The sequence below is a fragment of the Brevundimonas albigilva genome (assembly GCF_023503965.1).
In the GTDB taxonomy this organism is placed as follows: domain Bacteria; phylum Pseudomonadota; class Alphaproteobacteria; order Caulobacterales; family Caulobacteraceae; genus Brevundimonas; species Brevundimonas albigilva.
Genome location: NZ_CP097298.1, coordinates 1,332,662 through 1,443,589, shown reverse-complemented (window position 1 = coordinate 1,443,589; position 110,928 = coordinate 1,332,662). Strand labels below are relative to the sequence as shown.

The 110,928-nt window shown below is 70.6% G+C and carries 112 protein-coding genes, 2 tRNA genes, 12 pseudogenes and 1 riboswitch (2 of these 127 only partly in view); of the genes and pseudogenes, 60 read left to right on the top strand and 66 right to left on the bottom strand.

Going from position 1 to position 110,928, the window contains the following annotated elements; all coding sequences use genetic code 11:
- Positions 1-1,023, top strand: partial view of a GTPase ObgE gene (gene obgE / locus MU852_RS07540; RefSeq protein ID WP_249751670.1) — the 3' portion only. 24 nt of this gene lie to the left of the window's left edge; the window shows 1,023 of its 1,047 coding nt (coding positions 25-1,047); the start codon falls outside the window, past its left edge; the stop codon is at positions 1,021-1,023.
- Positions 1,024-1,098: 75 nt separating this feature from the next.
- Positions 1,099-1,977 carry a hypothetical protein gene (locus tag MU852_RS07535; RefSeq protein ID WP_249751669.1) on the top strand — a complete coding sequence of 293 codons (879 nt, stop codon included), beginning with the start codon at positions 1,099-1,101 and terminating at the stop codon, positions 1,975-1,977.
- 172 nt (positions 1,978-2,149) lie between these two features.
- Here MU852_RS07535 and rimM read toward each other — a convergent pair.
- The 9 genes and pseudogenes from rimM to MU852_RS07490 all read right to left on the bottom strand — a co-directional run bounded on the left by rimM (position 2,150) and on the right by MU852_RS07490 (position 10,142).
- Positions 2,150-2,676 (bottom strand): annotated as a pseudogene (rimM, locus tag MU852_RS07530) (ribosome maturation factor RimM).
- A gap of 224 nt (positions 2,677-2,900) precedes the next feature.
- Positions 2,901-3,443, bottom strand: a complete 543-nt coding sequence (gene rpsP / locus MU852_RS07525; protein ID WP_249751668.1) for a 30S ribosomal protein S16 — start codon at positions 3,441-3,443, stop codon at positions 2,901-2,903.
- Between the two features lie 23 nt (positions 3,444-3,466).
- Positions 3,467-4,993, bottom strand: a complete 1,527-nt coding sequence (gene ffh, locus MU852_RS07520; RefSeq protein WP_249751667.1) for a signal recognition particle protein — start codon at positions 4,991-4,993, stop codon at positions 3,467-3,469.
- A gap of 837 nt (positions 4,994-5,830) precedes the next feature.
- Positions 5,831-7,117, bottom strand: a complete 1,287-nt coding sequence (locus tag MU852_RS07515) for a S41 family peptidase (protein WP_249751666.1) — start codon at positions 7,115-7,117, stop codon at positions 5,831-5,833.
- Between the two features lie 234 nt (positions 7,118-7,351).
- On the bottom strand, positions 7,352-8,056 hold the full coding sequence (gene lptB, locus MU852_RS07510) for an LPS export ABC transporter ATP-binding protein (protein WP_249751665.1): 705 nt from the start codon (positions 8,054-8,056) through the stop codon (positions 7,352-7,354).
- 92 nt (positions 8,057-8,148) lie between these two features.
- Positions 8,149-8,670 carry an LptA/OstA family protein gene (locus tag MU852_RS07505; RefSeq protein ID WP_249751664.1) on the bottom strand — a complete coding sequence of 174 codons (522 nt, stop codon included), beginning with the start codon at positions 8,668-8,670 and terminating at the stop codon, positions 8,149-8,151.
- Complete coding sequence (lptC, locus tag MU852_RS07500) at positions 8,667-9,326, bottom strand: LPS export ABC transporter periplasmic protein LptC (RefSeq protein WP_249751663.1); 660 nt, start codon at positions 9,324-9,326, stop codon at positions 8,667-8,669. Before lptC ends, MU852_RS07505 begins: the two co-directional genes overlap by 4 nt.
- Positions 9,327-9,334: 8 nt before the next feature.
- Complete coding sequence (locus MU852_RS07495) at positions 9,335-9,949, bottom strand: ribonuclease D (RefSeq protein WP_249751662.1); 615 nt, start codon at positions 9,947-9,949, stop codon at positions 9,335-9,337.
- 106 nt (positions 9,950-10,055) lie between these two features.
- Positions 10,056-10,142, bottom strand: a tRNA-Leu gene (locus MU852_RS07490).
- A 189-nt stretch (positions 10,143-10,331) separates the two neighbouring features.
- Between MU852_RS07490 and MU852_RS07485 the strand changes: the two are divergent.
- Both MU852_RS07485 and MU852_RS07480 read left to right on the top strand, forming a co-directional pair.
- A pseudogene (locus MU852_RS07485) lies at positions 10,332-11,203 on the top strand (WecB/TagA/CpsF family glycosyltransferase).
- A 61-nt stretch (positions 11,204-11,264) separates the two neighbouring features.
- Entirely contained in the window at positions 11,265-12,593 is a 1,329-nt protein-coding gene (locus tag MU852_RS07480) for an FAD/NAD(P)-binding protein (RefSeq protein ID WP_249751660.1), read from the top strand.
- Here the strand turns inward: MU852_RS07480 and MU852_RS07475 are convergent.
- On the bottom strand, positions 12,590-14,248 hold the full coding sequence (locus MU852_RS07475) for a M28 family metallopeptidase (RefSeq protein WP_249751659.1): 1,659 nt from the start codon (positions 14,246-14,248) through the stop codon (positions 12,590-12,592). The genes MU852_RS07480 and MU852_RS07475 overlap by 4 nt on opposite strands.
- Before the next feature lie 30 nt (positions 14,249-14,278).
- Positions 14,279-15,520 (bottom strand): BaiN/RdsA family NAD(P)/FAD-dependent oxidoreductase, encoded by a 1,242-nt coding sequence (locus MU852_RS07470; protein ID WP_249751658.1) that lies wholly within the window; start codon positions 15,518-15,520, stop codon positions 14,279-14,281.
- Positions 15,521-15,584: 64 nt separating this feature from the next.
- Here MU852_RS07470 and greA point away from each other — a divergent pair, with 64 nt between their 5' ends.
- Positions 15,585-16,067, top strand: a complete 483-nt coding sequence (greA, locus tag MU852_RS07465) for a transcription elongation factor GreA (protein WP_249751886.1) — start codon at positions 15,585-15,587, stop codon at positions 16,065-16,067.
- Between the two features lie 6 nt (positions 16,068-16,073).
- On the opposite strand, the gene MU852_RS07460 is transcribed toward greA, so the two are convergent.
- Together MU852_RS07460 and MU852_RS07455 are read right to left on the bottom strand one after the other, a co-directional pair.
- Entirely contained in the window at positions 16,074-16,511 is a 438-nt protein-coding gene (locus MU852_RS07460) for an OmpA family protein (RefSeq protein WP_249751657.1), read from the bottom strand.
- Positions 16,512-16,606: 95 nt separating this feature from the next.
- Positions 16,607-16,957, bottom strand: a complete 351-nt coding sequence (locus tag MU852_RS07455) for a YMGG-like glycine zipper-containing protein (RefSeq protein WP_249751656.1) — start codon at positions 16,955-16,957, stop codon at positions 16,607-16,609.
- Positions 16,958-17,113: 156 nt separating this feature from the next.
- On the opposite strand from MU852_RS07455, the gene MU852_RS07450 reads away from it, so the two are divergent.
- Genes MU852_RS07450 through MU852_RS07440 form a run of 3 tightly spaced genes read left to right on the top strand, consistent with a single transcriptional unit; the run spans position 17,114 to position 18,902 of the window.
- A complete protein-coding gene (locus tag MU852_RS07450) occupies positions 17,114-17,425 on the top strand; it encodes a hypothetical protein (RefSeq protein WP_249751655.1) in 312 nt (103 codons plus the stop codon).
- Complete coding sequence (locus tag MU852_RS07445; protein ID WP_249751654.1) at positions 17,422-18,051, top strand: diacylglycerol/lipid kinase family protein; 630 nt, start codon at positions 17,422-17,424, stop codon at positions 18,049-18,051. Before MU852_RS07450 ends, MU852_RS07445 begins: the two co-directional genes overlap by 4 nt.
- Complete coding sequence (locus tag MU852_RS07440) at positions 18,051-18,902, top strand: metallophosphoesterase family protein (RefSeq protein WP_249751653.1); 852 nt, start codon at positions 18,051-18,053, stop codon at positions 18,900-18,902. The genes MU852_RS07445 and MU852_RS07440 overlap by 1 nt, the downstream gene beginning before the upstream one ends.
- An 88-nt stretch (positions 18,903-18,990) precedes the next feature.
- On the opposite strand, the gene MU852_RS07435 is transcribed toward MU852_RS07440, so the two are convergent.
- The 3 genes from MU852_RS07435 to MU852_RS07425 all read right to left on the bottom strand — a co-directional run bounded on the left by MU852_RS07435 (position 18,991) and on the right by MU852_RS07425 (position 20,029).
- Positions 18,991-19,167 (bottom strand): DUF1328 domain-containing protein, encoded by a 177-nt coding sequence (locus MU852_RS07435; protein WP_249751652.1) that lies wholly within the window; start codon positions 19,165-19,167, stop codon positions 18,991-18,993.
- 111 nt (positions 19,168-19,278) lie between these two features.
- Positions 19,279-19,659: a hypothetical protein gene (locus MU852_RS07430; RefSeq protein WP_249751651.1), complete on the bottom strand. Its 381-nt coding sequence runs from the start codon at positions 19,657-19,659 to the stop codon at positions 19,279-19,281.
- A 25-nt stretch (positions 19,660-19,684) separates the two neighbouring features.
- Positions 19,685-20,029, bottom strand: coding sequence for an ElaB/YgaM/YqjD family protein (locus MU852_RS07425; RefSeq protein ID WP_249751650.1), 345 nt, complete (start codon positions 20,027-20,029; stop codon positions 19,685-19,687).
- A gap of 134 nt (positions 20,030-20,163) precedes the next feature.
- On the opposite strand from MU852_RS07425, the gene MU852_RS07420 reads away from it, so the two are divergent.
- The 3 genes from MU852_RS07420 to MU852_RS07410 all read left to right on the top strand — a co-directional run bounded on the left by MU852_RS07420 (position 20,164) and on the right by MU852_RS07410 (position 22,467).
- On the top strand, positions 20,164-20,817 hold the full coding sequence (locus tag MU852_RS07420; RefSeq protein ID WP_249751649.1) for a fumarylacetoacetate hydrolase family protein: 654 nt from the start codon (positions 20,164-20,166) through the stop codon (positions 20,815-20,817).
- Complete coding sequence (gene maiA, locus MU852_RS07415; RefSeq protein ID WP_249751648.1) at positions 20,817-21,452, top strand: maleylacetoacetate isomerase; 636 nt, start codon at positions 20,817-20,819, stop codon at positions 21,450-21,452. The genes MU852_RS07420 and maiA overlap by 1 nt, the downstream gene beginning before the upstream one ends.
- Positions 21,453-21,546: 94 nt before the next feature.
- Positions 21,547-22,467: an aldo/keto reductase gene (locus tag MU852_RS07410; RefSeq protein WP_249751647.1), complete on the top strand. Its 921-nt coding sequence runs from the start codon at positions 21,547-21,549 to the stop codon at positions 22,465-22,467.
- On the opposite strand, the gene MU852_RS17335 is transcribed toward MU852_RS07410, so the two are convergent.
- Both MU852_RS17335 and MU852_RS07405 read right to left on the bottom strand, forming a co-directional pair.
- Positions 22,451-23,023, bottom strand: a complete 573-nt coding sequence (locus tag MU852_RS17335) for a TonB-dependent receptor domain-containing protein (protein ID WP_283843818.1) — start codon at positions 23,021-23,023, stop codon at positions 22,451-22,453. The genes MU852_RS07410 and MU852_RS17335 overlap by 17 nt on opposite strands.
- Positions 22,984-24,255, bottom strand: a complete 1,272-nt coding sequence (locus tag MU852_RS07405) for a TonB-dependent receptor plug domain-containing protein (RefSeq protein ID WP_283843817.1) — start codon at positions 24,253-24,255, stop codon at positions 22,984-22,986. Before MU852_RS07405 ends, MU852_RS17335 begins: the two co-directional genes overlap by 40 nt.
- Before the next feature lie 172 nt (positions 24,256-24,427).
- A riboswitch (cobalamin riboswitch) is annotated at positions 24,428-24,565 on the bottom strand.
- Between the two features lie 98 nt (positions 24,566-24,663).
- Here MU852_RS07405 and mutS point away from each other — a divergent pair.
- Positions 24,664-27,356 (top strand): annotated as a pseudogene (gene mutS / locus MU852_RS07400) (DNA mismatch repair protein MutS).
- A gap of 66 nt (positions 27,357-27,422) precedes the next feature.
- A complete protein-coding gene (locus MU852_RS07395; protein WP_249751646.1) occupies positions 27,423-29,225 on the top strand; it encodes a methyl-accepting chemotaxis protein in 1,803 nt (600 codons plus the stop codon).
- Positions 29,226-29,246: 21 nt separating this feature from the next.
- Here MU852_RS07395 and fzlA read toward each other — a convergent pair.
- Together fzlA and MU852_RS07385 are read right to left on the bottom strand one after the other, a co-directional pair.
- Positions 29,247-29,932: pseudogene (fzlA, locus tag MU852_RS07390) on the bottom strand (FtsZ-binding protein FzlA).
- Between the two features lie 44 nt (positions 29,933-29,976).
- A complete protein-coding gene (locus MU852_RS07385; RefSeq protein ID WP_430641215.1) occupies positions 29,977-31,008 on the bottom strand; it encodes a cation diffusion facilitator family transporter in 1,032 nt (343 codons plus the stop codon).
- Positions 31,009-31,106: 98 nt separating this feature from the next.
- Between MU852_RS07385 and MU852_RS07380 the strand changes: the two genes are divergently transcribed.
- The 12 genes and pseudogenes from MU852_RS07380 (at position 31,107) to MU852_RS07325 (ending at position 41,541) form a co-directional block, all read left to right on the top strand.
- Positions 31,107-32,267: a citrate/2-methylcitrate synthase gene (locus tag MU852_RS07380; protein ID WP_249751644.1), complete on the top strand. Its 1,161-nt coding sequence runs from the start codon at positions 31,107-31,109 to the stop codon at positions 32,265-32,267.
- A 23-nt stretch (positions 32,268-32,290) separates the two neighbouring features.
- Complete coding sequence (locus tag MU852_RS07375) at positions 32,291-33,091, top strand: undecaprenyl-diphosphate phosphatase (RefSeq protein WP_249751643.1); 801 nt, start codon at positions 32,291-32,293, stop codon at positions 33,089-33,091.
- A gap of 1 nt (position 33,092) precedes the next feature.
- On the top strand, positions 33,093-34,004 hold the full coding sequence (locus MU852_RS07370) for a class I SAM-dependent methyltransferase (RefSeq protein WP_249751642.1): 912 nt from the start codon (positions 33,093-33,095) through the stop codon (positions 34,002-34,004).
- A 32-nt stretch (positions 34,005-34,036) separates the two neighbouring features.
- Complete coding sequence (locus MU852_RS07365) at positions 34,037-34,786, top strand: 16S rRNA pseudouridine(516) synthase (RefSeq protein ID WP_249751641.1); 750 nt, start codon at positions 34,037-34,039, stop codon at positions 34,784-34,786.
- 31 nt (positions 34,787-34,817) lie between these two features.
- Positions 34,818-35,711, top strand: coding sequence for an NAD(P)/FAD-dependent oxidoreductase (locus tag MU852_RS07360; protein ID WP_249751640.1), 894 nt, complete (start codon positions 34,818-34,820; stop codon positions 35,709-35,711).
- On the top strand, positions 35,627-36,031 hold the full coding sequence (locus MU852_RS07355) for an NAD(P)/FAD-dependent oxidoreductase (protein WP_249751639.1): 405 nt from the start codon (positions 35,627-35,629) through the stop codon (positions 36,029-36,031). The genes MU852_RS07360 and MU852_RS07355 overlap by 85 nt, the downstream gene beginning before the upstream one ends.
- Positions 36,032-36,148: 117 nt before the next feature.
- A pseudogene (locus MU852_RS07350) lies at positions 36,149-36,785 on the top strand (phosphoribosylanthranilate isomerase).
- Between the two features lie 47 nt (positions 36,786-36,832).
- Positions 36,833-38,047, top strand: a complete 1,215-nt coding sequence (gene trpB, locus MU852_RS07345) for a tryptophan synthase subunit beta (RefSeq protein WP_249751885.1) — start codon at positions 36,833-36,835, stop codon at positions 38,045-38,047.
- Positions 38,044-38,517, top strand: a complete 474-nt coding sequence (locus MU852_RS07340; protein WP_249751638.1) for a hypothetical protein — start codon at positions 38,044-38,046, stop codon at positions 38,515-38,517. Before trpB ends, MU852_RS07340 begins: the two co-directional genes overlap by 4 nt.
- Positions 38,514-39,356: a tryptophan synthase subunit alpha gene (gene trpA, locus MU852_RS07335; RefSeq protein ID WP_249751637.1), complete on the top strand. Its 843-nt coding sequence runs from the start codon at positions 38,514-38,516 to the stop codon at positions 39,354-39,356. The genes MU852_RS07340 and trpA overlap by 4 nt, the downstream gene beginning before the upstream one ends.
- A gap of 10 nt (positions 39,357-39,366) precedes the next feature.
- Positions 39,367-40,261 (top strand): annotated as a pseudogene (locus MU852_RS07330) (acetyl-CoA carboxylase carboxyltransferase subunit beta).
- Positions 40,262-40,266: 5 nt separating this feature from the next.
- Positions 40,267-41,541 (top strand): bifunctional folylpolyglutamate synthase/dihydrofolate synthase, encoded by a 1,275-nt coding sequence (locus MU852_RS07325; protein WP_249751636.1) that lies wholly within the window; start codon positions 40,267-40,269, stop codon positions 41,539-41,541.
- 13 nt (positions 41,542-41,554) lie between these two features.
- Here the strand turns inward: MU852_RS07325 and MU852_RS07320 are convergent, their stop codons facing one another.
- Positions 41,555-41,740: a hypothetical protein gene (locus MU852_RS07320; RefSeq protein ID WP_249751635.1), complete on the bottom strand. Its 186-nt coding sequence runs from the start codon at positions 41,738-41,740 to the stop codon at positions 41,555-41,557.
- Positions 41,741-41,807: 67 nt separating this feature from the next.
- Here MU852_RS07320 and MU852_RS07315 point away from each other — a divergent pair, with 67 nt between their 5' ends.
- Entirely contained in the window at positions 41,808-42,239 is a 432-nt protein-coding gene (locus tag MU852_RS07315) for a hypothetical protein (RefSeq protein ID WP_249751634.1), read from the top strand.
- A gap of 63 nt (positions 42,240-42,302) precedes the next feature.
- On the opposite strand, the gene trxA is transcribed toward MU852_RS07315, so the two are convergent.
- From trxA to MU852_RS07260, 11 genes and pseudogenes are all read right to left on the bottom strand, one after another.
- Positions 42,303-42,638, bottom strand: coding sequence for a thioredoxin (trxA, locus tag MU852_RS07310; protein WP_249751633.1), 336 nt, complete (start codon positions 42,636-42,638; stop codon positions 42,303-42,305).
- Positions 42,639-42,757: 119 nt separating this feature from the next.
- Positions 42,758-43,174 carry a PD-(D/E)XK nuclease family protein gene (locus tag MU852_RS07305; RefSeq protein WP_249751632.1) on the bottom strand — a complete coding sequence of 139 codons (417 nt, stop codon included), beginning with the start codon at positions 43,172-43,174 and terminating at the stop codon, positions 42,758-42,760.
- Positions 43,175-43,244: 70 nt separating this feature from the next.
- Positions 43,245-45,137, bottom strand: a complete 1,893-nt coding sequence (locus MU852_RS17330; protein ID WP_283843857.1) for a 3'-5' exonuclease — start codon at positions 45,135-45,137, stop codon at positions 43,245-43,247.
- A complete protein-coding gene (locus MU852_RS07290; RefSeq protein WP_249751631.1) occupies positions 45,134-45,526 on the bottom strand; it encodes a hypothetical protein in 393 nt (130 codons plus the stop codon). The genes MU852_RS17330 and MU852_RS07290 overlap by 4 nt, the downstream gene beginning before the upstream one ends.
- Positions 45,514-46,275 carry a UvrD-helicase domain-containing protein gene (locus tag MU852_RS07285; protein ID WP_249751630.1) on the bottom strand — a complete coding sequence of 254 codons (762 nt, stop codon included), beginning with the start codon at positions 46,273-46,275 and terminating at the stop codon, positions 45,514-45,516. The genes MU852_RS07290 and MU852_RS07285 overlap by 13 nt, the downstream gene beginning before the upstream one ends.
- Complete coding sequence (gene addB / locus MU852_RS17810) at positions 46,272-48,173, bottom strand: double-strand break repair protein AddB (RefSeq protein WP_347342377.1); 1,902 nt, start codon at positions 48,171-48,173, stop codon at positions 46,272-46,274. The genes MU852_RS07285 and addB overlap by 4 nt, the downstream gene beginning before the upstream one ends.
- Positions 48,125-49,147, bottom strand: coding sequence for a PD-(D/E)XK nuclease family protein (locus tag MU852_RS17805; protein ID WP_347342356.1), 1,023 nt, complete (start codon positions 49,145-49,147; stop codon positions 48,125-48,127). The genes addB and MU852_RS17805 overlap by 49 nt, the downstream gene beginning before the upstream one ends.
- 210 nt (positions 49,148-49,357) lie before the next feature.
- Positions 49,358-50,077 (bottom strand): N-acetylmuramate alpha-1-phosphate uridylyltransferase MurU, encoded by a 720-nt coding sequence (gene murU / locus MU852_RS07275; RefSeq protein WP_249751629.1) that lies wholly within the window; start codon positions 50,075-50,077, stop codon positions 49,358-49,360.
- Positions 50,074-51,167, bottom strand: a pseudogene (gene amgK / locus MU852_RS07270) (N-acetylmuramate/N-acetylglucosamine kinase AmgK). The gene murU and the pseudogene amgK overlap by 4 nt, the downstream one beginning before the upstream one ends.
- A gap of 9 nt (positions 51,168-51,176) precedes the next feature.
- The gene (gene tsaE / locus MU852_RS07265; RefSeq protein WP_249751628.1) at positions 51,177-51,617 is read right to left on the bottom strand and encodes a tRNA (adenosine(37)-N6)-threonylcarbamoyltransferase complex ATPase subunit type 1 TsaE; all 441 of its coding nucleotides are present in this window, start codon (positions 51,615-51,617) and stop codon (positions 51,177-51,179) included.
- Positions 51,614-52,479, bottom strand: a pseudogene (locus MU852_RS07260) (GNAT family N-acetyltransferase). Before MU852_RS07260 ends, tsaE begins: the two are co-directional and overlap by 4 nt.
- 173 nt (positions 52,480-52,652) lie before the next feature.
- Between MU852_RS07260 and MU852_RS07255 the strand changes: the two are divergent.
- Positions 52,653-54,764: a S9 family peptidase gene (locus MU852_RS07255; protein WP_249751627.1), complete on the top strand. Its 2,112-nt coding sequence runs from the start codon at positions 52,653-52,655 to the stop codon at positions 54,762-54,764.
- Positions 54,765-54,832: 68 nt separating this feature from the next.
- Here the strand turns inward: MU852_RS07255 and MU852_RS07250 are convergent, their stop codons facing one another.
- Positions 54,833-55,021 carry a hypothetical protein gene (locus MU852_RS07250; RefSeq protein ID WP_249751626.1) on the bottom strand — a complete coding sequence of 63 codons (189 nt, stop codon included), beginning with the start codon at positions 55,019-55,021 and terminating at the stop codon, positions 54,833-54,835.
- 141 nt (positions 55,022-55,162) lie between these two features.
- Between MU852_RS07250 and MU852_RS07245 the strand changes: the two genes are divergently transcribed.
- The 5 genes from MU852_RS07245 to MU852_RS07225 all read left to right on the top strand — a co-directional run bounded on the left by MU852_RS07245 (position 55,163) and on the right by MU852_RS07225 (position 58,274).
- On the top strand, positions 55,163-55,315 hold the full coding sequence (locus tag MU852_RS07245) for a hypothetical protein (RefSeq protein WP_249751625.1): 153 nt from the start codon (positions 55,163-55,165) through the stop codon (positions 55,313-55,315).
- Between the two features lie 17 nt (positions 55,316-55,332).
- On the top strand, positions 55,333-56,787 hold the full coding sequence (locus MU852_RS07240) for an AsmA family protein (RefSeq protein ID WP_249751624.1): 1,455 nt from the start codon (positions 55,333-55,335) through the stop codon (positions 56,785-56,787).
- Entirely contained in the window at positions 56,748-57,215 is a 468-nt protein-coding gene (locus MU852_RS07235) for an AsmA-like C-terminal region-containing protein (RefSeq protein ID WP_249751623.1), read from the top strand. The genes MU852_RS07240 and MU852_RS07235 overlap by 40 nt, the downstream gene beginning before the upstream one ends.
- A gap of 17 nt (positions 57,216-57,232) precedes the next feature.
- Positions 57,233-57,379: a hypothetical protein gene (locus tag MU852_RS07230; RefSeq protein ID WP_249751622.1), complete on the top strand. Its 147-nt coding sequence runs from the start codon at positions 57,233-57,235 to the stop codon at positions 57,377-57,379.
- Positions 57,380-57,584: 205 nt separating this feature from the next.
- Positions 57,585-58,274, top strand: a complete 690-nt coding sequence (locus tag MU852_RS07225; protein ID WP_249751621.1) for an alpha/beta hydrolase — start codon at positions 57,585-57,587, stop codon at positions 58,272-58,274.
- 15 nt (positions 58,275-58,289) lie between these two features.
- Here the strand turns inward: MU852_RS07225 and hslV are convergent, their stop codons facing one another.
- The gene (hslV, locus tag MU852_RS07220; RefSeq protein ID WP_249751620.1) at positions 58,290-58,856 is read right to left on the bottom strand and encodes an ATP-dependent protease subunit HslV; all 567 of its coding nucleotides are present in this window, start codon (positions 58,854-58,856) and stop codon (positions 58,290-58,292) included.
- Between the two features lie 142 nt (positions 58,857-58,998).
- On the opposite strand from hslV, the gene MU852_RS07215 reads away from it, so the two are divergent.
- From MU852_RS07215 to MU852_RS07205, 3 genes are all read left to right on the top strand, one after another.
- Entirely contained in the window at positions 58,999-59,397 is a 399-nt protein-coding gene (locus MU852_RS07215) for a BLUF domain-containing protein (RefSeq protein ID WP_249751619.1), read from the top strand.
- A 70-nt stretch (positions 59,398-59,467) separates the two neighbouring features.
- The gene (locus tag MU852_RS07210) at positions 59,468-59,878 is read left to right on the top strand and encodes a BLUF domain-containing protein (protein ID WP_249751618.1); all 411 of its coding nucleotides are present in this window, start codon (positions 59,468-59,470) and stop codon (positions 59,876-59,878) included.
- Positions 59,879-59,917: 39 nt separating this feature from the next.
- Entirely contained in the window at positions 59,918-60,730 is an 813-nt protein-coding gene (locus MU852_RS07205; protein WP_249751617.1) for a HesA/MoeB/ThiF family protein, read from the top strand.
- Positions 60,731-60,781: 51 nt separating this feature from the next.
- Here the strand turns inward: MU852_RS07205 and MU852_RS07200 are convergent, their stop codons facing one another.
- Together MU852_RS07200 and MU852_RS07195 are read right to left on the bottom strand one after the other, a co-directional pair.
- The gene (locus tag MU852_RS07200) at positions 60,782-61,030 is read right to left on the bottom strand and encodes a hypothetical protein (RefSeq protein ID WP_249751616.1); all 249 of its coding nucleotides are present in this window, start codon (positions 61,028-61,030) and stop codon (positions 60,782-60,784) included.
- Between the two features lie 117 nt (positions 61,031-61,147).
- Positions 61,148-62,134: a 2-hydroxyacid dehydrogenase gene (locus MU852_RS07195; RefSeq protein ID WP_249751615.1), complete on the bottom strand. Its 987-nt coding sequence runs from the start codon at positions 62,132-62,134 to the stop codon at positions 61,148-61,150.
- 68 nt (positions 62,135-62,202) lie between these two features.
- Between MU852_RS07195 and MU852_RS07190 the strand changes: the two genes are divergently transcribed.
- The 3 genes and pseudogenes from MU852_RS07190 (at position 62,203) to fabB (ending at position 64,667) form a co-directional block, all read left to right on the top strand.
- Positions 62,203-62,775, top strand: a complete 573-nt coding sequence (locus MU852_RS07190; protein ID WP_249751614.1) for an SH3 domain-containing protein — start codon at positions 62,203-62,205, stop codon at positions 62,773-62,775.
- Between the two features lie 71 nt (positions 62,776-62,846).
- A complete protein-coding gene (gene fabA / locus MU852_RS07185; RefSeq protein ID WP_249751613.1) occupies positions 62,847-63,380 on the top strand; it encodes a 3-hydroxyacyl-[acyl-carrier-protein] dehydratase FabA in 534 nt (177 codons plus the stop codon).
- 68 nt (positions 63,381-63,448) lie between these two features.
- A pseudogene (gene fabB / locus MU852_RS07180) lies at positions 63,449-64,667 on the top strand (beta-ketoacyl-ACP synthase I).
- Between the two features lie 171 nt (positions 64,668-64,838).
- Here fabB and truA read toward each other — a convergent pair.
- Complete coding sequence (gene truA / locus MU852_RS07175) at positions 64,839-65,582, bottom strand: tRNA pseudouridine(38-40) synthase TruA (protein ID WP_249751612.1); 744 nt, start codon at positions 65,580-65,582, stop codon at positions 64,839-64,841.
- A gap of 12 nt (positions 65,583-65,594) precedes the next feature.
- On the opposite strand from truA, the gene MU852_RS07170 reads away from it, so the two are divergent.
- Positions 65,595-65,837 carry a hypothetical protein gene (locus tag MU852_RS07170; RefSeq protein WP_249751611.1) on the top strand — a complete coding sequence of 81 codons (243 nt, stop codon included), beginning with the start codon at positions 65,595-65,597 and terminating at the stop codon, positions 65,835-65,837.
- Here the strand turns inward: MU852_RS07170 and fmt are convergent.
- The 9 genes from fmt to MU852_RS07125 form a co-directional block, all read right to left on the bottom strand.
- Positions 65,829-66,752: a methionyl-tRNA formyltransferase gene (fmt, locus tag MU852_RS07165; RefSeq protein WP_249751610.1), complete on the bottom strand. Its 924-nt coding sequence runs from the start codon at positions 66,750-66,752 to the stop codon at positions 65,829-65,831. The genes MU852_RS07170 and fmt overlap by 9 nt on opposite strands.
- Before the next feature lie 27 nt (positions 66,753-66,779).
- Complete coding sequence (locus tag MU852_RS07160; protein WP_249751609.1) at positions 66,780-67,022, bottom strand: hypothetical protein; 243 nt, start codon at positions 67,020-67,022, stop codon at positions 66,780-66,782.
- Positions 67,022-67,600 (bottom strand): peptide deformylase, encoded by a 579-nt coding sequence (gene def, locus MU852_RS07155; RefSeq protein ID WP_249751608.1) that lies wholly within the window; start codon positions 67,598-67,600, stop codon positions 67,022-67,024. Before def ends, MU852_RS07160 begins: the two co-directional genes overlap by 1 nt.
- Positions 67,601-68,014: 414 nt before the next feature.
- The gene (locus MU852_RS07150) at positions 68,015-68,413 is read right to left on the bottom strand and encodes an acyl-CoA thioesterase (RefSeq protein WP_249751607.1); all 399 of its coding nucleotides are present in this window, start codon (positions 68,411-68,413) and stop codon (positions 68,015-68,017) included.
- A gap of 33 nt (positions 68,414-68,446) precedes the next feature.
- On the bottom strand, positions 68,447-69,028 hold the full coding sequence (locus MU852_RS07145; RefSeq protein ID WP_249751606.1) for a hypothetical protein: 582 nt from the start codon (positions 69,026-69,028) through the stop codon (positions 68,447-68,449).
- Positions 69,029-69,033: 5 nt separating this feature from the next.
- Entirely contained in the window at positions 69,034-70,185 is a 1,152-nt protein-coding gene (locus MU852_RS07140; protein WP_249751605.1) for a polysaccharide biosynthesis/export family protein, read from the bottom strand.
- 32 nt (positions 70,186-70,217) lie between these two features.
- A complete protein-coding gene (locus MU852_RS07135; RefSeq protein WP_347342376.1) occupies positions 70,218-70,850 on the bottom strand; it encodes a glycosyltransferase in 633 nt (210 codons plus the stop codon).
- 240 nt (positions 70,851-71,090) lie between these two features.
- Positions 71,091-71,501 carry a hypothetical protein gene (locus MU852_RS07130; RefSeq protein WP_249751603.1) on the bottom strand — a complete coding sequence of 137 codons (411 nt, stop codon included), beginning with the start codon at positions 71,499-71,501 and terminating at the stop codon, positions 71,091-71,093.
- A gap of 2 nt (positions 71,502-71,503) precedes the next feature.
- Positions 71,504-72,496, bottom strand: a complete 993-nt coding sequence (locus MU852_RS07125) for a KpsF/GutQ family sugar-phosphate isomerase (RefSeq protein WP_249751602.1) — start codon at positions 72,494-72,496, stop codon at positions 71,504-71,506.
- A 173-nt stretch (positions 72,497-72,669) separates the two neighbouring features.
- Here MU852_RS07125 and otsB point away from each other — a divergent pair, with 173 nt between their 5' ends.
- Genes otsB through MU852_RS07110 form a run of 3 tightly spaced genes read left to right on the top strand, consistent with a single transcriptional unit; the run spans position 72,670 to position 76,669 of the window.
- The gene (gene otsB, locus MU852_RS07120) at positions 72,670-73,428 is read left to right on the top strand and encodes a trehalose-phosphatase (RefSeq protein WP_249751601.1); all 759 of its coding nucleotides are present in this window, start codon (positions 72,670-72,672) and stop codon (positions 73,426-73,428) included.
- A 1-nt stretch (position 73,429) separates the two neighbouring features.
- Positions 73,430-75,214, top strand: coding sequence for a glycoside hydrolase family 15 protein (locus MU852_RS07115; protein ID WP_249751600.1), 1,785 nt, complete (start codon positions 73,430-73,432; stop codon positions 75,212-75,214).
- Between the two features lie 42 nt (positions 75,215-75,256).
- A complete protein-coding gene (locus MU852_RS07110; protein WP_249751599.1) occupies positions 75,257-76,669 on the top strand; it encodes an alpha,alpha-trehalose-phosphate synthase (UDP-forming) in 1,413 nt (470 codons plus the stop codon).
- On the opposite strand, the gene MU852_RS07105 is transcribed toward MU852_RS07110, so the two are convergent.
- The 8 genes and pseudogenes from MU852_RS07105 to MU852_RS07070 form a co-directional block, all read right to left on the bottom strand.
- Positions 76,603-77,646, bottom strand: a complete 1,044-nt coding sequence (locus tag MU852_RS07105) for an esterase-like activity of phytase family protein (RefSeq protein WP_249751598.1) — start codon at positions 77,644-77,646, stop codon at positions 76,603-76,605. The two genes, MU852_RS07110 and MU852_RS07105, sit on opposite strands and share 67 nt — an antisense overlap.
- Positions 77,643-78,608 (bottom strand): cobaltochelatase CobT-related protein, encoded by a 966-nt coding sequence (locus MU852_RS07100; protein ID WP_249751597.1) that lies wholly within the window; start codon positions 78,606-78,608, stop codon positions 77,643-77,645. Before MU852_RS07100 ends, MU852_RS07105 begins: the two co-directional genes overlap by 4 nt.
- Positions 78,609-78,783: 175 nt before the next feature.
- Positions 78,784-79,517, bottom strand: a pseudogene (locus tag MU852_RS07095) (cobaltochelatase subunit CobT); the annotation flags it as partial.
- Between the two features lie 40 nt (positions 79,518-79,557).
- Complete coding sequence (locus MU852_RS07090; RefSeq protein WP_249751596.1) at positions 79,558-80,799, bottom strand: DUF418 domain-containing protein; 1,242 nt, start codon at positions 80,797-80,799, stop codon at positions 79,558-79,560.
- Positions 80,800-80,823: 24 nt separating this feature from the next.
- Complete coding sequence (locus tag MU852_RS07085) at positions 80,824-81,201, bottom strand: hypothetical protein (protein WP_249751595.1); 378 nt, start codon at positions 81,199-81,201, stop codon at positions 80,824-80,826.
- Positions 81,201-81,380, bottom strand: a complete 180-nt coding sequence (locus MU852_RS07080) for a hypothetical protein (protein WP_249751594.1) — start codon at positions 81,378-81,380, stop codon at positions 81,201-81,203. The genes MU852_RS07085 and MU852_RS07080 overlap by 1 nt, the downstream gene beginning before the upstream one ends.
- Positions 81,377-82,258, bottom strand: a complete 882-nt coding sequence (locus MU852_RS07075) for a 3-hydroxybutyryl-CoA dehydrogenase (RefSeq protein WP_249751593.1) — start codon at positions 82,256-82,258, stop codon at positions 81,377-81,379. The genes MU852_RS07080 and MU852_RS07075 overlap by 4 nt, the downstream gene beginning before the upstream one ends.
- Positions 82,259-82,362: 104 nt before the next feature.
- Complete coding sequence (locus MU852_RS07070) at positions 82,363-82,668, bottom strand: YggT family protein (RefSeq protein ID WP_249751592.1); 306 nt, start codon at positions 82,666-82,668, stop codon at positions 82,363-82,365.
- A 162-nt stretch (positions 82,669-82,830) separates the two neighbouring features.
- Here MU852_RS07070 and MU852_RS07065 point away from each other — a divergent pair.
- Positions 82,831-82,906, top strand: a tRNA-Ala gene (locus tag MU852_RS07065).
- Positions 82,907-83,003: 97 nt separating this feature from the next.
- Here the strand turns inward: MU852_RS07065 and MU852_RS07060 are convergent.
- On the bottom strand, positions 83,004-84,005 hold the full coding sequence (locus tag MU852_RS07060) for a DUF2806 domain-containing protein (RefSeq protein WP_249751591.1): 1,002 nt from the start codon (positions 84,003-84,005) through the stop codon (positions 83,004-83,006).
- A gap of 148 nt (positions 84,006-84,153) precedes the next feature.
- On the bottom strand, positions 84,154-84,531 hold the full coding sequence (locus tag MU852_RS07055; protein ID WP_249751590.1) for a hypothetical protein: 378 nt from the start codon (positions 84,529-84,531) through the stop codon (positions 84,154-84,156).
- Positions 84,532-84,735: 204 nt separating this feature from the next.
- Here MU852_RS07055 and MU852_RS07050 point away from each other — a divergent pair, with 204 nt between their 5' ends.
- The gene (locus tag MU852_RS07050; RefSeq protein WP_249751589.1) at positions 84,736-85,461 is read left to right on the top strand and encodes an SDR family oxidoreductase; all 726 of its coding nucleotides are present in this window, start codon (positions 84,736-84,738) and stop codon (positions 85,459-85,461) included.
- 411 nt (positions 85,462-85,872) lie between these two features.
- On the opposite strand, the gene MU852_RS07045 is transcribed toward MU852_RS07050, so the two are convergent.
- Genes MU852_RS07045 through fsa form a run of 3 tightly spaced genes read right to left on the bottom strand, consistent with a single transcriptional unit; the run spans position 85,873 to position 88,184 of the window.
- Entirely contained in the window at positions 85,873-86,787 is a 915-nt protein-coding gene (locus MU852_RS07045; RefSeq protein ID WP_249751588.1) for a tyrosine recombinase XerC, read from the bottom strand.
- A 4-nt stretch (positions 86,788-86,791) separates the two neighbouring features.
- Positions 86,792-87,493 carry a DUF484 family protein gene (locus MU852_RS07040; RefSeq protein WP_249751883.1) on the bottom strand — a complete coding sequence of 234 codons (702 nt, stop codon included), beginning with the start codon at positions 87,491-87,493 and terminating at the stop codon, positions 86,792-86,794.
- Between the two features lie 37 nt (positions 87,494-87,530).
- The gene (gene fsa / locus MU852_RS07035) at positions 87,531-88,184 is read right to left on the bottom strand and encodes a fructose-6-phosphate aldolase (RefSeq protein WP_249751587.1); all 654 of its coding nucleotides are present in this window, start codon (positions 88,182-88,184) and stop codon (positions 87,531-87,533) included.
- A gap of 30 nt (positions 88,185-88,214) precedes the next feature.
- On the opposite strand from fsa, the gene MU852_RS07030 reads away from it, so the two are divergent.
- Positions 88,215-88,628 carry a primosomal protein N' family DNA-binding protein gene (locus tag MU852_RS07030; protein WP_249751586.1) on the top strand — a complete coding sequence of 138 codons (414 nt, stop codon included), beginning with the start codon at positions 88,215-88,217 and terminating at the stop codon, positions 88,626-88,628.
- The gene (locus tag MU852_RS07025; protein ID WP_249751585.1) at positions 88,544-90,376 is read left to right on the top strand and encodes a primosomal protein N'; all 1,833 of its coding nucleotides are present in this window, start codon (positions 88,544-88,546) and stop codon (positions 90,374-90,376) included. The genes MU852_RS07030 and MU852_RS07025 overlap by 85 nt, the downstream gene beginning before the upstream one ends.
- Here the strand turns inward: MU852_RS07025 and MU852_RS07020 are convergent.
- Positions 90,373-90,780, bottom strand: a complete 408-nt coding sequence (locus tag MU852_RS07020; RefSeq protein WP_249751584.1) for a Tat pathway signal protein — start codon at positions 90,778-90,780, stop codon at positions 90,373-90,375. The genes MU852_RS07025 and MU852_RS07020 overlap by 4 nt on opposite strands.
- A gap of 35 nt (positions 90,781-90,815) precedes the next feature.
- Positions 90,816-92,302 (bottom strand): annotated as a pseudogene (locus MU852_RS07015) (methyl-accepting chemotaxis protein).
- Positions 92,303-92,472: 170 nt separating this feature from the next.
- Between MU852_RS07015 and ahcY the strand changes: the two are divergent.
- The 3 genes from ahcY (at position 92,473) to MU852_RS07000 (ending at position 95,692) form a co-directional block, all read left to right on the top strand.
- Positions 92,473-93,864 carry an adenosylhomocysteinase gene (gene ahcY, locus MU852_RS07010; protein WP_249751583.1) on the top strand — a complete coding sequence of 464 codons (1,392 nt, stop codon included), beginning with the start codon at positions 92,473-92,475 and terminating at the stop codon, positions 93,862-93,864.
- Between the two features lie 24 nt (positions 93,865-93,888).
- On the top strand, positions 93,889-95,112 hold the full coding sequence (locus MU852_RS07005; protein ID WP_283843814.1) for a BaiN/RdsA family NAD(P)/FAD-dependent oxidoreductase: 1,224 nt from the start codon (positions 93,889-93,891) through the stop codon (positions 95,110-95,112).
- A 241-nt stretch (positions 95,113-95,353) separates the two neighbouring features.
- Positions 95,354-95,692 carry a TFIIB-type zinc ribbon-containing protein gene (locus MU852_RS07000; protein ID WP_249751582.1) on the top strand — a complete coding sequence of 113 codons (339 nt, stop codon included), beginning with the start codon at positions 95,354-95,356 and terminating at the stop codon, positions 95,690-95,692.
- 7 nt (positions 95,693-95,699) lie between these two features.
- Here MU852_RS07000 and MU852_RS06995 read toward each other — a convergent pair whose 3' ends face one another.
- The gene (locus MU852_RS06995; protein WP_249751581.1) at positions 95,700-97,418 is read right to left on the bottom strand and encodes a hypothetical protein; all 1,719 of its coding nucleotides are present in this window, start codon (positions 97,416-97,418) and stop codon (positions 95,700-95,702) included.
- A gap of 201 nt (positions 97,419-97,619) precedes the next feature.
- Between MU852_RS06995 and chvI the strand changes: the two genes are divergently transcribed.
- The 6 genes and pseudogenes from chvI (at position 97,620) to MU852_RS06965 (ending at position 101,144) form a co-directional block, all read left to right on the top strand.
- Complete coding sequence (chvI, locus tag MU852_RS06990; RefSeq protein WP_249751580.1) at positions 97,620-98,324, top strand: two-component response regulator ChvI; 705 nt, start codon at positions 97,620-97,622, stop codon at positions 98,322-98,324.
- Positions 98,325-98,393: 69 nt separating this feature from the next.
- Positions 98,394-99,923 (top strand): two-component sensor histidine kinase ChvG, encoded by a 1,530-nt coding sequence (gene chvG, locus MU852_RS06985; RefSeq protein ID WP_249751881.1) that lies wholly within the window; start codon positions 98,394-98,396, stop codon positions 99,921-99,923.
- Positions 99,920-100,066, top strand: a pseudogene (locus tag MU852_RS06980) (HPr kinase/phosphorylase); the annotation flags it as partial. The gene chvG and the pseudogene MU852_RS06980, both read left to right, overlap by 4 nt.
- Positions 100,067-100,161: 95 nt before the next feature.
- Positions 100,162-100,347 carry a hypothetical protein gene (locus MU852_RS06975; protein ID WP_249752013.1) on the top strand — a complete coding sequence of 62 codons (186 nt, stop codon included), beginning with the start codon at positions 100,162-100,164 and terminating at the stop codon, positions 100,345-100,347.
- Positions 100,348-100,470: 123 nt separating this feature from the next.
- Positions 100,471-100,875 (top strand): PTS sugar transporter subunit IIA, encoded by a 405-nt coding sequence (locus tag MU852_RS06970; protein WP_249751579.1) that lies wholly within the window; start codon positions 100,471-100,473, stop codon positions 100,873-100,875.
- Positions 100,872-101,144, top strand: coding sequence for an HPr family phosphocarrier protein (locus MU852_RS06965; RefSeq protein ID WP_249751578.1), 273 nt, complete (start codon positions 100,872-100,874; stop codon positions 101,142-101,144). The genes MU852_RS06970 and MU852_RS06965 overlap by 4 nt, the downstream gene beginning before the upstream one ends.
- A 28-nt stretch (positions 101,145-101,172) precedes the next feature.
- On the opposite strand, the gene MU852_RS06960 is transcribed toward MU852_RS06965, so the two are convergent.
- Both MU852_RS06960 and MU852_RS06955 read right to left on the bottom strand, forming a co-directional pair.
- On the bottom strand, positions 101,173-101,661 hold the full coding sequence (locus MU852_RS06960; protein ID WP_249751577.1) for a hypothetical protein: 489 nt from the start codon (positions 101,659-101,661) through the stop codon (positions 101,173-101,175).
- Between the two features lie 50 nt (positions 101,662-101,711).
- Positions 101,712-104,186 carry a glycosyltransferase family 2 protein gene (locus MU852_RS06955; RefSeq protein WP_249751576.1) on the bottom strand — a complete coding sequence of 825 codons (2,475 nt, stop codon included), beginning with the start codon at positions 104,184-104,186 and terminating at the stop codon, positions 101,712-101,714.
- A gap of 239 nt (positions 104,187-104,425) precedes the next feature.
- Here MU852_RS06955 and MU852_RS06950 point away from each other — a divergent pair, with 239 nt between their 5' ends.
- From MU852_RS06950 to MU852_RS06930, 5 genes are all read left to right on the top strand, one after another.
- Positions 104,426-104,836 (top strand): tetratricopeptide repeat protein, encoded by a 411-nt coding sequence (locus MU852_RS06950; RefSeq protein ID WP_249751575.1) that lies wholly within the window; start codon positions 104,426-104,428, stop codon positions 104,834-104,836.
- A 5-nt stretch (positions 104,837-104,841) separates the two neighbouring features.
- The gene (locus tag MU852_RS06945) at positions 104,842-106,212 is read left to right on the top strand and encodes a glycosyltransferase (protein ID WP_249751574.1); all 1,371 of its coding nucleotides are present in this window, start codon (positions 104,842-104,844) and stop codon (positions 106,210-106,212) included.
- Positions 106,209-107,336, top strand: a complete 1,128-nt coding sequence (locus MU852_RS06940) for a glycosyltransferase family 4 protein (protein ID WP_249751573.1) — start codon at positions 106,209-106,211, stop codon at positions 107,334-107,336. The genes MU852_RS06945 and MU852_RS06940 overlap by 4 nt, the downstream gene beginning before the upstream one ends.
- On the top strand, positions 107,336-107,986 hold the full coding sequence (locus tag MU852_RS06935) for a hypothetical protein (RefSeq protein ID WP_249751572.1): 651 nt from the start codon (positions 107,336-107,338) through the stop codon (positions 107,984-107,986). Before MU852_RS06940 ends, MU852_RS06935 begins: the two co-directional genes overlap by 1 nt.
- Positions 107,987-108,089: 103 nt before the next feature.
- On the top strand, positions 108,090-109,097 hold the full coding sequence (locus tag MU852_RS06930) for a class I SAM-dependent methyltransferase (RefSeq protein WP_249751571.1): 1,008 nt from the start codon (positions 108,090-108,092) through the stop codon (positions 109,095-109,097).
- Between the two features lie 10 nt (positions 109,098-109,107).
- Here MU852_RS06930 and MU852_RS06925 read toward each other — a convergent pair whose 3' ends face one another.
- Positions 109,108-109,350, bottom strand: coding sequence for a hypothetical protein (locus tag MU852_RS06925; protein ID WP_249751880.1), 243 nt, complete (start codon positions 109,348-109,350; stop codon positions 109,108-109,110).
- A 14-nt stretch (positions 109,351-109,364) separates the two neighbouring features.
- A protein-coding gene (locus MU852_RS06920; protein WP_249751570.1) for a sugar phosphate nucleotidyltransferase crosses the window boundary here: on the bottom strand, positions 109,365-110,928 show its 3' portion. It continues 338 nt past the right edge of the window; 1,564 of the gene's 1,902 nt are visible here — the last part of the coding sequence; the start codon falls outside the window, past its right edge; the stop codon is at positions 109,365-109,367.

Here is a 110,928-nt window from a genome sequence, read left to right as displayed (position 1 = left end):
ATCTACATCCGCTCGGGCAACGGCGGCGCGGGCTCCGTGTCGTTCCGGCGCGAGAAGTTCATCCCCAACGGCGGGCCCGACGGCGGCGACGGCGGCAAGGGCGGCGACGTCTGGATCGAGGCGGTCGAGGGGCTGAACACCCTGATCGACTACCGCTACCAGCAGCATTTCAAGGCCCAGACCGGCGCCCACGGCCAAGGCCGCCAGATGCACGGCGGCAAGGGCCAGGACGTGGTGCTGAAGGTCCCCGTCGGCACCCAGGTGCTGGACGAGGACAAGGAGACGGTGCTGCTGGACATGGACACGCCCGGCAAGGCCGAACTGCTGCTCAAGGGCGGCAACGGCGGCTGGGGCAACGTCCACTTCAAGGGACCGGTCAACCAGGCCCCGACCCACGCCAATCCGGGCCAGGAGGGCCAGGAGCGCTGGATCTGGCTGCGGCTGAAGCTGATCGCCGACATCGGCCTGGCGGGCCTGCCGAACGCCGGCAAGTCCACCTTCCTATCGGCCGCCAGCGCGGCGCGGCCCAAGGTGGCGGACTATCCGTTCACGACCCTGACGCCGAACCTGGGGATGGTCGACCTGTCGCCTTCGGAACGGTTCGTCATCGCCGACATTCCCGGACTGATCGAGGGCGCCAGCGAGGGCGCGGGCCTGGGCACGCGCTTCCTGGGCCATGTAGAGCGCTCGGCCAGCCTGATCCACCTGATCGACGGGACGCAGGACGACGTGGTCGAGGCGTACCGGATCATCCGGGGCGAGCTGGAGGCCTATGGCGAGGGCCTGGCCGACAAGGCCGAAATCCTGGCGCTGAACAAGATCGACGCCCTGACCCCCGAGATGCGCGAGGAGAAGGCCGCCGAGCTGGAGGCCGTCGCCGGCCGCCGCCCGATGCTGGTCTCCGGCGTCTCCGGCGAGGGCGTGCCCGAACTTCTGCGCGCCGCCTGGGCCGAGGTCAAAAAGACGCGCAGAGCCCTGGCCGACGACAGCGAGGTCGCCCAGACCACCGGCTGGCGCCCCTGATTCATGCCGGCCGACAACGGAATCGTCCCTTCGTGCGTTAGGATCGCGTACAGCGAAGCTGGGGGAGGCGTTTCGATGCGGCGTGTTCTGATCTGGTCGATCCTGACGGCGGTCACCGCCCTGATCCTGATGGGCGTCGGCTACTGGGCCTATTGGAACTTCTTCGCCCGGTTCCAGCCGGTGACGGTGACGCAGAATCAGGCCGAGATTCAGCAACTGCTGGACCAGTCGTCCTGGGTCTCGGACGGCGCGGGCGGGCAGGCGGTCTATGTCGTCGGCTGGCGCGACAGCGCGGCGATGGATCGCTATCTGCGCGAAGAGGCGCCCCGCCTGCGCGCCGGCGGCGCCGAGCCGCGGTTCATCTTCTTCGCCCGGCCCGACCGAGAGGGCGCGCCCCAGTCCACCGCCGCCGAACGGTCCACGGTGGCCGAGCTGTGGCTGACGCGCGACTGGCGGCTGTTCCAGCGCTGGACCGCGACGCCGCCGCGAAGCTGGACCGCGCAAGGGGTGACGCCGGCCGACGGGAACCTGGCGCGCGAGGCGGTGGTCGAGGGCGCCCGCCGCTTCGACGCGCGCCTGACCGAGTTGCTGGAGCCGTCGGGGGTCGAGGACGCCCGCCCGCTGGTGCTGTGGCGCGACCGCCAGGGCTTCCTCAAGGCCTGCGCCTGCGCCGATGCGCGCGGCTGGCCCTTCATCCGCGACGACCTCGGCGCGCCGGACCGGATCGGCGAGGCGTCCGAAGCCCCGGCCGCCGGGTCCGTGCCGTCGATGTCCTATCCCGACGTCTCCGGCGCGCCGGCGACCGTTCCGCCGGGCCAGGTCGCGCCGCCGCAGCCGGGTGCGAATCCCCAGACCCCGCAGGCCCAGCGCAATCCGCCGGCGCCCTCACGTCCCGCCCAGCCGCCACGTTCGGCGCCCCAGGCGCAGAAACAGGACGACACGACCTTCTTCTGAGGGAGCAACGCCGGTCCCTCATCCCCCATCGTCCTTCCGGGGCTGAGCGAAGCGAAGAACCCCTAACCCAGGACCGCAGCCCAGGCGCCAAGCCGCGTTCGGCGCTGGAGCCATCCTCCTGGGTTCCGGGTTCGTCCTGCGGACGCCCCGGAATGACGCATAGTGAGCGCATTCAGTCCGGCTCGCGCTCTCCGACCTCGACCGGGCGAAGGACGCGCAGCCAGCCCTCGGCCAGGCGGATGTCGGGCACGGCGTCGCGGGTGAAGGGCAGATACCAGGTCGGCCCCCGGCGGCGGGCGCGATCTCCAGCATGTCGTCGGCGCCGAAGTTCTGCACCGCCTTGACCACGCCGATCGCCGCATCGTCGCCGTCGCGCGCCTGAAGCCCGATCAGATCGGCCAGGTAGAATTCGTCCTCCTCCGGTTCGGGGAAGCGGTCGCGGGGCACGTGCAGTTTCAGGCCGCGCAGGGCGTCGGCCTGTTCCTTGGTGGCGATCTCCTTGGCCCGGCCGACGACCCCGTTCTTGTCCGGTCGCGCCGAGGTCAGGGTCAGGCCCACCGAGCCGTCGGCGCGCAGCAGCGGCCCATAGGCGGTCAACGCCAGCGGATCGGCGGTGAAGGCGGTCACCCGCACCTCGCCCCTGACGCCGAAGCCGCCGCCGACCTGGCCGACGAGGATGAGTCTGCTATCTGTGGTCATGCCGTCCTCCTCGATCTTCCCCCGGCGCGGGGGAAGTGTCGCGTCGTGGCGCGCAGCGACACGCGTGACGATGGGGGAAGTTTCTACTTGAGAGAAGACTCCCCTCTCCGACCCTGGATCGGCTGCGCCGATCGACGGGCCGCCTCTCCCGCAAGCGGGAGAGGATCAAACGAAAAACGGCGGCTCCGGAAGGAGCCGCCGTTCTCATGTCAGAACCGAAGGACTCAGCCTTCGGCCTTTTCCTCGGTCGCTTCTTCGGCGGCCGGGGTTTCTTCAGCAGCGGCTTCGGCGGCGGGCGCCTCTTCGGCCGGGGCCTCTTCAGAGGCCGGAGCGTTCTTGGCGGCTTCGGCCTCTTCCTTGGCCTTGGCGGCGGCTTCGGCGGCCTCGGCCTTGGCGGCGGCTTCGGCTTCCAGGCGGTCGGCCTCGCGCTGGGCGCGCTCGGCGGCGCGTTCCTGGGCCTTCTTGCCCGGTTGGGCCTTGTTCGGGTTGTTGCCCTGCGACCACTTCACCTTGGCGCCCAGGGTCTCGTCCTGCGACAGGAAGCGGGCGACGCGGTCGGTCGGCTGGGCGCCCTTGCCCAGCCATTCGGCGATGCGCTCGACCTTCAGGGCGACGCGCGGGGTCTCGCCGTCCTTGGGCAGCATCGGGTTGTAGCTGCCGACCTTCTCGATGAACTTGCCGTCGCGCGGCGAGTGCGAGTCGGCGATGACGATGTGGTAGTAGGGGCGCTTCTTGGCGCCGCCGCGGGCCAGACGAATCTTCAGCATTGTCAGTCTCTTTCTAGATCAGATCAGTTTTTCTTGGGGAAGCCCGGAAGGCCTGGAAGCCCTCCCGGCAGGTTCGGAAGTTGACCGCCACCCAGTCCGGCGAGCCGGTCCTGAATGGCCTTCAGTTCGTCGGCGCTGGGTTCCGGCGTCTTGCCGCCGCCCAGGGCCTTCAGGCGCGCCATGTCCGGCCCGCCGCCGCCGCCGAGGCCGCCCAGCATGGCGGCCATCTGCTGCATCTTCTTGGGTCCGCCGCGCGCCATCGACTTGACCACGTCGGCCATCTGGCGGTGCTGCTTCAGGACCCGGTTGACGTCCTGGACCTCGACGCCCGCGCCGGCGGCGATGCGCTTCTTGCGCGATGCGTTCAGCAGGTCCGGCTTCTTGCGCTCGGCCTTGGTCATCGAGGAGATGATGGCTTCCTGGCGCAGGATCATGCGGTCGTCGATGCCGCTCTCGGCCATCTGGCCCTTCATCTTGGCCACGCCGGGCAGCATGCCCATGATGCCCTGAAGCCCGCCCATCCGCTTCATCTGCTGCAGCTGGCCGGCCAGGTCGTCCAGGTCGAACTGGCCCTTGGCCAGCTTCCTGGCCATCTTCTCGGCCTTGGCCTGGTCCAGGTCCTGGGCGGCCTTTTCGACCAGGGCGACGATGTCCCCCTGACCCAGGATGCGGCCGGCGACGCGGCGGGCGTCGAACACGTCCAGCGCATCGACCTTTTCGCCGGCGCCCAGATATTTGATCGGCAGGCCGGTGACGGCGCGCATCGACAGCATGGCGCCGCCGCGCCCGTCGCCGTCGGCGCGGGTCAGGACCAGACCGGTCAGCGGCAGGCGCGCGTGGAAGGCCGACGCCGTGCGCACCGCGTCCTGGCCGGTCAGGCTGTCGGCGACCAGCAGGGTCTCGACCGGCCTGGCGATCTCGGCGACCTCGGCCACCTCGTTCATCAGCCCCTCGTCCAGGGTGATGCGGCCGGCGGTGTCCAGGATCAGGACGTCGAAGCCCTGGAGCTTGGCCGATTGCAGCGCCCGGCGGGTGATCTGGACCGCGCTCTCGCCCTGAACGATGGGCAGGGTAGCGACCTCGATCTGCTTGCCCAGGGTCGCCAGCTGTTCCATCGCGGCCGGACGGCGCGTGTCCAGCGAGGCCATCATGACCTTCTTGCGATCGAACTTCGTCAGGCGCAGCGCCAGCTTGGCCGAGGTCGTGGTCTTGCCCGAGCCCTGCAGGCCGGCCATCAGCACCACAGCGGGCGGATTGGCGTTGGTGTTCAGCGGGACCGGCTCTTCGCCGCCCAGCATCTCGATCAGGCCGTCATAGACGATCTTGACCACCTGGTCGGCCGGCTTGACCGAGCGGATGACCTCTTCGCCGGTGGCGCGCTCGGTGGCGAAGGCGATGAATTCCTTGACGACCGGCAGGGCGACGTCGGCCTCGAGCAGGGCCACGCGCACCTCGCGCATCGCCTCGGCGACATCCTTTTCGGACAGGGCGCCGCGCCCGGTGATCCGGTCGAAGACGCCTGTCAGCCGCTCGTTCAGAGCCTCGAACATTCACTACCTCGTTGCGACGGGTGAAACGGCTCCATACGACAACGGCCCCTGTGGACGATCACGTCGACAGGGGGTTCTCGCCTGACTCGTCCGGCGGGCCGGGGTCGTTCAGGTGGAGACGCGAGGTTCACTTGCGTCGGAAGCGGCGGCTTATGACGGAAAACAAGGGAAATGTCGAATCCCCTTTCGCATCGTCCGCAAGGCGCCCAATCAAGCTCCAGCGAAGTGGCGGCTTGTCTTAAACGAGCCCTTTCTGATCGAGCGTGCGGAGGGCAGGGTGTCGGGAAACTGCACCGAGGAAACGTATGATTTCCCTTCTGGCCGCCATCCTCCTCCAGACCTCGCCTTCCCTCCCGCCGTTGCCCCAAGGATGGAGCGAGAGGGAACTCTTCGCTCTGAAAGGCGGCCGGGGCGGGTTCGGCTTTGCCGACAGGCTGGAGGCCCGGTTCTGGCGACGCTCGCCCTATCCCGCCGCTAGGGGCGCTCCCGCCGCCTATTGGGTGGCGCATGTCGTTCGCCGACATGACGGGCTCCCGGGACAGACGGATCAGTCCTTCGATGCATGGCTCGACGAATCCGACTGTCCTCAACTGCGAAGAGCAGTGGAAAGGATCGCCGCGTTTCGGCCGCCGCCTCCCTATGCCTCCGATTCCCAGGAACAGGGCCTTGTCATTGGGGCTCATGGCACGAACTACACCCTCGACCTGGGGAGGGCGGGACGCGATCCATCAGGCTCAGGTCACGACCTTCGACCCGAATGGCGGCCTTCTGGGCGATCTGACCTCGGCCATCCAAGACGACCTGCTGGCCTGCCTGTAGCGCCGACTGGTCTTCGCTCTACGGCTCCTCGTCCGTCTCCGGTTCGTCCGCCGGGGCCTGGTCCGGCCTGGGCTCCGAGCCGGGCTCCGTGACCACGATCCCTTCCGGCGGCGCGCCGAGCTTCGACAGGTCGCCGCCGGCGCGCAGCAGGTCCAGGGCGCGCTCCAGCTGATAGTCCTTGTCCTTGGGATAGTCCTCGCCCGGCGCCTCGCGCGGGGTGTGGGCGCCCTTGCGTTCGGCGCCGATGGAGGCGTCCAGCGCGGTGGCGTAGGCCGCCTCGGAATAGATGAAGCTGGAGCGCGAGACGATGCGCGCCTCGGCCGCCGACCGGGCCACCTCGTAATCCGGCTCGATGCCGATCTTCTGGATCGAGGCGCCGGACGGGGTGTAGTAGCGCGCCGTGGTGATCGACAGGGCGCCGTCCTGCCCCTGGCGCAGCGGGATCACCGTCTGCACCGACCCCTTGCCGAAGCTGGTCAGGCCCACGACGGTCGCCCGTTCGTGGTCCTTCAGGGCGCCGGCGACGATCTCGGACGCCGAGGCCGAGCCGTAGTTGATCAGCACCACCAGCGGCAGGCCGCCGGTCAGGTCGCCGGGCTTGGCGGAATAGCGTTCGATCTGCTCGGGCTTCCTGCCCCGCTGGCTGACGATCTCGCCGCGTTCCAGGAAGGCGTCCGACACGTCGATCGCCGCCGTCAGCAGACCGCCGCCGTTGTTGCGCAGGTCCAGGACATAGCCCTTCACACCCGGCTTCTCGGCCTTGATCTTGTTGATGGCCTCGGTCAGTTCCCGGCCCGTGTTCTCGTTGAAGGTCGAGACGCGCAGATAGCCGAAGTCGCCCTCGACCCGGCCGGTGACCGACTGGACCTTGATGACCTCGCGGGTCAGCACGACCTCCAGCGGGTCCTCGCCGTCGCGCAGGAAGGTGACCTTGACGCTGGTGCCGACCTCGCCGCGCAGCTTTTCCGACACCTGGCTGACTGTCAGGCCCGCCGCGTTCTGGCCGTCGATGGCGCTGATCACGTCGCCCGCCTGTACGCCGGCGCGGGCCGCCGGGCTCTCGTCCATCGGCGAGATCACCTTCACCAGGCCGCCTTCCGAGGTGATGGTCAGGCCGACGCCGGAATACTGGCCGGTGGTCCGCTCCTGCAGATCGCCATAGCTGTCGGGCGGCAGATAGTTCGAATGCGGATCCAGCGCGGTCATCATGCCGCTGAGCGCCGCCTCGATCAGCTTCTTGTTGTCGACCGGAACGACGTAAAGCCGCTCGACGATGCCCACTACGTCGCCGAACAGCTCCAGCATGCGGAAGGTTTCGTTGCGCGGGGTCTGGCTGGCGACGGCGGCGGCGGAGCCGCCGAGGGCGAGGGCGGCGCAGCCGCGAGGAGCAGTTTACGCATTCGGTCTCTTTCGGTGGGCCCGATCATGGAAGGCGCCCGGCTTCGATCACAGGCCCCGCAGACACGACCAAATCGTGGCGACGCGGCGTCGTCCCGATAAAATCAGCGTCAGGCCGGCAGGGGAAGGGCGCACGCGCGATCAGCCGTACATTTCGCCCAGATAGACGCGCCGGACCTCGGGGTCGTGGATGGCCTGGTCGGCCGTGCCTTCGAACAGGACGGATCCGGCCGAGATGATCGACACCCGGTCGGTGATCTCCAGGGTCTCGCGCACATTGTGGTCGGTGATCAGCACGCCGATGCCCTGGCCGGCCAGGTAGCGGATGACCGAGCGGATGTCGGCGATGGCCAGGGGGTCGATGCCGGCGAAGGGTTCGTCCAGCAGCATGAAGGACGGCGGCCGGCCCGCCAGGGCGCGCGCGATCTCGACCCGGCGCCGTTCCCCGCCCGACAGGCCCGTGGCCGGGGCGTGGCGCAGGTGTTCGATGTGCAGTTCGCCCAAGAGGCGCGAGGTCTCGGCCTCGATGCTGGCCTTGGGATAGTTCAGCTCGACCACCGCGCGGATGTTCTGCTCGACTGTCATGCCGCGGAAGATCGAGGCCTCCTGCGCCAGATAGCCCAAGCCCATGCGGGCGCGCTGGTACATGGGCTGGGCGGTGATGTCCTCGCCGTCCAGCCAGATCGAGCCGGCGTCGGGCGGGATCAGGCCCGTGATCATGTAGAAGCAGGTCGTCTTGCCCGCGCCGTTGGGACCCAGCAGGCCCGCGACCTCGCCGCGCTGGACCGTCAGGGAGACGTCGCGCACCACCTGCCGCTGGCCGAAGGCGCGGGCGATGTTGCGCACCCGCAGGCCCTTGTCTGCGGGCGCGGCCTCGACCTCGCGGCGGCCGGTTCGTCACGGTTCAGGGCGGAGAGTTCCTTGCGCGCCAAATCTGCTCAGTCCGGCCGAAAGGCCTCAGTTGCCGTTGGGGTAGAAGACGCCTGGATGCGGTTGCCGGCCGACCCGCGCGGGGCGGCCATGGTCGCGGCGTCGGTGTTGACGTTGTAGGTCAGCCGGCCGCCCGTCAGGACGTTCCGACCCTGGGTCAGGACCACATTGCCGGTCACCACCACCTCGCCGCCGTCGATGGAATAGACGGCGCGGTCGCCGCGCATCGACTGGGTCGGGGTCACGAAATAGACGGTTCCGGTCGCCTCCACCCGATCCGGGTCGCCCGAGGCGTCGCGGTACAGGGTGATGGCGTCGGCGCGCAGGCGGTTGTCGCCCTGGGTCACCTCGGCCCGGCCGCGCAGGGAGATGGTCTCGGCGGTCTGCTCGCCCGAATCGGCGCCGAAGGCGATCGGCTGGTTCGAGGTCCGGCCGGCCGCGCTTCCGCTCTGGGCGTCGCCCACGCTCGGCAGGACCAGGACGGTCAGGGCGGTCGCCGCCGCCAGCATCTTCATCTTCATCGCCGTCATCCGCCTGATCCGGAGGGATTTATCGTCCCCCTTATCTTGTTATCGCCCTGGCCGTTGAAAACCACCCGCTGGCCCTGGTCGTAGATCGCATAGGACGAAGCGTTGATGGTTCCAATAGGGCCGGCTCCCTGAACGCCCTTTGAACCGGTGATGATGCCGGTGCGGGTGTCGACCACCGCTTCCGGCGTGGTCAGGACGAAGCCCGAGCCGCCGTCGGAGATGCGCACGTTCGGGCCGATCGTCACGGTGCGGGCCGCCTCGTCGTAGGTTCCGCCGTCCGCCGTCATCTCGGTGACCTTGCGCCCGCCCAGGTTCAGCTTCAGCGCCGGGCCGATCAGGCGGAAATGGCCGGTGGCTCCGTCCCGCACCGCCCCTTGCGCGCCGATGACGAAAGAGCGTCCCTGCGCGTCCTGGCCGTGGAACATCGGATTGTCCAGCCGGACCTCCTGGCCCTGGGTGGCGCGCCGCTCCACCCCCGACATGACGGTGCGGAACACCGTCCAGGTCAGGGCGCCGCCCGCCAGAACCAGCATGATGATCGGCAGCACCCGGCGATACAGCCGCACCCGGCGCGAGTGGGCGCGCCAGCGCCGGCCCTCCTGGGCGACGCGGGCCTCGTCGGCGCGGGTGGCGGGGGTGTCTCGCGGGTCCGTCACGGGGCGGCCTAGCTGTGGGCGAAGATGTCGACCTCGTCCCAGCCGGCAAGGTCGAGCGCCGAACGCGTCGGCAGGAAGTCGAAACACTGGGCCGCCAGCTGGGTGCGCCCTTCGCGCGCCAGCATCTGGTCCAGTCGGGCCCTGGCCGCGTGCAGATAAAGGACGTCCGAGGCGGCGTAGTCCAGCTGGGCCTGGGTCAGCTCGGCCGTGCCCCAGTCGGACGACTGCTGGGCCTTGGACAGGTCGACGCCGACGGTCTCGCGCACCACGTCCTTCAGCCCGTGACGGTCGGTGTAGGTGCGCGCCAGCTTGGAGGCGATCTTGGTGCAATAGACCGGCCGGGTCTCGACGCCCAGATGCAGCTGGAACATGCCGATGTCGAACCGGCCGAAGTGAAAGATCTTGAGCACCTTCGGGTCGGCCAGCAGCCGCTTCAGGTTCGGGCAGTCGTAGGCGGGGCGGTTCAGGCGCACGACATGGGCGTTCCCGTCGCCGGCCGACAACTGGACCACGCACAGCGGGTCGCGGCCGAAGCGCAGGCCCATGGTCTCGGAATCGACGGCGACCTCGGGCCCCAGGTCAAGGTCGTCGGGCAGGTCGCCCTGATGCAGATAGACGGTCATGGGCAGGTTCTTACACGCCGGCCTCAAGCAGCGCCACGCCGCGCGCGATGCGATAGGCCAAAACCAAGAACGGCGCCGCATCGGGGATGCGGCGCCGTTCGAAAGATGGTGCCCAGAAGAGGACTCGAACCTCCACGGCCGTTAAGCCACTGGCACCTGAAGCCAGCGCGTCTACCAATTCCGCCATCTGGGCCCCGTCGGTCCCGCCTCGCGGCGTTTCCATCGGGAAGGCGCGGACCTCTAAGGCAGAGCATCGGCGGGGTCAACAGACGTTTTGGCGCTTTTTTCGCTTTCCGTGACAAGGGGCCGATCCGGCGTGGCTAAGGCGTGTTAGGCCTGTTCGCTAACGTCGCCTTGAAGGCAGGGGGCGCAAGGTGGGGCCATGGCGGATTCCCTGATCCAGACCCCGGCGGACGACCGCCGCGCCCACGCCCGCCCGGCCTTTCGTCAGGCCCGGCGCGACGACGAGCGCGTGCGCCTGCTGGGCCAGTCGGTCGACCTAGTGCGGCCCGAGGAGGTCCTGCTGCACCTGGCCCGCCACGTGCGCGAGGGCCGGCGCACCGTGATCGCCAACCACAATCTGCACAGCCTGCACCTGGTGCGCAAAACGGCCGAGATGCGCGCCTTCTACGCCGCGGCCGACCTGGTACAGGTGGACTCGCGGCCCCTGCTGTGGTTCGCGCGGATCCTGGGCCTCAGCGCGCGGCCGTTTCACCGCTGCACCTACCTGGACTGGCGCGACGCTTCTGGAGCCTGGCCGACCGCGAGGGCTGGCGGGTCATGGCCGTGGGCGGGGCGCCGGGCGTGGGCGAGACGGCGGCCCGGCGCCTGGGCGCGCGCCATCCCCAGGCCAACATCCGCACCCATCACGGCTATTTCGACGCGACGCCGGGTTCGGCGGAGACTACGGCGGTCCTGGCCGAGGTGGCCGCCTTCCGCCCGCACGTGCTGTTCGTCGGCATGGGGATGCCCCGCCAGGAGGCGTGGATCGTCCATAACCTGGAGCGGCTGCCCGACTGCGCCATCCTGTCGGTCGGGGCGGCCTTCGACTACGAGGCGGGGGTCCAGGCCGCCGCGCCGCGCTGGACCGGGCGCGTGGGGCTGGAGTGGGCCTATCGCCTGATGCGCGATCCCCGGCGCCTGTTCGTGCGCTATTGCGTCGAACCGTGGAGCCTGGTCCCGGCCGCCCTACAGGATCTGCGCGCGGCCCGCGGGCGGCGAGGCGCCAGCGCCGCTCACAGCGGCCGTCACTAAAAACCTACTTGTGCGATAGAGTTTTACGGCGAATGATCGCGTCTCCCTCACGGAGACGCCGGTGACACAAGCGCACATCGCCATCGTCGGGGCCGGCTTCAGCGGCCTGCTGAGCGCCATCCACCTGCTGCGCCTGGCCCCCCGCGCCCGGGTCAGCCTGATCGAGCGCCGACCGGTCTTCGGCGTCGGCGCGGCCTATGACACCGGCAATCCCACGCATCTGCTGAACGTGCGGCTGGACAATATGAGCGCCTTTCCCGATCGGCCCCGCCACCTGGCCGACTGGCTGGCGGACCAGCCCCGCTGGGAGGCGCAGGACGGTTTCATCACGCGCGGAACCTATGGCCGCTATCTGCGCGCCCTGCTGGAGGACGCGGTGCGGGAGGCCCCGGACCGCCTGGCCCTGGTTCCCGGCGAGGCGAGGGCGATCCGGCGCGCCGGCGACCGCTGGCGGCTGGAGATCGAGGGCGCGTCGCCGCTGGACGCCGACGCCGTGATCCTGGCCCTGGGCAATCTGGAGCCGGCCGCCCTGAGCGGCGTCGATCCGGCGCTGAGGGCCTCGGGCGCCTATGTCGAGAACCCGTGGAGCCTGGACCCGGCCAGGGTCGAGGCGGCGCGCGACGTCCTGCTGATCGGGGCCGGCCTGACGATGGTGGACTGCGCCCTGGCGCTGCGGCGGCCGTCGCGTCGGTTCACGGCCCTGTCGCGCCACGGCCTGCTGCCCCGCGCCCACGCCTCGGCCGCGCCGGCGCCGTTCACAGGGGATTTCGAAGGCGACCCGGCGACGATCCTGGCCCAGGTCCGGGCCGCGACCCGCGATCACGACTGGCGCGCGGTGTTCGACCGGCTGAGACATCAGGCCCGGCCGCTGTGGCGCGGCTGGACCCCGGCCCAGCGCGGCCGCTTCCTGCGCCACCTGCGCCCCCTGTGGGACGTGCACCGCCATCGGCTGTCGCCCGGCGCTGCGCGTCAGGTCGACGGCATGATCGCCTCGGGCGAACTGGCCGTTCAGGCCGGCAAGCTGGCCTCTGCGGCGCTGCAGGCGGACGGGGTGCACGCGGCCTGGCGGCCGCGCGGGCGGCGGCGGGCCATTCGCGGCCGTTTCGACCTGGTGATCAACTGCACGGGCCCCCTGGGCGAGATCGGCCGCAGCGCCGAGCCACTGGTCGCGGACCTTCTGGCCCAGGGGCTGGCCGCCCCCGATCCGCTGGGCCTGGGCGCGCGGGTGGACGACATCGGCGGCCTGATCGGCCGGCGAGGACCGACGCCGGGCCTCTACGCCATCGGCCCGCTGACGCGCGGCGCCTATTGGGAGATCACGGCCGTGCCGGACCTGCGCGGCCAGGCGCAGGACCTGGCCGCGGCGGTCGTGCGCGACCTGGCGGTCTAGCGGCGTTCGGCGGCCGAGGCGGCGCGGGCGCCGGCGAACTCGGCGTCGGCGTTCCATTCGGGCCAGGCGTCGGAATCGGCCAGGTCGCGGCCCACGGCGTAGATCAGGGCCACGTCGGCCGCGGCGGCGTCCATGCGCCAGGTCTCGCCCCATTCGTCGGACGGCTGGTGATAGCGGTTCTCGACATAGTCCCGGCTGGCGGCGCTGGCCCCGGTGAAGCCGGCGGCGGGGAACAGGGCCGGCACGCCCTGGATCGCCAGGGGGAAGTGATCCGAGCGATAGAAGGCGCCGGCCTGGGGCGCCGGATCGGCGATCAGGGTGCGCCCCGTGGCGCTCGCATGGCGTTCCAGCACCGCGTCCAGTTGGTTCTTGCCCTTGCCGATCACCACCACGTTCGGGTCGACCTCGGTCCCCGGCAACAGGCTGTCGACGTTGATGTTGGCGACCGTCTTCTCCAGCGGCCAGACCGGATTGGCGGCGTAGTAGGTCGAGCCCAGCAGGCCCGCTTCCTCGCCCGACCAGGCGGCGAAGACGATCGACCGCTTGGGCCGCGGGCCGGCGGCGAAGGCGTGGGCCAGCTCCAGCAGGGCCGCCACCCCCGTCGCATTGTCCACGGCGGCGTTGTAGATCTTGTCGCCGGACGCATCCGGCGTGCCGACGCCGTAGCCGTCCCAGTGGGCGCCGTACATCACCGTCTCGTCCGGATGCTGGGCGCCCGGGATGCGGGCCAGGACGTTGCGCGTCTGGACCCGGTCGGCGATCTGGCCGAAATCGACGCTCATCGTCGCGCCGGGCAGTTCGACCGGGCGGAAGTCGGCGCGGCGGGCCGCGTTCTTCAGGGCGGCGAAGTCCAGGCCGGCAGCCCTGAACAATTCGGCCTTGGCGCGCTGAATCCAGCCCTGGAAGGGCGCCCGCTCGGCGTCGGGGTTCGCCCGCACGATGTCGAACTTGGGCGCCGCCGAGGAGTTCTGCAGCACCGACCAGGGATAGCCCGCCCCGGCCGTCTCGTGCACCACCAGGACGCCGGCGGCCCCGCGCCGGCCCGCCTCCTGGAACTTGTAGGTCCAGCGGCCATAGAAGGTCATGGCCTGGCCGTCGAACTTGCCCGCCACCGGATCGCCGTCAGGCGCCTGGAAGTCCGGGTCGTTGACCAGGACGACGATCACCTTGCCGCGCACGTCCACGTCCTTGAAGTCGTTCCACTGGCGTTCGGGCGCCGTCGCGCCATAGCCGACGAAGACGATCGGCGCGTCGGCGACGGTGATGTGGTCGGTCGGCCGGTCGCTGGAGACCAGCACGTCCGGGCCGCGTTCGAAGTTCAGGGTGCGGCCTCCGGCCGAGGCGGTAATCGTCGCCGGCCCGTCCTGGCGGGTGCGCGACAGCTGGGCCGTCTGGAAGAAGGAACCGTCTGGCCCGCCGCCCTCGGCCCCCGCCGCGCGGAACTGGTCGGCCAGCCATTCGACGGTCTTCTCCTCGCCCGCCGAGACCGGGCCGCGCCCCTCGAACTCGTCCGACGCCAGGATCCGCACCGCCTGGTTCATCCGCTCGGCGTCGATGGCGGCGACGCCCGGGTCCCGGGCGGGGCTCTGGGCGAGCGCCGCATTGCAGGACAGCGACAGGGCGAGGATGGACGCGGCGGACAGAAGACGGCGCATGAATAGGGTCTCCGGCAGGCGGGCGGGATCCTAACCCTGAACCGTCGCGGCCGCCGTGTCGACCGCGCCCGCCAGCCAGTCGCGCACGCCCGCGGCGGCGGCCACGCCCGAGGCGAAGCTGGCCTGCAGCAGATAGCCGCCGGTCGGCGCCTCCCAGTCCAGCATCTCGCCGGCGACGAAGACGCCGGGCCGGGCCCTCAGCATCAGGCGGTCGTCGACCGCCTCCCACGCCACGCCGCCCGCCGAGGATATGGCCCGCTCCAGCCCCTGCACGCCGGTCGCCGTCAGGGCCAGCCCCTTGATGCGGGCGGCCAGGGCGTCAGGCGTCTCGGGAAGGGGGCCGGCTTCGCGCAGCAGGGCCGCCGCCGCCGGATCCAGCCCCGCCGCCTTTCGAAGGCGGTTGGACAGGCTGGCCTTGGCCGGCTGGGCCGCGAGCCGCGCGGTCAGCGTTTCGGCCGTCACGTCGGGTTTCAGGTCCAGGGTCAGGACGGTGCGGCCCTTGCGCGCCGTCGCATCGCGGATCGCCGCCGATAGGGCGTAGATCGCCCCGCCTTCCAGCCCGTAGCCGGCGATCACCGCCTCGCCCCGCACCGTCGTCCGCTCGTGGCGCACGGCGATGCCCTTCAGCGGCGCGCCGGCGAACCGGTCGCGCAGCACCGGCGACCAGGCGATGTCGGCGCCGACATTGGCCGGACGGAAGGGCGACAGGGTCACCCCCGCCGCTTCCAGCCACGGCGTCCAGGCCGCATCCGAGCCCAGGCGGGGCCAGCTGGCGCCGCCCAGCGCCAGGATGGTCGCGTCGGGCCGCACGCGACGTTCGCCCTCGGGCGTGTCGAACGCCGGGGCGCCGTCCCGCCAGCCCGTCCAGGTCGAGCGGGTGTGGATCGTCACCCCCAGTTCGGACAGGCGCGCCAGCCAGGCCCGCAGCAGGGGCGAAGCCTTCAGCGCGCGCGGAAAGATGCGGCCGCTGGTGCCCACGAAGGTGGGCTGGCCCAGGCCCTCGGCCCAGGCCACGAGGTCGGCGGGAGAGAAGGCGTCCAGCCAGGGCGCGACCCGGGCGCGGCCCTCGCGGTACCGGCCCAGGAAGGCCTCCGCCGGCTCGGAATGGGTCAGGTTCAGCCCGCCCCGGCCGGCCATCAGGAATTTGCGGGCGACCGACGGCATGCGCTCGTGCACGGCGACCGTCAGGCCGCCGGCGGCCAGGCGTTCGGCCGCCATCAGCCCGGCCGGGCCGGCGCCGATGACGACGATCTGGGGGGCGTCCGCTCGCATCGCCTCGCTTTGCCCGTTCACGGCCCCGCTGGCCATAGGGTCGTCAGGCGCTATGTTCCGTACCATGAGCGTCGCCTTCACCCGCGAGGAAGATCTGGAAGCAACCGCGGCCGACCTGGCCGACCGGCCGATCTCGCCCCATCCCAACCTGGTGACGGAACAGGGCCTGGCCCTGATCGAACAGGAACTGGCCGCCGCGCGCGCCGCCTACACGGCCGCCCAGGTCCAGGGCTCGATCGAGAGCGACCGCACGGCGATGGCGCGGGCGACGCGCGACCTGCGCTACTGGTCGGCGCGGCGGGCCTCGGCCCAACTGGTGGCGCCCGGCGCGGACGACGGCGTGGTGCGTTTCGGCGGGACGGTGACGATCGAGCGGGAGGACGGGCGCGTCCAGACCTGGCGCATCGTCGGCGAGGATCAGGCCGATCCCGCCCAGGGCTGCGTCAGCTATGTCTCGCCCCTGGCCCAGGCCCTGCTGGGCAAGCGCGTGGACGACGAGGCGACCGTGGCGGGCGGCGTCGTCGCCATCGTCGCCGTCTCGACCTGAACCGGATCAGCGCGGGCGCGCCTCGATCAGCACTTCCGTGCGCCTGCGCATCGGGGCGTTGGCGCCCTGCGGGGTCGTCGCGCCGCTGGCGCCCGCGGCCTGGACCTCGAAGGTCGGGACCGGCAGGCCGTCCGCCTCCAGCGCCGCGGTGACGCTTTGCGCGCGCCGTTCGGACAGGTTCAGATTGGCCGTGGCCCCGCCCTGCGCATCGGCCAGGCCCAGCACCCGCACCCGCTCGATAGCGCAGCCCGCGACCTGTTGCGCGCCCAGCCGGATCGCCTCGCGCGCCACCGGGGTCAGGCTCGTCTGGTCGTTGGCGAAATAGATGTCGAACCGCACCGGCGCGCAGTCCGTCCGCTCAACCAGATCATCCCGGCTGGGCCGGCTCGCGCACCCCGCCGCGGCCAGCGCCACGCCGATCAGTCCCGCCGCAATCACTCTCATCGATCCGCCTCCTCGGTCATGAAAAGGGCGGCCCGTCGTCCGACGAGCCGCCCCATCCTTGGTCTTTTCGCACCCGTCAGGCGCGCTGACCGGGATCAGTAACGGCGCTGGCCGTTATCCCAGTAGCATTCGTCCTGACGATTGTCGTAGCAGTAGTAGTACCGGCCCTGGTTGTCGCGGTAGCGCTGCTGGTTGTTGCGGTCCTGGGCCGAGCCGCGGATCGCGCCCGCCGCGCCGCCGAGCGCGCCGCCGATCAGCGCGCCGGTCGCGGCGTTGCCGCCGCCGACGTTGTTGCCGACGATGGCGCCGGCCACGGCGCCCAGGCCCGCGCCGATGGCGCCCTGGCGAACCGTCTGGTTGGAACCGTTGTTGTAGCCGTAGGGATCGCTGGCGCAGGCCGAGGCCAGCAGACCGGCCCCCGCGATCGCGATAATCGCCATTTTCATGATGTCTCTCCTGGAACTCTGTTGCTTTCGCCCTGACGACGAAAACGTGGTCCGGGCTTGACGGTTCCCAGCCATCACGACGTCGGGGCCGATATATGGCGAAGCTTTCTTTGGCGGCGTGCGGAACGGGCGCGGATGCGAGGCGTTGCGGCGCTCATGAGCGATACGATTGCGCCCGAAGGAACGACGGCCGCCGGGCCGAAGGCGAGCCTGACGCCGCACACGCCGCTTCGGCGCGCGGTGATGCTGGTCAATCCTCTGTCGGGCAGCGTGGGGCCCAGGGCGGCCGGCGAGGCCGAGGCCATCCTGGCCGACTATGATCTGGAGGCGCGCGTCGTCGTGCTTGAAGGCGACTTCGACGCGGCGATCGCCGAGGCCTTCGCCGAGGAACCGGACGTCATCTTCGTGCTGGCGGGGACGGGACCGCCCGGTCCGTGGCCTCGCGCGCTAAGCCTGACGGACCGATGATCGCGCCGCTGCCGGGCGGCACCATGAACATGCTGCCCAAGGCCCTGTACGGGACGGCGGACTGGAAGGACGCCCTGCGACGCGCGCTGGAGGAGGGCGAGCCGCAGTACGTCTCGGGCGGAGAGGTCGGCGGAGAATATTTCTACTGCGCCGCCATCCTGGGCGCCCCCGCCCTCTGGGCGCCGGCGCGCGAGGCCATCCGCACGGGCAAGCTGCGTCAGGCCGTCGGCCATGCGCGCCTGGCCCTGAAGCGGGCGTTCAGCGGTCGGCTGCGCTTCAGCCTGGACGGCGGGCGCAAGCGCCGGGCCGAGGCTCTGGTCCTGATCAGCCCGATGATCTCGCGCGCCCTGGAGGAGCCGGTCGGCCTGGAGGCGGCGGCGATGGATCCGCTGGACGCCATGCAGGCGTTTCGACTGGCGGCCACGGCCCTGTTCACCGACTGGCGCCAGGACCCCTCGGTCTCGACCCAGCCGGCGCGGCGCATCGACGCCTGGGCGCGCTCTCGCATCCCCGCCGTCATCGACGGCGAAACCATCCGCCTGAAGTCCGAAGCCACGGTCCGCTTCGCGCCCAAGGCCTTTCGCGCCCTGACGCCCAAGCCGCCGGCCGCCGAGGACAGCGTCTGATGGGGCGCATTCTCCAGTTTTCCGACATTCATTTCGGGTGCGAGCACAAGCGCGCCGTGGCCGCCGCCCTGGACTACGCCCACGCCACGCCCAACGATCTGGTGCTGATCACCGGCGACATCACCCAGAAAGGGTATCCGGCCGAGTTCGCCGCCGCGCGCGACTGGATGCGCGCCATGCCCGAGCCGCGCTTCGTCATCGTGGGCAATCACGACGTGCCCTATTGGGACGCGGTGGCGCGGGTGTTTCACCCGTGGCGGGCCTTCGAGACCGCGACCGGCTTTCCGGCGCACGACGGCCAGTTCTGCGACGACACGGTGATGGTGCGCGGCGTCGTCACCGCTCGCGGCTTTCAGGCTCGACCCAACTGGTCCAAGGGCGTGATCGACCTGGACCAGACGCGGCGCGCGGCCGAGGCCCTGCGTCAGGCCCCGATCGGGGCGCTGAGGGTCCTGGCCTGCCACCACCCGCTGATCGAGATGGTCGGCACGCCGATGACCGGCGACGTCAAGCGTGGCGACGAGGCGGCGCTGATCTTCGCCGAGGCGGGCGTCGACCTGATCATGACCGGGCATGTGCATGTGCCCTTCGCCATGCCGATCCCCCTGGCCGACAAATGCTCCTATGCGGTCGGGTGCGGAACGCTGTCGCACCGCGAACGCGGCTCGCCGCCGGGGTTCAACCAGATCGACTGGGACGCCAAGACCATCACTGTCACCGCCCTGGCCTGGGACGGAGAGCGATTCTGCTCTCACCAGGTCTGGCGGCTGCCGCGTCGTCAGGACACCCGCCGGGCCGCCACCGCGCCTGATCCGCAACATCCGGGCGAACGCGAGAAGGCGGCGGTCTGAGCCCCGGTCTCGCCAAGGCATGAGACGAGGCATGAGAAAAGGGCCGGAGCTGACGCTCCGGCCCTTTGTCGTCGTCAGGCGACGCGGTCTATATCCGCGTGCCGCGCCCGCGCAGTCCGCCCGCCACCAGCGCGATGACGAACAGGATGATGGCGACCACGGCGATGAACTTGGCGATCTCGAACGAGAAGTTCGCGATGCCGCCGAAGCCGAGAACGGCCGCGACCAAGGCCACGACCAGGAAAATAATGGCCCAACGAATCATGGCCCGGTCCTCCTGAAGTTGTTGTTTCCAAAAGGTCGGGATCTTGTCCCTTCCCTCGATGGAACAACGCTCCCGCTTACGGGCCGTTCCCGGTCGCGAGACGGCTAAATTCTATCGCCGCCGCCGACGATAACCGCGCTCGTCCAGTTTTCGCTCGGTCACCATGCTGGCCACGATCGCGGCCAGGGCCGGATTGCGCAGCAGCAGGAACAGGGCGCCCAGGCCGCCCACGGCGCCGATCACCGGGCGGTCGCGCACGATGTGAATGACCTTGCCCAGCAGACCCTCGGGTTCGTCGTCCTCGTCCTCGTCGTCACGGCTGTCGCCGCGCAGGAAGACCAGGGCGGTCACCAGGGCGACCAGGGCGAACAGGCCGAAGGTCGCCGCCGCGGCGCCCAGGGGCGTCATGGCCAGGCTGAGCGCATAGAAGATGGCCAGGCCCAGAAAGACCACGGCGAGAAAGGCGCTGGCGGCGGCCACGGCGGTCGCCACCACGCGCTTGATGAGCCCCGGAACATCAGCGGCGGCGGCCGGCCAGCAACATGCCCAGCACCATGCCGACGCCGAGCGCGATGGCCGTCGACTGGAGCGGACGCTCCTGCACCCGCTCGACGACGTAGCGCTGGGCCTCGTCCAGACGTTCGGCGGCGTCGTCGTAATACTCGCGTCCGCGCACGCGGGCCTGTTCGTAATAGCCGCGGGCCTGCTCGCGCACCTCGTCGCTCTTGGCGCGCAGGCGGGTTTCGGCCTCGGAGGCCTTTTCGCGCAGGCGCTGCGTTTCCTCGCGCGCGCCCGCCTTCAGATCCTCCTTGAGGGTCTTCAGGTCGTTCTTGATGTCTTCTCGAGCCTTGGTCGTGGCCATGATGCGCGCTCCATTCGCAAGCTTTGCATTAGAATAGGGAACCCCGATAGCCAACGCTACCGCGTGGTCAAGGTTCCCGCGCCGCAGCATGGCGACGGGCTCGCCAGTCGCGACGCGGCGATCTAGAAGACGGCATGACCCAATGGCTGTTTCCGCCCCGCCCGATCCCGTCCCTGCCGATCGTCGGCGACGACCGCCGCCTGCCGGTGCGGCGCATCCTGTGCGTCGGCCAGAACTATGCGGCCCATGCGCGCGAGATGGGGTCCGACCCGGACAAGCAGACGCCGTTCTTCTTTTCCAAGCCGGGCGACGCCCTGGTGACGGACGGGGCCAACCCGGCCTATCCCTCGGCGACCGACAACCTTCATTACGAAGCGGAACTGGTCGCCGCCATCGGCGAGGGCGGACGGATCGTCGGCTGGGCGGTCGGCTGCGACCTTACCCGGCGCGATCTCCAGGCCGAGGCCAAGAAGGCGGGCCGCCCGTGGGACGCGGCCAAGGGCTTCGACCAGTCCGCGCCCTGCGGCGCCGTGACCCTGGGAGCGCTGCCCGATCCGGCGGGGCGCATCGAACTGAGCGTCAACGGGCAGGTGCGCCAGTCCAGCCGTCTGGACGACATGATCCTGAACCCCGACCGCATCGTCGAGGAGGCCGGCAAGCTGTGGGCGCTCCAGGCCGGCGACCTGATCTTCACCGGCACGCCGTCCGGCGTCGGGCCGGTCGTGCGCGGCGATACGGTCGTGGCGACCATTGACGGGCTGGAGACGCTGAAGTTCGAGATCGTCTGATGATCCTGCACGGCTATTGGCGCTCCGGCGCCAGCTACCGGGTCCGCATCGCCCTGAATCTGAAGGGCGTGGCCTATCGGCAGGCGGCGCACGATCTGCGGCAGGGCCGACAGAAGGCGCCGGATTATATGGCGCTGAACCCCCAGGGCATGGTCCCGGCGCTGGAGGTCGACGGGCGGGTGCTGATCCAGAGCCCCGCCATTCTGGAATGGCTGGAGGAAACCTGGCCCGAGCCGCCCCTGCTGCCGCGCGGCGCCGGCGATCGCGCGACGGTGCGGGCCATGAGCGCCCTGATCGGCTGCGACATCCATCCGCTGAACAATCTGCGTGTGCTGACCTCGCTGCGGCGCGACCTGGGGGCCGATCAGGCGACGGTCGACGCCTGGGCCGCGCGCTGGATCGCGCCGGGCTTTGACGCCCTGGAGGCGCTGGTGGCGCGCGACGGGGCGGGCTTCAGCTTCGGCGACGGGCCGACCCTGGCGGACTGCTACCTGATTCCGCAGCTCTATTCCGCCCGGCGCTTCAACATCGAGACCGCCGCCTGGCCCGCGCTGGAAGCGGTGGAGGCGCGCGCCCTGGCCCACCCGGCCTTCGCCGCCGCGCACCCGGACCGACAGCCGGACGCCGACGCCTGATCGTCCACCGATTTCGCCGACCGGCGGTGGATAAGTAAGGATTGGGCAAGGTCTCGCTCAGCGTCCCTTAAACATTGCGAGTCATTGTCCCGGGGTGACGCCATCCCCCGCCACCCCTTCGGCGCCCTCGCCCGTCCATCGCCTGGCCCTGGCCGTGGTGACCGAGCCCGAGCGCGCGCCCGGCGCCTTCATGGCCGCCCCCTCCGGCGCGCGCGAGGAGGCGATGCGCTTCCTGTTGCAGACCGGGGCCGACGCGGGCGTCAAACTGGTCGCGACCAAGCCGGAAGGCGACGCCGAGCGGCTGCTGGGCCAGGCCTGGCCCTTTCCCTCGCCCTTCCAGGTGACGGTGCGGACCGTGCCGCTGGCCGACGGCCTTGACCGGGTCGAGGCGCGCGCCCGCCGGTCGCTGGAACGCATGGGCCTGCCGCGCGGCGAGGCCCTGCTGGTGTCGAACGCCGCCGAACTGGCCGGGGCCGAGGGCCGCGCCCTGTGGGACCGGATGCAGGCGCTGAAGCAGCGCGGCCTGTTCCGCCGCATCGGCTTTTGCGCGACGATCGAGGACGGGCCGGCGCTGCTGGCGCGACGGCTGGAGCCCGACGTGGTCCAGATCGGATGCAGCCTGCTGGACCAGCGCGCGGCGCAGGACGGGGTGCTGGACGAACTGGCCGGCATGGGCGTCGACGTCCATCTGTCGTCGGTGTTCGCGAACGGCCTGCTGTTCGCCGGGGGCGAAGATCTGCCGCCAGAGATGGCCGGCCACGCCCAGGGCCTGTCGCGCACGCGTCGGCGCCTGGCCGAGATGCGCTGCGATCCCATGCAGGCGGCCCTGGGCTACGCCCTGTCGCTGAAGGGCGTGGCGATGGTGGTCGCCAGCGTGGCCTCGGCCGCCGAACTGCGCGCCATCCTGGCGGCGGCCCACGCGCCGTGCCCGAACCTGGACTGGGCGCGGCTGGCGCTGGATGCGCCGGCGGCCTTCACCGCCGACGCCCGGCTGCGGATCAGTAGCGCAGCCTGATCCCCAGATAGCCGGTTCGGCCCGGCTCTCCGTAACCCAGCACCTGCTGATAGCGCTCGTCCGCCAGGTTCTCGACCCGCGCCGTCAGCACGACGTTGTCGGTCAGGGCGTAGGCCGCGTTCAGGTTCGCCGTGACGAAGCCGTCGCGCACGCCGCCCGAGTCGTCCATATCGCCCTCGGCGCGCACGGTCAGGGCGCCGGACAGCCGGTCCCCGCTCCAGCCCAGCGTCGCCGAACCGGCGTGTTCCGGCACGCGCAGCAGGCGGGCGTCGGTCGTCCCGTCGCGGGCGTCGGTCCAGGCGTAGGCCAGGGTCAGGTCGAAGCCGCCGCCCAGGGCCGCGCGGCCCTCGGCCTCGACGCCGTCCGTCTCGGTCTTGGCGATGTTGATGTAGCGGCCGTCGCGCCAGGCGATCTCGTCGTCGACGTTCAGCCGATAGGCGGTGACGCGGCCGTCCAGGCGGCCGTCGGCCGAGGCCCAGCCCAGCGCGACCTCGACGCTGTCGGCCGTCTCGGCGGTCAGTTCGGGCCAGGGCAGGGGGCGTAGCAGTAGTCGCACACCGCCTGGCTGACGGTCGGGGCCTTGAAGCCGGTGCCGTAGGCCGCCGACAGGGTGAAGCCGCCGGCCAGGTCGTAGGCCGCCGAGAGGCGCCCGGTGGTCTCGGCGCCGAAGTCGTCGGTGTCGTCGTAGCGCAGGCCGCCGGTCAGGTTCAGCGGGCCGGCGTCGTACTGGGCCACGCCGAAGACCGAGGTGGTCGCCAGGTCGCGCGCCTCGCCCGACGACAGGGCGCCTGAGGCTTCCTCGCGCTCGGCGCCGAAGGCGTAGGCCACGCCCGAGGTTTCGCCGTCCGCCTGCCAGCGATAGACCTGGCGGTCGCCGCTGAAGGTCGAGCCGAAGCCGCCGCTGTAGGAGGTGCGGTCGATGTCGGACGCCGAGACGCTGAACTGGTGCGACAGGCCCAGGGCCCGGGCGCTCAGCCGGGCGACGCCGGACCATTGCTCGCTGTCCTGCACGTCGTCGGTGTCGCCCAGGGCGTAGGTGGGGGCCGGATAGCCGTCGATGTCGACATGGGCCTTGGCCCAGCGGATCGAGCCGTCGACCGACACCGTGTCGGAGAAGGCGTAGCGCGCCTTGCCGCCGGCGGTGGTGCTGCGCAGGCCGTCGCGCTCGCTGTTCCCGTCGGCTTCGTCGGCCGCGCTGACGCCGTCCGTCTCGAACTGCGAGACATAGGCGCTGACGGCGTAGGCGTCGTTGGCGGTCCCGACCGACAGGCGGCCGCGCGCGGTGGCCAGGCTGCCGGCCTCCAGTTCGGCGCGCAGTCCGTCCACCTCGCGGGTGGTGAAGGCGATCACGCCGCCGATGGCGTCGGATCCCCACAGCGACGACTGCGGGCCGCTGAGCACCTCGATCCGGTCGATGTCGGCCAGCTCGAAGGCGCCGAAGTCATAGGCGCCGTTGATGTCGGCCGGGTCGTTGACGGGCGCGCCGTCGACCAGAACCAGGGTCTTGCCCGGATTGGCGCCGCGCATCCGCACCTGGGCGACGCCGCCGAAGGCGCCGGTGCGCGTGACCGACAGGCCCGGCACGTCGGCCAGGATGTCGGCGGCGAAGACCGCGCCGCGCTGTTCGATGGTCTCGGCGTCGATGACGCGTGCGCCGGGCGTGTCGGCGGCGACGGCGGGCAGGCGGGTGGCGGTGACGATCACCTCCTCCAGCTGGTCTGCCGGTTGCGCCCAGGCGGGCGCGGCGGCGAAGGCGGCGGCCGCGACGGCGGCCGTGGAAAGAAGCATGGAACGCGTCATGGCGGTTCCCCCGTATCGGCGCCGCGATTGCGTGCGGGGCGCCTGTGTGCGAGCCGATCCGCCCGGCCGGAGGGTCGGGCGGCGCAAGATCGGGTCGCTGCGACGGAAGTCCCCGCGCCCCTGTCTGGTCCCGGACAGCGGACGAGCGACGTCGGCGGCCAGGTCTCCTGGCTTGCGGGTCTCCACGTCGCGTCCTCGCCTTCCCAGTTTCCCAGTGGCGCCGGGGCGGACCCCGGACGGACGACACGCTCGCCGCCTACAGTTGCGGGCACAGCCGCGGTGTTCGACCGCGTTCCCTAAACCGCCTGACGCGGCCTATCGCAGGGCCAAGATGCCTGTGCAAGAGCGGCGGATCGGGCTTGAGACGACCGTTGCGATCCGTCACCCTGACGCCACATGAACGCGCCCGCCTTCCCGCCCTCCGGTCCCCCGTCCGACATCGCCGCCTCGCTGGAGGGCGCGACGCCATTCATGGCGCAGTATCTGACGGCCAAGGCGAGCCAACCGGACGCCATCCTGTTCTTTCGCATGGGCGACTTCTACGAGCTGTTCTTCACGGACGCCGAGGTCGCGGCGGCGGCCCTGGGCATCACCCTGACCAAGCGGGGCAAGCACCAGGGCGAGGACATTCCGATGGCCGGGGTGCCGGTCCATGCGATGGACGGCTATCTGGCCCGGCTGATCCGCCTGGGGCACAAGGTCGCCATCTGCGAGCAGCTGGAAGACCCCGCCGAGGCCAAGAAGCGCGGATCCAAGGCCGTGGTCCAGCGCGGCGTGGTGCGGGTGGTGACGCCGGGCACCCTGACCGAGGATTCGCTGCTGGACGCGCGCGGCGCCAACCGTCTGGCGGCGGCGGCCGTGAGGCGCGGTCGGGCGGCCGTGGCGGTGGTGGAGCTGTCGTCCGGGGCGGTGGACTGCGTCGCCTGCGCGCCCGACGACCTGGCCGCGGCCCTGGCCGCCTTCCGCCCGTCCGAGGTGCTGGTCACCGACCGGATGTTCTCGGACGAGGCGACGCGCGACGCGCTGAACGGTTCCGGCGGCGTGGTCCAGGCCCTGGCGGCCGCCATCGCCGAGCCGCAGGCGGCGCGCACGCGGGTCGAGCGGCTTTACGGCGTCGCGGCCCTGGACGGTTTCGGCGCCTTCGAGGAGGCCGAGGTTTCCGCCCTGGGCCTGATCGCCGCCTATCTGGAGACGACCCAGGCGGGCAAGGTTCCGGCCCTGTCGCCGCCGCGCCGGTCCGGCGAAAGCGGCTTCCTGGCCATCGACCCGGCCACCCGCGCCAGCCTTGAGATCGACCGCACCCAGAGGGGCGAGCGCGAGGGATCGCTGCTGGCCTGCATCGACCGCACCGTCACCTCGGGCGGGGCGCGGGCGCTGGCCGAGCGGATCGCCCGGCCGCTGCGCGATCCGCTGGCGATCAACGAACAGCTGGACGCGGTCGAGTGGCTGCTGGAACGACGCACCCTGCGCCGCGATCTGCGGGAAGGGCTGAAGGCGTCGTCGGACATCGCCCGCGCGGTCGGGCGGCTGGCGTTGGGGCGCGGGGGGCCGCGCGATCTGGCCGCCGTGCGCGCCGGCCTGACCATCGCCGAGGGCGTCGCCGGCCTGTTCATCGGACAGGTGGACCCCCTGACCGGACAGCCGCGCCGCATCGCCCTGGCGTTGGACCGGCTGACGCTGAGCCCGGACATATCGCGCCTGATGATCGACCTGGCCGAGGGGCTGGTCGAGGAGCCGCCTCACCTGGCGCGCGACGGCGGCTTCGTGCGGCCGGACTATCGGCCGGAGCTGGATGCGGCGCGGACCCTGCGCGACGACAGCCGCAAGGTGATCGCCGAGCTGGAGGCGCGCGCCGCCGCCGAGGCGGGCGTGGCCTTCAAGGTCAAGCACAACGCCGTGCTGGGCTATTTCCTGGAAACCAGCGCCAAGGCGGCGGAAGGCCTGCTGCGGGCCGGGCCGGACAGTCCCTTCATCCACCGTCAGACCCTGGCCAGCCAGGTGCGGTTCACCACCGTCGAACTGTCGGAACTGGACGCCCGGATCAGCCAGGCGGGCCACCGCGCCCTGGCCATCGAGGGCGAGACGTTCGAGGGCTGGCGGCGCGAGGCCGCGCGCCTGGCCCAGCCGCTGCAGGCCGTCGCCGAGGCCCTGGCCGAACTGGACGCCCACGCCGCCCTGGCCGAATGGGCCCAGGAGGTCGGCGCGACCCGGCCGGTCGTGGACGACACCCTGGTCTTCGCCGTCGAGGCCGGGCGCCATCCGGTGGTCGAGGCGGCGGTCAAGGCGGCGGGCGATCCCTATACCCCCAACAACGCCCGGCTGGATGGGTCCGGCGCCGATTGCGCCCGGCTGGCCATCGTCACCGGGCCGAACATGGCCGGCAAGTCGACCTTCCTGCGCCAGAACGCGCTTCTGGTGATCCTGGCCCAGGCCGGCGCCTTCGTGCCGGCCCGGTCGATGCGGCTGGGTGTCGTGGACCGGCTGTTCAGCCGCGTCGGCGCCGGCGACGATCTGGCGCGCGGCCGCTCCACCTTCATGATGGAGATGGTCGAGACCGCCGCCATCCTGACCCAGGCGACGGACCGCAGCTTCGTCGTGCTGGACGAGATCGGGCGCGGCACGGCGACCTATGACGGCCTGGCCATCGCCTGGGCCACCGCCGAGGCCCTGCACGAAGCCAACCGCGCCCGCACCCTGTTCGCCACCCACTATCACGAGCTGGCCCAGCTGGAGACGCGGCTGGACCACGTCTGCAACCTGTCGATGGTCGCGCGGGAGTGGAACGGCGAACTGGTCTTCCTGCACGAGGCGGCGCCGGGGGCGGCCGACCGGTCCTATGGCGTGCAGGTGGCCAAGCTGGCCGGGGTCCCCGCCCCGGTGGTGGCGCGCGCCCGCTCGGTGCTGGAGCGGCTGGAGGGTGAAAAGCCGCCGCCGCCCGCCTGGACGATCTGCCCCTGTTCGCCGTCGCCGAACCCGAGCCGCCGCGCGGACCGTCGGCGGCCGAGGCGGCGCTGCGGGATCTGGATCCGGACGCCCTGACCCCGCGTGAGGCGCTGGAGACCCTGTATCGGCTGAAAACCCTGATCTAGCGGGTTTCGGCGCTTCTTAACCGTTCGCGGGCACGATGGGCGACGAATCGCCGACCGGGCCAGCGCATGATGTTTCGATCTCTTTCCCTGGCCAACAAGACGGCGCTGATGGTCGTCGCGTCGGTCGGGACCGTGGCCCTGGCGCTGATGATCGTCGCCGGCTGGATGATGGCCAGGGACGCGCGGCTGATGGCCGCCGAGCGGCAGGACGCCAACATGCGCGTGGCCTGGGACGTGCTGGGCGACTACGGCTCGGAGTTCTCGGCCCGCGACGGGCGGCTCTATGTCGGCTTCACGCCGCTGAACGGCCTGGTCGAGCCGGTGGACCGGATCAAGACCCTGGTGGGCGGCACCGCCACCGTCTTCCAGGGCGACACCCGCATCACCACCAACGTCAAGAAGGACGACGGCTCGCGCGCCGTGGGCACCAAGCTCAAGCCCGGGCCCGTGTACGACGCCGTCTTGCGCGACGGCCGCGCCTATCGCGGCCGGGCGGACATCCTGGGCAAGCCCTATTTCGTCGCCTACGACCCGATCAAGGACGCCTCGGGCGCCGTCGTCGGCGTGCTTTACGTCGGCATCCCCGAGGCCGACTTCATGGCCACGGTGAACCAGACGATGATGGCGCTGTTCGGCGTCGGGGCCGTGGTGTCGCTGGTCGTGCTGGGCGCGTGCCTCTATCTCTCGCGGCGGATGTTTGCGCCGTTGGGCGAGTTGCGGCGACGGATGGAGGCGCTGCAGCAGGGACGGCTCGAGATCAGCGTGCCCTGGGCCGGACGCAGCGACGACATCGGGCAGATCGCCCGCGCCGTGGCCTCGTTCCGCGACGCCGCCGTCAAGCGCGTGGAGATGGAGGCCGAGGCCGAGGCCCTGCGCGAGACGGCCAAGGCCAACCGCATCGCCGCCGAACAGGAGCGTCACCGGATCGCCGAAGAGGACGCCGTCGTGGTGGCGGCGCTGGGCGAAGGCCTGGCCTGTCTGGCGCGCGGCGACCTGACCCATCGCATCCGCGTCGACTTCGTCGCGCGCAGCCGCCAGCTGAAGGACGACTACAACGCCGCGATGGACGCCCTGGGCCAGACGATGGGCGACATCGTGGACCTGGTCCAGGCCATGCGCGCGGGCACCGCCGAGGTCACGACCGCCACCGACGACCTGTCGCGCCGCACCGAACGCCAGGCCGCCAGCCTGGAACAGACCGCCGCCGCCCTGGACCAGATCACCGTCACGGTGAAGAAGACCGCCGAGGGCGCCCAGTCGGCCGCCGCCATCACCGCCGAGGCCCGCTCCGGCGCCGAGGCGCGAGAGCAGATCATCGCCGAGACCACGGCCGCCATGAGCGAGATCGAGACCACCTCGGGCCGCATCGGCGAGATCATCGGCGTGATCGACGAGATCGCCTTCCAGACCAATCTGCTGGCCTTGAACGCCGGGGTAGAGGCGGCCCGCGCGGGCGAGGCCGGCCGCGGCTTCGCCGTGGTGGCGTCCGAGGTGCGGGCCCTGGCCCAGCGCTCGGCCGAGGCGGCCAGGGAGATCAAGACCCTGATCGGCGCCTCCAGCGCCAGCGTGGGCGAAGGCGCGCGCCTGGTGGCGCGCACGGGCGGCGCGCTGACCGCCCTGATCGGCCAGGTGGCCCAGATCAACGGCCTTGCGGCCGAGATCGCCGCCTCCGCCCGCGAACAGGCCGTGGGCCTGGCCGAGATCAATACGGCGGTGAACCACATGGATCAGACGACCCAGCAGAACGCGGCCATGGTCGAACAGACCACCGCCGCCAACCAGGCCCTCAGCCAGGAGGCGGACCGCCTGGCCGACCTGGTCGCCCGCTTCCGCGTGGAGACGGACAGGCCGAACGCCTGGGCTGCCTGAAGGGGGCGGCCTAAGCGGGGGTCAGAAGTCGAGGTCGGCGTAGGTCGCAGCGGGGGCGACGCCGATGAAGCGGTCGGCCAGGAGGGGACGGAAGCAGGGGCGCGACTTGATCTTGCTGTACCAGGTCCTCAGCGCGGGCCAGCCGCCCCAGGACACCTCGCCGAAATAGTCCAGCACGGACAGGTGGGCCGCCGCGATCAGATCGGCCTGGCTGAGCCGGCGTCCGGCCAGCCAGTCGCGCGCCCCGGCCATGTCGTCCAGCAGGGCCAGGTGGCCTTTCAGGGCGTCGCGCCCGGCGCGCAGGGCGCGGGCCTCCGGCGGGCCCAGCTTGAGCAGGGGCTTTTCCATCCGCTCGTGCAGCAGGACGGCGTCGACCTCGTCGGTGAAGCGGCTCTCGAACCAGGTCGTCAGGCGGCGCGCCTCGGCCCGTTCGGCGACGTCGGCGGACAGCAGCAGGGGGATTTCTGCTGGTCCTCGATCCAGCCCAGGATCGCCGGCAGTTCGCACAGCGTCAGGTCGCGCCCCCGGTCCGCGGTCTGGATCACCGGCGGCATGCCCGACGGATTCAGCGCGCCCAGGGGACAGTCCGGCTCCCAGGGCCGGACGGGGGTGTCGGTCCAGTCGATGCGCGCCTCTCCCAGCGCCAGGCGCGCGGCGCGCGAAGCGGGATGGAAGGCGAAATGATAGAGAACGCAGGGCTGGGCCATCGTCGCTAGATGCGCCGACACCCGTTAAACGCGCGTTTACCGCGTCAGGACCACGGCCCCTTCGGCGCGGCGGGCGCCTGGACCGCTTCGACGGGGACGTCGGGCTCGGGCGGCGCCACGTCCCGGTGTTCGGCCGGCGCCTCGGCATGGACGCCGCCGTGGGCCTGGCCCACGCCGCGCGGATCGGCGTGGATCAGGATGCCGGCTGTCGGATAATGGCTGAGCACCCGCGTCTCGGCCTCGACCACGATGGCGTGGGCGGCCTCCAGCGTCAGGGCGGGATCCAGGTCGACGTGCATCTGGATCATCATCACCTGACCCGCCATGCGGGTGCGCAGCTGGTGCACCCCCGAGATGCGCGGGTCCTCCAGCACGGCGCGCGTGATGGCGGCCAGGTCCTCCGCGGGCGTGGCCCGGTCCAGCAGGTGGTCGGCCGCCGCGCGCAGCATTCCGACCGCCCCCCAGAACAGCCAGACCGCGACCACCAGGCCGGCCGCGGCGTCCAGCCCCGGCGCGCCCAGGAAGGCGCCCGAGACCACCCCCACCAGCACCACCGCATTGGCGGCCAGATCGGCGGCGTAGTGCGCCCGGTCGCCCGCGACGGCCAGGGAGCCGGTCTTCCTGAGCGCGCGCGTCTGCATCGCCACCAGGCCCGCGGTGATCAGGATCGAGACGACGACCACGCCGGTCGCCCAGGCGCCGGCGGTGACGGGACGGGGGTCCATCACCCGCTGCAACGCCTCCCAGCCGATGAAGACGGCCGAGGCGAACACCAGCCCGGCCTGGACCAGGGCGGCCAAGGCCTCGCCCTTGCCGTGGCCGTAGCGATGTTCGGAATCCGGCGGGGCGGCGGCCCATCGCACGGCGAAGAATGTCGCCAGGGACGCCGCCAGGTCCAGGGCGGAATCGGCCAGGCTGGCCAGGATGGAGACCGAACCGGAGGCGCCCAGGGCGAAGGCCTTGAGCGCGATCAGCACCACCGCGACGGCGACGGACAGCCGGGTGATCCGCCGCGTGGCGAGATGGGCGTCGTCGAGGGGGCGGGCGTCGTCATGGTCTCGACCTTGTCGCGCAATCGCCGTCGAAAGCCAACCGACGCCGCGCGCGCGTTAGGGTTAAAGACATAAAACGCCGCTATGTCGTTTCCCGTCATTCGATCACGGGGGCGAACGCCATGGACGAGGATCGGCGCTGGATCGACCGCCACGAGGCCCTGACACGGTTGGGCGTCAAGGCGCAGACGCTGTACGCCTACGTCAGCCGGGGCCGCATCGCCGCCCGGCCGGACCCCGCGCATCCCAGGCGAAGCCTCTACGCGGCCGCCGACGTGGCGCGGTTGTGCGGCGCGGACACGCAAGACGCCGCGACGGCCCGACCGGCGCAGGGCGCCGCGGCGCGGGGCGAGGCGGACCTGACCTCCTCGGTCTCGCTGTTCGCGGGCGGGCGCCTGTTCTATCGCGGCCTGGACGCCATCCAGCTGGCCGAACAGGCGACGGTGGAGGATGTGGCGCGCCGGCTGTGGGACGCGCGGCCGGACGACTGTTTCGCCGGGCTCAAGCCGCGCATCGATCCGATCGTCGGCGGGGCCACGCGCCGGCGCATCCTGGCGGTGCTGGGGCGGCGCCTGACCGAGGATCGGTCCATGCGCGCCCACGATGTCCCCAGCCTCAAGCGCGAGGCCGGCGCGCTGCTGAACGAAGTGGTCGACAGCGTCTCCGGCCCGGGGCCGCGCCTCTATTTCCACCAGCGCCTGGCGCGGGGCCTGAAGGCGCCCGAGCGCGACAGCCATCTGCTCCGCCGCGCCCTGATCCTGGGCGCCGAGGCGGGGCTGAGCGACGCCGTGCTGGCGACCCGGACCGCGGCGGCCGGCGGCGCCCCGTTGGCCGGGGCCGTCCTGGCGGGCCTGACGACGCTGGAAGGCTCGGTCCTGGGCGCGCTCGACGATGTCGTGGCCTATGTCGGGGAAGCGCGGCGCGATCCCGAAGAGGCGGCGCGGCGGTGGATCGCGCTCAGGGGCTCGCCTCCCGGCTTCGGCGGCTGGAACGTCACGCCCGACGATCCGCGCGCCGCGGCGCTGCTGAAGGCGGCGGACCTGGGCGACGAGCTGGCGGCGATAAGGACCGAGGGCGAGAGGGCCAGCGGCCGCAAGGCGGACTTCGGCCTGGCGCTGGCGCTGATCTCGCGTCGCCTGGAGCTGGGACCGACGGGCGCGGGCGATCTTCTGATGCTGGGTCGGCTGATCGGCCTGATCGCCCATGCGCTGGACCAGGTCATCGACGGCTCGCCTATCCGGGCGCGCATGCGCTATGTGGGGCCCGAACCGGGCGCGAACTGATCCCGGTCTTCAGCGGGATCTTCATGTCGGACTGGCTTGCGGCGATCATTCTGGGTCTGGTCGAGGGACTGACCGAGTTCATTCCGGTGTCCTCCACCGGCCACATGCTTCTGCTGGGCCATTTCATGGGCTTCGAGAGCGCCGGCAAGACCTTCGAGATCGTCATCCAGCTGGGCGCCCTGCTGGCCATCGTCAGCGTCTATTTCCGCCGGCTGTGGACGCTTGCGACGCGCTGGCCGTTCGACCCCGAGGCCCGCCGCTTCCTGATCGGCCTTTTGGTCGCCTTCGCCCCGGCGGTGGTGATCGGCTTTCTGGCCTATGACTTCATCAAGACGGTGCTGTTCGAGACGCCCCAGGTCATCTGCGTCGCCCTGATCGTCGGCGGGGTGATCCTTTTGGCGCTGGACCGGATGGACAAGCGGCCCCGGTGGCTGGACGCCAGCGCCTATCCGATGCGGGTCTATTTCCTGATCGGCCTGTTCCAGTGCCTGGCGATGATTCCCGGCGTGTCGCGCTCGGGCGCGACCATCGCCGGCGGACTGCTGCTGAAGACCGACAAGCGGTCGGCGGCCGAGTTCAGCTTCTTCCTGGCCCTGCCGACCATGGGCGCGGCGGTGGCCTACGACCTGTTCAAGAACCGGGCGGTGCTGGATTTCAGCGACATCGGCCTGATCGTCGTAGGCTTCCTGGTGGCGTTCGTCTCGGCCCTGGCGGTGGTGCGCTTCCTGCTGGACTTCGTGTCGCGACGCGGCTTCGCCCCGTTCGCCTGGTGGCGGATCGTGGTCGGCGTGGCGGGCCTGGCGCTGCTGCAGGCCGGATTCTGAGATGACCGTGCTGCTGTACGGCCGGCCGCCGGCGGTGTTCGACCCGCCCGGCGACGCGACCCAGACCTCGCCGCTGATCCCGGAGTCGGCCGCCCTGGAGGCGCAGGCGCCCGGATCGGCGGACGCCGTGATGATCTACGCGCCGCCGGGCGTGCTGGAACGACGCTACGTCCTGGCGCTGGCGCTGCGAGCGCTCAAGGCCGGCGGGCGACTGGACGTCATGGCCCCCAAGGACAAGGGCGGTTCGCGGCTGGGCAAGGAGCTGAAGGCCTTCGGGGTCGAGGTCGCCGAGACGGCCAAGGCGCACCACCGGCGCTGCGTCGTCATCCGCCCCCGGACGGCCGATGGACTGGACGCGGCGATCCAGGCGGCGATCCAGGCGGGCGGCCCGCAGATCGTGCCGGGGCTGGAGGCCTGGTCGCAGCCGGGCGTGTTCGCCTGGGACCGGATCGACCCGGGCACCGCCCTGCTGGCCGACCACCTGCCGCCGATGAAGGGGGAAGGCGTCGACCTGGGCTGCGGCTACGGCGCCCTGGCGACGGTGGTGCTGCGCTCGCCCGAGGTCACGAAGCTGAAGCTGGTGGATCTGGACCGCCGCGCCATCCAGGCCGCCCGCCGCAACATCGAGGACGCCCGCGCCAAGGTGTGGTGGTCCGACGCGCGCACGCTGGAGGCGCGGGGCGACAAGGATTTCGTGGTCAGCAATCCGCCCTTCCACGACGGGGGCGCCGAAGACCGTCGGCTGGGCCAGGCCTTTGTCAGGAAGGCGGCGGAGCTGCTGAAGAAGGGCGGAACGGCCTGGATCGTCGCCAACCGGCACCTGCCCTATGAGGCCGAACTTGACGCGGCGTTCACGCGGGTTCGGCTGGTCGCGGACGCCGGCGGCTACAAGCTGTTCGAGGCGGTGAAGTGACCGCGCCCAAGCAGCCCGCAGGGCGATAGCGCATGAGAAAAATTCCGACCTCTCGCGTCGATCGCCTGCTCGGCTCGATGGGCTATGGCTCGCGCGCGGAGATGGCGCGCATGGCCAAGGCCGGCGGCGTCGTGCTGGACGGCGCGGACCTGACGGACGTGTCGAAACGCATCGCGGTCACCCCCGACCTGCCGTCGCGGATGGACATCGACGGCGAGCCGCTGGACCCCGTTCCGGGCCTGGTGCTGATGCTGAACAAGCCGCTGGGCATGACGTGCTCGCACAAGGAAGAGGGCGCGCTGGTCTATGACATCCTGCCCGACCGGTGGCGCAGGCGCGATCCGGCCATCTCGACCATCGGACGGCTGGACAAGCAGACCACGGGGCTCTTGCTGCTGACCGACGACGGCGACCTGCTGCACCGGGTGATCTCGCCCCGCCGTCATGTGGCCAAGGTCTATCGCGCCGCGCTGGCGCGACCGCTGGTCGGGACGGAAGCCGCCCTGTTCGCCTCGGGCGAGCTGGTTCTGGAAGGCGAGGACAAGCCCCTGGCCCCCGCCGCGCTGGAGGTGGTGTCGCCGACCGAGGCGCTGCTGACCGTGACCGAGGGCCGTTATCACCAGGTGCGGCGCATGTTCGCGGCCGTCGGCAACCATGTCGAGGCGCTGCACCGCGAGCGTATGGGCGGGCTGACCCTGCCGCCCGACCTGGCGCCCGGCCAGTGGCGGCTGCTGACGCCGGAAGAAATCGGTTCGATCTTCACGGAACCGACCGCTCCCTGATGATCTATGGCTCCGCTGGAGGGGAGCGATCATGGCCGGGGCCACCACCAAGAGGGATCTGCGAACGGGGCGCTCGCTCTGGGCGGACAGCCCGGGGCTGGGCGTCAGGACGCGCCCGCTGACCCAGGCGATCGCGGTCGATGTCGCCATCGTCGGCGCGGGGATCAGCGGCGCCTTCATGGCCCACGAACTGGCCCGCGATCATTCGGTGGCCGTGCTGGATCGGCGGCCGCCGCTGATGGGCTCCACCATCGCCTCCACCGCCCTGCTGCAGTGGGAGATCGACCTGCCGCTGAACGCCCTTGCCGAACGGATCGGCACGGCGAAGGCGCGCCGGGCCTATCTCCGGTCGCGGGCGGCGGTCGAGGCGCTGGAGCGGATCGTGTCGGATGAAGGAATCCGCTGCGGACTCAAGCCCAAGCGGACGCTTTATCTGGCGGGCGACGACTACGGTCGACGAGCGCTGGAGGCCGAGGCCGAAGCCCGGGCGGCGATCGGGCTGGAAAGCCGCTTCGTCCCGCCGGCGGAGTTGCGCGACCGCTTCGACATGGCGCGCACCGGCGCCATCCTTTCGGAAGGATCCGCCAGCGGCGATCCGGCCCGGCTGGCGGCTGGGCTGTTGCGGCGCGCAGGCGAAAACGGCGCGAGGATCCATTCCCCGGTCGAGGTGCTGGAAGCGGTCGGCGATCCCGAAGGCGTCACCCTGCTGACCGACGCGGGCCACGCCGTGCGGGCCAGGACGGTCGTCTTCTGCTGCGGCTACGAATTCCCCAAGGGCGTGCCGACGCCTGGCGCCAAGGTGATCTCGACCTGGGCGATGGCGTCCAGGCCCCGGATGCGATGCCCGGCCTGGCTGCGCGACACCCTGGTCTGGGAGGCGTCCGATCCGTACCTCTATTTTCGCATGGGCGCGACGGGCGGCTGATCGTCGGCGGCGAGGACGAGCCCTCGGCGACCGCGCACCAGGACAAGGCGAAGCTGAAACGCAAGTGCGAGACGATCACGCGCAAGCTGCGCCGGCTGTTGCCCGACGTGGACTTCGAAGTCGATTACGCCTGGGCGGGCGCCTTCGGCGAAAGCCAGACCGGCCTGCCGCAGATCGGGCCGGTGAAGGGCATGGAGCATGTCCACGCCGTCATGGGGTTCGGCGGCAACGGCATCACCTATTCGGTGATCGCCTCCGAAGTGGTCGGACGGGCGGTGCGGGGCGAGACCGATCCGGACGCGGACCTGTATCGGCCCTGATGGATTTCGCACGCCCGACGGCTATCTTGACGGCCATGTCCAGCATGTCGTGGCTTACGCTTTCGGCGATGAGACTGCGACGGCGGCCAGGCTGACGGGTGTCGAGGTGATTTCGGTATGACGGCGATCAAGATCTGCGGCCTGACGACGCCGGAAACGCTGGACGCCGCCCTGGATGCGGGGGCGGATTTCGTCGGGGCGGTGGTGTTTCCGCAAAGCCCGCGCCACATCGTGCCGGACAGGGCCGCCAGGCTGTTCGAGCGGGCGCGCGGGCGGGCGAAGATCGTGGCGGTGACGGTCGACGCCGAGGACGCCCTGCTTGACGAGATCGCGCGGACGCTGAAGCCGGATTTCATCCAGCTGCACGGGGCCGAAACGCCCGTCCGCGCCGAGCGGGCGCGCGCCGTGACGGGCGCGGGGATGATCAAGGCCTTGCCGATCCGGCGTGGAGACGACTTCGCCGCCGCCGACGAATGGGATTATCACGCCGATCACCTGATGTTCGACGCCAAGCCGCCCGAGGGGGCCGTGCTGCCGGGCGGCGTCGGACACCGCTTCGACTGGACCCTGCTGGGCGACCGGGTGTTTCGCCATCCGTGGTTCCTGGCGGGGGCTGAATCCTGACAATGTCGGCGAGGCGCTCAGGATCACCGGCGCGCCGATGGTGGATGTGTCCTCTGGCGTGGAAAGCGCGCCGGGTGTTAAGGACGCCGGCCGGATCGCGGCCTTCATCCAAAACGCGCGCCGGACGTAATTACGCCGCCTCCCCGGGATTTCGTCCCCTGCGTGAAAGCTGAAGCCGTGAACGCCATCCTGCCCAACACCTACGCCTGGCCCGATGCGGAGGGGCGGTTCGGCCCCTACGGCGGCCGGTTCGTCGCCGAAACCCTGATGCCGCTGATCCATGAACTGGACGCGGCCTACGCCGCGGCCAAGGCGGACCCGGCGTTCCAGGCCGAGCTGGACGGCTTTCTGACCCACTATGTCGGCCGCGAGAGCCCGCTGTATTTCGCCGAGCGCCTGACCCAGCATTTCGGCGGCGCGAACATCTGGCTGAAGCGCGAGGACCTGAACCACACGGGCGCGCACAAGATCAACAACTGCATGGGCCAGATCCTGCTGGCCCGACGCATGGGCAAGACCCGGATCATCGCCGAGACCGGCGCCGGCCAGCACGGCGTGGCGTCCGCCACGGTGGCCGCCCGCTTCGGCCTGCCCTGCACCGTCTATATGGGCGCGGTGGACGTGGAGCGTCAGCAGCCCAACGTCTTCCGCATGCGTCTGCTGGGCGCGGAGGTCTTCCCCGTCACGGCCGGCGCCGCGACCCTGAAGGACGCGATGAACGAGGCCATGCGCGACTGGGTGACCAATGTCGCCGACACCTATTACATCATCGGCACGGCGGCCGGCCCCGCGCCCTATCCGGCCATGGTGCGCGACTTTCAGTCGGTGATCGGCAAGGAGATCAAGACCCAGTCGCAGGCCCAGATGGGCAAGTTGCCCGAGGCGGTCGTCGCCTGCATCGGCGGCGGATCGAACGCCATCGGCGCCTTCCATCCCTTCATCGGCGACGAGGGCGTGCGCCTGGTCGGGGTCGAGGCGGCGGGCTACGGCCTGGACACGCCCGACCACGCGGCCAGCCTGAAGGGCGGCCGGCCCGGCGTGCTGCACGGCAACCGCACCTATCTGCTTCAGGACGACGACGGCAACATCGTCGAAGGGCATTCGATCTCGGCGGGCCTGGACTATCCGGGCATCGGCCCCGAGCACGCCTGGCTGCACGACATCGGCAGGGCCGAGTACCGTTCGGCGACCGACGCCGAGGCGCTGGAGGCGTTCCAGCTGTGCTCCAAGCTGGAGGGGATCATCCCGGCGCTGGAGCCGGCCCACGCCCTGGCGCGCACGGGCGAGGTCGCGCGCGAAGTCGGCAAGGGCGGCGACGTCGTGCTTCTGATGTCCGGCCGGGGCGACAAGGACATCTTCCAGGTCGCCCGTCATCTGGGAGTCGAACTGTGATCCAGACCCTGGCGGCGCTGGCCGCTCTGACCCTTTCCGCCGCCTCGCCGACCCCGGCGGCGGCGTTGGCCCAATCGACGCAGAGCCCGCCAGCGGAAGCCCAGCCGACGGCCGCCGACCTCGTCCTGCCGGGGGCGACGGCCGCCCCGGACTGCGGGCCGCGACCGGAACTTTCCAACATCGCCTTCTGCGTCACGGCGCCCCTGTCGGCGATCGGGGGCTTGGGCGACGCCTATTTCGCCAGGTTCCAGGCGCTGGGCTGGCTTCCGGCGGACGGCGACGACAATCGGGTGATCTTCATCCGGCGGCGAGAGGCCGGCGGCTGCGACGGCCTGCAGATGCTGGCCTTCTACGACCAGGACAAGCCGACGACCGGGACCGAGCCCGGCTATCTGGCCTTCGCCGCCGTGCCCGGCGACGTCTGCGCGTCCGCGCCTTCCGCCACGCCTCCAGCCTCCGAGCCGCAATGACCACCGCCCGCATCGACGCCCGCTTCAACGCCCTGAAGGCCGAAGGCCGCGCCGGCTTCGTCGCCTATGTGATGGGCGGCGACCCCGACGGCGACCAGGCGCTGGACATCCTGAAGGGCCTGCCCGCAGCCGGGGCCGACATCATCGAACTGGGCTTTCCCTTCAGCGATCCGATGGCCGAGGGGCCGCCGATCCAGAAGGCGGCGCTGCGCGGTCTGAAGGCCGGCTTCGGCCTGGGCGCGACGCTGGAACTGGCGCGCGCCTTCCGCCAGGGCGACGCCGACACCCCCGTCATCCTGATGGGTTATCTGAACCCGATAGAGAACCTGGGCTATGACGCCTTCGCCCAGCGGGCGGCCGCCTGCGGCGTCGACGGCGTGATCGTGGTGGACTGCCCGCCCGAAGAGGCCGCGCCGCTGGTCGAGGCGCTGGACAAGGCGTCCCTGTCGCTGATCCGCCTGGCCACGCCGACGTCTGACGACGCGCGCCTGAAGGTCGTCGCTCAGGGCACGTCGGGCTTCGTCTATTATGTCTCGGTCGCGGGCGTCACCGGCGTCAAGGAAGCCGAGGCGGCCGCCGTCGCTCCGGCGGTGGAGCGGGTCAGGCGCGCCTCGGGCCTGCCCGTCGCGGTCGGCTTCGGCGTCAAGACGCCAGAACGCGCCGCCGAGATCGCCCGCGTCGCCGACGCCGTGGTCGTGGGTTCGGCCCTGGTGGACGAGGTCGCCGCGGCCCTGGAGGCGAACGAAGCGGTCGCGCCGCGCGTTCTGGCCAAGGTCAAGGCGCTGGGCGACGCGGTTCGGTCCGCGGCCTCTAGTGCGTCCGTCGCGGAAACCGTCTAAAGGGCCAGCCATGGTCGACAAGAACAAGCCGCAACAGGAAAAGCGCGGAGGCTGGCTGAGCCGCTTCGCGCCAGGCGTCCGCAAGATCGTCTCGCGCCGGGAGACCCCGGACAATCTGTGGGTCAAGGATCCGGACACGGGCGAGATGCTGTATCGCTCGGACCTGGAGGCCTCGCTGTGGGTGACGCCGTCGGGCCGGCATATGCGGATCGACGCGCCCACGCGGCTGCGCTTCACCTTCGACGACGGCCGCTATGAGGCGATCGACACGCCGGACGTGCCCGAGGACCCGCTGAAATTCTCGGACGGCAAGCCGTACAAGGACCGTCTGAACGCCGCGCGCAAGGCGGCGGGCCGCAAGGACACGATGGCCATCGGCGTCGGCGCCGTGGGCGGCCAGGACGCGGTCGTGATCGTGCAGGACTTCACCTTCATGGGCGGCTCGCTGGGCATGGCGGCGGGCGAGGCCTTCATCAAGGCCGCGCGCGAGGCCATGTCGCGCAAGGCGCCGCTGGTGTGCTTCACCGCCGCCGGCGGCGCGCGCATGCAAGAGGGCGCCCTGTCGCTGATGCAGATGGCGCGCACCACCCTGGCCATCGAGGAACTGAAGACCGCCCGCCTGCCCTACGCCGTGGTTCTGACCGACCCGACGACCGGCGGGGTCACGGCCTCCTACGCCATGCTGGGCGACGTGCACCTGGCCGAGCCGGGCGCCCTGATCGGCTTCGCCGGCCCGCGCGTGATCGAGGCCACCATCCGCGAGAAGCTGCCGCCGGGCTTCCAGCGCGCGGAATATCTGCAGGAGAAGGGCATGGTCGACCAGGTCGTGGCCCGAGCCGACCCTGCCGCGCGCCCTGGGTCAGATCCTGTCCATGCTGATGGGCGGAACCCGCCAGGCGGCCTGACGGCCGTGGACCCGATTTCGGAACGGCTGCGCGCCCGCCACCCGCAACGGATCGACCTGTCGCTGGACCGGATGCGGGCGCTGTGCGCGGCGCTGGGCGATCCGCAGCATCGGTTGCCGCCGGTGGTCCATGTCGCGGGCACCAACGGCAAGGGATCGACCGTCGCCTTCCTGCGCGCGATCGCCGAGGCGGCGGGCCTGCGCGTTCACGCCTACACCTCGCCGCACCTCGTGCGCTTCAACGAACGGATTCGCCTGGCCGGAAGGCTGATCGAGGACGAGGCGCTGAACGCCGTGCTGGATCGGATCGAGGCGGTTTCCGGCCAGGCGACCGTGTTCGAGAGCACCACCGCCGCCGCCTTCGTCGCCATGAGCGAGACCCCCGCCGACCTGGCCATCGTCGAGGTGGGCCTGGGCGGGGTGCTGGACGCCACCAACGTCATCGAACGCCCGCTGCTGAGCGTGATCGCGCCGGTCGACTACGACCATGCCGAATTCCTTGGCACGGACCTGGCGGTCATCGCCTCGGAAAAGGCGGGGGTGCTGAAGGCCGGGGCGCCGGCGGTTATAGGCCGCCAGCGCGAGGAGGCCATGGCCGCCATCGAACGGCGCGCGACCGACGTTCGGGCGCGGCTGACGGTGCTGGGCGTCGACTTCGACGCCTGGGCCGAGCGCGGCGGCCTGGCCTTCCAGACGGCGGACCTGTTCATGGACCTGCCGGCGCCGGCCCTGGCGGGAACGCACCAGATCGACAACGCCGCCCTGGCGATCGCGGCGGCGCTGGAACTGGACCTGCCCGAGGCCGCCATCGCGGAGGGCCTGCGCACGGCGCGCTGGCCGGCGCGGCTGCAGCGGATCACGGCGGGGCCCTATGGCGAGGCGGCGCGGGCGGCGGACGCCGAGCTGTGGCTGGACGGCGGGCACAATCCCCACGCCGGGCGGGCGTTGGCCGCCTTCCTGACCGCGCGGCAGGCGCGTGCGCCGCGCCCGCTGGCCCTGATCTGCGGCATGCTGGCGAACAAGGACCAGGGCGGCTTCTTCGAGGCGCTGAAGGAGACGGGCGCGACCGTCTTCACGGTCGGATTCGAAGGCGCCGCGGCCGAACCGAGCGCCCTGGCGGCGGTGGCGCGCGGCCACGGCCTGGGCGCGACGGCGGCCGGTTCGGTCGATGAGGCGCTGAAGCTGGCGCTGCGTCTGGGGGCAGGTCGCGTGGCCATCTGCGGCTCGCTGTATCTGGCCGGCGAGGTGCTGGGCTCCAGTCGCGAGACCTGGCCGGATTGACGGTCCGCCGTCCCTATTTGCTCATCCACGGGCGCGACTTGCCCGCATCGATCTTGGCGTTCTGCTCGCGCTGGAACCGGCCGCCGCGCGGCGGCTTGGGCCGGGCGTCGATCTTGGCGGTCTTCAGCCGCAGCGCCTTTTGCGCCGGGGTTTCGCCCGGCACGTCGTCGGCGGGGGGCGTGGGGGCGTCGTCGGTCATGGCTTCGTGTCTATCACGTTCCAGTTAGACTGTATCCAACCGAGGTCCCGCGTGGTGGGATGGCCTCATGTCATCCATCGCGCTGTTCGCCCTTCTGTTCGCAGGCCAGGAGATCGTCGTATCGGCCGTAGAGCCGCGCGCGGCCGATCCCTGGATCCAGTCCGTAAGCGCACGCTGCGGGAGTGAAACCCTGCGCATCGAGGGCTATGGCGCAGGCCGTCCCTTGGACAGGGGCGTCAGCCTCTCGACCGACGGCGCGGATGTGGAAGGCGTCCACGTCGCCGACATGGCGGCCGATCTGGGGCACGTTTCAGCCGCCTATCGCCTTGAGATCACCTGCGGGCGCGACGACGCCTTCATGGTCCGCATAAATCGGGGCGAGGCGGGCATGGCCGACGCTGTTCGATATGAGGTCGCGTCGGCGACGATCCAAGGAAAGGCGCTGACGTCCTATTCAGGCATGCAGCCCGCGAACGCGTCCACGTTCTGGTTCAGGTGACGGACAAAAACGCCCGCCGGTCGAGACACCGGCGGGCGTTCGATCTTCGGCGGAAGCGAAGGATCAGGCGACGGCCTTGACGCCCGCCTCGGCCAGCCATTCGACGATCTTGCCCTTGGGCATGGCGCCGACCTTCATCGAGGTCATCTGGCCGTCCTTGAACAGCATCAGGGTCGGAATGCCCTTCACGCCCAGCTTGGAGGGGGTCATGGGGCTGTCGTCGATATTGACCTTGGCCACCGTGACCTGGCCGCCCAGTTCGTCGGCGATCTGCTCCAGCGCCGGGCCGATCTGCTTGCAGGGGCCGCACCACTCGGCCCAAAAATCCACCAGGACCGGCGTGGACGCCTTGAGGACGTCGGCGTCGAAGCTTTCGTCGGTGACTTTTACCGTCGCCATAGGGGGGCTCCTTGGGGCGCTGGCGCTGCGGCCCGCGGGGGCTCGCGGCGTGAGCGCGAATGAGAGTGGCCGGATTCGTCCGGGTTCGATGGCAGATGTGGGAGCGAATCGCGGGCAAATCAACCGCTCGCCAGCGCCGCCTTCAGCATCGGCTCGGGGATCGGCATCAGCCTTGGCCCGTCGGTCCAGACCAGGGCCGCCTCGACCGGGCGGTCCGGGTAGAGCCGCCTGAGCACCGCGGCATAGACCGCCGCCTGGAGCACATAGGCCGGATCGACCGCCTCGATCACGTCGGGGGCGGGGCGGTTGGTCTTGTAGTCGACGACCAGAACGCGCTCGGGCGTGACCACCAGCCGGTCGATGCGGCCGTTGATCGCGACGCCGGCGGGCAGTTCGGGCGCCGATCCGGTCAGGGCGACCTCGGCGCGCGAGCCGGGGCCGAAGACGGGGGCGAAGCGGTCGTCGTCCAGCACCGAGAAGGCGGCGGCGATCATCTCGGCGCGCTGGGCCTCGTTCAGGTCGACCTCGCGCGCCAACAGGCGACGCGCCGCGTCGTCGGGCGATCGGCCGGGGGGATGTCGGGCAGGCGTTCCAGCAGGCGGTGGATCAGGTCGCCGCGACGGAACCGACCCAGGGCCGAGCCGAGCCCCGCTCCGCCGCCCGCCTGGGCCAGGGGGAGGGCGCCGGGATGCGAATCGACCCTTCCATCCGCGACGGCGAGGCGAAACGGGCCGCGGCGTCGGCGGGCGGCGGCCGCATCGCCCAGTCGGGGACGACCGCGCGCGCGGCGGCGGCCGAGGGCGTCGGCGCCCCGGAGGCGGGATCGGGCCCGAACCGCAGGCGGCCTTCGGGAAGATCGCGCACCTTTCCTTCGGCCTTCAGCCGCTCGAAGGTTCCGGCGATCACGTCCCACCAGCTGCCGGCCTCGAACCCCTCCTTGGGCGAACGGGTCTTGCGGCCCATGACGATCAGCCGGTCGCGCGCGCGGGTCAGGGCGACATAGAGCAGGCGCAGGGATTCCGCGTCGGCGCGGTCCACGCGGGCCTGGCGCACCTGGGCCGAAAGGGCGCAGTCGGCCTTGGCGCTGGAGGGGCACATCAGCCAGGCTTCCGTCCCGTCGGGCAGGGCGGCGGGCATCAGGGTGGGCCCCTGCGGTTTCGCCTTCGCCGTCGTGTCGGGCAGGATCACGATCGGCGCCTCCAGCCCCTTGGAGCCGTGGACGGTCATCACGCGCACCTCGTCGCGCGCGCCCTCCATCTCGCGCTTCACCTCGACATCGGCCTGTTCCAGCAGGCTCAGGCAGGTCTCCAGGTCGCGGCCGCCCCGCTCCTCGGCCGCCAGGACCTGGGCCAGGGTCTCGTCGATCGCCTCCTCGGCCTCTCGTCCCAGCCGGTCCAGGATGCGCGCGCGGCCCGAGCGGCCGTCGGCGCCGATCCGGTTCAGCGCCAGGGAGAAGAAGGCGAACGGGGCGCGGTCGCGCGCGGCGATCAGCGCCTCCAGCAGGGCGCGCGCCTCGGCCCAGGCCGGCTGTTCGTGCGCGCGGTCCCTCAGGGTCCGCCACAGGCCGCGACCCTGGCGCGCCACCTTGTCCGCCAACGGATAGAGGGCGTGGTCCGGCCCGAAATCGGGCACGTCGCAGAACGGGCTGCGCAGGATTTCCGCCAGCGACAGGTCGTCGTCGGGATAGAGGGCGAACCGCGCCAGGGAGACCAGGTCGTCGAAGACGATGTGGCTGGACAGCTTCAGCCGGTCGGCCCCCGCGACGGGGACGCCCTCGATCTTCAGTGCGCGGATGATCTCCTCGAAGGTGGCGTCGCGACGGCGCACCAGCACCAGGAAATCGCCGTAGCGGACGGGGCGCATCGCTCCGCGGCGTTCGGGGTCGTGGATGGCCGCGCCTTCCCGCACCTGGCGTCCGATCTCGCGCGCCAGGGCCTGGGCCAGCTGTTTTCTCGCGCTGCGGCTGTCCTCCTTGTCGACGGGGGCGTTCCAGGCCTCGCGGTCGGGCGTGGCGGGATCCTCGAACAGGGGCCACAGGTCCACCGAGCCCGACTGGCCGGCGCGGGCGGGCCGGTGCACGGCGATGTCGCCGGCGTCCCCCGCCAGGGCGCGGGTCCGTTCGGGGTTGTCGAAGGCCGCATCGACGAAAGCCAGGATCTCGGGCGTGGAGCGGAACGAGGTGTCCAGCGGCACCTCGCGGAACTGGGCCCCCGCCGCGCGCGCCAGGGCGTCATAGGCCCGCGCCTCCTGCCTCAGCCGTTCCGGCCGGGCGCCCTGGAAGGAATAGATCGACTGCTTCTCGTCGCCGACGCCGAAGACGGTGCGGGGGATGGCGGCGTCGCGACGAGCCGCGCCGTCTCCGGCGAAGAAGGGCTCGGTCAGGGCGCGCACGATGGCCCACTGATCCGGCGCCGTGTCCTGGGCCTCGTCGATCAGCACGTGCTCGATTCCGCCGTCCAGCTTGTAGAGCACCCAGGCGGCGCTGGCGCGCCGGGTCAGCAGCTCGACCGTGCGGCCGACCAGGTCGGTGAAGTCCAGCGCCCCCTGGCCCGCTTGGCCGCCTCATAGAGGGCGGCGTGGACGCCCGCCAGGGTCAGGACCTTGCGCGTCTCGTCGGCGACACGCGCCGCGCGGGCCCGGTCCAGCGTCGACAGGTACTTCAGCGAGATGTCGGCCAGATAGGTCGAGGCGCCGGGCGGGGCCTTGGACGTGCCGAACCTGTCGCGCGCCACGCCCTTGGAATCGATGAAGATCGACGTCATGGCCTGAAGCGTCGTCTCGGGCGGGACGGCGGCGCGCATCTGGGCCGCCAGCTTCTGGTCGTTGGCGCCGCCCGCGGCGAAGCCGTCGGCGGCGGCCCGCCAATCGTCGGGATTCAGCCAGGCCATGAAGTCGGCCTCGATGGCCTGGGGCGTCTCGTCGGGCGCGACCCCGCACAGGACGTGCGGCCCCGGCGCGGTCCCGGCCTCGATGCGGGCCAGATAGTCCAGCAGCGCCTCGCGCCGGGCTTCGATGGCGTCGAGCAGGGCGTGAAAGTCGCCCCACGCCAGTTCCACCGCGTTGGGGCGTAGGCGTCCCCGACCGGGCCGTCGCCGTCCTTCAGCGCGTAACGGGCCAGATCCTCTCGCGCGGCGTGGGACAGGGTCAGCGCCGCTTGGTCCTCCAGCACCTCGAAACCCGGCGCGACCCCGGCCTCCAGCGGAAAGCGGCGCAACAGCTTTTCGCAGAAGGCGTGGATGGTCTGGATCTTCAGCCCGCCGGGCGTCTCCAGCGCGCGGGCGAACAGGACGCGGGCCTCGGACAGTTCGGCGTCGCCCAGATCGCCGGGGTCGCGCCCGTCCAGCCGGGCCAGGTCCTCAGCCAATGCGCGGTCGTCGGCGACGGCCCATTCGCCCAGCCGCTGGAACAGCCGGGCCTGCATCTCGGCGGCGGCGGCCTTGGTGTAGGTGACGCACAGGATCTCGCCCGGCTTCACCCGTTTCAGCAGCAGGCGCGCCACCCGGCTGACCAGGGTGGTGGTCTTGCCCGACCCGGCGTTGGCGGTGACGAAGATCGACAGGGCCGGATCGGCGGCGGTCGCCTGATTGGCGCGGGCCAGGTCCACGGGGTTCGGGTCGAGCGGGGACGGGTCGGTCATTCGGTCGCCTCGTCCTCTCCGCCCACGACGTGCCATTCCCACACGCGCGCTAGGTGGTCGTAGTTGCCGCCGAAGGAGCCCATGAACTGGGGCGCCACCCACGAGGCGTAGGGCGTGGCCTCGTCGTCGAAGGCCTCGACGCCCTGCTTAAGCCGTTCCAGCTCGCGCGTCGCCAGGTCGGCGGCCGACAGGGCGTTGCTGCGCCCCTGCCGGGAGACGTCGGTGACGACGCCCGGCTCGCGACGGCCGGTGACCCGCACATACAGCAGTTCGCTGGCCTGGGTCGGCGGGGCGGAAAAGCCGCCTTCGGCCAGGATGGCGGCGGTCAGGGTCAGCTGCGGGGCGAAACCCTGCACCACCTGCTTCTGGCTGGGCGTCGATCCGGTCTTGAAGTCGATCACGGCCGCGCCGGTCGCGTCCAGCTCGATCCGGTCGGCGCGCGCGGTCAGGGTGAAGGGGCCGCCCGGCGCATCGAAGGCCAGGGCGCCCGACTGTTCGATCAGCAGGGTCGCGCCCCGTTCGCGCCGCTCGCGCTCGAACCGCTCCAGCCAACGGGCGCAGTTGCGGGCCAAGGGACGCTCTCGGGCCAGGGCGGCGTCCTCGAACCCGGCGTCGGTCAGGGCTTCGTGCAGGAAGCCCTCGATCTGGTCGGCGCAGTCGTCCGGCAGGGCCTCGGGCCAGGTGTGGACGATGCGTTCGATGGCGGCGTGGATGGCGTTTCCGCGCGCCATCGCCTCGGCCGAAGCGCCGGGCCGGTCCAGGACCTTCAGCCCCAGGATGCGCTGGGCGTATATGGCGTAGGGGTCGCGCACCCAGCGCTCCACGCCGGTGACGGGCAGTTCGCGCGGCCGCCGGTCCGCGGGCGGCGTCGGCGCGGGACGGCGGGCGTAGTCGGGCGCGGGCCGCGCCGGGGCGTCCAGCGCGCGGGTCCATTCGGCGACGTGAGCAGGGGCGGGGACGACCACGGGCGTTGTCTCGGCGTCGGCCCCGCGCGCCAGCATGTCCAGTCGCCACAGCCAGCGCGAGCGCACGGCCGGCTGGCCCCCGCGCCGCTCGGTGTGGATCAGGACGGCTTCGTCCGCGCAGGCGGCCTGGACGAAGTCCTGGGCGCTCTGGCCGATGCGGCGTTCCGGCGGCGGCAGGCCCAGCGCCTTTCGCATCGGCCGCGACAGGAAGGGATCGACCGGCGCGCCCTGGGGCCAGACGCCCTCTTCCAGACCGGCCAGGATCATTCGGTCGGCCCGCACCAGCCGCGCCTCGATGGCGCCCAGGATCCGCAGCGACGGATGGGTCGCCCCGCCGGTGCGGACCACGGAATCGGCCAGCAGCCCCTGGACCAGGTCGACCAGGTCCTGGGGCCGCACCGCGCCCAGGGAAGCCCCGCCGGTGATGAGATTCGACAACAGGGCGGCGGCGGCCTCCCCGTCCAGCCCGGCCCAGGCGTCCTGGCCCGCCAGCGCCTCGACGAGGGCCGTCAGGGCGCGCGCGGCGGCGTCCAGCGGGGCCTCGGGCCCGAAGACGGCGCGGGCGGCCGACGCCAGGCTTTCCAGCCGGGCCGACAGGGCGCGGGCCTCGGCGTGGCGCCTGACCCGCCCTTCGGAGGGCGGGGCGCCGTCGCGGTTCGGCCCCAAGGCCTTGTCCAGCCTGAGGTTCAGCCGCGCGAAACTGGACGGGCGCGGGCCGCGCAGGCCCATGTCCTCCAGGGCGGCGGTCGCGCGGGCCGGGTCGACCTCGCCCAGGTCCAGGCTGACCAGCGGGTGTTTCAGCAGGCCCAGCAGCACCTGCGGATCGGTGCGCGTCGCCATCCACCGCGCGCAGAGATCGACCAGCACGCCGGCCGGCATCCGGTTCAGCGGCTGGCCCGCCGAGGCGTCGGCGACGACGCCCCACCGTTCCAGCCGCGCGGCGACGCGCCGGCCCAGCCCTGATCCGGCGTGACCAGGGCGCAGGTCTTTCCGGGCGTTTCCAGCACCTCGCGCATCATCAGGGCGATGGCGGCCGCGGTCTCCTCGTCGTGACGCATCGTCAGGACCGACAGACCGTCCAGCCCGTCGGCGATGGGATCGCTGGACCGGCCGGCCTCGGCCGCGCGGACGCGGATGTCGCGGATGGCGTCGCGCCAGTCGCCGGTGGCGTCGGCGGGACGCAGGGCCTCGTTCAGCAGACGCTGGCGGGCCAGGCCCTTCTGTTCGACCGAGGCCGAGACGGCGGGGCGGAACCAGGGGCGGACCGCCGCGCGGGGAACGTCGTGCCGTTCCAGCAGACGCTTCAGCGCGCGCTGGGGGTGCTGTTCGTTGTCGGCGTCGATCTGGCGCCAGACCTGCTCGTCCAGATCAAGGTCGAGGCCCGGCAGGACCACGCATCCCAGGGGCGCGCGCGCCACCGCGCCCAGGACGTCGGCGGCGGCGGGCATGGTGCCGGTCGAACCGGCGGCGATGACCGGCTGGGCCGGCGGATGGGCGTCCCACAGTTCGGCGAGACGGCGCAGCAGGGTCGCGCGTCGCCAGGCCGGGTCGACCAGGCCCAGTTCCTTCAGACGCTCCGGCCAGGCCCTGACCCCCAGTCCCAGGAATTCGGCCGACCGCTCCCAGTGTTCGGCCATCTCGCCCTCGACCAGGCGCGCGACGCGCTCCGGCTCGACCACCTCCTCCAGCTGGCACGAGTCCAGGAAGCCGCCCAGGGCGTCTGCCAGGTCCAGCGCCCGCATCGGCGTCAGGTCGGAATCGAACCGCTCCACGATCATGCGCGCCATTTCGAACCGGCGCGTCAGCGGGGCGATGGCGGGCGGCAGGTCCAGGCCCAGGGCGCCGGGCGTGAAGGGCGGCTCGTCCTCCTCCAGATCGCCCAGCGGCCGCACCTGGGGCAGCAGCACCGGACGATCCCGGGACAGTCTGGACAGGGCGCCGGCGAAAGCCCGCGCCGCCCCGACGATTGGGCAGCAGGATGAGGGCGTCCGACAAGGTTTCCGGCGCCTGTTCGCCCAGCCAGTCCAGCACGCCGGCGGCCAGATCCTCCAGGAACGGCCGGTGCGCCGGCACGGCGAACCAGCGGGGGCCGGACCCGACGAAGGGGTCGAATCCGCTCACGCGGCCTCGCCCAGCCTGGCCTCGGCTTCGTCCCGCGCGCCGGGGTCGCCAACGTGCATCCAGTCGCCGTCAAGCACGCAGCCGAACAGGCGTCCCTCGGCCGCCGACCGGCGCCACAGGGGGCTCAGCGAAAAGGGGCCGTCCGGGCCGTCGTCGGCGTATCCGGGCCGGGTGATGTGGACGCCCATATAGGCGAAGGGGGCGGACGGGGCGTCGCCGCGAAAGGTCAGGCGACCGTCTTCGGCCAGGAAGAAATCGCCGTCGCCCTCGAAGCCGATCGAGCCCTCGCGGCGGGCCAGCAGCAGGGCGGCGTCCATCGTATCCGGGTTCCACAGGCGGACCAGGTCGGCCAGGGCGTCCCCCCGGTCGATCCAGATGCTGTCGATATTGGCCACGAACACCGGATCGTCGCCCAGCAGGGCATGGGCCTTCTTCAGCCCGCCGCCGGTCTCCAGCAGTTCGGCGCGCTCGTCGGAGATGACGACCTCGGGGCCGCGGTCCCGCGAATTCAGATGGCCTTCCAGCCGGTCGGCGAACCAGTGGACGTTGACCACGGCCTTTTCCACCCCGGCGTCGGCCAGCCGGTCCAGCACATGGTCGATCAGGGCGCGGCCGCCCACCTCGACCAGGGCCTTGGGCCGGTCGTCGGTCAGGGGGCGCATCCGGGTGCCCAGGCCGGCGGCCAGCACCATCGCGGTCGTGGGCGCGCGGCTCATGCCCGGACCTCCGCCGGCACGTGCCGGTCGAACCAGCGCGCGACGGGCGCCAGGGCCGGCTGTTCCAGATTGGCGTTCAGATGTCGCCACATGCGCGGCAGGAAGCGGGCGTAGCGCGGCTTGCCGTCCCGCGCGATCAGCCGGGCGAAGATCCCGATGATCCGCGCCTGGTTCAGCGCCGCCAGACCGGCGTAGTCGGCCATGAAGGCGGCCCGGTCGACGCCGGGACGCAGGGCGAAATAGCGGTCCAGCGCCTGGGCTTCCAGGGCGGGCGACACGTCGCGGCGCGCGTCCTGCAACAGGGAGTGCAGGTCCCAGGACGGATGGGCCCGCACCGCGTCTTGGAAGTCGATCATCCCGACCCGCGCGGCGCCCTGGCGCTCGGGCAGCCAGATCAGGTTCTCGGCGTGATAGTCGCGGTGCGCCATGACCGAGGCCCCGCGCGCGCCCGAGGCGACGATCGGCGCCCAGGCCTCGCGCCAGTCGGCGACAGCGTCGTCGTCGAAGCTCACCCGGTCGTCCAGCTTCGGCAGCCAGTCGACGAACAGGTCCGCGCCGCCCTGCAGCGCCGTCTCGTCATAGGTCAGCATCGGCCAGTCGCCGCCGGGGCCGTTCAGGACGGCGGCGGCGGATCACCGGCGTCATGCAGCGTCGCCAGCGCCTCTATGGCGGCCAGGTAAAGCGGCGTCTCGTCGGCGCCGTCGGCGATCACGCGGGCGAACAGGTCGTCGCCGAAGTCCTCCAGCACCGCCAGGCCGTTCGCGGCGTCGAGGGCGGGCAGGTCGGGCGCCGACAGCCCCAGCGCCTTCAGGTGGGCCGCGACGGCGGCGAAGGCCTCGATCCGGCCGGCCGACAGCCGGGCGACCGCATTCCAGCCGGCGGCGCGGCGCTGGTCCGGCGACCAGGACGGATCGCACGGCGGGCTTTCGGCGGCCGGCGCCTGGTCCATCAGCATCAGGGTGGGGCCGGTCGCGGGCGTCAGCCGTTCGTAGCGCCGGGTCGAGGCGTCGCCGGGCAGGGCAAGGCGCACGGCGTCGTCCAGGCCGGCGGCCTTCAGGAAATCGAGACGGAGGGCTTCGCGGTCAGACATGCAGTTCCTTCACCCGCGTTTCCCAGCGCCCTGCGCCGAAACGGTCGCAAGGCGGCCTTCGCCCTGTTCGGAGATGGCGATGACCAGCCGATCCGGCCCCAGGAAACGACCGGGATCCTCGCCAAGCCGTTCGGGCCATTCGATGACGGCGCAGCCGTCGTCCAGCGCCTCGTCCAGGCCGATCTCGAACGCCTCTTCCGGCCGGGTCAGGCGATACAGGTCGAAATGCGCCACGGCCGGCTCGCTGTCGTAGAACTGGACCAGGGTGAAAGTGGGCGACGGCACGTCTTCGTCCGGCGTGGTCAGGGCGCGGATCAGGCCGCGCGCCAGGGTGGACTTGCCCATGCCCAGCGGCCCGTACAGCAGCACGCTGTCGCCCGTCCGCAACAGGGGCGCGACGGCCTGGCCCAGGCGCGTGGTGGCCGCGGCGTCGGGCAGCACGATCCTCATGCGAACACCGCGTCGGGGTCGGCGGCCAGCGTGCGCTCGGTGAACCGCTTCAGCGCCTCGGTCGCCCGGGCCGCGTCGATGTCCAGCCGCTGGGCGGGTATGGGGCGGCCGACCTGGACGGTGAAGGACTTGCCCGCCTTGTTCAGCAGTTCGTGGAACAGGGTGACGTCGCGCAGTTCCTGCGAGACCTTGTCGAACAGGTGGAACAGGCGGCTGTAGGGGCCGGCGACATGCATGGGCACGACCGGCGCATCGTATTTCCGCGCCAGGGAGGCGGCGGTCGGGGCCCACTCCGGGTCGGTCAGCCGGCCCGCCCTGTCCACCCGCGCCAGCCTCCCGGCCGGGAACATGACCACGCACCGCTCGGCCTCGAAGGCGTCCCTGGCCGCGTTCAGGGTGGCGCGCGTCTTTTCGCGCGTGCGCTTGGCGTTGACCCATTCCACGGGAATGATCGCCTCGCCCAGGCGCGGCGAGACGCGCAGGGCGTCGGCGTTGGCGAAGAATATCGCATCCTGGCGCCGCGTCCTGACGGCGTCATGGACGGCCACCCCGTCGGCGATGCCGGTCGGATGGTTGCACACCACCACGCGCGGCCGGCCGCGGGCAGTCGGTCCATGTCCTTCGCCGTCACCTTCAGCGACAACAGGTCGGAGACGTGCTCCAGGGTGTCATGACCGGACAGCGGCCGGATCGCGTCGGCCATCCGCACCGCCTCGCCATAGCCCAGAACGCCGTAGAGGACTGGTCGCACGACCGGCCAGAAGGGCGAGGCCGTCAGGCGCGGCGCGCGCTCGGCGATCAGCACGTCGACGATGTGCGGCTGGGCCCCGGGCGGGGCCGTTGTCGGCGAAGCAGCTTCCATTCTCATCGCTTGTCGCCGGTTCGCCGCGGCCGGGCAAGCTGTCAGATGCGCGCCGCTTCCAAGACGTGGGGCGGCCGCTTGTCGGGGCGGGCGGCCCTCCGCCGCATCGGCAACTTCCGCCCGGCGAACGGTGGTGCTACGCCTCGCGCAGCACGCTTTGCGAGGAATGCCCCATGCGCCACCGTTTCCTGTTGTCCGCCGCCTGCGCGGCCGCCGCCCTGATGGCCGCCGCGCCGGCCCTGGCCCAGGTGCCGCCCGCGCCGGTTCCGGCCGCCCCCGCGACGCCCGACGCCTTCACCTATCGCGACATGATCTCGGCCAACCGTCTGGGCGATCCGCAGGTCTCGCCGGACGGCCGCTATGTGGTCTATTCCGTCACCACCACCGACGTGGCGGCGAACCGGCGGGCGGGCAGCCTATGGATGCTGGATCTGAACGCGCCGGATCAGGCGCCGCGCCGGCTGGCCATCTCGGACCAGGGCGCCAACACCGCCCGCTGGGGCGGGGACGGAAATCTGTACTTCCTGTCCGGAAAGTCGGGGACCAGCCAGGTCTGGCGCGTCGCCTCGCCCACGGCGGCGCCCATTCAGGTCACCAGCCTGCCGCTGGACGTGAACGCCTATCGCCTGAGCCCTTCGGCGGACAAGATGGCGGTGTCGCTGGCCGTCTATCCCGACGCGGCGGACCTGAACGCCTCGGTCGAGACGGGCAAGGCGCTGGCCGAGCGCAAGACCACCGGCCAGGTCTATGACCGCATGTTCGTGCGCCATTGGGACACCTGGAACGACCACACCCAGAACCACCTGTTCGTCCAGTCGATCGGCCGCGACGGCAAGGCGACGGGGCAGCCGGTGTGGGTGACCAAGGGCTTCGACGGCGACACGCCGTCCAAGCCGTTCGGCGACGAGAGCGACTTCACCTTCACCCCGGCGGGCGACGCCATCGTCTTCTCGGCCCGTCTGGCCGGCCAGACCGAGCCGTGGAGCACCAATTTCGACCTGTGGAAGACCAATGGCCTGACCGGCGACGGGACCTTCGCCAACCTGACCCCGGACAATCCGGCCTGGGACGCCGGGCCGGTGTTCTCGCCGGACGGCCGCACCCTGGCCTATCGCGCCATGGCCCGCCCGGGTTTCGAGGCCGACCGCTACCAGATCGTGCTGAAGGACGTCGAGACCGGCCAGACGCGCGAGATCGCCTCGAACTGGGACCGTTCGGCCGACACCCTGCAATGGTCGCGCGACGGCCAGACCCTCTACACCACCGCCGGCGACGTCGGCTCGACCCGGCTGTTCGCGGTGGACACCCGCAACGGGGTGGTGACGCCGATCACGGGGAGCGGTCATGTCTCGGCCTTCCAGCAGACGCCGTCGGGCTTCGTCTTCGCCCAGGACAGCCTGCGCGAGCCGGGCGACCTGTACTTCAAGACCTATCTGGGCCGCGAGACGCCCCGGCGCCTGACCACCGCCAATCCCGACTTCGCCGCCAAGGCGTTCGGCGACTACGAGCAGTTCAGCTTCCCCGGCTGGAACAACGAGACGGTCCACGGCTATGTCATCAAGCCGGTCGGCTATCAGGAAGGGCGCAAGTATCCGGTCGCCTTCCTGATCCACGGCGGACCGCAGGGCTCGTTCGGCGACAGCTGGTCCTATCGCTGGAACCCCGAGACCTACGCCGGCGCCGGCTATGCGGTGGTGATGATCGATTTCCACGGCTCGACCGGCTACGGCCAGGCCTTCACAGACGCGATCAGCCAGCACTGGGGCGACCGCCCGCTGGAGGACCTGCAGAAGGGCTGGGCGGCGGCGCAGCAGAAGTACGACTTCCTGGACGGCGACAACGCCTGCGCCCTGGGCGCCTCGTACGGCGGCTACATGATCAACTGGATCGCCGGGAAGTGGAACGACGCCTTCAAGTGCCTGGTCAACCACGACGGGGTCTTCGACACCTTCGGCATGGGCTACGCGACCGAGGAACTGTGGTTCACCGAATGGGAATACGGCGGCACGCCGTGGGATCACCCCGAGGGCTATCAGAAGTTCAACCCGGCCAATCACGTCGAGAACTGGAAGACGCCGATGCTGGTGGTGCAGGGCGACCTGGATTTCCGCATCCCGACCGCCCAGGGCCTGTCGACCTTCACGGCGCTTCAGCGGCGGGGCGTCGACAGCCGGCTGATCGTCTTCCCCAACGAGAACCACTGGGTGCTGAAGCCGGCCAACAGCCTGCAATGGCACGACGAGGTGTTCGGCTGGCTGAACAAGCATCTCGGCCAGGCCGAGTAGCGCCTGCCGCGATCAGAGAACCGAAGGGCGCGGTCGACGGCCGCGCCCTTTGTCGTTCACCGGATCGTTCAGAGACCGGCGCGGGTGCTGGCCGTGGCGACCAGGCGGCCGTACTCGCGCTCGGTCATGCAGCGCGGCGCCGACCAGGCCTCGCCGTTGCGGCGCGCCTCGACGGCCTCGCGCGCGGTGACGAACACCGGCTGGACGCCATGTTCGCGCTGATAGGCGCGCCGCGTGGCGACGTCGGTGCCGCACATCATCACCGACTGGCGGGCGATGGGCGTCGATCGGTCGATCTTCTGGCTCTGGACCGGATTCTGGGTCGATTCTGGGCGGCCGCCGGGGCGGCGCTGGCGGCCAGGACCGCGAGGGTCAGGGCGGAAGCAGCGATACGGGTCATGTCAAACATCCTCCATGGCCTGATTTTCGATCAGGACTCTGACGAATTATGCGCCGAATTCTCGCTGTGTAAAGGATTTGCGACATTCCCGCGTCAAATCGACGACAAAGCGCGGGGCGGCGCCAATCGGCGGCTGGCGCGTTGTCTGTGACCTGAGGAGGTGGACGCGTGGCCAGATCACTGAAATGGAACGACATGTGGTCAGGCGTGCGGGACAAGGCGCTGGTTCCGGCCGGCGCCCGCGCCCGCGACTGGCGCGACTGGATCCGGCAGAACGATCCCGTTTACGCCGCGGCCCGCCGGCCCGGCGCGGCCGAGAAATGGGCGGCGTCCGTCACTCTGCTGCTGATCGCCGCCGTCGTCGTCTTCCTGATGCTGTTCGACTGGAACTGGCTGCGCGGGCCGATCGGCCGATGGGCCTCGGCCAAGTATGACCGCGAGATCGCCCTGCGCGGCGACCTGGACGTCAGACTGTTCAGCTGGACGCCGTCGGTCGTCGTCAACGATCTGAAGTTCGGCGGGCCGGACTGGGCGCGCGAGGCGGACACCGCCAACGTCCAGCGGATCGAGGCTTCCGTGCGGCTGCGCAAGCTGTTCGCGGGCCAGATCGAAATGCCGCTGCTCAGCGTCACCCGCCCGGACGTCGTGCTGATCGCCGCCGAAGACGGCCGCAAGAGCTGGGCGCTGGAGCCGGACAAGCCCGACACCGGCGAGGGCATGAAGCTGCCCGTGATCCAGCAGCTGATCATCACGGACGGCCGCATCCGTTTCGACGAGCAGCGTCGCGGCCTGACGCTGGACGCCACGGTGACCGCGCGCGAGACCGCCAACGACGGCGACGCCGGCTTCGTGCTGGACGGCACGGGCGCGTTGAACGACTCGCCCCTGACGCTGCGGATCGAAGGCGGACCCTTCATCAACATCCGCCGCAATCGACCCTACAATTTCGAGGCGGTGCTGAGCGGCGCCGGTTCGCGGCTGACGGCGGACGGGGCGATCACCCGGCCGTTCGACCTGGGTCGGTTCAACGCCACACTGACGCTGGAAGGCCAGAACCTGGCCGACCTGTATCTGCTGACCGGCGTCACTCTGCCCAACACCCCGCGCTACAGGCTGGCCGGCGCGCTGAGCCGCGACGAGCGGATATGGACCTTCAAGGACTTCGACGGCCGGGTCGGCGCCTCGGACCTGTCGGGCGACGTGCGCGTGGATGCGGCCGAGCGGCTGCGGGTCGACGCCGACCTGACCTCGCGACGGCTGGACCTGGACGACCTGCTGGCCGTCTTGGGCGGCCGGCCTCAGACCAATGCGGCCGCGACCGACACCGAGACCACCGTCGCCGCGCCCGGCCGGCTGCTGCCCGACGCCACCCTGCAGGTCGATCGACTGCGGACCATGGACGGGACGCTGAAATATCGCGCCGCCGCGGTGAAGGCGAACGACTTCGACGTCCGCGCGGTCAATCTGGGCGCCGATCTGAAGGACGGCGTGCTGGCCCTGAACCCCGTCAGCTTCGCCTTCAATCGCGGCGAACTGAACGCACGGCCCGGATCAACGCGACGCGCGACACGCCCTACAGCAATGTGGACTTCCGCCTGTCGGGCTATCCGCTGGAATCCCTGATCCCGGCCGGCGACGGCCCGGCGCCCCTGACCGGCCGGGCCCTGGGCCGGGCCAGGCTGGAAGGACCCGGAGCCTCGATCCACGACTTCGCGGCGGGCTCCAAGGGGTCGATCAGCGTGGTGGTGCCGCAGGGCGAAATGCGCGCCGCCTTCGCCGAACTGCTGGGCATCAACGCCAGCGCGGGGCTTCTGAAGCTGCTCAGCGGCGACCAGTCCAAGGCCGACATCCGCTGCGCCGTGGCCGATTTCACGGTCTCGGGCGGCACGGCGACGGCGCGCACCTTCGTAGTCGACACCGACGTGGTCCTGGCCCAGGGCAAGGGCTCCATCGACCTGGGCGCCGAGACCTTGAACCTGCGCATCGACGGCGAGAGCAAGAAGCCGCGCCTGCTGCGGGTCTGGGCGCCCATCACCGTCGGGGTCCCCTGACGGCGCCGCGTATCGGCGTGGACGTGGGCGAGGTGGTCGGGCAGGGCGGCCTGGCGGGGCTGCTGGGCGCGGTGGTGGCTCCGGTGACGGCCCTGTTCGCCTTCGTGGATCCGGGCCTGGCGGAGGACGCCGATTGCGGCCGCCTGATCGCCTCCGCGCGCTGAGCCCGGCAGGCGCAGGCCGATCGCCTCTTGCTACGTATAGGCCCCATGACCCGTAGAGGATTGATCGCGCCGGCCCTGGCGTCCCTGGCCGCCGCCTGTTCGCCGCTGGCCCTGCTCGACCGGTTCGGCCCGCGGGACCCGGGCGCCCGCCGGGCGGGGCGGGACCTGGCCTACGGCGACCACCCTCGCCAGCGGATGGACGTCTATGCGCCCCCGGAGAGGGTCCGTTTCCGACGCTGGTCTTCTTCTACGGCGGGGGTGGAATTCGGGATCGCGCGATCTCTACGGCTGGGCGGCGCAGGCCCTGGCCGCGCGCGGCTTCGTCGTCTTCCTGCCCGATTACCGTCTGGTCCCCGAGGTGGTCTTCCCGGTCTTTGTCGAGGATGCGGCGAAGGCGACGGCGCGCGCGGCCGACCTGGCCCCGACCTATGGCGGCGACGCGGCGCGGCTGGCCGTGCTGGGCCATTCCGCCGGCGCCTATCTGGCCCTGATGATCGCGCTGGACGCCCGCTACATGAAGGCGGCCGGCAGGCCCGACCTGATCCGGGCCGCCGCGGGCCTGGCCGGCCCCTACGACTTCCTGCCCTTCGACGTGGCGTCCACCAGGGACGCGTTCGGCGCCGCGCCGGATCCCGTCCAGACCCAGCCCGTGACCTTCGCCCGGGCCGACGCCCCGCCCCTCTGGCTGGGCCACGGCGCCGACGACACGGTCGTGCACGACGAGGACACCCTGATCCTGAACGACCGGATCAAGGCCGCCGGCGGGCGATCGACCGCCCGGATCTATCCCGGCCTGAACCACGCCGACCTGATCGCGACCTTTTCGCCCCTGTTCCGCAAGAAGGCGCCCGTGCTCGATGACCTGGTCGCCTTCCTCCATCGCGCCCTGGGTTGAGCCCCTTGGCGACGGTCAGGCGCCCAGCGTCTCCACCGTCAGGTTGCCGTTCGTATAGACGCAGATTTCGGCGGCGATCTTCATGGCCTTGCGCGCCACCTGCTCGGCGTCCAGGTCGGTCTCCTCGATCAGGGCGCGGGCGGCCGACAGGGCGAAGTTGCCGCCCGAGCCGACGGCGGCGACGCCGTGTTCCGGCTCCAGCACGTCGCCGACGCCGGTGACGGTGAAGATGGAAGAGGCGTCCGCGACCAGCAGCATCGCCTCCAGCCGGCGAAGATAGCGGTCGGTGCGCCAGTCCTTGGCCAGGTCGACACAGGCGCGCGCCAGTTGGTCGGGATACTGCTCCAGCTTGGCCTCAAGCCGCTCGATCAGGGTGAAGGCGTCGGCCGTGGCGCCGGCGAACCCCGCCAGGACCTTGCCCCCCGCGAGCGTCCGGACCTTGCGGGCGGCGCCCTTGACGATGGTCGGGCCCATCGAAACCTGGCCGTCGCCGGCGATCACGGTGCGCCCGTTCTTGCGAACGGCCAGGATGGTGGTGCCGTGCCAGTCGGGAAAGGCGGAGGGGGCGGAAGGACGGGTCATGCGACGCAGATGGCGGCGCGCGTCGCGATCATCAAGGCCATGCGCAAAGCGCCGCGGTTTTCGGTCGCGGCCTAATTTCGACCAATATGCTTCGTATAACGGTCATATTCGACCATTCATCCCGCCAGTTGAAAGCATTAAATTGCTGTACCGCCTCGTTTTTGTGAGCAAAGCTGTCGGGGATGCGGGACAGAGCCCGCAGTCGTTGGCGCACATCCTGGGCGCGTCCGAGCGCAACAATCGCCGTGACGAAGTCAGCGGCGCGATGATGTTTCATGGCGACGAGATCGTGCAGATCGTCGAGGGCGCGCGCACGGACCTGGACCGGCTGATGCGGCGGGTCGCGGTCGATCCGAGGCATTGCGATCTGGTGGTGGTCGAGGATCGACCTGTTATGCAGCGTCGCTATCGCCAGCCCATGCAGTTGTGTCAGACCGATCATCGCTGCGTGGCGCGCCACTCCGGCGGCCGCCCGCTCCGGACCCTGAGCGCGGTCGAGCTGGAGCGGTTGATGCAGGCTTGCAGCCTGCAGGCTGCTTGAGAACACGCGGCTCGACCCCTAGGCTCGCGGCGGCGCGCCGGGATTCGGCGTTCGAGTTCGTGAGTACGCCGTGAAATTGTTTCGAATCGTCTACGTCAGCCGCGCCGCCGAGGCCGTCAGCGACGGACTGATGCCGCTGATCGACATCATCGGCGTGTCGGACCGAAACAATCGTCGCGATCACCTGACCGGCGCCCTGATGCGCCACCAGGGCTTTTTCATTCAGGTGATCGAGGGCGCGCGCGGCGACCTGGACCGGCTGATGAAGCGTCTGCATCAGGACCGCCGGCATGAGGATCTCAGGATCCTGGCGGACCGGCCGGTGGAGAGCCGCGGCTTTCCCGACTGGGCCATGGTGCGGCTGGACGCGCCGCCCGCCGCCGACGATTTCCTGGACGACCATCTGGAGGCCCCCGACGCCGGCGACCGGGCCGAGGCGCTGCTGGTCCAGGCCAGCCGGTCGATGGCCGTCGCGCCCTGAGGCGCTGTTCCCCGACGGTGGAAGACCCTAGATAGGGGCGTGAGCTTTTCCGAAGACGACGTCGAGCGCTACGCCCGCCATCTGGTCCTTGCCGAGGTGGGCGGGCCGGGCCAGCAGGCGCTGAGGCGCGCCAGGGTGCTGATCGTCGGCGCGGGGGGCGTCGGCGCGCCGGCGGCCCTGTACCTGGCGGCGGCGGGCGTCGGGACGCTGGGCCTGATCGACGATGATACGGTCGCCCTGTCCAACCTTCAGCGCCAGGTGCTGTTCGCGACCGAGGATGTCGGCCGGCCCAAGGTCGAGGCCGCGGCGGCGCGCCTGGCTGGGCTGAACCCCGGGGTCGAGGTTCGCGCCTGGCGCGAGCGGCTGACGCCGGAGAACGCCGCCGGCCTGATCGGCGACCACGATCTGGTGATCGACGGCACGGACGACTTCGCCACCCGTCACATCGTCAACGCGGCCTGCGTCGCCGCGGGCAGGCCCCTGGTCTCGGGCGCCCTTGGACGCTGGGACGGGCAGGTCGGGATCTTCGCGGGCCGCCCCTGCTATCAGTGCCTGACGCCCGAGGTCCCGCCCGAGGCGGAGACCTGCGCGCGCGTCGGCGTGGTCGGCGCCCTGGCCGGGGTGATTGGGTCGATGGCGGCGCTGGAGGCGATCAAGCTGATCGTCGGCGCCGGCCAGCCGCTTGAAGGCCGGCTGCTGATCTACGACGGCCTTGCGGGAACCAGCCGCACCGCGCGAGTCGCGGCCGATCCGGATTGTCCCGTGTGCGGGGGCGGCGCCAGAGCGAGATCGGTTGAGGGGGGCGTAGTCCAACTCGGCTCAGATTTCGCTCCAGGATCAACTGGAGCCTGATTCACGGCATCTGCGGAATCGCGAAGCGATTCCACCTCAGCCGATCAGGCTCTAGGCCGCCGTGGCGAAGCGAACGGGCAGCGGCAGGTCGGGCAGCGGCTCGGCGAAGCCCAGGGCCGGATTGCTGAGCACCGTCACGACCCGCTCGCCGCAATACAGGTACAGGGTCTCAAACCCGACCCATCGCCGGGCCAGGTCCTGGAGGGCCCTGTCGGCGGCCTCGTCCGAGGCGGCGTCGAGCACGCAGATGTCCCGCACCGGCACGCCGGGCAGATTGACGATGCAATAGTAGGAGTCCAACGCACGCTTCCTCGAACAGGTCGCCGGAAACGAGGCGCGTCGCCGGCGGTTCCGCCCCTGAACGGCGTTTTCGACAACCGTATGAGGGCGCTCCGACAGGCGTGTGAAATCCGCGCCCTACAACATCGCGGGAATGACCCGATCCGGCGGGCGGTGGCCGTTCTGGAACGTCATGATGTTGGCGATGACGCGGTCGCCCATGTCCTGGCGCGCCTCCAGGGTGGCCGAGCCCAGGTGGGGCAGCAGCACCACATTCGGGTGGCCCAGCAGGCCGGGGTGGATGGCCGGCTCCTTTTCGAACACGTCCAGACCGGCGCCGGCCAACAGGCGGCGGTCGACGGCCTTGGCCAGCGCCTCCTCGTCGATCAGTTCGCCGCGCGCGGTGTTGACTAGGATGGCGTGCGGCTGGAGCCGGGCCAGGCGTTCGGCCGACAGCAGATGGTGGGTGTCTCGGGTCGCCGGGCAGTTCAGGGAGATGATGTCCATGCGCGACAGCATCTGGTCCAGGTCGTCCCAATAGGTGGCGCCCAGTTCTTCCTCGATCAGGGCCGAGACGGGCTTGCGGTTGTGATAGTGGACCTGCAGGCCGAAGGCCTTGGCGCGCCGGGCCAGGGCCTGGCCGATGCGGCCCATGCCGACGATCCCCAGCCGCTTGCCCCACAGCTTGCGGCCGCACATCCAGGTGGGGGTCCAGCCCTCGAAGCGGCCTTCGGCGACCACCTGGGCGCCTTCGACGATGCGGCGGCTGACGGCCAGGATCAGGCTCATGGCCAGGTCGGCGGTGTCCTCGGTCAGGACGCCGGGGGTGTTGGTGACGATGATCCCCCGGGCGACGGCGGCCTCTATGTCGATGTGGTCGACCCCGGCGCCAAAGTTGGCGATCACCTTCAGTTGATCGCCCGCGCCCTGGATCAGCTCGGCGTCGATCACGTCCGTGATGGTCGGGACCAGGACCTGGGCGCGCTGGACGGCCGCCTGCAGCGCCGCACGGTCCATCGGGCGGTCGGTCAGGTTCAGTTCGGCGTCGAACAGTTCGCGCATCCGCGTCTCGACGGCGTCGGGAAGGCGTCTGGTTAATACGACCTTAAGCTTGGAGGCGGACATTGCGGGCCTTGGTCTGCGGGCGGCGATTCAACAGGGATCGGAGCCCGCGAGCGACGGGTCGTGCCTGGGTGTCTAGCAAAGCCGCCATCATCTTCCAAAGCCTTCGCCGTCGCGCCCCGGTTCTGGCGGCCGTGGCGGGCCTGGCCGTGATGGCCGGCGCGGGCCAGACCATGCCCGACGGCCGGCCCACGCCGACCGGGCTTGAGGTGCCGCGCTGGATCTCGCTGAAATCCTCGCACGTGCGTGCGCGTCAGGGACCGGGGCTGGATTATCCGATCCTGTGGGAATACCGCGCCGCCGGCCTGCCGGTGCAGGTGGTGGCCGAGACGACCGAGTGGCGCAAGGTGTGCGACCCGGACGGCGCCGTGGCCTGGATCCATCGCACGGTGTCCTCGGGCCGCCGCTCGGTGTTCAACAACTCCGACGCCGAGATCCCCATCCACGCGGGCAAGTCCGAGACCTCGCCGGTGCGGGCGCGGCTGCAGCCCCGCTCCATCGTCTCGCTGGACGAATGCGAGGACGGCTGGTGCCGGGTGCGGGCGCGGCGTCTGGAGGGCTGGGTCGTCCAGCGCGCGGTCTTCGGCGCCCAGTCGCGGGCCCTGTGCAACGCCAACCGGCCCGCCGGAACCGGACGCGGCTGAAACGCCTGTCTGTTGAGCGAAGCGGCGCGGTCGTGTAACCCGCCCGCAACAGCTGACGGAACGGAACCGCCTTGACCCAATCGCAATATCCCTCGTCCTTCGATCACGAGGCCCTGCTCGCCTCCGGGCGCGGCGAGCTGTTCGGTCCCGGCAACGCCCAGCTGCCGGCCCCGCCGATGCTGATGTTCGACCGGATCACCCAGATCAACGCGGACGGCGGCGCCCACGGCAAGGGCTATGTCGAGGCCGAGCTGGACATCAATCCGGACCTCTGGTTCTTCCAGTGCCACTTCATCGGCGATCCGGTCATGCCGGGCTGCCTGGGCCTGGACGCGATGTGGCAACTGGTCGGCTTCTATCTGGGCTGGATCGGCGGGCCGGGCCGCGGTCGCGCCCTGGGCGTCGGCGACGTCAAGTTCACCGGCCAGGTGACGCCGGACGTCAAGAAGGTGGTCTACAAGATCGACCTGAAGCGGGTCATCAATCGCAAGCTGGTCATGGGCATCGCCGACGGCGTGCTGGAGGCCGACGGCGAGGTGATCTACACCTGCAACGACATGCGGGTGGGCCTGTTCGGCGCCAAGGATCAGGCGACCGGCGGCTGAAGCCCCCATATAGAGCCGCGAACCCAGCGGCCGGCTCCGGGAGGAGCCGCAAGCAAGAAGGATCTCCCATGCGTCGCGTCGTCGTCACCGGCCTTGGCATCGTCTCCTCCATCGGCCACGGCGCCGAGGAAGTGACCCGTTCGCTGCGCGAGGCCCGCTCGGGCGTCGTCGCCGCGCCGGATCACGCCAAATACGGCTTCCGCAGCCAGGTCTGGGCCCCGCCGCAGATCGGCCCGTGGGAGGAACTGGTAGACCGCCGCGCCGCGCGCTTCCTGGCCAACGGCACCGCCTGGGCGCACATCGCCTTCGAGGAGGCGCTGAAGTCGTCGGGGCCTGACGGCGGACGAGATCAAGGACGACCGCATCGGCCTGATCGTCGGCGAGGGCGGTCCCTCCACCCAGGTCATCCTGCAGGCGGCCCAGACCACGATGGAGAAGGGCTCGCCCAAGCGGGTCGGCCCGTTCGCCGTGCCCAAGGCCATGGCCAGCGGCCCGTCCGCGGTGCTGTCGACCTGGTTCCAGATGCGCGGGATCAACTATTCGATCAGCTCGGCCTGCGCGACTTCGGCCCACTGCATCGGGGCGGCGGCCGAACAGATCCAGTGGGGCAAGCAGGACGTGGTCTTCGCCGGCGGCTGCGAGGACATCGACTGGTCCATGTCCAACATGTTCGACGCCATGGGCGCCATGTCGTCCGACTTCAACGACACTCCCTCGGTCGCCAGCCGCGCCTACGACAAGGACCGCGACGGCTTCGTGATCGCCGGCGGCGCCGGCATGGTTGTGGTCGAGGAATACGAGCGGGCCAAGGCGCGTGGGGCCGACATCCTGGCCGAAATCGTCGGCTACGCCGCCAACTCGGACGGCTACGACATGGTGGCCCCCTCGGGCGAGGGCGCCCAGCGCTGCATGAAGATGGCGCTGGACCAGGCCGGCGGCCGCACGATCGACTATCTGAACCCGCACGGCACCTCGACCCCCGTGGGCGACGCCAAGGAGATGGAGGCGGTGCGCGCGGTGTTCGGCGACAAGATGCCGATGATCTCCTCGACCAAGTCGCTGACGGGCCACAGCCTGGGCGCGGCGGGCGCGCAGGAGGCGATCTATTGCCTGCTGATGATGCAGAACGGCTTCGCCGCCGAGAGCGCCCACATCGAAAACCTGGACCCGGCGTTCGAAGGCATGCCGATCCTACGCGAACGCAAGGACGGCGAACTGACCACGGTGATGTCCAACAGCTTTGGCTTCGGCGGCACCAACGGCACGCTGATCCTCAGCAAGGTCTGAGGCCGTCATCCTCTCCCGCTTGCGGGAGAGGCGGCCCGGCGTTCGGCGCAGCCGAACCAGGGTCGGAGAGGGGAGTGCTCTCTCCAAAAAGAAGACTTCCCCCATCGTCAGCCGTCTCGCTTCGCTCGACGCGCTGACACTTCCCCCGCAAGCGGGGGAAGGTCGGGAAGATCAGTCGTATCTGACGCCGCTCAGATAGAGCCCCGCCGACGGCGCCACCGGCCCGCATTCGGCGCGGTCCTTCGCGTCCAGAGCCCGTTTCACGTCATGCGCGGTCCAGCGGCCCAGGCCGACCTCGACCAGGGTCCCCGCCATCGACCGCACCTGGCGGTGCAGAAAGCTGCGGGCCTGGAAGACCAGGTGCACCTCCTGGCCGAAGCGGGTCACGCGGGCCACGTCCAGCGTCTTGACCGGCGACTTCGACTGGCAGCCCACGTCGCGGAAGGTGGTGAAGTCGTGGTGGCCGACCAGGACCTGGGCCGCATGGTGCATGGCCTCGGCGTCCAGCGGCTTCTTGACGTGCCAGACCCGGTCCCTTTCCAGCACGGGCTGGGGCCGGCGGTTCAGGATGCGATAGAGATAGGCCCGGCCGGTCGCGGAAAACCGCGCGTGCCAGTCGGGATCCGGCGCGGGCTGGACCGACAGGACGCAGACGTCTTCGTTCACCAGATGGGCGTTCATGGCGTTGAGGATGGTGGTCTCGGGCCAGGCGCGCTGCAGGTCGGCGTGGATCACCTGTTCCAGGGCGTGGACGCCGGTGTCGGTGCGCCCGGCGGCGGCGATGCGGATGCGCTCGCCCGAGAAGGCGGCGATGGCCGTCTCGAGCGCGCCCTGCACCGTAGGCTGGCCGTCCTGGGCCTGGAAGCCGTTGTAGGCCGTGCCGTCATATTCGATAGTGAACTTATACCTAGGCACTCAGGACTCCACATGGCCGTCATCGACCAGTTTCAGCCGCTCGATAGAGAGCGTGATCTCAAGCTGCATCCAACGCACGTGATCGGCCACTATGGCGTGTTCAAACGAGATGGGCGCGTATTCCTGCAGATCGATACCCTCGGCTCTGCCGATCGGGCCAAACCAAACAGTCAAAGCCAGACTTTTCAACTGACATCGGAAAGCGCCAAAGCCCTTTGGGAAATCCTGGGCCGTGAGTTCAATCTATCAGCCTAAAAGGAGCCCGGCGGGCAGGGAGAAGCCGCGCAGCATCTCCTCGGCCGCCTGCGCTGCCTTGCCCTCGCGCTGCACGCGGATCAGGCGCACGGCACCGTTTCCGCAGGCGACGGTCAGGGCGTCGTCCAGAACGGCGCCCGGCGCGCCGGCCCCCTCGGCCAGGGTCGACAGCAGGGCCTTGATCCGCACCGGCCCCGTCTCCGACGGTGCCTCGAACCAGGCGCCGGGGAAGGGCGACAGGCCGCGGATGCGGGCGTCCACCTCGGCGGCGGGGCGGGTCCAGTCGATGCGGGCCTCTGTGGGGGTGATCTTGCGGGCGTAGGTCGGTTCGCCGGCCTGGGGCGTCTCGGTCGCGCCCCCGCGTTCGATGGCGGCCAGGGCGCGGGGCCACAGGCCGGCGCCGACGTGGGCCATGCGCTCGGACAGGCTGGCGGCCGTGTCGTCGGGGTGGATGTCCATGACTTCGCCCAGCAGGATGGGCCCCTCGTCCAGCCCCTCGCTCATCCGCATGATCTGCACGCCGGTCTGGCGGTCGCCGGCCATGATCGCCCGCTGGATGGGCGCGGCCCCGCGCCAGCGCGGCAGCAGCGACCCATGCAGGTTGAAGCAGCCCAGGCGGGGCGCTTCCAGAACCGCGGGCTTGAGGATCTGGCCATAGGCGACGACGCAGGCCGCATCCAGGTCCAGGCTCTGGAAGATGTCGATCGCCTCCGCGGCCTTCATCGACTCGGGCGTGAACACCGGCAGGCCCATGCTCTCGGCGAAGGCGTGGACGGGCGACGGCGTCAGCTTCTGCCCCCGGCCCCTGGGCCGGGGCGGCTGGGAATAGACGGCGACGATCTCGTGGCCCGAGGCGATCAGCTCGGCCAGCGACGGAACGGCGAATTCGGGGGTACCCATGAAGGCGAGGCGCATGGGCAGGCCTTTAGAGGTTTGGCGCGCCTACTGCCAGCGGGTGAAGACGCCGCCGCCCTCGTCCCATTCGCCGCCGGCGTCCAGGGCGTCGTCGAAATCGAGCAGGCGATCCAGCAACAGGCCGGCGACCACGCCCAGAAGGGCGACCCCGGCCAGGGTGGCCACGCCCGCGACGCCGACCTTCTGGCTGCGCGTCAGGCGACGGCGGCCCTGGGTGTCGATGACCAGGGACTGACCCCGGCGGGGCAGGCGGACGGTGCGTCGGCTCATCAGGCGGCGATCCTGTCTCGGGCGGCCTTCTTGACCTTGGTCACGGCGCGCTCGCGCTTGAGCCGGGACAGGTGGTCGATGAAGAGCACGCCGTTAAGGTGGTCCATCTCGTGCTGGATGCAGACGGCGTAGAGGCCGCTGGCCTCCTCCTCCACCTGCTCGCCGTCACGGTTCAGGTAGCGAATGCGGACGCGCGCGGGGCGTTCCACCTTGTCGAAATACTCGGGGATCGACAGGCAGCCCTCCTCGTAGGTGTAGAGCTCGTCCGACGCCCACAGGATTTCGGGATTGGCGAAGAAGCGCGGGTTCCTGCGCGTCTCGGCGGCCTCCGGCGTGTCCTCTTCCTCGGTGTCGCAGGCGTCGCCGCCCTTGTCGCCCAAGTCCATGACGATGACGCGGTCCAGGGCGCCGATCTGCACCGCGGCCAGGCCGATGCCCGGCGCGGCGTACATGGTCTCCAGCATGTCGTCCATCAGGGTGCGGACGGCGTCGTCCACCCCCGCGACGGGCTTGGAAACCTGCTTCAGGATCGCCAGATCGGCGACGTTGTCGATGGTGAGGATGCGACGAAGGGCCATGGGCGGGAGGTAGGCCGGCCCCGGCGTCAGGTCAAGATTTCCGACCCCGGCGGTCGGATTTGACGCGGTTCGGGCCTGGCCGATCAGGCGGGAGCGAAGACGAGACTGACGATCAGCCACAGGGTCCAGATCACCGCCACCACCAGCATCAGCGCTCCCGGCCCCATTGCGCGGAATCGGCGGTCCATCAGGCGTGAAAATCGCTCGGGATTCTCTGCTCTGCGGACCGCTTCACGGCGATGCCCGCGCGTATAGCCGACGCCCGAAGACTTAGCCCGGATCCATGGCACGGCTTCGCGCATCAGCAGCACAAGCCCGGCCGCGTATAGAGCTATGAGCAACATTGAACGGCCCCCGAAAGAAAACTATGGGGCGGGGGAAAAACCGTCAACCCGGGGTGGCCCTTGGGCGAACTTACGCCTTGCCCGGCAACGGGCGCGGCTTGCGGTTCTGGTCGATGGCGACATAGGTGAAGACGCCTTGGGTCACGCGCACCGAGGCGGCCTGGGGCTGGCCCCGCGCGCGCTTCCAGGCCTCGACATGAACCCGGATCGAGGTCCGGCCCGAGCCGATCACCTCGGCGTAGATGCTGACCTCGTCGCCGACCGAGACGGGCTGGTGGAAGACCATGCCGTCCAGCGCCACGGTGGCGCAGCGCCCGCAAGCCAGCTCGAAGGCGGGCGTCGCCCCGGCCACGTCCATCTGCGCCAGCAGCCAGCCGCCGAAGATGTCGCCCTCGGGGTTGGTGTCGGCTGGCATGGCGATGATGCGGCCGACGGGCTGGGTCGCGGGCGGTTGGGCGGCTTCGGTCATGACGGGCGCTTTCGAACGGGCGGGGGCGGTTGTCTAGCCCGATGAGCGGCCGGCGTCAGCGCCGGATCGCCGCTTCCTGGGGCGGGGCGGCGTTTTGGGCCGGGCCCCGGCGGCCGCGACGCGGGCCGCCAGGATGATCTCGCGATTGGCGCGCCAGGTGGCGCCCAGCTCCATCGCCGTCAGCAGGTCCTCGGCGAGCAGGGGCCCGTCCCGAGCCTCTCTCAGCCGCGCCGCAAGTCTCAGAAGGTCGGAGGCCGCAGCCAGATCCGGCTTGTTCGAACGCGCGCCCAGATCTTCCAGCCGGGCGAAGCGCCAGCCCGCCTGCCGGGGCTGGTCCAGCGCGCGCTGAAATCGTTCCTCGGGCGTCAGCTGTTCGGCGATGAAGCGCCAGCGCCGTGCGCGCGGCGCGCGTTCGTAATGGCCGGGACGGGTCGGCAGGCCGTGCAGCGCATAGACCTCATGCGCCGCCGCTTCCATCTCGGACAGCGCGCGCGACAGGGCGTCCTGGCGCGGGCCTTCCGGGGAGCGCCCGTCTTCGGCGCGAGCGTCGATCGGGAAGGGGTCGTCCTGCGGCGTCTCTCTGCGCGAGCGCGGCAGGAGACGCCACAGGCTCAAGGCCGTCAGTCCACGTTGATCGCGCTGGTCACCGACACATCGTAGATGACGCGCGTGATGCTCTGGACGAACTCGAAGAATTTGCGCGCCTCGGCGGCGTTCGCCAGCGGCACGTAGATCACGTCCTCGGGCATGATCTGGATGTTGCTGGCGGCGAACACATTGGCGGCGTTGTTGAAGTCCAGCTGGTAGATGATCGGCACGCCGCTGGGGGTGGCCGGCTGGGTCACGCCCAAGGCGCGCGCGACCTCGGGCCGCTCGAAGCGGAAGATCATCACCCGGCTGGCGTTGGCGGTGTTGGTGTTCAGGCCCGCAACGCGGCTGAGGGCGCCGGCCAGGGTCACGGGTCCGGGCGGCATGTCCACCTGGGCCACCGCGCCCAGGGCGCCGAAGGTGCTGAACCGGCGCGGCTTGTAGGCGAAGTTGACCAGGTCGCCCGGCTGCAGCCGCACATTCTCCTCGAACGAGGTCGTCACCACGCCCAGCGGCGCGGCGTAGGTCTGGCCGGCGCGCTGGATGGTCACCATCATGTCGTCGACCGGCCGTTCCGAGCCGCCGGCCTCGCCCAGAACGTCCAGCAGGCGGTTGCTGTTGACCGACAGGGGCTTGCGGCCCGGCTGGCGGACGTCGCCCAGCACCGTCACGGAATTGGAGGCGTTCTCGGCCACGACGACCGTGATCTGCGGATTGGCCACCTTGCCGCTGAGGGCGCGGCGGATGGCGGCGGCGGCCTGCGGCGGGGTCAGGCCCTCGACCCGCACGGCGCCGGCGAACGGGATGGACACCGCGCCCGAGCGGTCCACGACCTGCGCCGGCAGGACCTGATTGCCCGGCTGGACCGCGGACCCTGCGCCGACGCCCCCGCCGAACAGGGTGCCGCTGGGCTCGATGATCTGGACCTGCAGGGCGTCGCCGACGCCGATCAGATCCAGAGGCCGCTCGCTGGCGGCGCCCGTCAGCGAGCCGAAGAACTGCGCAGGGACGGCCTTGATCCGCTCGCTGACCTCATAGTTCATCTCGACCAGGGCGTAGCCGCCCACGGCGTCGGGCCGGGTGGCGCCGGCGTCGACCGACCGGCCCGAGGGCCCGTCGCGCGGCAGGGTGGTGCAGCCGCCCAGAATGGCGACGATCATCAGCGGCAGGATGGTACGCGTCATGAAAGCCGTTCAGCCCCTCGTTCGACCTTTGCTTACTCGCCTTCGCCATGCGCCGCCAGAGGCGATGACCCGCCCAGGCCGACGGCGCCGGCGACGACGGCGAAATGGTCGTCCCAGCGAGGCGGCGCAAAGGCGGCGGCCGGCTTGGACGCCTCGTCCAGCGTGGCGCGCCGGATGGCGTCCAGCCAGCCCAGCCCGTCCAGCGGGTCGATCAGCCTGGCTTGCGGCGTCAGTTCGCGATGGGGCGGAATGTCCGAAGCGATCAACGGGGCGCCCATCGCGCAGGCCTCCACCGCCGGCAGGTCGAAACCCTCGACGGCCGAGGGGGCCAGCACCGCGCGCGCGCCGCGCATCAGCCGCACCAGGGCGCCGTCCGACAGGTTCTCGGCCTGGTGAACCACGCCCTGCAGATTCGGCGAGCGCTGCAGGTGGTCCAGCACCGCCTCGTTCTCCCAGCCATAGCGCCCGACCAGGACCAGCGACGGCGTTCGTTCCCCCATCTCTTCCTCCAGCCGCCGCCACAGCGTCAGCAACTGGGCCAGGTTCTTGCGCGCCTCGATGGTGCCGACATGGATGAAATAGGGGCGGCTGGCCCGCACCGCGTCGCCGGGGGCGAAGGCCGTCTCGATGCCCAGGTGGGCCACGTGGACCGGCGGCGGCGTCAGGCCCTCGCGCGCGCGCGAAGGCGGCCAGCTGATCGGCGGTGTGGCGCGAGTTGACCAGGATGCTGCTGGCGTGACGCAGGGTGTGCACGACGCGGGCGCGGTGCTTGTCGGCGTCGCCGGGTCGGCAGAACTCGGGGTGGGTGATCGGGATCAGGTCGTGGATCATCACCACGCGATCGACGCCGTCCTGCTCCAGGGCCTGCAGGGCGTCCGCCTCGTGCAGGGTGGTGTGGCCGACGTTCAGATAGAGGTCGGCCGCCGGCAGGGGCGCGGCGTGCCGGGATCGGAAGAATTGGCGCAGCACGCGCGGCTTGTCGCGCGCCGGCTTGTGGTCCGCCAGCGGCGGGGGCAGATGACGGATTCGGCGGGGCGCTGGTCGTGGGTCAGGGCCGCCAGCAGCCGCGCTTCGTGGCGCGCCGCCCCGTTGACCGTGCGGCCGTCCCAGCGGGCCCGCAAGCTGCGCACGAAGTCGCGGAACCAGGTCTGGTCCACCGTCACCAGCCGGCCCTTGCGTCCCCGCACCGGAATCATGACCACGTCGGACCGCTGGTCCAGCCATTCGGCGTAGGCCAGGCAAACCCGGTCCACGCCCGTCGGGGCGGTCCGCTCGGCCCGGCTGAGCAGCCGGCTGACGTCGTAGAGCACCCGCATGGTCAGGAGACGTAGCCGGCCTGCATCAGTTCGGCGATATGGACGATGGCGGTCGGCCGCCCCTCCTCGACCACGAACAGATTGGAAATCTTGTTGGCGGTCAGCAGGTCGACCACGTCGCTCATCCGCGCGTCCGGATCGACCGTGATCGGGTTGGGGCTCATGATGTCGGCCGCCTTCAGGGCGGCGATGTCGCGCTGGAACGCGCGGCGGATGTCGCCGTCGGTGACGATGCCGCCCAGGGTGCCGTCCGGATTGAGCACCGCGACCGCCCCCTTTCGCCCCTCGGTGACGGCCGAGACGACTTCGCTGAAGCTGGCGGTGGTCGGCACGGCGGCGGGCGCGGCGGCGTTGTCGCCCATCCATTCCCGCACGCTCTGCAGGCTCATCCCCAAGGCGCCGCCGGGATGATGCAGCCCGAAATCCAGGGCGGTGAAGCCGCGTCGATCCATCAGCACCATGGCCAAGGCGTCGCCCAGCGCCAGGCTCATCAGCGTCGAGGTGGTGGGCGCCAGGCCGTTCGGGCAGGCCTCGGCCACCTTGGGCATGGTCAGGCAGACGGCGGCGTTGCGGCCCAGGAAGCTGGTCGGCCGTTGGGTGACGGCGATCACGGGGATTCCGTTGCGCTGGCAATAGATCAGGGGATCACGAAGCTCGCGGCTCTCGCCCGAGTTGGACAGGGCCAGCACCGTCACGTCGGGGCGCAGCATCCCCAGGTCGCCGTGGCTCATCTCGGCCGGATGGACGAAGAAGGCGTTCGTGCCGGTCGAGGCCAGGGTGGCGGCGATCTTGCCGCCGATATGGCCTGACTTGCCCATGCCGGTGACGACCACATAGCCCGGCCGGCTCATGATCACGTCGGCGGCGCGGGCCAGAGAGACGTCGATGGAGCGTTCCAGCGCGTCCAGGGCCTCGATGTTCAGGCGGATCACCTCGCGCGCGCGCTCGGTCATGGCGGCGATGTCTTCGGGCGAGGAAAGGGCGGTCTCGGTCATTGGCGACAGGCCCGTGCGGCGGGCTCTCCTTGTTCGAGGCGCGCGGTCTGCCGCATCCCACGGCGGCGCGCAACGGCTCCCTTTCAGACGATGTTGTCGATTCCGCGTCAACCTTTGCCGCATTGGCGCGTTAGTGTGGCGGGGAAATCATCGAATAGAGAGTCTCTCGCCTCATGCCGTCTCACGTCGGAGCCGCCGATCTCGTCTTGCCGCCGCCGCCCGTCCTTGCGGAAGGGATCGCCCTGTTTCTGGACATGGACGGGGTGTTGGCGCCGATGGCCCCGACCCCGGATGCGGTCAAGCCGGTGGCCCGGCGCACGGCGGTCCTGAAGGCGTTGGAGCGGCGGTTGGACGGCCGCGTGGCCATCGTCAGCGGGCGCACCCTGGCCGAGATCGACCGAATCGCCGACGGCGCCCTGTCGTCCGCGTCCGGCGTGCACGGGCTGGAGCGGCGTCGACGCGACGGCTCGATCGAGCGCGGCGCCGCCGACGCCGGCGTGACGCGGGCGCTTGACGCCTTCCACGCCTTCGCCGCCGAACGGCCGGGCATGATCGTCGAGGACAAGGGCGTTTCGGCCGGCCTGCACTACCGCCTGGCGGCGGACCAGGCCGCCGCCGCCGAGACCCTGGCGCGAAAGCTGAGCGACGAAACCGGCCTGGCCCTGCAGCCCGGCCATATGGTGCTGGAACTGAAGACGCCGGGCGCCAGCAAGGGCACGGCCGACACCGCCTTCATGGCCGAACCTCCGTTCCGGGGCGCGACGCCGGTCATGCTGGGCGACGACGTCACCGACGAGGACGGCTTCCGCGCGGCCGACGCCCTGGGCGGCTACGGCGTGCTGGTCGGACCCGAGCGGCCCACCGCCGCGCGCTATCGGCTGGACGGGGTGGACGACGTGCTGGGCTGGCTCGAATCCGTGGCGGAGGCTTAAGATGAAGCCCAATCTCGATCTCTGGCCCATCGGCAACTGCGGCATCAGCGCCCTGATCGACCGCCAGGGCCGCTATGTCTGGGCCTGCGCGCCGCGCGTCGACGGCGACCCGGTCTTTTCCGCCCTGATGGACGGCGAGGATCCCGAGCACGGCTTCTGGGCCATCGAACTGGAGGGGCTGAAGCACGTCGACCAGGCCTATGTCCGCAACACGCCGGTTCTGCGCACCGTTCTGACCGCCGAGGACGGGGCGGCGGTCGAGATCCTGGACTTCGCGCCGCGCCATCCCAAGCATTCGCGCACCTATCGGCCGCTGGCCTTCGGGCGCATGGTGCGGCCGCTGGAGGGGACGCCGCGCATCCGGGTCCGCCTGCGCCCTTCGACGGACTGGGGCGCGCGGCCGGCGCCGACCACCTCGGGGTCCAACCACATCCGCTTCCTGTGTCCGGACGTCACCTTCCGGCTGACGACCGACTGCCCCGTGTCGCACGTGCTGAACGAGCGCACCTTCCGGCTGGAGCGCCCGTTCGCCTTCTTCTTCGGGCCGGATGAAGGCTATGACCAGGACGTCGGGCCGGGCGTGCAGGCGGCGCTGGACCGCACCATCGCCTATTGGCGCGACTGGGTGAGGAAGCTCTATCTGCCGCTGGATTGGCAGGAGGCGGTGATCCGCGCGGCCATCACCCTGAAGCTTTGCGCCTATGAGGAGACCGGCGCCATCGTCGCGGCCATGACGACCTCGGTGCCCGAGTTTCCGGAAAGCGGCCGCAACTGGGACTACCGCTACTGCTGGATCCGCGACGCCTATTACACGGTGCGGGCGTTGAACCGGCTGGGCGCCGTCGACATCCTGGAAAACTACCTGGTCTATCTGCGCAACCTGGTCGACAATTCCGCCGGCGGACACGTCCAGCCGGTCTATGGCGTCGGCCTGGAGCCGGGCATCGGCGAAAGCATCGTCGACAGCGTCGAGGGCTATCGCGGGATGAAGCCCGTGCGCGTCGGCAACCAGGCGCATGAGCACCTGCAACATGACGTGTACGGACAGATCGTCCTGCCCCTGGTCCAGGCCTTCTACGACCAGCGCCTGCTGCGCCCCGGCGTCATCGACGATTTCTACGCGCTGGAGAAGGTCGGAGAACGGGCCTTCGCCATGCACGACCAGACCGACGCCGGGCTTTGGGAGTTCCGCACGATCGCTCGGGTCCACACCTATTCCTCGGTCATGTGCTGGGCCGCGTGCGACCGGCTGGCCAAGGCGGCGGACCATCTGGGCCTGCCCGAACGCGGCGAGGTGTGGCGCGCGCGCGCCGACACCATCCGTGCACGGATCGAGAAAGAGGCCTATCTGCCCGAGGAGGGACGCTTCGCCGCCAGCTACGGCGGGCGCGAGCTGGACGCCTCCCTGCTTCAGATGACCGACCTGGGCTTTCTGGACGCGCGCGATCCGCGCCAGGTCGCCACCTTCGACGCCATCGAACGCGACCTGAAGAAGGGGAGCCATCTGTTCCGCTACGTCGAGCCCGACGACTTCGGCGAGCCGGAGACCGCCTTCAACTTCTGCACCTTCTGGTTCATCGAGGCCCTGCATCAGAACGGGCGGGTCGAGGAAGCGCGCGAAATTTTCGAGGAAATGCTCAGCCGGCGCACCCATGCGGGGCTGCTCAGCGAGGACATCTCGATCGAGGACGGGGAGCTTTGGGGCAACTATCCGCAGACCTACTCCCTGGTCGGCATCATCAATTGCGCCGTGTTGTTGAGCCGTTCGTGGACCGATGTGCGTTGATCCGTCTGGCCCCGGGGCTGGGGTCGCCCGTGGAAGAGTGAAATGAGTCGTCTGATCGTCGTGTCGAACCGGGTTTCCGCACCCGTCGATCCCGCCGCCGGGTCGGCCGGAGGGCTGGCCATGGCCCTTTCGGCGGCGCTGAGGAAGTACGACGGCCTGTGGTTCGGCTGGTCCGGCGAAACCGTCGACCATTGGACCGGCGAGGTGAAGATCGAGGACCGCGCGGGCGTGACGGTGGGTCTGGTCGATCTGGAGCCCGCGGACGTCGACGAGTATTACAATGGCTACGCCAACAAGACGCTGTGGCCGCTGTTCCACCACCGCATCGACCTGGCCCAGTATGAGCGGACGTATGGCGAGGGCTACGAGCGGGTGAACCGGCGGTTCGCCGAGGTGCTGGCCCCGCTGATCCAGCCCGGCGACATGATCTGGATCCACGACTATCACATGATCCCGATGGCGCGGGACCTGCGCCGGCTGGGGGTCAAGAACCGGATCGGCTTCTTCCTGCACACGCCCTGGCCGGCGCGCCAGCTGCTGGTCACGCTGCCGCACCACCGCCGCCTGGTGGAATCGATGTTCGCCTTCGACCTGATCGGCTTCCATACCCAGGAATGGTGCGACCTGTTCACCGACTATGTGGTGACCGAGGCCCGCGGCGAACTGTTCGGTCATGGCGGGCTGGAGTGCTTCGGCCGCAAGGTCCAGACCGGGGTGTTCCCGATCGGGATCGACGTCGACGGATTTCTGGCCGCGCGCGATTCCACCCTGGGCGCGCGGACCTACGACCGGATGGCGGCCTCGGCGGTGTTCCGCTCGATGATCGTGGGCGTGGACCGGCTGGACTATTCCAAAGGGCTGGAGGAGCGGCTGCTGGGCTACGAGCAGTTCCTGCAGGACAATCCTTCGATGCGCGGCGAGGTCTTTCTGTTGCAGGTCACGCCGATCTCGCGCGACGACGTGGACAGCTATCAGGACATCCGCGCCCGGCTGGACGCCCTGGCCGGGCGGGTCAACGGCGCCTTCGCCGACATGGACTGGCAGCCGATCCGCTATCTGAACCGCACCTATCGCCGGGATCAGCTGGCGGGCATCTACCGCGCCGCCAAGGTCGGGCTGGTGACGCCGCTGCGCGACGGCATGAACCTTGTGGCCAAGGAATATGTCTGCGCCCAGAACCCGGACGATCCCGGCGTGCTGATCCTGTCCCGCTTCGCCGGCGCGGCCGAACAGATGGGCGAGGCGCTGCTGGTCAATCCCTACAGCCGCGAGGAACTGTCGGACGCCATCCACAAGGCGCTGACTATGCCCCTGGCCGAACGCATCCGGAAGTGGGAGGCGCTGATGCAGGTAGTGCGCGAAACCGACGTGTCGATCTGGCGCGACGACTATGTGCGCGCCTTGCTGGCGGTCGACGCGGACGCCGACGAGGGCGTGGCGGACGCCGCGGCATGAACCTCAGTCCAGGTCGAAGGCCAGCAGCAGAGTGCGCTGCATCGGATTGAGTTGTCGTCCGACAGGATGTACAGGCGCGTGCGCCCGTCGCGCGTCTCGGCCGCGATCCCTTCGAAATTGTCCGTCGTGCCGGGCAGCTTCAGGTCGATCAGAACCGGCCCCAGGGTTCCGCCCGGCGCCATGCGGCGGACATGGGCGCGCGCGTCCAGCGGCGGCCGGTACCGACGCTGGACGACCATCCAGCCGTCGCGCGCCGGATCGCGGTCCAGGCCGGTGATGCGGTATTCGCTGTCCGGGATCGGCGTGTCCGGCGGCGGCGTGACGGTGGTGCAGCGAGCGGGGTCGCAGTCCCAGACGCCGCCCGATTCCCCGGCCGCGCGCCACCCGCCGGGCGCGGTCGCCAGCCCTTCGATTCCGTCGTTCTCGGTGAAGGGGAAGGCGGGGATCCGCATCGCCCGGGGGCGCGTCGACAGGGCGTCCAGCGGGCCGTAGTTCCAGATGCGGTGGTCGCGCTCGAAACTGACCAGAAGGTCGCCCGAGGCGGTGAGGGCCAGCCCCTCGGCGTCGCCGTCGGCCTTTTCGGTGATCGGGGCGCCGTCGGCCAGGGTCAGCCGCCGGGTCTGAAAGCCGTCAAGCCCGACCAGGCGTCCGGCGTGGTCCAGCCGCAGCCGCGCCCGCACCAGGTCGCCCACGTCCGACACCGTGACCAAGCCGCCGCCGCCGGTCAGCTTCAGGTCCGACAGGCTGTGCAGCGGCGAGGTCGGATCGGCGACGATCTCCACCCCGCCGGCGAAGCGCACGCCCGGGGCCAGGACGGCGCCGCCGGGCAGGCCCAGGCCCACGCTTTTCAGGGTCGCGCCGGCCTCGGTCCATCCGGTCGCCGGCTGGGGCGCGGGCCGGGGCGGACCCAGGGTGCTGGCGCAGGCCGCCAGGGTCAGGGCGGCCAGGGTCAGGGCCGTGCGGGCGAACGGTCTCATGCGGCGGTCCTGCGTCGCCCGCGCGCGGCCGGCGCGGGGTCCTGTTCGAACAGTTCGGCCAGCTTCTCGGTCATGGCGCCGGCCAGCTGCTCCACGTCCACGATGGTCAGGGCCTTGCGGTACCAGCGGGTCACGTCGTGGCCGATGCCGATGGCCAGCAGCTCGACCGGCGACCGGTCCTCGATCTGGGCGATGACCTGGCGCAGGTGCTTGTCCAGATACAGGGCGGCGTTGGCGCTCTGGGTCGAATCGTCGACCGGCGAGCCGTCGGAGATGACCATCAGGATGCGCCGCTGCTCGGTGCGGGCCAGCAGGCGGTCGTGCGCCCACAGCAGGGCCTCGCCGTCGATGTTCTCCTTCAGCAGGCCCTCGCGCATCATCAGGCCCAGGTTCTTCTTGGCCCGGCGCCAAGGCGCGTCGGCGGCCTTGTAGATGATGTGGCGCAGGTCGTTCAGCCGGCCGGGATTGGCGGGCTTGCCGGCCGTGATCCACGCCTCGCGGCTCTGGCCGCCCTTCCAGGCGCGGGTGGTGAAGCCCAGGATCTCGACCTTGACCCCGCACCGCTCCAGCGTCCGCGCCAGGATGTCGGCGCAGACCGCCGCCACCATGATCGGCCGTCCGCGCATGGAGCCTGAGTTGTCCAGCAGCAGGGTCACGACCGTGTCCCGGAACGGGCTTTCGCTCTCGGCCTTGAACGACAGGGGCGCGGTCGGATCAGTGACGATCCGGGTCAGGCGCGCGGTGTCCAGCATCCCCTCTTCCAGGTCGAAGATCCACGACCGGTTCTGCTGGGCCAGCAGTCGGCGCTGCAGCTTGTTGGCCAGGCGCGAGACGACGCTGGAAAGGATGGCCAGCTGGCCGTCCAGCAGGCCGCGCAGCCGGTCCAGCTCCATCGGGTCGCACAGGTCGGCGGCGTCGATCACTTCGTCGTAGGCGGTGGTGAAGACGCGGTAGGCGTCCACGGCGCGGCCGTCGTCGGCGGTCTGCTGGCGGTTGGGCTGCTCGCCCTCCTGAAGCTCGGGCCCGTCTTCGGAGGCCTGGCCGTCGGGGTCGGCGGGCGCGCCCTCGGGGGGACTCGCGCTCTTCCTCGGCGGTCTGGTCGTCGGCGTCGCCTTCCATCGACTGGCCGCCTTCGCCGCCGTCCTCCTCCTCGTCCTGATCCTCGTCGGCGTCGTCGGGCCGTTCCTGGGGGTCGGGCTGATCCTCGCCCTGGTCCTCGGAGGCGTCGTCGCCCTTGCCGTCGCCAGGGTCCAGGTCCAGGGCGCGCAGCACCTCGCGCAGCTTCAGGGCGAAGCCCGCCTGGTCCTCGGCCGAGGCGGCCAGGGCGTCCAGCCGCGCCCCGGCCTTGGCCTCCAGATTGGCGCGCACCAGGTCCAGCATGGCCCCCGCCCCGTCCGGCGTGGCGCGTCCGGTCAGGCGTTCCCGCACCAGCAGGCCGACGGCTTCCGCCAGCGGCACGCGCTCGGCCTGGGCGACGCGCAGGACGCCCGTCTTCTCCAGCCGGGTCAGCAGGGCCGCGTCCAGATTGCCGCGCACCCCGGCCAGATATTGCGAGCCCACCGCCTCGACCCGCGCCTGTTCGGCGGCGTCGAAGACGTCGGCGGCCTGGGCGTCGGCGGGCCGCATCCGCCGGTCGGTCGCCTCGTCGTGATTGGCCAGACGCAGCGCCAGCCGGTCGGCCTGGCCGCGCAGGGCCGCGCTCTCGGGACCGGAGGGTCGCGCGGCGGGTGGGGCAGGGTCAGCACGCCGCCCGCGACGCGCGGTCCGTCCGAGCCGAACGCCACCTCCAGCTCCGGCTGCTCGGCCAGGGCGCGCGCGGCGTGGCCAAGCGCGCGCTTGAAGGTTTCTGCGGGCGTGTCCGGGGCGGCCATGGGGTCCAGTTAGTCGTTTCGGCCGCGCCGGGAAAGGCGCTCAGGCGGCTTTTCGCAGCGGCAGGGGGCGGCCATAGGTCAGCCGCCGCCAGACCCACTCCAGCGGCCCCATGCGGAACCGCGACAGCCACAGCGGCGACCAGACCAGCTGCAGCGCCCAGACCGCCGCGACCACGCCCCACAGCTGCACATAGTCCATCCGCCCGAACAGGCGCGGCCCCCAGGGCATGTAGAAGAGGGTCGTCATGATCAGCGTCTGGGCCAGATAGTTGGTCAGGGCCATGCGTCCGACCGGCCGCAGCCCCGCGACCAGGACGCCCGCGCCCCGCGTCGCGGCCAGGATCACCAGGCTGGCGTAGCCCAGGGTGATCACGATCGGATAGGCGCCGACCACGTCGCCAAGGCCGCCCGTGGCCGATCGCCCGGCCGGGGCCGTCAACTCGCGCCATTCCAGCACGCCCAGCAGGGCCAGGGCTGCGGCGCCCAGGGCGGCCAGCGCCAGATAGAGTCCGGTCGGCGCCCGCCCGCTGAGGAAGCCCGACTTGAACAGCCCCATGCCCAGCATCATCAGCGGCACGGTCGAGAAGACGAACACCGTCAGGCTGGTCCCCTGCAGCACCAGCCAGGCGGTCAGGTTCTGGCCCAGGGCGCCGGCCCAGCCGCTGCGATAGGCCTCGATGGTCTGGCGGACCATCTCCGGGGTGAACTGCGGGCGGGCGAACTCGCCGGTCAGGGCGGCCGGGCCGTGGGCGGCGAACAGGGCGAGGCCCGCCTGCAGGCTGGCCAGCAGCAGCGTCAGCCCCAGGCCCAGCGTGATCAGGCGTCGCGCCGGCAGCGACCGCATCAGCGACACGAACACCCCCGCCCAGGCGTACAGCAGCAGCACGTCGCCGTACCAGAAGGCCAGCCCGTGAATCAGGGCGATGGCCGCCAGCCACAGCAGCCGCCGCCGCAGCAGGGCGCCGCGCGCCGCGTCGCCGGTCTCGCCCCCGACCAGATAGATCGACGCCCCGAACAGCATCGAGAAAAGGGTGATGAACTTCTGCTGGAAGAAGACCTCCACCGCCCAGCGGGCCGTGGCGTTGGCGCCCTGGACCGGAAACGGCGCCAGCGCCGGATCGTCATAGACCATGAAGGGCAGGGCGAACGCGGCGGCGTTGACCGCCAGTATGCCCAGCACCGCCAGCCCGCGCAGGGCGTCCAGCGCGGCGATGCGGTCGCGGGCCTCGACGGGCGCGAGCGACAGGGTCCGGGCGGTCTGGTCGGCGGTCTGTTCGGTCATGCGCGCCCCCGACGTCGTCCCTGTTCAGGCCTTCGGCATCAGCCCCAGTCGGTCCTTGACGGTCGGCTTGGCCTCGAAGGCGATGAAGGCCGCGCACAGTCCCGCCCACAGCCCATAGCTGACGCCCCCGGCGATGGTGATCGGCAGGAAGCCGACGCCGAAGATAAGAAGCGTCGTTTCGGACGCGCCCAGGGCCTGCAGCACGCCGCCCGCCTCGAACCAGCCCGCGACCGTCAGCGCCAGCGCCATCGCCACCTGCAGGGCGCCGGCCAGCAGACCGCCGAACAGCATGAAGCGCCAGACCACGCCCAACCGGGTCGAGGGCCGTCCGCTGCGCGACCGCTCGACCGAAATGCGCCATAGGCCGGCCGGCACGGCGATCAGGCCGATGATCAGCACCATCAGACGCCAGTCCAGTTCACGCCCCGGCGTCCAGGAACTGGGGGCCAGAACGGCAGGGTCAGGATCAGCGGCGGCCAGGCCGCGCCGGCGAAGGCCGCCATCGCCGGCCAGGCCGGGGCGGGCCGTGCGAAGATGCGGGCCTGGCCGGGCAGGTCCTCGTAGCGTTCGACCCGGTTCATCGCGTCGGCACCGGCGTCTCGCCGGAATAGTCGTAGAAGCCGCGCCCGCTCTTGCGGCCCAGCCAGCCGGCCTCGACGTATTTCACCAGCAGGGGACAAGGGCGGTACTTGCTGTCGGCCAGGCCGTCGTAGAGCACGTTCATGATCGCCAGCACCACGTCCAGGCCCATGAAGTCCGCCAGTTCCAGCGGCCCCATCGGATGGTTGGCCCCCAGGCGCAGCGCCTGGTCGATGGAGGCGACGTTCCCCACCCCTTCGTACAGGGTGTAGATCGCCTCGTTCATCATCGGCACCAGGATGCGGTTGACGATGAAGGCCGGGAAGTCCTCGGCGTCGGTGGTCGTCTTGCCCAGGCTCTCGGCGAAGGCGACGGCCGCGGAATGGGTCTCGGCCGAGGTGGCGATGCCGCGGATGATCTCGACCAGCTTCATCACCGGCGCCGGCTTCATGAAGTGCAGGCCGATGAATCGGTCCGGCCGGTCCGTCGACGACGCCAGCCGGGTGATGGAGATGGACGAGGTGTTGGTGGCCAGAAGGGCGTGCGGGGCCAGGTTCGGCACCACCTCGGCATAGACGGCCTTCTTGACCGCCTCGTCCTCGACCGCCGCCTCGATGACCAGATCCGCCCCGGTCACCGCCTCGGCGATGGTGTCGACGGTCGTGACGCGCGCCAGGGCCTCGTCGGCCTGACCCTGGGTGGTCGCACCGCGACCGACGCCGCGCGCCAGGCTGGCGGCGATGCGGCCCTGGGCCAGGGGCAGCTGCGCGGCGGCGACATCGTAGAGCCGGACCGAATAGCCGCCCAGCGCCACGGCCTGGGCGATGCCTGCGCCCATCTGTCCGGCGCCCAGGACGGCGACTGTGGTGATCGTGCTCATGAACCGCGGTCTGAAGTGGTCGGGGCCGGCACCTTAGGAAGGTCGCCGCGCGGCGCAAGGCCCCTTCGATGCGGAATCACGAGAATCCGCCCGCCCGTGTCGCCTCAGCCCAACATGCCGACCAGGGCCGGCGCCGCCGCACGGTTGAACAGCACGCTGGCGAACTGCAGCAGCAGGATGACCACGATCGGCGACACATCGATGCCGCCCAGCGACGGGATGATGCGGCGGAACGGCTCCAGCAGCGGCCGGGTGATCTGGTCCAGGAAACTGCCGACCGAATAGACGAAGCGGTTGCGGTAGTTGATCACGTCGAACGCGACCAGCCAGCTCAGGATGGCCTGGGCGATGATGAACCAGATCATCAGACTGATGACGGCGTTGACCAGCCAGACGATGGCGAAGCCCATGGGTGTCTCCCTTAGCGCGAACCCGGCTTCTAGACCGGCGTGGCCGGCCCCCGCAACGCCCGCGACGCCGCCTGCGCCGATTGCACGCACAAGCCCGTTGACACCGCCCCCGCCGCCCGCCTATGTCGCGCCCTCGCCTGGGGCCCGATCCAGACTGGAACCGGGGCCGTAGCTCAGTTGGTAGAGCGCGTCGTTCGCAATGACGAGGTCAGGGGTTCGACTCCCCTCGGCTCCACCAGGCGTTTTCCCGTCTTCTAATTCCATGCGAAGTCAAGACGTTACGTGGTATCCAATCTCGGTATTGGTGACCCCCCGACTCTTGTGCTGGGTGACACTTAGCTCGTTGCTTCCCACACTGGCGATGGGTATGCCATCCGGGTTGGAGCGAGCAGGCGACCGACGTGTATCGCTGTCACGGGTGCTTTTTTGAAAACTTCTGCGGCCGAAACGAACAGTTTTCGCTCATCTTCGACTGGCGAAAGTTGCGAAATCTGAAGTCCAACTTTGGATACGTTAATGATCGGCACTTCAAATGATGAGTGCGGCGGAGCCTCTATTCTCAAGGCATATTTGCGGCCTACGACGGGTAAAAATCCTTCGGAACCAATCTTGATCTGCCAGCTTAAACCTAGACCCCCAACCGCAGAGACGAGGCCAGCATCCTGCGCCAGAAGCAGGTCTTTCAGTAATGGCCCCTTGTCCATATTCTCTGTTTTGATTATCAGTCCGCCCGAGATGTACTGGGAGACGCGTTGGGCCAGGCTCACCAAATCCTGATCTGCCTCAGAAAGGAAGCGCATTGTGGAAAGTGAGAAGCTTTGAGGTTTTCGGATTTCACCCGCTAACACTTTCCCCCACAGCAGTTGCATCCGCTCCGAGGACGCGTCTTCCGCATATCGCTCAAAAACATTCAGCCAGTCGTCGGCCGGAGGAGGCGTTCCAGCGGTCGCATCCGTCGCATCGTCCGAAGGTGAGTTTTCAGGCTCTTGCAAAGCTTCCAATGCCTGATGTGCAACTCGTTCGCGATTGGCCTGTTTACGCACTGCGGCGGTCGTAAAGGCTGCTACGGCTCGATCAACGATTGCCGGGTCATTGATGGCTTGGGCTGCCGCAGCCGCCGCTACTGCATTGGATACTGTCGTGCGCGCATTCGTGCCGTCTTCAACGCCTTGCGAGGCACGACGCAGCCAAGCAGCAGGATAATCGGCTAGGCCGCCGATCAATCTTCCAATGCCTTTAAACGCACCCTGAGCAATCGGGGCGGGAACCCCGCTCCCGACCGCTAGGAGCTTACCGATGGTCTCTACGTCCGGGCCTGTTTGGGGGTCTTCAGTCATAGGGGGATGAGGGCCCTCTTCGGCCGACCCGTCAACCTCCGGTGTCGGTCATGTTCCCACTGGGCCGTTGCTATCCGCCGCGCGCCTACCATCCTCCGACCTCCTCACGAGAGCCTCCCCTCGGCTCCACCAGGCGGTTTTCAGACAATCAGCGCAGCACGACGTAGCCGCGTTCGACCAGGCGGCGCAGGGCTTCGTAGGCTTCGACCAGTTCGTCATAGGCGGTGCGGGCGGCGGTCAGGCGGGCGGCCTGGTCGGGGGTCACGGGCGAGCCGGAGTGGGCCAGGCGCAGGGCCTCGGCCACCCACTTCGCGCGGGCCTGGGCGGTCACGACGGCCAGCTTCTGCAGCGAGGCGGCGTCCAGGCCGGTCAGCGACTGGGCGATCACCTCCTTGTTGGCGACATAGGCGGCGTAGTCGATCTGCTCCAGCTGGCCGCGCAGGCGGCGCTGCTCCTGGGGATCGGCGTCCTGCGGCTCGAAATGATCGCTGTAGCGGCGGATGCTGGAGGTCATCTTGGTCGACACGGGCGGGCCCTCCCCGGCCTGTCCCACGGCGCTGGCGGCCGCACGGGATCGAGGTTGCGCCTCGCCGGTTAACGGGGCGTTGCGCGTCGGCCCGGTGCGGCCGATATGAGGCGGCCCCGACGACGACGAGGAGACGGCCATGGATCTGCAACTCGCCGGAAGGCGCGCCCTGGTCTGCGGCGGTTCAGCGGCCTGGGCCGCGCCGTGGCGGCCGCCCTGGTGGCGGAAGGCGCCCACGTGGCCCTGTTGTCGCGCGACGAGGCCCGGCTGAAGGCGACCGCCGAGGCGCTGAACGCCTCCGGGCCGGGGCGGGCGGTGGTCGCCGCCGCCGACCTGGCCGATCACGCCGCGCTGCTGAAGGCCGTCGACACGGCCGAGGACCGGCTGGGCGGGGCGATCCAGATCCTGCTGAACAACACCGGCGGGCCGCCGCCGTCGGGCGTGTCGGGCCTGGATCCCCAGGTCTGGCGCGATCATTTCGAATCGATGGTGCTGTCGGTCTTTCGCCTGACCGACCGGGTCCTGCCGGCGATGCGGGCCGAGGGCTGGGGGCGCATCCTGAACGTCGCCTCGATCACGGTGGTGGAGCCGTCGGCGGCGCTGGGGGTGTCGAACACCCTGCGCGCCTCGATCGCGGCCTGGGCCAAGACCCTGGCGGGCGAGGTCGGCCCCGACGGGGTGACGGTCAACACCCTGCTGCCCGGGCGGATCGACACGCCGCGCATCGCGCGGCTGGACCAGGCGGCGGCCGAGCGGGCGGGCGTGACGCCGGAACAGGCGCGCGCCGAGTCGGTGAAGTCGATCCCGGTCGGCCGCATCGGCACGCCCGAGGAATTCGGCGCGACCGCCGCCTTCCTGGCCAGCCCGCTGGCGGCCTACATCACCGGCTCGCTGATCCGGCTGGACGGGGGCGCGGTCCGGGCGATCTGAGCGGGCGGCGATTGATCAATCTTCGGTTGCGGGTGTAGGCTGGCGGCAGCCGCAAGGAGAGAGGTCATGCTGACCGCCGTCGTGCTGAGCCTGTCGCTTCAGGTCGCCCTCGTGCCCAATCTCGGCCAGACGCCCGCGCGATGTCCGTCGGAGACGACGCGGGCGGGGCTGGAGCCGCAGGATCGGTCGGCGGCCTTGCCCAGTCTGCTGGACCGATCGGTCCGGCCGCAGGCGGTGCGGCGATACCTGCTGCTGGGACCGCCGGGACCAGAACAACTGTCCGCTTCCGATCAGCTTTCCCGTGAACGGATCGGGCCAGGCCCTGGGACGAAACCTGCTGAGCCCGGACAACGCCTCGCGCACGCCGCCGCGCCAGCCCGAAAGGACCGTTCCGGCGCTCTGAATGGCGCGCTAGGCCCGCGGATGGGCGGCCGCATAGGCGCCCAGCAGGCGTTCGGCGTCGACGCCGGTGTATTTCTGGGTCGTCGACAGGCTGGCGTGGCCCAGCAGTTCCTGGATCGAACGCAGGTCGGCGCCGGCGCCCAGCAGGTGGGTGGCGAAGCTGTGGCGCAGGGCGTGGGGCGTGGTGCGCTCGGGCAGGCCCAGCCGGCCGCGCAGGCGCTGCACCGAGGCCTGGACGTGGCGCGGGCTGAGCGGGCCGCCGCGCCGGGCGCGGAACAGGGCGTCCTCGGGCGTCAGGGCGAAGGGCTGGCGCGCCAGATAGTCGTCGACCGCCATCCGCACGGCGGGCAGGACGGGGACCATCCGCGTCTTGGATCCCTTGCCGACGATCCGCAGGGTCTCGGCCAGGGGGGCGTCGGCGCGGGTCAGGGACAGGGCCTCCGAGATGCGCAGGCCGCAGCCGTAGAGCAGGGTCAGGACGGCGCGGTCGCGCGCGGCCTCCCACGGATCGGCGTCGGGGTCGGCCTCGGGCTCCTCCAGCAGGCCGCGCGCCTGGTCCTCGGTGACGGGGCGGGGCAGGGACGGCTTGATGCGCGGACCGCGCACCAGGGCCAGTTGCGGCGCCGGCGCATCCAGGCGGCGGTCGAGGAAGGCGTGAAGGCTCCGGATCGCCGACAGGCTCTGGCTCAGCGACCGGGCGCCCAGCGGACGATCCCCGGATCGCCGCTCGGCCATGTGGGCGCGCACCTCGGCGGCCGTGACCGTCGTCAGGTCCGCCAGCGACTGCGGTCCGCCGCGATGACGCTCCAGGAAGGCCAGGTACAGCCGCCCGATGTGGCCGTAGGCCTCCAGCGTGCGTGGCGACAGGCGACGCTCGTGCGCCAGGTGCGCCAGCCAGGCGGACAGGGCCTCGGCGGCGGTCATCGGTTCAGTTCAGCACCGGCCAACGCTCGGCCATGCGTTCGACGACGCGCGCCAGGAAGGCGGCCAGCTCGCAGCCCATGGCGGGGGTGAAGCCCTCGTCCTCCAGCGAGCCGAAGGCGCACAGGGCCGGGCGCGGCGGCTCGCCCGGCGTCAGCTGGGGCGCCATGCGGATCAATGCCACGGACCGCACCTGGTCGGCGGCGGCGCCGAACAGGTCCAGGCCTTCGAAATGCGGTCCCAGCCAGGCCAGGCCATGCTCGCCCAGCAGGGCGTCGACGCCGCCGGGCTCCAGCACGCGCCAGCCGAACGGCACGCCGCCGGGCTTCTCCAGGGCGATTGCGGCGCCGGCCAGGCCGAACCGCCCCTGCGCCGCCGCATCCAGGCGACGCCCCAAGTCGGAGTGATTGCGCGCCTCCATCAGGTCCAGGGTGGCGACATGGGTCTGGGTCTGGGCGGCGAAGTTGGCGCGGGCGATCATCTCCAGTTCGCGACGGGCGCCGGCCTCGCGCTCGGCGACCGCTTCCAGCCGGGTCAGGGCCGCGGCGCCGAAGTCGACGACGTTGCGACCGTGCGGGCGCAGGCCCACTTCCTCCAGCAGGGAGCGGTCGTCCAGCAGGGTCTGCGGGTGCGCCTGAAGCCAGGCCCGCACGTCGGGCCAGTGAAGCGCGGCCGCTCCGTCCGTTTCCGACGTCGCGAAAAGGTCCAATGAGCCGCTCAACAGACCTCTCCGGGAAGGGCGACGATTACAGTATGGACTGCCCGGTCTTGCCCCAGTCAGCCATGAAGGCATCAAGCCCCTTGTCGGTTAACGGGTGCTTTACCAGGGCCTTGAAGGTGTCGGCGCCGAAGGTGGCGGCGTCCGCCCCGGCCACGGCGGCGGCGGCGACGTGGCCGACGTTGCGAAGGCTGGCGGCCAGGATCTGCGTCTCGAAGCCGTGCACGTCGTACAGAACCCGGATTTCCTCCAGCAGGGCGATCCCGTCGGCGCCGTGGTCCTCCAGCCGGCCGACGAAGGGCGAGACGAAGGTCGCGCCGGCCTTTGCGGCCATCAGGGCCTGGGCGGCCGAGAAGCACAGGGTGACGTTGGTCTTGATCCCCTTGTCGGTGAAGACGCGGCAGGCGCGCAGCCCGTCCCAGGTCAGGGGCAGCTTGACGACCACGTTCGGGGCGATGGCGGCCAGCTTGTCGCCTTCCTTGACCATGGTCTCGAAATCCAGCGAGACGGCCTCGGCCGAGATCGGGCCCTCGACCAGGGCGCAGATTTCGGCGATGACCTCGGCGATGTTCCGACCCGACTTGGCGATCAGCGACGGATTGGTGGTGACGCCGTCCACCATTCCGGTGGGGACCATGTCCTTGATGACGGCGACGTCGGCGGTGTCGAGAAAGAGTTTCATGGGCGGCGTCATAGCCGAGGGCGCGGTTCGGTGAAAGTCGCCTCGGTCCTGATTCCCCTGCCGGTGCCGGAGGCGTTCGACTACGCCGTGCCGGACGAGATGGTCGTGGCGCGCGGCGACCAGGTGGCCGTGCCGCTGGGGCCGCGGCTGATGCGCGGGATCGTCTCGGAAGTGTTCGAGACCACGGGATCGAACCGGCGGCTGAAGGCGGTGGAGGCGGTGCTGGATGATCCGGCGCTGCCGCCCTCGACGGTGGACTTTGTCGAATGGGCCGGTCGCTGGACCCTGGCTGCGCCGGGCGAGATGGCCGCGACCGCGCTGAAGGGCCTGCGCGCGCCGCCCCCCGGCCCGAACGGCGGGTGCGCCGCGTCGGCGAGCGCCAGCCGGCCCGCGCGACCCCGGCCCGGACGGCGGTGCTGGCGGCGCTGGGCGACCGCGCCCTGACGGCGGCCGACCTGGCGCGCGCGGCCGGCGTTTCGTCGGGCGTGGTCAAGGGCCTGGTCGACGAGGGGGTGCTGGAGATCTTCGAGGTGTCGGCCCAGGCCGCCTTCGACCCGCCGGACCCGGACCATGCGCCCTCCAGCCTGAATGCGGACCAGGCGGCGGCCGCCCAGGCGATGGCCGAGGGCGTGATGGCGCGCGCCTTTCGGCCCTTCCTGCTGGACGGGGTGACCGGCTCGGGCAAGACCGAGACCTATCTGGAGGCGGCGGCCGAGGCCCTGCGCGCGGATCCGGCGGCGCAGATCCTGATCCTGCTGCCCGAGATCGCCCTGACCCAGGCGGTGATCGAGCGGATCACGGCCCGGTTCGGCGCGGCGCCGGCCGAATGGCATTCGGGCGTCGCCCCGCCGCGCCGTCGCCAGGTGTGGGAGGCGGTGGTCGCCGGGCGCTGCAACATCGTGGTCGGCGCACGCTCGGCCCTGTTCCTGCCCTTCGTGAACCTGCGCCTGGTGGTGGTGGACGAGGAGCACGACAGCTCGTTCAAACAGGAGGAGGGGCTGGTCTATCACGGCCGGGACCTGGCGGTGGCGCGCGCGCGGATCGAGGGGGCGGCGGTGGTCCTGGCCTCGGCGACGCCGTCGCTGGAGACGCTGTGGAACGCGCGCCAGGGCCGCTACGGCTGGCTGAAGCTGCGCGCGCGGCACGGGGCGGCGGTCTTGCCCGACATCCAGCTGCTGGACCTGCGCCAGAGCCCGCCCGATCCCCAGACCTGGCTGTCCCAGCCGCTGCGCCAGGCGATCGGCGAGACGCTGGCCCGGCGTGAGCAGACCCTGCTGTTCCTGAACCGGCGCGGCTATGCGCCGGTCGTCCTGTGCCGCGCCTGCGGCCACCGGCTGACGGCGCCGGACACCGACAGCTGGCTGGTCGAGCATCGCTACACCGGCCGCCTGGTCTGCCACCTGACCGGCTTCTCCATGCCGCGTCCCAAGCTGTGTCCCTCGTGCGGGGCCGAGGATTCGCTGGTTTCGGTCGGACCGGGCGTGGAGCGGGTGGAAGAAGAGGTGCGCCAGCTGTTCCCGGAGGCCCGCGTCGCCGTCTTCAGCTCCGACACCGTGCCCGACGGCAAGTCGGCGCGCGCCCTGATCCAGAGCATGACGGACGGCCAGATCGACATCCTTGTCGCCACTCAGGCGGCGGCCAAGGGGCATAACTTTCCCGGCCTGACGCTGGTGGGGGTGGTGGACGCCGACCTGGGCCTGCGCGGCGGCGACCTGCGCGCGGCCGAGCGGACCTATCAGCTGCTGGCCCAGGCGACCGGCCGGGCCGGGCGCGCCGACAAGCCGGGCCGCGCCCTGCTGCAGACCTGGACGCCCGAGCATCCGGTGCTCCAGGCCCTGGCCGCAGGCGACCGCGACGCCTTCGTGGAGGCCGAGACGGCCGAGCGCGAAATCGCGTCGCTTCCGCCCTATGGCCGGCTGGCGGCGATCATCCTGTCCAGCGAGAACGCGGCGGCGGTGGAGAAGGTCGCCGCCGACCTGGCCCAGGCCATCCCCAACGCCGAGCGGCTGGAGGTCTATGGCCCGGCCGACGCGCCCCTGGCCCTGGTGCGCGGACGGCGCCGGAAGCGTCTGCTGGTGCGGGCGGACCGGGATGTGGACATCCAGGCCTTTCTGCGCGCCTGGCTGGGCCGGGTGAAGGCGCCCGGCTCGGTGCGCCTGACGGTGGACGTCGACCCCTACTCGTTCCTCTAGACCGCCATCACCGTGCCCAGCAGCACGCGTGCGCCCTGACGGCCCAGGGTCGCGTTGGCGGCGGCCTGAAGTTCGCCGGCGAGCTGATCGACGTTGGGGGCCATGCCCGGGCGAAGGCTGTTGGCGAAGCGTTGGGCGGCGGTGTTGAAGGCGGCGCGCAGGCGCGGCTGGGACTGTTGCGCCCGCGTCCGCAGGGCGGCGTCCGGGACGTCCAGGCCGGTCTCGATCGACAGCACGCCGCGCCTTCCGTTGGCGAACAGCAGGCTGGCGGTGACGACGGGAAGACGGAAGTAGGTGTCTGCCGACGCGGGCGCCCCCCGGACGAGGCCTTGGCGGCGGCGGGGGGGCCACGCGGCGGGGGTCAGGGCGACGGCGGCGAGGCCGATGAGGGCGCGGCGATCCATGCGGCGACCCTAGCGCGACCCCGTTAAGAAACGCCTCATGCGGCCTGGACCCAACCGCCTGGCGTCGCGGCCTCCAGCCGGAACGCCTCGACCTGCCGGGCCAGTGTCTCGGCTTCGCCGGCCAACTGCCGGCTGGCGGCGGTGGCCTGTTCGGTCATGGCGGCGTTCTGCTGGGTGATCTCGTCCAACTGGCTCAGGGCCTGGCGGACCTCGGCCAGGCGATCGGCCTGCTGACGCGCGGCGGCGGCCATTCCCCCGGCCAGGTCGTCGACGGCGGCCACCCGCCCGCCGATGCGGTCCAGGGATTCGCCGGCCCGCTGGACCAGGGCGACGCCGCGCGCGACCTGTTCGGCGGAGGTGGCGATCAGGGTGCGGATCTCGCCGGACGCCTCGGCGGAGCGCTGGGCCAGGGCGCGCACCTCCTGGGCGACCACGGCGAAGCCGCGCCGGCCTCGCCCGCGCGGGCCGCCTCGACCCCCGCGTTCAGGGCCAGAAGATTGGTCTGGAAGGCGATCTCGTCGATCAGGGAGGTGAACCGGCCGATCTCGACCGAGGAATCCCGGATGGCGGCCATGGCGTCGGTGGTCTCCTGCACCACCTCGCCGCCGTCGGACACGTCGCGGCGCACCTCGGCGACGGCCTCGGCCGTGTCCTGGGCGCCGCCGGCGGTGCGCGACACCGCCTCGGCGATCTCCTCGGCGGTGGCGGCGGTGCGTTCCAGCCCGGCGGCCTGCCGCTCCGTGCGGCTGGCCAGGTCATCGGAGGCGGCGGCCAGTTCCTCCGAGCCGGTGCGGACGGAGGCGACGCTGTCGGCCACGGCGGTGAAGGCGCGGCGCAGGCTGTCGGAAGCGGCGTTGAAGTCGTCTCGCAGGGACCGGTATTCGGACGGAAAGTCCTGGTGGATGCGGGCCGTCAGATCGCCGTCCGCCAGGGTCTTCAGCGCCTGGCCCAGGGCGGCGACGACGGCTTGCTGACGCGCGTCCGCCTCGGCCTTGGCGGCGGCGACGCGATCCCGTTCGGCCTGCAGGGCGTCCAGATAGGTCGAGATGGCCAGGTCCATGTCCAGCATCGCCCGCTGGGTCAGTTCGGCCAGGCCCTCGGCGGTCTGGCGATCATGGGCGGCGCCGGCGAAGCGCGGCCGGGGCCGGCCGACGACGGCGCGGATCAGTTCGGCCATCACCAGGCCGTATCCGCCGATATACCAGCGCGGCTCCAGGCCGATGCGGGCGTGGGTGCGCCCGATGGCGGTGACGGCGGCGGCGTAGTCGGCGTCGATGCGCCCCGCGACGATCGCGTCCCAGTGGCCGACCTGAGCGGACTTGGCGCCCTGCATCTGGGCGTCGTCGCGGAAGAAGCGGCGGGTCTCTGGCGTGGCGCGCACGCGTTCGTAAAAGGCGTCCAGCGCTCGCGGCAGGGCCTCGCGAATGATGGAGCCCAGGGCCGCATAGGCGGGCTCCGCGCGGACAGGCCCGCGAATGCGGCGCGCAGGTGGAGGGACTGGGTCATGCGGACGCTCGTTCAAATCGGCCGGACGCCCCCGTCACGGCGAATATCCGCATAGACGGAAGGGTTTTACGGACGGTTAAGGTCGCAGCGGCATCGCATAAGGATATCCTTATGCCTTCGTTGCCCAGCGAGCGGCGGCGGGCTATAGGGCGGCCATACGAAGCTCGAACGGCCGGGAGTCCAGCCATGACCGACTACATCATCCGCGACATTGGCCTGGCCGACTGGGGCAAGAAGGAAATCGCGATCGCCGAGACCGAGATGCCGGGCCTGATGGCCCTGCGCGACGAGTTCGGCGCCGAACAGCCCCTGAAGGGCGCCCGCATCGCCGGCAGCCTGCACATGACCATCCAGACGGCGGTGCTGATCCAGACGCTGGAAGCCCTGGGCGCCGAAGTGCGCTGGGCCTCGTGCAACATCTTCTCGACCCAGGACCACGCCGCCGCCGCCATCGCCGCCGCCGGCACGCCGGTGTTCGCGATCAAGGGCGAGACGCTGGAAGAGTACTGGGACTACGCCCACAAGATCTTCGAATGGGCCGACGGCGGCTATCCGAACCTGATCCTGGACGACGGCGGCGACGCCACCCTGCTGTGCGTGCTGGGTCCCAAGGCCGAGAAGGACGCCAGCGTCCTCGACAACCCGCAGAACGAGGAAGAAGAGGCCCTCTTCAAGGTAATGAGGCGGTATCTGAAGGAGAAGCCCGGCTTCTATTCCGCCATCCGCGACGCTATCGGCGGCGTGTCGGAAGAGACGACCACGGGCGTTCACCGCCTGTATCAGATGTCGGAACGCGGCGAGCTGCCCTTCCCCGCCATCAACGTCAACGACAGTGTCACCAAGTCCAAGTTCGACAACCTTTACGGCTGCCGTGAGAGCCTGGTCGACGCCATCCGCCGCGGCACCGACGTCATGCTGTCGGGCAAGGTCGCGGTGGTGTGCGGCTATGGCGACGTGGGCAAGGGCTCGGCCGCCTCGCTGCGCCAGGGCGGCGCCCGCGTGATCGTCACCGAGATCGACCCGATCTGCGCCCTGCAGGCGGCGATGGAAGGCTATGACGTCCAGACCCTGGACGACGTCTGCGACAAGGCCGACATCTTCGTCACGGCCACCGGCAACAAGGACGTGATCACCGTCGATCACATGCGCCGGATGCGCAACAACGCCATCGTCTGCAACATCGGCCACTTCGATTCCGAGATCCAGGTCGCCGGCCTGCGGAACTTCAAGTGGGACGAGATCAAGCCCCAGGTCGACCACGTCGAATTCCCGGACGGCAACAAGATCATCCTGCTGTCGCAGGGCCGCCTGGTGAACCTGGGCAATGCGACGGGCCACCCGTCCTTCGTGATGTCGGCGTCCTTCACCAACCAGACGCTGGCCCAGATCGAGCTCTGGACCAACAAGTCGGCCTATGAGACCAAGGTCTACACCCTGCCCAAGCGCCTCGACGAAAAGGTCGCGGCCCTGCACCTGGGCAAGCTGGGCGCCAAGCTGACCGTGCTGAACAAGGAACAGGCCGATTACATCTCCGTGCCGGTCGAAGGGCCGTTCAAGCCCGAACACTACCGTTACTGAGGCGTCCCGTCCGGAGCCGGTCTCGTGAGCCGGGCGTCGTTCGACGTCCTGGTGGTCGGGGCCGGCGCCGCCGGCATGATGTGCGCCGTGGAGGCCGGCCGGCGCGGCCGTCGGGTGTTGGTCGTGGATCACGCGGCCCGGCCCGGCGAGAAGATCCGCATCTCCGGCGGCGGTCGGTGCAACTTCACCAACCTGGGCTGCGGACCAGCGAACTTCCTGGGCGAGAATCCCCGGTTCGCCACCTCGGCGCTGCGGCGCTTCACGCAGCACGACTTCATCAAGCGCGTCGACAGGGCCGGGATCGCCTGGCATGAGAAGACCCAGAACGGACGTTCCTTGGGCCAGCTGTTCTGCGACGGCAGCGCCAAGCAGCAGATCGTGGCCCTTCTGACCGACGACATGGCCGAGGCGGGGGTCGATCTGCGGCTGAAGACCGGCGTGGATCGGCTGTCGCGCTCGGGCGACGGCTGGTCGGTCGGCCTGTCGGACGGGTCGGAAGTCGCAGCGGCGTCGCTGGTCGTGGCCACCGGCGGCAAGTCGATCCCCAAGATGGGCGCGACCGGCTGGGCCTATGACGTCGCGCGCCGGTTCGACATCCGGGTGACGGAGACCCGGCCGGCGCTGGTCCCCCTGACCTTCGAGGCGGGGTTGCTGGAAACCCTGGCGCCGCTGGCGGGCGTGGCCGTCGACGCCCGGATCGCCTCGGCCCCGGCCGACAAGGGGCGCAAGGCCCGTTTCGACGAGGCGATGCTGTTCACCCATCGCGGCCTCAGCGGACCCGCCGTCCTGCAGATCAGCTCCTACTGGCGCGAGGGCGAGGCCATCGTCGCCGCGATGGCGCCGGGTCTGGACGTGTTCGAGACGCTCAAGGCGGCAAGAGCCGACAACGGCCGCCAGGCGGCGCACAACGCCCTGGCGCACATCGTGCCGCGTCGCCTCGCGGAATACGTCTGTGCGCGAGAGGGCGTGTCGGGCAATCTGGCCGACGCCTCGGACAAGGCGCTGCGACGGCTGGACCAGGCGATCAACGCCTGGAGCGTCAAGCCCGTGGGATCGGAAGGCTATCGCACGGCCGAGGTGACCCTGGGCGGGATCGACACCGCCGCCCTGGACCAGCAGACGATGCAGGCCCGGACCGTCCCCGGCCTTTATTTCATCGGCGAGGCGGTCGATGTGACCGGCTGGCTGGGCGGATACAATTTTCAGTGGGCCTGGTCGTCGGGCTGGGCCGCGGGGCAGGCCTGCTGATCCCTTGGCGGCCCTGTGGCGCCGCGACGCATGGCGGGCCGCGCGGCGGGCGCCTAGCTTGGAGAGGCGGGACGGGCCCCTCTGGCGCCGTTGCCGATCCGGGACCTCCTTCCCTCTCTCGGACGGGTGCGGCGCGATGTCGGACCGCTCGGGAGCGCCGCGCGCGGTTGGGCCACAGCGCCCCGCCTTCCCCCAAGGGCCGCGCCGGCGCCCCGACCCCTTTTGATCGCAAGGACGCCCGATGCCTCTTCTGATGTGCCCCAACGACGACGCCGCCATGCAGACCCTGGAGCGCGGCGGCGTGCAGTTCGACATGTGCCCGACCTGCCGGGGCGTCTGGCTGGATCGCGGCGAGTTGGAGAAGCTGATGGCCTCGGCGACCGAGGAAGGCCGCGCCTCCGCCCCGGCGGTCCAGCCTCATGCGCCCGCGCCCGCCCATCCTCAGGCCCAGGCTCCGGCACCGCCCTGGGGCGGTCACCCGTATCAGGACGACCGGCGCTACAAGGACGACCGGTATCGCGACGACGGCTACCGCTACAAGAAGAAGAAGCGCGACAGCATCTTCGACATCTTCGACTGACCGCTCTTCAGGCGGCGACGCCGGCGGACTGCATCAGGCCTCGCAGGGCCGCCACCTGTTCGGGCGCCTGGTCCAGCGCGGCGCGCGTGGCGGGGGCGCGCAGAAGACGGCCGGCCTCGGTCCGGGCGCGATCGGCCGCCGGCCCCAGCGGCGCGGCCTCGCCCACTGCGAGCCTCAGCAGGGCGGTCAGCTTCTGAACCGGACCGACTGCGGCGCGCGCGATCTGGGCGCTGAGGCCGACGTCGGCTTCCAGGGCGCCGCCGACCGCGCCGATGGCTTCCTGGATCTGGCGTTGCTCCAACTCTCCCAGCTGGGCCGCCTGCACCGAACGCTGCAGCCGGGCCAGCACCGCCAGCTTCTGCGAGGCGCTGGCCCCGCCCGGCGTCGCCTGGCGCATCTCGGTCTCGAACCGCAGGGAGGTCACGCAGGCCGCCAGCCAGCGCGCGGCCGCCCGCTTGTTGGCGCCGCCGGTCACATTCTCGCACAACCGGGTCAGGTGCTCGGCCTCGGTCAGGACGGTGGGGCAGTCCTTGACGTAGGCGGCGACGAAGTCGGCCGTGATCAGCGACTTTGAGCGCTCCACGAAGGCGGCCTGCACCTCGTCCAGGGACAGAAGCCGCCTGGACGCCGCCGTCAGCGTCATGGCCAGGACCCGCAGGATGTCGATCTCGCCCTGCGGATCGTTGGGGCGCAGCCGGCGGGCGCTGGACAGTTCGCGCAGCACCATCCGGGCCAGGGTCGCGGCCAACAGCGGGAACTCGCCCGCCGACAGTCGCTGGCCCAGGCGCGCGGCCGGTCCCTCGATCGGGGGCGTCATCAGCGCCATGCGCGGGTCGCGCGACAGCACGGCGTCCACCTCCTGGGGCGCCACCATGCGCACCACCGCGGCGAGACTGGCGCCCTGGTCCAGCGAAGGACCCAGGATTTCCGACAGATTGGCGCGCACGGCCAGCATTTCGGCCGCGATCTGTTCGACCGCAACCACGACCAGGGCGCGCGGCGGCCCGTCCGGCGGGGCGGCCTCCATCAGGTCCATCAACCGGTCCAGCCGTTCCCTCGCGCCCTTGCAGCCCCTGAGGCTGCCGGCGATCGCCCCGCCCATGACGAAGGCCCGGTCCGGCGCGCCGCCCAGCCGATGCGCCAGGTCGGCCACCGACCGTTCCGCCAGATCGGGAAACAGTCCCGCGCGTCCCGCCTTCAGAAGTTGGGCGATCGCCTGCTCGGACAGCTTCTGATAGTGCCGCATCATGCCGTGCAGGTCCTGACCGGTGGCCTGGCTTTCGGGCACGGCGACCTTCTGGATGGCGTGCTGCAGTTCCACGCCCGAGGCCTCCAGCCGCTCCGCGAGGTCGGGGCGGTGCAGCAGCTCGAACGCGGTGGCGCCCTGCCGGCGCAGCCAATCCTCGAGCACCCGCCCGATCAGACCGCGCGCGTGGGGGGCGTAAAGCTCGGCCGGACTGCCGCAGGCGGGCCGCGGCGCGGTCTCCGCGACCTTCTTCTTCTTCGGCTCGGGCGCGCCGAGCTCCAGAATCGTCAGGCTGCTGAACTCCATCGTGTCCGGGTCCAGCGTCTCCTTGCAGACCCGCACCGCCGCCGCCAGGCGGTCCGCCATCTGGTCCTCGGCCGTCTCTATAGCGTGCTTGCGGTCCTCGGTGGCGATCAGCAGCGACCAGGCCGAGGGCGCGGTCTTGCGGACATAGACTTCATAATGGATGGGGCCGGCCATGACTCCAGCCTGCGCCGCAAGGCTTTAAGGCGAGGTTTGCAGACGAAAAATCGCAAGGCCCGCCCGGCCGCGGCGGGCGATGCGTTGAAAACCGCCGGCTGGCGGCCCATCTCAGATCGCCCTAATGTCAACGCGATCGAACGGTTACGCTTGTCGTGCGTTCTCGCTCGCGGGAACGGCGAAGTTCAGGAGATAAGGCCTTTGGCGAACATCACTCTGGTCGACGACGACGAGAACATCGTGGCCTCCGTTTCGCTGGCGCTGGAAAGCCACGGTCACAAGATCACCGCCTATCACGACGGCGCCTCGGGCCTGGCGGCCCTGGAGAGCTCGCCGCCGGATCTGGCCATCCTCGACGTCAAGATGCCGCGCATGGACGGGATGGAGGTGCTGCGCCGCCTGCGCCAGACCTCGCAGATTCCGGTCATCATGCTGACGTCCAAGGACGAGGAGATCGACGAGATCCTGGGGTTCAACCTCGGCGCCGACGACTACATCCACAAGCCCTTCAGCCAGCGCCTGCTGATCGAACGGGTCAAGGCGCTGCTGCGTCGGACCGGCGCCGACGGCGGCGAGGCCGAGCCCTCGGCCGACATTTCCGGCAAGGCGATCAAGCGCGGCAAGCTGACGATGGACCCGGCCCGCCACGAGAGCACCTGGGACGGCAAGCCGGTCAAGCTGACGGTGACCGAGTTCCTGCTGCTCCAGGCCCTGGCCCAACGTCCGGGTTTCGTGAAGAGCCGCGACAATCTGATGGACGCCGCCTACGACGATCAGGTCTATGTCGACGACCGCACCATCGACAGCCACGTGAAGCGGATGCGCAAGAAGTTCCGCGTGGTGGATCCCGAGTTCGACGCGATCGAGACCCTGTATGGCGTCGGCTACCGCTACCGCGAAAGCTGATCCCGCCGGGCGCGAGCCTGAGGACGACGCCGCCCCCGCCGGTCGCGGTTCCGCTTCGGCGGATCGCGGCTGGGCGGCTTCATCCTGGCGCTGAACCTTCTCAGCCTGCTGATCCTGTTCGGCGGGGCTCTGGCCCTGAACGAATGGAACCGGGGCCTGGTCCAGGCGCGCCAGGAATCGCTCACGGTCCAGGCTGAGCTGCTGGCGAACGTGCTGGGCGAGCTGGGCATCAGCCGGGGCATCCCCAGCCCGGAACTGGACCCCTACGAGGCCTCGGCTTGGCTGCGGGACAATTTCGTGCCCCAGGGACAGCGGGTGCGGCTGTACGACATCAACGGCCTGCCGCTGATCGACAGCTATCAGGTGACCGAGAACATTCCCGGCGAACCGCTGCCGGCCGCGCGTCCCGCCGGATCCCCGCCGCCGGCCGGGATGGAAAAGCGCGCGGCCCGCCAGCAGGCCCTGACCCGCGAGTCCGACCGCCAGGTCCAGGCCGAGGTCGAGCGCGCCCTGGCCGGGGAACCCCAGGCCACCGTGCGGCGCAACGAGGAGGGGGAGCGCGTGGTGTCCGTCTCCCTGCCCATCCGCCACGTGCGTCAGGTGCTGGGCGTGCTGACGCTGGAGGCGGGCAACGTCGACGAAATCCTGGCGGCGCAACGCAGCGCCCTGGTGCCCTTCGCCCTGGTGGCGCTGGGGGTGAACCTGCTGGCGTCGCTGCTGTTGCACCTCTTCGTAGCGCGGCCGATCCTGCGACTCTCGGCGGCGGCGGACCAGGTCAAGCTGCAGCGCGCGCGCGCCATCTCCCTGCCCGACCTGGAGGAGCGGCGCGACGAGATCGGCGATCTGGCCCGCTCGCTGGAATCGATGACCGACACCCTGTCGACGCGGATGGACGCGATCGAGCGCTTCGCCGCGGACGTGTCGCACGAGATCAAGAATCCGCTGACCTCGATCCGTTCGGCGCTGGAGACCCTGCCCCTGGTCAAGACCGACGATCAGCGCGACCGGCTGACGGCCCTGCTGCAGCAGGACGTGCGGCGTCTGGACCGGCTCATCACCGACATCTCCAACGCTTCGCGCCTGGACGCCGAACTGTCGCGCGACCGGCCGCGCCCCGTCGACATGAACCGCCTGATCGCCGACATCGTCGGGGTTTACGAGACGACCGCCAAGCCCGGCGACATTCCGGTCGTTCTGGCCACGACCGAAACCACGATGCGGGTGATGGGGCGCGACGGCCCGTTGGGCCAGGTGGTGCGCAACCTGATCGACAACGCCCGGTCCTTCAGCCCGGCCGGCGGCGCGGTCGCCGTGACGCTGCAGGACGTCGAAGACGATCTGCCGGTCCGCATCCGGGTCGAGGACGACGGCCCCGGCGTGCCGCCCGACAATCTGGAGACGGTGTTCGAGCGCTTCTACACCTCCCGGCCCAAGGGCGCGGCTTTCGGCTCCAACTCCGGGCTCGGCCTGTCCATCGTGCGCCAGATCGTGGAGGCGCACGGCGGCCGCGTCTGGGCCGAGAACCGCAAGGACGAGGCGGGCCAGGTCGTCGGCGCCAGCTTCGAGGTCGCCCTGCCCGGCGTCGGACGCCGGCCATGACCGGCGAACCGCCCGTGCACGCCTCGACCGTCGCCATCCGGCGCCGGGGCGAATGGGCGGGGGTGGCGATCCTGGGGCCGTCGGGCGCGGGCAAGAGCGACCTGGCGCTGCGCCTGATCGGCCGGGGCTGGCGGCTGGTCAGCGACGACTACACGCGGATGTGGGCCTCGGACGGCGCGCTCTATGCGACGGCGCCGGAACGATCGCGGGACGGATCGAGGCGCGCGGGGTCGGGATCGTGTCCGTCGCGACACGCCCGGTCGCCCGCGTCTTGCTGGCCGTCGCCCTTTTGCCGGAGGCGGTCGAGCGCCTGCCGGAGCCTGAGTTCCGGCGGTTCGCGGGGGTCGAGACGCCGGTCCTGGCGCTTGATCCGCGCCCGGCCTCGGCGGTCGAGATGGTCGCAGCCGCCCTCGAAAGGGTTTGAACCCGCGCGCAACGGGTCTATGACAGCCGCCTTGCGGTTCCGATCGGACGCGGCCGGGCTCCCATCCGGTCGGGGGAACGTCCGGGGACGACGCTTCGGGACGGGGATGCGAGTGAAGTCCTTATGATCGGTCTGGTCATCGTCACCCACGGGGGCCTGGCCTCTGAATTCCTTTCGGCGATGGAGCACGTGGTCGGCCCGCAGCGCGGGGTGGCCGCCATCTGCATCGGCCCGGAAGACGACATGGAGCGGCGCCGTCGCGACATCGTCGACGCCGCCGCCGCCGTCGACGACGGCGAGGGCGTGATCCTGCTGACCGACATGTTCGGCGGCACGCCGTCCAACCTGGCCATTTCGGTGATGGAGCAGACCCGCGCCGAGGTGATCGCCGGCCTGAACCTGCCCATGCTGATCAAGCTGGCCAGCGTGCGCGGGCGCGAGACGCTGGAGGCCTGCGTCGCCCACGCCCAGGACGCCGGGCGCAAATACATCTCGGTCGCCTCCTGGGTGCTCGCGGGCGAGAAATGAGCACCACGACCACGCTGAACATCTGCAACGCGCGGGGCCTGCACGCTCGCGCCTCCGCCAAGTTCGTCAAGCTGGCGTCCAGCTTCGACAGCGAGATCAAGGTTTCGCGCGACGGCGTGACGGTGGACGCCCGCTCGATCATGGGGCTGCTGATGCTGGGCGCCGGCATCGGCTGCGACATCCAGGTGTCGGCCGAAGGCTCCGACGCCGAAGAGGCGATCGCGGCCCTGTCCGACCTGGTCGCGCGAAAATTCGACGAGGACCAGTAGCGCCCCCGGCCGTCCGGCGGTCGACGGATTACTGCGCCGGCGTGTCCGGCTGGGCCTGCGGCTCGGGTTGCGGCTCGGGCGCGGGCCTGGGATTGGCCAGGGCGTGCATCACGGTCCGGGCGATCAGATCGGGCATTGCGCGGATCTTGGAGCCGTTTTCGACAGCCTCCTTCCTCAGCGCCTCGGCGGTTTCGGCGTCGGTCGCCGCCTCAGCCCGCGCGTTCAGAAAGGCCTCGGCCGAGGCGGCCAGGTCGTCGGCCTGGGCGCGATAGGGCGCGATGATCGCTTCCTTGTCGCCGTCGGGCCAGGCGGCGACCAGTTCGTCCTGCATCCGCACCAGGCCGTCGCGCAGCGCGGCCGCCTTGGCCTCGATCGCCCGCTCTTCCGACGACTTCTCGGCGGCGGCGGCAGGCGGGACCTCGCTGGGCGCCGGCGAAGGTTCGGACTGGGCGTGGGCCGCGGCGGGCACGACCGCCAGCGCCAGGGCGCAACAGGCGGCGGAAAGGATGGGGCGCATGCGGGGCTCCTGATCTGGCGGACGCTTCTAGGCCGGACTCCGGCCCCGGCTCAAGCGCCCGCAGGCGGCGGGCGAAGACGAGAGAACGGCCGCAGGGTGCGGTCGAAGTGCGGATTGAAGCCGGGATCGCGTCCGAACCGCTGACCCCAGCGCGCCCACAGGATGGCGTTGGCGGCGTCGGCGCGCGCCTGGCGCTCCGGATCGGTGTTGAAGCCGCGGGTCCGGGATTCCAAGTGATAGAGGGTGGCGTAGGGATCATAGAGGACGCGCAGGCCCTCGGACTGGGCCCGCAGGCAGAGGTCGACGTCGTTGCCCTCGACCGGGAAACTGGCGGCGTCGAACCCGCCCAGGCGCCGGAAGATCTCGGCGCGCATGGCCATGCAGGCGCCGGTGACGGCGACGGCCGATCGCAGCAGGCCGTGGCGGCCCAGATAGCCGGGATCGCTTCCCGGCGCGCCGACGCCTTCGTGGGTCAGGAAGCCCTCGCGCTGTTCCCGCGCGACGAACCCCGCGTGCTGGATCGCCCCGTCGCCATAGACCAGGCGGCAGCCGACCACGCCGACCTCGGGCCGCATGGCCTGGGCGGCCAGTTCGTCCAGCCAGTCCGGGCTCAGGACCACGGTGTCGTTGTTCAGGAAGACCAGAACGTCCGCGTCCGTCTCGGCCGCCGCCAGATTGTTCATCAGCGCCCAGTTGAACTCTCCCTGGTGGGGCAGGACGCGGGCGTGACCGCCTGTGGCCAGGTCGGACAGATAGGCCAGGGTTCCCGGATCTCGACTCTCGTGGTCGATGATCAGCAGTTCGGCATGGACGCCGTTCGACGCGGCGTGCGCCATCACGCTGTCCACGCAGGGGCGCAGAAGGTCCAGAGCGTCTCGCGTGGGGATGATGACGGCCGCGCGGACCGGCGGCGTCGGGCGGCGCACGCGAACCGCGCCGGCGATGTCGGCGCCCAGGATGTCGGTTCGCGGCTCGGTCGCGAGGCCCAGCCGGCGCTGCACGCACCCGGCCCAGGGCACCAGGTCGTCCTCGCGCGCGGGCGAAGACACCAGCACGCGCGGGACGTGGGCGACGGCGGCGGGGGGCAGGGCCAGCAGGGCGTCGGCGCCGCACAGGGCGCCCGCCTCGGCGTCCAGACCCACCCGATCCAGGGCCGACCGGCGAAACGCCAGGGCCGCGCCGACATAGGGCGTCTGCGCCAGCAGGTCGGGATCGGGGCCGGGCTTCAGTCGCGGCCCGACCCGGCGGCGTTCGTCCGGATCGACTGCCTCCTCGCCTGGGGCCAGCACGTCCTCGTCCATATAGACCGCCTCCACCTGCGCCGATCGGGCGAAGGCGGCGCCCAGCCAGGCCAGGGCGCCGATCGCGGGCACGTCGCCGGCGCGAAGCAGCAGCACCGTCGAGGCGTCCGAGGCCTGCTCCAGTCCGGCCGAAATCCGCTCGGCCGGCGTCGGCGCGCCGCTTGGCGCAAAGCGGATCGCCGATCCGTCGCGCCAGGCCGCGCGATTGGCCAGGTCCAGCGCCAGCGGGCGACGCGCCTCGTCCCCGACCAGCACCAGGCGCCGCGCGGGACGCGATTGCTCCAGCAGGGCGCGAACGGTCTGGTCCAGCTCTCGGTCCGTCGCCGCGCCGATGTCGACGACCACGTCCATGTCCGCGCCGGCCGCCGTCGCCTCGTCGCCCGTCGCCGGCCAGGCGCGCCGATAGGCGTCATAGGCGGCGAACGGAACGGAAAGCCGCGTCTCCAGATAGGGCAGCCGCGCCTCCAGGCGTTCCAGCGCCAAGCGCGCGTGCCGGACCTCGTCCAAGGTCGCCGCCAGGAGGTCGACGCCGGGCGCCCCCGTCTCGACGCTGGCCCGACCCACGATCATCGGCGCCCCCGCGGCCCGGACCTCCAGCAGAAGCTGGGGGCGGCGCGATCGCATCGCCGGCGGTACGGGGATGTCGAAGCCGGCGCGGCCCGATCCGCCGAATTGATCCTGCACGTCACGGCGGAACCCGTCGCTCAACGCTGCGGCGCAGAAGACTCCGTCGGCCCACAGTTCCAGAGCGACCGGCGTGTCGAGCGCATCGGTCCGAACGGCCCAGCCGCGCACACGGTCGGCGTCGGCCTCCTCCAGCCTTCCGACAAGGGCGGCGACGTTGCGCAGGGCGGCGAGACGGTCGGGGGTGAAGGCCCCCGTGTCGGACAAGATGGGGCCGATGATCTCATCCTCGGCCAGGGCCAGGTAAAGCGCCGCCCACGACCGCGCGCGGGCGCGCACGGCTTCTCTCGTCTCTTCGCCAAGGGGCAGGGCGTCGCCGGCCCATGCCGTCAGCGCGGGATCGGGCGTCGCGCCGCCCCACAGCGGCCGGCCCACGGTCAGGTCGGCGCTCGGCCCTCGACCGAACTCGGCGGAAGCGACCAGCGAATGGACGGCCGCGTGCAGGGGTCGGTGAAGAAGATTGTCGATCGCCGTCTCCGATTCCGGCTCTCGATTCAGGAACAGTCTGTAGAGTTGCCGGACCGCAGGGGCGTCGACCATCTGATCCAGGGTAGGGGACGGGGGCGGCGAAACAGGCTCTGTCGCGATCATCCGGCCGGTGTAACGCGACGCTTGACCGGCGTCGACCGCCGGTTCCCTTGCGACCGCGGATGTCACCGTTCCTTCGCTTGCCTGACCCCGTCAGTTTCGGCCAAGGACGGGGCGACAAGCGCCGAGGGATGGATTAATCATCCTTCACCCGTCGTCGCTCCACCCGACGGCGATCATCCGGAGTTTTCATGAGCCGAAGCCCCAATGTCGGCCGAGCGCTGAAAAAGAGCATCACGGGCATCGCGGCTCAGTTCAACGGTCGCGAAACGCCCGCGCAACTGCGTCGATACGCCGACCAGGCCCGTGCGCAGCAGGATTGGGCCGGCGACGCCTTCTTCCGCCGCAAGATCTGCGAGATGGAGCCCGAGCGGCTGGGCGCCTGGGTGCAGTACGGCCATGCGCTCAAGGAGTCCGGTTTTCATGCGCGCGCGGCCGAGGCCTACAAACGCGCCCTGGCGCTGAAACCGGGCGATCCGGAGATCACCCTGCAGCTGGGACACCTGGCCAAGGTGCGCGGCGATTTCGCCGAGGCCCAGCGCTGTTTCGAGGAGGCCCGCGCCGGGGGTATCCCGATAGGGATCACATCGACTTCGAACTGAAGCTGTTGCGCAAGATCGACAACAGCCGCCTGTTCTGGGGAGGGGGCGGCGAAGGCGACAAGGTCCCCTTGCGCATCTTCCTGTCCGCCCCGGCCAAGCCCGTCAACGAGACCGATCGCGCGTCCGCCTCGCAGGGGTTGGGCCGGTCGGACTATTCCTACGCCTTCGCCATGCGTGGCTTCATGGCCGCGCTGGACGAGATGGAGGTGGACTATACCGTGGTCGAGCGTCCGGAGGCCGTCGCCGACATCCGCGACCGGTCTGACGCCGAGATCAACATCCACTTGGGCTTCTATCCGCCCGAGCTCATCCGCGTCCTGAAGGGCGCCTACAACATCAACTGCTTCGCCTGGGAATTCGATCGGCTGAGAAGCCGGGACGAAATCCCCTCGGATCACGCCTTCGCGGACCAGGCTGAGATGCTGAGCATCGCCGACGAGATCTGGGTGCCCTCGGAACATGGCGCCGCGGCGGTCAGGGAAGGCGTGGCCAAGCCTGTGCACCGGACGCCGTCGCCCGTCCTCTCCAACCTCGTCAAGCGCGCGCGCGACCACGCGCCGAATGCGCGAGACGTCGACCGGGCCTCGCGCGCCCTGGGGGCGGTCAACTGGGTCCCGCTGGCGATCCTGCCCCGCGTCAAGGAAACGGTCGAGCAGGCGGCGCACGCCCGCACCCGTACGCTGCAGGCCATACTGTCAGAACTCGAGTCTCCGACGCTGTATGTCAGCGTGCTGAACGTCCACGACTATCGCAAGCAGGCCGAGCCGATGATCGCCGGCTTTCTGCGTTTCGCCGAGACGAATCCTCGGGCGGTCCTGTTGCTGAAGCTGAGCACGCCCTTCCGCGGGCGAGGGCTGGCCAACCGTATCCTGCTGGAGGATCAGATCGCCCACGCCGGTCGAATGATTCCGCCCATGGTCAGCGAGCGGATATGGCTGACGGACGATGTCCTGACCCGCGAGGAGATGAGCCATCTCTACGATGCGGCGTCCTTCTATCTGTGCACCTCCTATGCGGAGGGACAGAACCTGCCGCTGATCGAGGCCATGGCGCGCGGCGTCGTGCCGGTCAGCGTCGACCACACCGCCATGCGCGACTATATTTCAGACAACGACGCGGTGGTGGTGCCGTCACATCGTCGACCGCTCGATCTGCGGATGTCGCATCGCTACCGGATGGTCGGAACCGCGATGAACGTGGTGGAGCCGAGCGACCTGGCGCATGCGCTGGCGACCGCCCAGGCGCTGTCGCCGGAAGCCTATGCGCACAAGTCCGCGGCCGCCCTGGCCGAGGTGCAGAACCAGTTCGGCCTCGCCCCCTTCGCCGATCGATTGAACGCCGTCGTCGAACGGCTGGCTGCCGGAGGCCAAGCGTGAGCGCACCCCGCAAGGCTGTCTTCGACGTCAGCGCCCTGTTCGAGGAAACCTGGACCGGCATCCCCAACGTGGTGGCGGCGATCGCCGAGCGCGCCCTGACCGATGGCGACATCGACTGGGTGTTCACCTACGAGACCATCCCGCTTCCGCGCGATCTTGTGCGGCGGTTCCTGCGGCTTCGCTCGGGCGCGGGCGGATTGCCCGCCCTGTCGCAGCTGGCGTGGGACCGACAGCCGATCCCCTTCGACGAAGCCCGGTCGATGGTGGCGGTGTTTCCCAATATCAAGCCGGTTCGCGGCTACTTCGGGACCGAGGCGATCATCGTTCATGACCTCAGCCCGGTCACGACGCCGCAGTTCCACAACGCTGACAACATCTTCCACTTCGCCAATCGCATCCGCGAAGACGTCGCGACGTCGGATCATGTCTTCTGCGTCTCCAAGGCCACAATGGGGGACGTCCACGCCTATCTCGAAAAGCCGATGGAGCAGATGTCCGTCCTTCGTCTGGGCGCGGAATTCGATCCGGCGGAGCTTTCGGCCGGGCTGCTGCAGGTCCGTCAGGGCGCGCATGTCGAGCCCTATGTCGTCGTCATCGGCACGCTGGAGCCGCGCAAGAACGGCGGTCTGGTCTTCGACTACCTGGCCCAGAACCCGGGGTTCGCCCACCAGTACAAGATGGTCTTCATCGGCCGCGACGGATGGCTGGACGAAAAGGGCCGCCTGATGGAGCGGCTGCACAACGTCGGCGTGCCGGCCGAGCGGATCCAGTTCACCGGCTTCGTGTCCAACACCGAACGCACGGCCCTGCTGCTCAACAGCGCCTTCTGCATCTATCCCTCCTTTTTCGAAGGCTTCGGCCTGCCGGTGCTGGAAGCCGGCGCCTTGGGCAAGATCACGGTCTGCTCCAACAGTTCCAGCATGCCCGAGGTTTTCCCGGAGCAGTGCGTCTTCTTCGATCCCGGCGAGATGTACGAGTTCGTCCAGGCCATGCGGATCGCGGAGTTGCGCGCAGCGCAGACCCGGTCGCGCCAACAATCGCTTTCCGACATTCTGGAACGCGCCGCCCCTCACGGGTGGGACGCCTGCTACGCCCGCGTGGCCCAATGGGTGAAGGAGCAGTAATGATCAGCAACTACTCTCCCGTCGCAGCCTTCAAGCTCGAAGATCAGAAAGATGTGCTGACCGGCTATGCCGCGCCGAGCGGCGAAAGCCCCTGCCTGTTGAAGTTGGTGGGCGGCGACACCCCGATCTTCTTCGCGCGGGCCAGCGGCTATTCCGCGAGCGCCGCGGCCGACGGCTTTCGGTCCGGCTGGTGCGGATTCGAGGTCCACGGCGCGGCCCAGGCCTTCGTCGTCAGCGATACGGTGCGTCTGGTCTGCGGCGTCAGCGGGGAAGTCCTGGCCGAAATCACCGAGCCGCCCCGAACGACCTCCGCGTCTCAGCCGGGGGCCTGGTCGGTCACGGACCTGTTGTCGGAGGTCCGCCGTCCCGACACCAGTCCGTCGATGGATGAACTGTCACGGTTCGCGCTCAATCATTATCGCCGACATGGCGCGCGTCAGTTCATAGAGGCCACCTACGAAACCCTCCTGGGCCGTTGGCCGGACCCGAACGCGCCGCAGGTGAACGAACGCTTGGCCGACGACGAAAAGAAGGTCGCGAGCTACCTGCGGATGATCGTGAAGAGCGAGGAATACCAGGCGCGCTGGGGAGCGCTGATGCCCGGCGCTTTTCACCCGTCGTTTCGATACGATCGATCGGGCGTGATCTAATCGATGCCCGAGACGGTTGGCTTGTTGCGGCCGCCATGTCTGCTAGCGTCCGTAACCGCCGCCAGCCCTTCCAACGCTGCGATCATTTCCAGAGAAGTAGGACATGGGTGATTTGTCCCCCAAGACGCAAGACACACACGCCGTGAGGCTAACCCCCGACCTGGTCGGAGAGGCCTACAGGGGGCTCCTCGACCGCGAGCCGGAATCGGATGCGGTTGTTGAAACGCACATCCGGCATCATTCGACCCTATCGAGCCTGCTGGCGGCGATAACGCACAGCGCTGAGTTCGGTCGTTCGACCAACAGCCCGGGCCGCAATGATATGGTGATGGCGGCGTTGCGCGACGCCTATTGGAATGTGCCGGGCGTGATCGAGCACGATGTTTCGCCCGAGGCCATGACCCAACTCGTGGATCGCATACGGGCGCAATGGACCTTGTTGGGAGAGACCGAGCCGCATTGGTCGGTTCTGGCCATCGACGAGTTCAAGTCCGATAAGTTGACCGACGCCGCCGTCGACGCCTTCTACAGGACTGGCGAGGATTCCGCTCGTCTCATCGACCTGTTCGAGCAACGCACCGGCGTGAGGGCGCGCCACGGCGTTTGCCTCGAACTCGGCTGCGGCGTCGGCCGCATCACCGAACATCTGGCCAGGCGTTTCGACCAGGTCATCGGCGTCGACCTATCGCCGGGCAATCTGAAGCTCTGCAACGAGCGCATGGCGAGCATCGGCGCCAAGAACGTCACGACCCAGTCCGTCAGCGGCATCGAGGACTTCGCCGCCCTTCCAGACTTCGACTTCTTCTATTCCATCATCGTTCTGCAGCACAATTCGCCGCCGATCCAGAAGGCGATCCTTCGCACCCTGTTGGGCAAGGTGAGGCCCGGCGGCGGCGCGTTGTTCCAGATTCCCACCGAGATGCCCGGGTACGCCTTCGGCATGGAGCCTTATCTGGCGTCGCCATCGACCGATATGGAAGTGCATGGGTTGCCCAAGGCCGTGGTGCTGGACGAAATTCGCCGGGCCGGCCTGAATATCGTGGATCTGATGCCTGACAGTTGGACCGATATATTCGGTTCCTACACCTTCTACGCGGTGAAGCCGGCGTAGCCGCCGCCTGTCACCTCAGGGCGGCGTCGGCCGGGGCCTGGAGGATCGGCGTGTGGTCGGCGATGTCCGAAAGGACGCCGACAAGGTGGTAGAGGCCCCGAGCGGGAGCGGCTTCGTCGATGAACCTGTCGGCGGTCAGGCGGGTGTCGCGCCAAAGACCATCCGGCGTCAGGTGACGCCAGAGAGCGGCCAGCGCCTCCTGGGCGTCCCGCTCCAGGCGGACGCGATCGCCGGGTGCGGCGTCGATCGACAGCGCCAGCGCGGCCCTCAGCCATTCCGCCTGCGCCCACAGGCGGGTGCGGCCCCCTCGGGGCGGCCCTGCTCGTCCAGCGCCTCGGTCACGGCGCGGATGCGGGCGTCCACGCCCTTCGTGGCGACGTCGTAGAGGCGCATCGTCAGGGGCTGGGTCGGCGCGCCGCGGCGCGCACGGGCGTGCCGGTCCAGGATGCGCGCGCATTCGAACAGGCGTCCTGGCGCGACGCCTCCGGGATAGGCCCGTTCTGTCGCCGCCTCCAGACGCGCGCGGGCGGGGGCGGCCAGGGTGTCGGCGACAGCGATCCACTGGGCGTCGCCGACGGTCTCCCACGCCAGGCAGGCCTCCAGCAGATGGATGTCGATGTGGACGGGATCGCTGGATCCGGGCGTCGGCGCCCGCGTGTCCAGCAGCAGTCGTTCCTGAATCTGGTCGCGGATGGAAACCGCGCAGGCCTCCAGCGCGGCGGCGTTGGGCGCCACGCCCCACGCGGCGCGCAGCGCCAGCAGGACGAAGACCTGGTCGTAGGCGGCCGTGCCGTCCGCCGGCGCCCCGTCGTCGCCGAGCCGGGCGCAACACAGGCCGTCGGCGCGCAGGAAATGGGTCCGCAACCGTTCCGCGCCGTTCACCACCAGGCGACGCCACGGCCCTTGCCAGCCCAGGCGGCCGGCTTCGGCGTAGGCCCAGATCTGCTTGGCCTGGACCCGCGCGCTGCGGGCGCCCTGGACCGGACGGCCGTCAAGGCTCAGCGCCTCGGCGAAGGCCCCGTCGTCCAAGGCGCCGACGCTGCTCCACAGCGGCAGGGCGCGCAGCCGCAGCCAGTCGGCCAGGCGCCTTGCGCCCGCGTCCAGCGTTTCCGGCGCGTCGCGGGCGAAATCCAGGTGTTGGGGCGAACTCGTCTGGATGCGGGCGACCAGACGCTTGATGTCCTGAGCCCGGTCCAGGTCGCACACCAGGACGGCGTCGTGTTCGGCGATGATGGCCAGGTCGCGCACGCCCAGGGCTGCGACCAGCATGCCGTCGGGGGCGCGCACCAGACAGCCTTCCGCGTCCTCGAAGATATGCTGGCCGAAGTCCCCTTCGCCGGTCGCGGCGATGGCGTCCCAGGCGCCCAGGTCCGACCATTCGAAATCGACCTCCAGCACGCTGGCGTGGCGGGTCTTTTCCATCACCGCATAGTCGATGGAGATCTTGGGCGCGTCGGGGAAGGCGGGGCCCAGCACGGCGCGGTCGGCCGCCGACGGATTGGCCACCGCCTGGCGCACGGCGATCTCCACGCCCGGCGCATTGGCCTTCAACTCGTCCAGCAGGGTGGCGGCGGTGACGATGAAGTTGCCGCTGTTCCACAGGTAGCCGGCGGCGATGTAGTCGGCCGCGGTGCGCGCGTCGGGCTTTTCGCGAAAGGCTCGCACCGGGGCCAGGCCGGGTCCTTCGGGACTGATATAGCCATAGGCCGAGGAGGGTTCGGACGGGCGCACCCCCAGGGTGACGATCCGCCCGTCGCGGGCCGCCTCCGCGGCGACGATGCAGGCTTCGCGAAAGGCGTCGTGGTCGGGGATGTGGTGATCGGACGCGACG

Bases quoted from the DNA above. Each gene is read 5' to 3' on its own strand.
- MU852_RS07535 (WP_249751669.1), top strand. From the start codon at position 1,099: ATGCGGCGTGTTCTGATCTGGTCGATCCTGACGGCGGTCACCGCCCTG.
- rpsP (WP_249751668.1), bottom strand. From the start codon at position 3,443: ATGCTGAAGATTCGTCTGGCCCGCGGCGGCGCCAAGAAGCGCCCCTAC.
- ffh (WP_249751667.1), bottom strand. From the start codon at position 4,993: ATGTTCGAGGCTCTGAACGAGCGGCTGACAGGCGTCTTCGACCGGATC.
- MU852_RS07515 (WP_249751666.1), bottom strand. From the start codon at position 7,117: ATGCTGGAGCTGTTCGGCGACGTAGTGGGCATCGTCGAGCGGCTTTAC.
- MU852_RS07505 (WP_249751664.1), bottom strand. From the start codon at position 8,670: ATGACGGCGATGAAGATGAAGATGCTGGCGGCGGCGACCGCCCTGACC.
- MU852_RS07495 (WP_249751662.1), bottom strand. From the start codon at position 9,949: ATGACCGTCTATCTGCATCAGGGCGACCTGCCCGACGACCTTGACCTG.
- MU852_RS07475 (WP_249751659.1), bottom strand. From the start codon at position 14,248: ATGCGCCGTCTTCTGTCCGCCGCGTCCATCCTCGCCCTGTCGCTGTCC.
- MU852_RS07470 (WP_249751658.1), bottom strand. From the start codon at position 15,520: ATGCGAGCGGACGCCCCCCAGATCGTCGTCATCGGCGCCGGCCCGGCC.
- greA (WP_249751886.1), top strand. From the start codon at position 15,585: ATGAGCGTCGCCTTCACCCGCGAGGAAGATCTGGAAGCAACCGCGGCC.
- MU852_RS07460 (WP_249751657.1), bottom strand. From the start codon at position 16,511: ATGAGAGTGATTGCGGCGGGACTGATCGGCGTGGCGCTGGCCGCGGCG.
- MU852_RS07455 (WP_249751656.1), bottom strand. From the start codon at position 16,957: ATGAAAATGGCGATTATCGCGATCGCGGGGGCCGGTCTGCTGGCCTCG.
- MU852_RS07450 (WP_249751655.1), top strand. From the start codon at position 17,114: ATGAGCGATACGATTGCGCCCGAAGGAACGACGGCCGCCGGGCCGAAG.
- MU852_RS07445 (WP_249751654.1), top strand. From the start codon at position 17,422: ATGATCGCGCCGCTGCCGGGCGGCACCATGAACATGCTGCCCAAGGCC.
- MU852_RS07440 (WP_249751653.1), top strand. From the start codon at position 18,051: ATGGGGCGCATTCTCCAGTTTTCCGACATTCATTTCGGGTGCGAGCAC.
- MU852_RS07435 (WP_249751652.1), bottom strand. From the start codon at position 19,167: ATGATTCGTTGGGCCATTATTTTCCTGGTCGTGGCCTTGGTCGCGGCC.
- MU852_RS07425 (WP_249751650.1), bottom strand. From the start codon at position 20,029: ATGGCCACGACCAAGGCTCGAGAAGACATCAAGAACGACCTGAAGACC.
- MU852_RS07420 (WP_249751649.1), top strand. From the start codon at position 20,164: ATGACCCAATGGCTGTTTCCGCCCCGCCCGATCCCGTCCCTGCCGATC.
- maiA (WP_249751648.1), top strand. From the start codon at position 20,817: ATGATCCTGCACGGCTATTGGCGCTCCGGCGCCAGCTACCGGGTCCGC.
- MU852_RS07405 (WP_283843817.1), bottom strand. From the start codon at position 24,255: ATGCTTCTTTCCACGGCCGCCGTCGCGGCCGCCGCCTTCGCCGCCGCG.
- MU852_RS07395 (WP_249751646.1), top strand. From the start codon at position 27,423: ATGATGTTTCGATCTCTTTCCCTGGCCAACAAGACGGCGCTGATGGTC.
- MU852_RS07380 (WP_249751644.1), top strand. From the start codon at position 31,107: ATGGACGAGGATCGGCGCTGGATCGACCGCCACGAGGCCCTGACACGG.
- MU852_RS07375 (WP_249751643.1), top strand. From the start codon at position 32,291: ATGTCGGACTGGCTTGCGGCGATCATTCTGGGTCTGGTCGAGGGACTG.
- MU852_RS07370 (WP_249751642.1), top strand. From the start codon at position 33,093: ATGACCGTGCTGCTGTACGGCCGGCCGCCGGCGGTGTTCGACCCGCCC.
- MU852_RS07365 (WP_249751641.1), top strand. From the start codon at position 34,037: ATGAGAAAAATTCCGACCTCTCGCGTCGATCGCCTGCTCGGCTCGATG.
- MU852_RS07360 (WP_249751640.1), top strand. From the start codon at position 34,818: ATGGCCGGGGCCACCACCAAGAGGGATCTGCGAACGGGGCGCTCGCTC.
- MU852_RS07355 (WP_249751639.1), top strand. From the start codon at position 35,627: ATGCCCGGCCTGGCTGCGCGACACCCTGGTCTGGGAGGCGTCCGATCC.
- trpA (WP_249751637.1), top strand. From the start codon at position 38,514: ATGACCACCGCCCGCATCGACGCCCGCTTCAACGCCCTGAAGGCCGAA.
- MU852_RS07320 (WP_249751635.1), bottom strand. From the start codon at position 41,740: ATGACCGACGACGCCCCCACGCCCCCCGCCGACGACGTGCCGGGCGAA.
- MU852_RS07315 (WP_249751634.1), top strand. From the start codon at position 41,808: ATGTCATCCATCGCGCTGTTCGCCCTTCTGTTCGCAGGCCAGGAGATC.
- trxA (WP_249751633.1), bottom strand. From the start codon at position 42,638: ATGGCGACGGTAAAAGTCACCGACGAAAGCTTCGACGCCGACGTCCTC.
- MU852_RS07290 (WP_249751631.1), bottom strand. From the start codon at position 45,526: ATGGCCTGGCTGAATCCCGACGATTGGCGGGCCGCCGCCGACGGCTTC.
- MU852_RS07285 (WP_249751630.1), bottom strand. From the start codon at position 46,275: ATGACCGACCCGTCCCCGCTCGACCCGAACCCCGTGGACCTGGCCCGC.
- murU (WP_249751629.1), bottom strand. From the start codon at position 50,077: ATGAGCCGCGCGCCCACGACCGCGATGGTGCTGGCCGCCGGCCTGGGC.
- tsaE (WP_249751628.1), bottom strand. From the start codon at position 51,617: ATGAGGATCGTGCTGCCCGACGCCGCGGCCACCACGCGCCTGGGCCAG.
- MU852_RS07255 (WP_249751627.1), top strand. From the start codon at position 52,653: ATGCGCCACCGTTTCCTGTTGTCCGCCGCCTGCGCGGCCGCCGCCCTG.
- MU852_RS07250 (WP_249751626.1), bottom strand. From the start codon at position 55,021: ATGTGCGGCACCGACGTCGCCACGCGGCGCGCCTATCAGCGCGAACAT.
- MU852_RS07245 (WP_249751625.1), top strand. From the start codon at position 55,163: ATGTCAAACATCCTCCATGGCCTGATTTTCGATCAGGACTCTGACGAA.
- MU852_RS07225 (WP_249751621.1), top strand. From the start codon at position 57,585: ATGCGCCCCCGGAGAGGGTCCGTTTCCGACGCTGGTCTTCTTCTACGG.
- hslV (WP_249751620.1), bottom strand. From the start codon at position 58,856: ATGACCCGTCCTTCCGCCCCCTCCGCCTTTCCCGACTGGCACGGCACC.
- MU852_RS07195 (WP_249751615.1), bottom strand. From the start codon at position 62,134: ATGTCCGCCTCCAAGCTTAAGGTCGTATTAACCAGACGCCTTCCCGAC.
- MU852_RS07170 (WP_249751611.1), top strand. From the start codon at position 65,595: ATGGCCGTCATCGACCAGTTTCAGCCGCTCGATAGAGAGCGTGATCTC.
- fmt (WP_249751610.1), bottom strand. From the start codon at position 66,752: ATGCGCCTCGCCTTCATGGGTACCCCCGAATTCGCCGTTCCGTCGCTG.
- MU852_RS07160 (WP_249751609.1), bottom strand. From the start codon at position 67,022: ATGAGCCGACGCACCGTCCGCCTGCCCCGCCGGGGTCAGTCCCTGGTC.
- def (WP_249751608.1), bottom strand. From the start codon at position 67,600: ATGGCCCTTCGTCGCATCCTCACCATCGACAACGTCGCCGATCTGGCG.
- MU852_RS07150 (WP_249751607.1), bottom strand. From the start codon at position 68,413: ATGACCGAAGCCGCCCAACCGCCCGCGACCCAGCCCGTCGGCCGCATC.
- MU852_RS07140 (WP_249751605.1), bottom strand. From the start codon at position 70,185: ATGACGCGTACCATCCTGCCGCTGATGATCGTCGCCATTCTGGGCGGC.
- MU852_RS07130 (WP_249751603.1), bottom strand. From the start codon at position 71,501: ATGCGGGTGCTCTACGACGTCAGCCGGCTGCTCAGCCGGGCCGAGCGG.
- MU852_RS07125 (WP_249751602.1), bottom strand. From the start codon at position 72,496: ATGACCGAGACCGCCCTTTCCTCGCCCGAAGACATCGCCGCCATGACC.
- otsB (WP_249751601.1), top strand. From the start codon at position 72,670: ATGCCGTCTCACGTCGGAGCCGCCGATCTCGTCTTGCCGCCGCCGCCC.
- MU852_RS07115 (WP_249751600.1), top strand. From the start codon at position 73,430: ATGAAGCCCAATCTCGATCTCTGGCCCATCGGCAACTGCGGCATCAGC.
- MU852_RS07110 (WP_249751599.1), top strand. From the start codon at position 75,257: ATGAGTCGTCTGATCGTCGTGTCGAACCGGGTTTCCGCACCCGTCGAT.
- MU852_RS07105 (WP_249751598.1), bottom strand. From the start codon at position 77,646: ATGAGACCGTTCGCCCGCACGGCCCTGACCCTGGCCGCCCTGACCCTG.
- MU852_RS07090 (WP_249751596.1), bottom strand. From the start codon at position 80,799: ATGACCGAACAGACCGCCGACCAGACCGCCCGGACCCTGTCGCTCGCG.
- MU852_RS07085 (WP_249751595.1), bottom strand. From the start codon at position 81,201: ATGGTGCTGATCATCGGCCTGATCGCCGTGCCGGCCGGCCTATGGCGC.
- MU852_RS07080 (WP_249751594.1), bottom strand. From the start codon at position 81,380: ATGAACCGGGTCGAACGCTACGAGGACCTGCCCGGCCAGGCCCGCATC.
- MU852_RS07075 (WP_249751593.1), bottom strand. From the start codon at position 82,258: ATGAGCACGATCACCACAGTCGCCGTCCTGGGCGCCGGACAGATGGGC.
- MU852_RS07070 (WP_249751592.1), bottom strand. From the start codon at position 82,668: ATGGGCTTCGCCATCGTCTGGCTGGTCAACGCCGTCATCAGTCTGATG.
- MU852_RS07060 (WP_249751591.1), bottom strand. From the start codon at position 84,005: ATGACTGAAGACCCCCAAACAGGCCCGGACGTAGAGACCATCGGTAAG.
- MU852_RS07045 (WP_249751588.1), bottom strand. From the start codon at position 86,787: ATGACCGCCGCCGAGGCCCTGTCCGCCTGGCTGGCGCACCTGGCGCAC.
- fsa (WP_249751587.1), bottom strand. From the start codon at position 88,184: ATGAAACTCTTTCTCGACACCGCCGACGTCGCCGTCATCAAGGACATG.
- MU852_RS07020 (WP_249751584.1), bottom strand. From the start codon at position 90,780: ATGGATCGCCGCGCCCTCATCGGCCTCGCCGCCGTCGCCCTGACCCCC.
- ahcY (WP_249751583.1), top strand. From the start codon at position 92,473: ATGACCGACTACATCATCCGCGACATTGGCCTGGCCGACTGGGGCAAG.
- MU852_RS07000 (WP_249751582.1), top strand. From the start codon at position 95,354: ATGCCTCTTCTGATGTGCCCCAACGACGACGCCGCCATGCAGACCCTG.
- MU852_RS06995 (WP_249751581.1), bottom strand. From the start codon at position 97,418: ATGGCCGGCCCCATCCATTATGAAGTCTATGTCCGCAAGACCGCGCCC.
- MU852_RS06970 (WP_249751579.1), top strand. From the start codon at position 100,471: ATGATCGGTCTGGTCATCGTCACCCACGGGGGCCTGGCCTCTGAATTC.
- MU852_RS06965 (WP_249751578.1), top strand. From the start codon at position 100,872: ATGAGCACCACGACCACGCTGAACATCTGCAACGCGCGGGGCCTGCAC.
- MU852_RS06960 (WP_249751577.1), bottom strand. From the start codon at position 101,661: ATGCGCCCCATCCTTTCCGCCGCCTGTTGCGCCCTGGCGCTGGCGGTC.
- MU852_RS06955 (WP_249751576.1), bottom strand. From the start codon at position 104,186: ATGGTCGACGCCCCTGCGGTCCGGCAACTCTACAGACTGTTCCTGAAT.
- MU852_RS06950 (WP_249751575.1), top strand. From the start codon at position 104,426: ATGAGCCGAAGCCCCAATGTCGGCCGAGCGCTGAAAAAGAGCATCACG.
- MU852_RS06935 (WP_249751572.1), top strand. From the start codon at position 107,336: ATGATCAGCAACTACTCTCCCGTCGCAGCCTTCAAGCTCGAAGATCAG.
- MU852_RS06930 (WP_249751571.1), top strand. From the start codon at position 108,090: ATGGGTGATTTGTCCCCCAAGACGCAAGACACACACGCCGTGAGGCTA.